The organism is Barnesiella sp. ET7, from assembly GCF_024733785.1.
Classification (GTDB): domain Bacteria; phylum Bacteroidota; class Bacteroidia; order Bacteroidales; family Barnesiellaceae; genus Barnesiella; species Barnesiella merdigallinarum.
In genome coordinates this window covers 1-90816 of record NZ_JANRHM010000014.1, presented here as the reverse complement: position 1 = coordinate 90816, position 90816 = coordinate 1, and the positions used below count along the sequence as shown (strand labels likewise).

At 53.6% G+C, this 90816-nt stretch carries 74 protein-coding genes; 39 read left to right on the top strand and 35 right to left on the bottom strand.

The window, feature by feature from the left end; all coding sequences use genetic code 11:
* Positions 1-336 precede the first annotated feature (336 nt).
* The 7 genes from NW211_RS10055 to NW211_RS10025 form a co-directional block, all read right to left on the bottom strand.
* Positions 337-804: a hypothetical protein gene (locus NW211_RS10055; protein WP_087409408.1), complete on the bottom strand. Its 468-nt coding sequence runs from the start codon at positions 802-804 to the stop codon at positions 337-339.
* A gap of 1 nt (position 805) precedes the next feature.
* Complete coding sequence (gene rhuM, locus NW211_RS10050) at positions 806-1816, bottom strand: RhuM family protein (protein WP_241147863.1); 1011 nt, start codon at positions 1814-1816, stop codon at positions 806-808.
* A 71-nt stretch (positions 1817-1887) separates the two neighbouring features.
* Complete coding sequence (locus tag NW211_RS10045; protein ID WP_143240973.1) at positions 1888-2508, bottom strand: hypothetical protein; 621 nt, start codon at positions 2506-2508, stop codon at positions 1888-1890.
* Complete coding sequence (locus NW211_RS10040) at positions 2505-3104, bottom strand: GDSL-type esterase/lipase family protein (protein WP_258327742.1); 600 nt, start codon at positions 3102-3104, stop codon at positions 2505-2507. Before NW211_RS10040 ends, NW211_RS10045 begins: the two co-directional genes overlap by 4 nt.
* Positions 3085-4059 carry a hypothetical protein gene (locus NW211_RS10035; RefSeq protein ID WP_258327741.1) on the bottom strand — a complete coding sequence of 325 codons (975 nt, stop codon included), beginning with the start codon at positions 4057-4059 and terminating at the stop codon, positions 3085-3087. The genes NW211_RS10040 and NW211_RS10035 overlap by 20 nt, the downstream gene beginning before the upstream one ends.
* 12 nt (positions 4060-4071) lie before the next feature.
* The gene (locus tag NW211_RS10030; protein WP_241147861.1) at positions 4072-5298 is read right to left on the bottom strand and encodes an MBOAT family protein; all 1227 of its coding nucleotides are present in this window, start codon (positions 5296-5298) and stop codon (positions 4072-4074) included.
* 397 nt (positions 5299-5695) lie between these two features.
* A complete protein-coding gene (locus NW211_RS10025) occupies positions 5696-9358 on the bottom strand; it encodes a GH92 family glycosyl hydrolase (protein WP_258327744.1) in 3663 nt (1220 codons plus the stop codon).
* Between the two features lie 309 nt (positions 9359-9667).
* Between NW211_RS10025 and NW211_RS10020 the strand changes: the two genes are divergently transcribed.
* From NW211_RS10020 to NW211_RS09950, 15 genes are all read left to right on the top strand, one after another.
* Complete coding sequence (locus NW211_RS10020) at positions 9668-10312, top strand: RNA polymerase sigma-70 factor (RefSeq protein WP_258327740.1); 645 nt, start codon at positions 9668-9670, stop codon at positions 10310-10312.
* Between the two features lie 65 nt (positions 10313-10377).
* A complete protein-coding gene (locus tag NW211_RS10015) occupies positions 10378-11406 on the top strand; it encodes a FecR family protein (RefSeq protein ID WP_087409400.1) in 1029 nt (342 codons plus the stop codon).
* A 73-nt stretch (positions 11407-11479) separates the two neighbouring features.
* Positions 11480-13897, top strand: a complete 2418-nt coding sequence (locus NW211_RS10010) for a hypothetical protein (RefSeq protein ID WP_206422492.1) — start codon at positions 11480-11482, stop codon at positions 13895-13897.
* A 10-nt stretch (positions 13898-13907) separates the two neighbouring features.
* Positions 13908-15485: a beta-N-acetylhexosaminidase gene (locus tag NW211_RS10005; RefSeq protein WP_087409399.1), complete on the top strand. Its 1578-nt coding sequence runs from the start codon at positions 13908-13910 to the stop codon at positions 15483-15485.
* A 194-nt stretch (positions 15486-15679) separates the two neighbouring features.
* Entirely contained in the window at positions 15680-19165 is a 3486-nt protein-coding gene (locus NW211_RS10000) for a TonB-dependent receptor (protein WP_258327739.1), read from the top strand.
* A gap of 22 nt (positions 19166-19187) precedes the next feature.
* A complete protein-coding gene (locus tag NW211_RS09995; protein ID WP_258327738.1) occupies positions 19188-20993 on the top strand; it encodes a RagB/SusD family nutrient uptake outer membrane protein in 1806 nt (601 codons plus the stop codon).
* A gap of 219 nt (positions 20994-21212) precedes the next feature.
* A complete protein-coding gene (locus tag NW211_RS09990) occupies positions 21213-22499 on the top strand; it encodes a T9SS type A sorting domain-containing protein (protein ID WP_258327737.1) in 1287 nt (428 codons plus the stop codon).
* Between the two features lie 79 nt (positions 22500-22578).
* On the top strand, positions 22579-23667 hold the full coding sequence (locus NW211_RS09985; protein ID WP_258327736.1) for an endonuclease/exonuclease/phosphatase family protein: 1089 nt from the start codon (positions 22579-22581) through the stop codon (positions 23665-23667).
* Between the two features lie 38 nt (positions 23668-23705).
* A complete protein-coding gene (locus NW211_RS09980; protein ID WP_258327735.1) occupies positions 23706-24995 on the top strand; it encodes an alpha/beta hydrolase in 1290 nt (429 codons plus the stop codon).
* 4 nt (positions 24996-24999) lie between these two features.
* Positions 25000-25905, top strand: a complete 906-nt coding sequence (locus NW211_RS09975; protein ID WP_258327734.1) for an SGNH/GDSL hydrolase family protein — start codon at positions 25000-25002, stop codon at positions 25903-25905.
* Between the two features lie 45 nt (positions 25906-25950).
* The gene (locus tag NW211_RS09970; RefSeq protein ID WP_258327733.1) at positions 25951-26790 is read left to right on the top strand and encodes an endonuclease/exonuclease/phosphatase family protein; all 840 of its coding nucleotides are present in this window, start codon (positions 25951-25953) and stop codon (positions 26788-26790) included.
* Positions 26791-26875: 85 nt separating this feature from the next.
* A complete protein-coding gene (locus NW211_RS09965; RefSeq protein ID WP_258327732.1) occupies positions 26876-29074 on the top strand; it encodes an alpha-N-acetylglucosaminidase in 2199 nt (732 codons plus the stop codon).
* An 85-nt stretch (positions 29075-29159) separates the two neighbouring features.
* A complete protein-coding gene (locus NW211_RS09960; protein WP_258327731.1) occupies positions 29160-31745 on the top strand; it encodes a glycoside hydrolase family 3 C-terminal domain-containing protein in 2586 nt (861 codons plus the stop codon).
* A gap of 39 nt (positions 31746-31784) precedes the next feature.
* A complete protein-coding gene (locus tag NW211_RS09955) occupies positions 31785-34055 on the top strand; it encodes a family 20 glycosylhydrolase (RefSeq protein ID WP_258327730.1) in 2271 nt (756 codons plus the stop codon).
* 214 nt (positions 34056-34269) lie between these two features.
* Entirely contained in the window at positions 34270-34563 is a 294-nt protein-coding gene (locus NW211_RS09950; protein ID WP_087409388.1) for a hypothetical protein, read from the top strand.
* A gap of 16 nt (positions 34564-34579) precedes the next feature.
* Here the strand turns inward: NW211_RS09950 and NW211_RS09945 are convergent, their stop codons facing one another.
* A complete protein-coding gene (locus NW211_RS09945) occupies positions 34580-34852 on the bottom strand; it encodes a c-type cytochrome biogenesis protein (RefSeq protein ID WP_241147860.1) in 273 nt (90 codons plus the stop codon).
* Between the two features lie 266 nt (positions 34853-35118).
* Between NW211_RS09945 and panB the strand changes: the two genes are divergently transcribed.
* The gene (panB, locus tag NW211_RS09940; protein WP_087409387.1) at positions 35119-35937 is read left to right on the top strand and encodes a 3-methyl-2-oxobutanoate hydroxymethyltransferase; all 819 of its coding nucleotides are present in this window, start codon (positions 35119-35121) and stop codon (positions 35935-35937) included.
* Positions 35938-36153: 216 nt separating this feature from the next.
* On the top strand, positions 36154-37206 hold the full coding sequence (locus tag NW211_RS09935; RefSeq protein WP_087409386.1) for an acyltransferase: 1053 nt from the start codon (positions 36154-36156) through the stop codon (positions 37204-37206).
* A 19-nt stretch (positions 37207-37225) separates the two neighbouring features.
* Here the strand turns inward: NW211_RS09935 and mscL are convergent, their stop codons facing one another.
* Complete coding sequence (mscL, locus tag NW211_RS09930) at positions 37226-37678, bottom strand: large-conductance mechanosensitive channel protein MscL (protein WP_087409385.1); 453 nt, start codon at positions 37676-37678, stop codon at positions 37226-37228.
* Positions 37679-38002: 324 nt separating this feature from the next.
* Here mscL and gap point away from each other — a divergent pair, with 324 nt between their 5' ends.
* Positions 38003-39013, top strand: coding sequence for a type I glyceraldehyde-3-phosphate dehydrogenase (gene gap, locus NW211_RS09925; protein ID WP_025278431.1), 1011 nt, complete (start codon positions 38003-38005; stop codon positions 39011-39013).
* A 145-nt stretch (positions 39014-39158) separates the two neighbouring features.
* On the opposite strand, the gene NW211_RS09920 is transcribed toward gap, so the two are convergent.
* A complete protein-coding gene (locus tag NW211_RS09920) occupies positions 39159-39479 on the bottom strand; it encodes a hypothetical protein (RefSeq protein WP_258327729.1) in 321 nt (106 codons plus the stop codon).
* A 278-nt stretch (positions 39480-39757) separates the two neighbouring features.
* Between NW211_RS09920 and NW211_RS09915 the strand changes: the two genes are divergently transcribed.
* From NW211_RS09915 to NW211_RS09895, 5 genes are all read left to right on the top strand, one after another.
* Positions 39758-40462 carry an XRE family transcriptional regulator gene (locus NW211_RS09915; protein ID WP_258327728.1) on the top strand — a complete coding sequence of 235 codons (705 nt, stop codon included), beginning with the start codon at positions 39758-39760 and terminating at the stop codon, positions 40460-40462.
* 56 nt (positions 40463-40518) lie between these two features.
* A complete protein-coding gene (locus tag NW211_RS09910) occupies positions 40519-40866 on the top strand; it encodes a hypothetical protein (protein ID WP_258327727.1) in 348 nt (115 codons plus the stop codon).
* A gap of 210 nt (positions 40867-41076) precedes the next feature.
* Positions 41077-42576, top strand: coding sequence for a leucine-rich repeat domain-containing protein (locus NW211_RS09905; protein ID WP_258327726.1), 1500 nt, complete (start codon positions 41077-41079; stop codon positions 42574-42576).
* Positions 42577-42609: 33 nt separating this feature from the next.
* Positions 42610-43386: a tRNA (guanosine(46)-N7)-methyltransferase TrmB gene (trmB, locus tag NW211_RS09900; protein ID WP_258327725.1), complete on the top strand. Its 777-nt coding sequence runs from the start codon at positions 42610-42612 to the stop codon at positions 43384-43386.
* 10 nt (positions 43387-43396) lie between these two features.
* Positions 43397-44500, top strand: a complete 1104-nt coding sequence (locus tag NW211_RS09895) for an Mrp/NBP35 family ATP-binding protein (RefSeq protein ID WP_258327724.1) — start codon at positions 43397-43399, stop codon at positions 44498-44500.
* Positions 44501-44592: 92 nt separating this feature from the next.
* Here NW211_RS09895 and purN read toward each other — a convergent pair whose 3' ends face one another.
* From purN to NW211_RS09865, 6 genes are all read right to left on the bottom strand, one after another.
* Positions 44593-45171 carry a phosphoribosylglycinamide formyltransferase gene (gene purN / locus NW211_RS09890; protein ID WP_258327723.1) on the bottom strand — a complete coding sequence of 193 codons (579 nt, stop codon included), beginning with the start codon at positions 45169-45171 and terminating at the stop codon, positions 44593-44595.
* Between the two features lie 106 nt (positions 45172-45277).
* Positions 45278-46294 (bottom strand): 2-oxoacid:ferredoxin oxidoreductase subunit beta, encoded by a 1017-nt coding sequence (locus NW211_RS09885; protein ID WP_087409377.1) that lies wholly within the window; start codon positions 46292-46294, stop codon positions 45278-45280.
* A gap of 3 nt (positions 46295-46297) precedes the next feature.
* The gene (locus NW211_RS09880; RefSeq protein WP_258327722.1) at positions 46298-48142 is read right to left on the bottom strand and encodes a 2-oxoacid:acceptor oxidoreductase subunit alpha; all 1845 of its coding nucleotides are present in this window, start codon (positions 48140-48142) and stop codon (positions 46298-46300) included.
* 134 nt (positions 48143-48276) lie between these two features.
* Positions 48277-49461, bottom strand: coding sequence for a hypothetical protein (locus tag NW211_RS09875; protein ID WP_087409375.1), 1185 nt, complete (start codon positions 49459-49461; stop codon positions 48277-48279).
* A gap of 75 nt (positions 49462-49536) precedes the next feature.
* A complete protein-coding gene (locus NW211_RS09870) occupies positions 49537-50088 on the bottom strand; it encodes a shikimate kinase (RefSeq protein ID WP_258327721.1) in 552 nt (183 codons plus the stop codon).
* A complete protein-coding gene (locus NW211_RS09865; RefSeq protein ID WP_258327720.1) occupies positions 50085-50795 on the bottom strand; it encodes a hypothetical protein in 711 nt (236 codons plus the stop codon). Before NW211_RS09865 ends, NW211_RS09870 begins: the two co-directional genes overlap by 4 nt.
* A gap of 129 nt (positions 50796-50924) precedes the next feature.
* Between NW211_RS09865 and NW211_RS09860 the strand changes: the two genes are divergently transcribed.
* Positions 50925-51566 (top strand): viroplasmin family protein, encoded by a 642-nt coding sequence (locus tag NW211_RS09860; RefSeq protein ID WP_258327719.1) that lies wholly within the window; start codon positions 50925-50927, stop codon positions 51564-51566.
* Positions 51567-51671: 105 nt separating this feature from the next.
* On the opposite strand, the gene NW211_RS09855 is transcribed toward NW211_RS09860, so the two are convergent.
* The 15 genes from NW211_RS09855 to rsmH all read right to left on the bottom strand — a co-directional run bounded on the left by NW211_RS09855 (position 51672) and on the right by rsmH (position 72162).
* Complete coding sequence (locus NW211_RS09855) at positions 51672-55454, bottom strand: beta-N-acetylglucosaminidase domain-containing protein (RefSeq protein WP_258327718.1); 3783 nt, start codon at positions 55452-55454, stop codon at positions 51672-51674.
* 275 nt (positions 55455-55729) lie between these two features.
* Positions 55730-57001, bottom strand: a complete 1272-nt coding sequence (gene serS, locus NW211_RS09850; RefSeq protein WP_087409370.1) for a serine--tRNA ligase — start codon at positions 56999-57001, stop codon at positions 55730-55732.
* Between the two features lie 29 nt (positions 57002-57030).
* Positions 57031-57480 carry a GatB/YqeY domain-containing protein gene (locus tag NW211_RS09845; protein ID WP_087409369.1) on the bottom strand — a complete coding sequence of 150 codons (450 nt, stop codon included), beginning with the start codon at positions 57478-57480 and terminating at the stop codon, positions 57031-57033.
* A gap of 26 nt (positions 57481-57506) precedes the next feature.
* Positions 57507-58733: a cell division protein FtsZ gene (ftsZ, locus tag NW211_RS09840; protein ID WP_087409368.1), complete on the bottom strand. Its 1227-nt coding sequence runs from the start codon at positions 58731-58733 to the stop codon at positions 57507-57509.
* Positions 58734-58745: 12 nt separating this feature from the next.
* Entirely contained in the window at positions 58746-60167 is a 1422-nt protein-coding gene (gene ftsA / locus NW211_RS09835; protein ID WP_087409367.1) for a cell division protein FtsA, read from the bottom strand.
* A 23-nt stretch (positions 60168-60190) separates the two neighbouring features.
* Positions 60191-60916: a cell division protein FtsQ/DivIB gene (locus NW211_RS09830; RefSeq protein WP_158096878.1), complete on the bottom strand. Its 726-nt coding sequence runs from the start codon at positions 60914-60916 to the stop codon at positions 60191-60193.
* An 8-nt stretch (positions 60917-60924) separates the two neighbouring features.
* The gene (gene murC, locus NW211_RS09825; RefSeq protein ID WP_258327717.1) at positions 60925-62295 is read right to left on the bottom strand and encodes a UDP-N-acetylmuramate--L-alanine ligase; all 1371 of its coding nucleotides are present in this window, start codon (positions 62293-62295) and stop codon (positions 60925-60927) included.
* Positions 62292-63404, bottom strand: coding sequence for an undecaprenyldiphospho-muramoylpentapeptide beta-N-acetylglucosaminyltransferase (gene murG, locus NW211_RS09820; RefSeq protein ID WP_258327743.1), 1113 nt, complete (start codon positions 63402-63404; stop codon positions 62292-62294). Before murG ends, murC begins: the two co-directional genes overlap by 4 nt.
* Positions 63405-63414: 10 nt before the next feature.
* Positions 63415-64695 (bottom strand): FtsW/RodA/SpoVE family cell cycle protein, encoded by a 1281-nt coding sequence (locus tag NW211_RS09815; protein WP_258327716.1) that lies wholly within the window; start codon positions 64693-64695, stop codon positions 63415-63417.
* 12 nt (positions 64696-64707) lie between these two features.
* Positions 64708-66051 carry a UDP-N-acetylmuramoyl-L-alanine--D-glutamate ligase gene (gene murD, locus NW211_RS09810; protein WP_258327715.1) on the bottom strand — a complete coding sequence of 448 codons (1344 nt, stop codon included), beginning with the start codon at positions 66049-66051 and terminating at the stop codon, positions 64708-64710.
* A gap of 15 nt (positions 66052-66066) precedes the next feature.
* Positions 66067-67332 carry a phospho-N-acetylmuramoyl-pentapeptide-transferase gene (gene mraY, locus NW211_RS09805; protein WP_258327714.1) on the bottom strand — a complete coding sequence of 422 codons (1266 nt, stop codon included), beginning with the start codon at positions 67330-67332 and terminating at the stop codon, positions 66067-66069.
* Between the two features lie 24 nt (positions 67333-67356).
* A complete protein-coding gene (locus NW211_RS09800) occupies positions 67357-68820 on the bottom strand; it encodes a UDP-N-acetylmuramoyl-L-alanyl-D-glutamate--2,6-diaminopimelate ligase (protein WP_258327713.1) in 1464 nt (487 codons plus the stop codon).
* A gap of 16 nt (positions 68821-68836) precedes the next feature.
* Positions 68837-70897 carry a penicillin-binding protein gene (locus NW211_RS09795; RefSeq protein ID WP_087409360.1) on the bottom strand — a complete coding sequence of 687 codons (2061 nt, stop codon included), beginning with the start codon at positions 70895-70897 and terminating at the stop codon, positions 68837-68839.
* Complete coding sequence (locus NW211_RS09790) at positions 70881-71243, bottom strand: FtsL-like putative cell division protein (RefSeq protein WP_087409359.1); 363 nt, start codon at positions 71241-71243, stop codon at positions 70881-70883. Before NW211_RS09790 ends, NW211_RS09795 begins: the two co-directional genes overlap by 17 nt.
* Before the next feature lie 4 nt (positions 71244-71247).
* Positions 71248-72162: a 16S rRNA (cytosine(1402)-N(4))-methyltransferase RsmH gene (gene rsmH / locus NW211_RS09785; RefSeq protein ID WP_258327712.1), complete on the bottom strand. Its 915-nt coding sequence runs from the start codon at positions 72160-72162 to the stop codon at positions 71248-71250.
* Positions 72163-72386: 224 nt separating this feature from the next.
* On the opposite strand from rsmH, the gene NW211_RS09780 reads away from it, so the two are divergent.
* Genes NW211_RS09780 through NW211_RS09770 form a run of 3 tightly spaced genes read left to right on the top strand, consistent with a single transcriptional unit; the run spans position 72387 to position 75311 of the window.
* Positions 72387-73238 carry a 1-acyl-sn-glycerol-3-phosphate acyltransferase gene (locus tag NW211_RS09780; RefSeq protein ID WP_258327711.1) on the top strand — a complete coding sequence of 284 codons (852 nt, stop codon included), beginning with the start codon at positions 72387-72389 and terminating at the stop codon, positions 73236-73238.
* Positions 73213-74160 carry a GNAT family N-acetyltransferase gene (locus NW211_RS09775; protein ID WP_087409357.1) on the top strand — a complete coding sequence of 316 codons (948 nt, stop codon included), beginning with the start codon at positions 73213-73215 and terminating at the stop codon, positions 74158-74160. The genes NW211_RS09780 and NW211_RS09775 overlap by 26 nt, the downstream gene beginning before the upstream one ends.
* A 47-nt stretch (positions 74161-74207) precedes the next feature.
* Positions 74208-75311, top strand: coding sequence for a WG repeat-containing protein (locus NW211_RS09770; RefSeq protein ID WP_258327710.1), 1104 nt, complete (start codon positions 74208-74210; stop codon positions 75309-75311).
* Between the two features lie 41 nt (positions 75312-75352).
* On the opposite strand, the gene NW211_RS09765 is transcribed toward NW211_RS09770, so the two are convergent.
* The 4 genes from NW211_RS09765 to NW211_RS09750 form a co-directional block, all read right to left on the bottom strand.
* Positions 75353-76063 (bottom strand): GIN domain-containing protein, encoded by a 711-nt coding sequence (locus tag NW211_RS09765; RefSeq protein ID WP_158096877.1) that lies wholly within the window; start codon positions 76061-76063, stop codon positions 75353-75355.
* Between the two features lie 2 nt (positions 76064-76065).
* Complete coding sequence (gene dusB / locus NW211_RS09760) at positions 76066-77070, bottom strand: tRNA dihydrouridine synthase DusB (RefSeq protein WP_258327709.1); 1005 nt, start codon at positions 77068-77070, stop codon at positions 76066-76068.
* A gap of 80 nt (positions 77071-77150) precedes the next feature.
* Positions 77151-78374, bottom strand: coding sequence for a pitrilysin family protein (locus NW211_RS09755; protein ID WP_258327708.1), 1224 nt, complete (start codon positions 78372-78374; stop codon positions 77151-77153).
* Positions 78375-78540: 166 nt separating this feature from the next.
* Positions 78541-79248 carry a hypothetical protein gene (locus tag NW211_RS09750; RefSeq protein ID WP_258327707.1) on the bottom strand — a complete coding sequence of 236 codons (708 nt, stop codon included), beginning with the start codon at positions 79246-79248 and terminating at the stop codon, positions 78541-78543.
* A gap of 275 nt (positions 79249-79523) precedes the next feature.
* Between NW211_RS09750 and NW211_RS09745 the strand changes: the two genes are divergently transcribed.
* From NW211_RS09745 to NW211_RS09690, 12 genes are all read left to right on the top strand, one after another.
* On the top strand, positions 79524-80069 hold the full coding sequence (locus NW211_RS09745; RefSeq protein WP_258327706.1) for a TIGR00730 family Rossman fold protein: 546 nt from the start codon (positions 79524-79526) through the stop codon (positions 80067-80069).
* Positions 80070-80089: 20 nt separating this feature from the next.
* On the top strand, positions 80090-80650 hold the full coding sequence (locus NW211_RS09740) for a cob(I)yrinic acid a,c-diamide adenosyltransferase (RefSeq protein WP_258327705.1): 561 nt from the start codon (positions 80090-80092) through the stop codon (positions 80648-80650).
* A gap of 70 nt (positions 80651-80720) precedes the next feature.
* Positions 80721-80942: a DUF2795 domain-containing protein gene (locus NW211_RS09735; protein WP_008863178.1), complete on the top strand. Its 222-nt coding sequence runs from the start codon at positions 80721-80723 to the stop codon at positions 80940-80942.
* 231 nt (positions 80943-81173) lie between these two features.
* Positions 81174-82529, top strand: coding sequence for a site-specific integrase (locus NW211_RS09730; protein WP_258327704.1), 1356 nt, complete (start codon positions 81174-81176; stop codon positions 82527-82529).
* A gap of 23 nt (positions 82530-82552) precedes the next feature.
* Positions 82553-83236 carry a hypothetical protein gene (locus NW211_RS09725; RefSeq protein ID WP_258327703.1) on the top strand — a complete coding sequence of 228 codons (684 nt, stop codon included), beginning with the start codon at positions 82553-82555 and terminating at the stop codon, positions 83234-83236.
* A 340-nt stretch (positions 83237-83576) separates the two neighbouring features.
* Positions 83577-83906, top strand: a complete 330-nt coding sequence (locus tag NW211_RS09720) for a helix-turn-helix domain-containing protein (protein ID WP_258327702.1) — start codon at positions 83577-83579, stop codon at positions 83904-83906.
* Positions 83899-85383 carry a YfjI family protein gene (locus NW211_RS09715; protein WP_258327701.1) on the top strand — a complete coding sequence of 495 codons (1485 nt, stop codon included), beginning with the start codon at positions 83899-83901 and terminating at the stop codon, positions 85381-85383. The genes NW211_RS09720 and NW211_RS09715 overlap by 8 nt, the downstream gene beginning before the upstream one ends.
* Positions 85376-86404 carry a DUF6371 domain-containing protein gene (locus NW211_RS09710; protein ID WP_258327700.1) on the top strand — a complete coding sequence of 343 codons (1029 nt, stop codon included), beginning with the start codon at positions 85376-85378 and terminating at the stop codon, positions 86402-86404. Before NW211_RS09715 ends, NW211_RS09710 begins: the two co-directional genes overlap by 8 nt.
* A 150-nt stretch (positions 86405-86554) precedes the next feature.
* A complete protein-coding gene (gene mobV, locus NW211_RS09705) occupies positions 86555-88102 on the top strand; it encodes a MobV family relaxase (RefSeq protein ID WP_258327699.1) in 1548 nt (515 codons plus the stop codon).
* A gap of 91 nt (positions 88103-88193) precedes the next feature.
* A complete protein-coding gene (locus NW211_RS09700; RefSeq protein ID WP_258327698.1) occupies positions 88194-88991 on the top strand; it encodes a restriction endonuclease subunit S in 798 nt (265 codons plus the stop codon).
* Positions 88945-89937, top strand: coding sequence for a site-specific tyrosine recombinase/integron integrase (gene xerA / locus NW211_RS09695; protein ID WP_258327697.1), 993 nt, complete (start codon positions 88945-88947; stop codon positions 89935-89937). The genes NW211_RS09700 and xerA overlap by 47 nt, the downstream gene beginning before the upstream one ends.
* Before the next feature lie 59 nt (positions 89938-89996).
* The gene (locus NW211_RS09690; RefSeq protein ID WP_309249705.1) at positions 89997-90728 is read left to right on the top strand and encodes a restriction endonuclease subunit S; all 732 of its coding nucleotides are present in this window, start codon (positions 89997-89999) and stop codon (positions 90726-90728) included.
* Positions 90729-90816: the final 88 nt, after the last annotated feature.

Sequence of the window (90816 nt, the reverse complement as noted above, 5' to 3'; positions counted from 1 at the left end):
CGGCCGAATTGACTTCGTTCTCTCTTTTCTCTTGTACTACACTTGCTTCTTTTCAGTCTTGTCAATGAACTTTATTTCGTCTTTCCGAGTCAGCTCTTTTCGGCCCTTTCTCGCGGCGAAAGTGATGCAAAGATACACCCTTTTTCTTTTCCCTTCCAAATTTTTCAGCAACTTTTTTTCAAAAAATTTTCGGCATTTTCGAGTGATTTCGTTCAACCTTTTTATTTACTGATTGTTATAAAAGGTTATCGGGTTTGACTTTTTTATACTCAAAAACCTTCCTGTTCGAGCTCGAGAAGTTTTTTGAGCCCAATTCCACCCAATCGGGCCAAGAGATTATAGCAATTTGAATCGCAGCCGAAGGATACCGTCGTTGTAGTCGTGGCTGATGATTTTAAAGGTCCCTATCTCGGAGGTGTTCTCTACATGCTTCCCGATACAGAGACATTGGTCATAATCGCCGACCTTGACAACCCGCACCGTTTCGGAGGCATTTTGCGGGAGCCGTGCCAAATCGAAACGATGGCGGGCTTCGTCTTGAGTAATGTATTGTGTGGTTACGGGCAGATGTTCCTGAATCACGCGGTTGACACAATCTTCGATTTGCTGAATCTCGGCCTCGGTGGGAGGTTGCGGTAACTTGAAATCGAGTTTGCTTTTCTTTCTTTCGATATGCGCCGAGACTGCACGACCGCACCCGAAGAGGCGTATCATCGTCTGGTTAACGATGTGCTCGGTGGTGTGCATGGGCGGATATTCTTCCTTGTTGTGCTCGTTGAGCTGAGGTTGCAAATTTTGCTCCATATCAATTTCTTTGATTGATTAGATTGACTATTACTTTTTTAATAATATCCTTTTCTTCGGTTCGACTTTCTGCTATCATCAACGTAAGTGCCACTAATGTATTATCGGCAATACGTTTCTCACCATTGGCCCTGTACAAAATACCGTTATTTTCCATAAACCAAAGAAAAAGCATGGCTGCAATACGCTTATTTCCATCATTAAAAGAATGATTCTTAGTCACTAAGTACAACAACATAGCGGCTTTTTCCTCGATACTGGGATAGAGTTCTTTCCCATCGAAGGTCTGATATATCGTAGCAATAGAGCTTCGGAACGATTGGTCTTTTTCATGAGCAAACAAATCGCTATCGCCAAATTTGGTTTTCAACGACTGAATTGCCTGCATGGCATTTTCGTATGTAGCATGAAACCTCTCTCCTTGAGTTGTTGCTTCGATAGAGAGTTGCTGATAATCATATTTATCCAATATGTCAAGCGCATACACATAATCAGTTACTACAGCCAATAACCCTTTAGTCTGATCCGAGGTCAACATGTCTTGTCGCTTTATCGTATTGCCCAAGATATGGACCATACTCTTCAACTCCTGATAGCGATCCAGTTTAAGTTTTTCATTGACAACAAACCCCTTGACAAGGTATTCCCTTAATATTCTATTCGCCCACTGTCTGAACTGAGTACCGCGCAAACTTTTTACTCGATAACCGACCGAAATAATCACATCGAGGTTGTAGTAAACGATTGTACGAGTTTGAGATTTCCCCTTTAACGAACCATGTCGAGTGGTATGTGCAAAATTTGCACACACCTCTTCGGGCTTCAACTCACCCTCTTGGAATATACTTTTTATATGCCTGCCTATCACCGTTCTATCACGGCCAAACAATTCGGCCATCTGCCCTTGTGTAAGCCACACTGTATCGCCATTCATCTTTACCTCTAACGAAATTTGATTATCGGCAGTCGTATATATCACAATCGAAGAGGCTTCCAACTCGGTGGTGTGCATGGGCGGATATTCTTCCTTGTTGTGCTCGTTGAGCTGAAGAGTATCGGTCATAGGTCATTCAATTGATTATATTATTTCAATAAGAAGTCGTATCGGAACGAGAGCAGTACCCGGGTAAACTGAATATTGTCGTTGAGCGGGATGGAGAGCTCGGGGCGTACCCAAAGTTTACGCGCCCGGAACAACAACCCGGGTACGATGCGATGCTCGGGCATACGGTATTCTGGAATGTTGGTTATATCTACGACCAGCGAGGCTTCCTGAATGATGCGACAAGCGGCATGTACCGTATAACAGGTGTTGTAACCCAGGTCGGAATCGTAAAGCGCCATGACTCCGGCCCCAAAGCTGAACCGGTCCAAGGTCTTGTCCAAGCCGACTTTCACACTCCCGTCGTAGTACCGGCCGGCATAGTTGGCACCGGCAAATGCATCGGCCAAAAAGAGCATACCCCACAGGCCCGTATCGAGCCGATAGCCCCCGACAGCCCGGATATACTGTTCTTTGGGGTTGCGTATCCACAATGTATTCTCAAGGCCTACCGACCATTTGCCCGATTGATAGCCGGCAAATACGTATTTGTTGTTTCGCAATCCTACGAAAACGGATTTTGCAGAGAGCGTATCGACCTGCGCCCACCCGCTGCAAGCGAGCGAAGCGACAATTCCTAAAAGCAGATATTTCAGTTTCATAACTCTTTTGACAATCTTACATTCAATATATTATAACCCAAATCGTTCAGGTGGAGTCCGTCGAGCGAATAGTTCATATTCATACCCCCTTTGTACAGAAAATAGTCATACACATCGACGAAGGTTCCATAACCCAATGTGGCTACCATTTGCTCAAGGGCCGCATTCAGTTCACGGATATATAGCGAAATATTCTTGTCGTCGTTCTCGGCACTCCGTGGCAGGATTGAGATGACAAAGACACGACGAGGAGCCAATGTCTCGATCGTATGTCGATATGCCTCGACAAAATCGGCAATGAACTGCGGGCGCGTCTGCTCGTCGATAAATTCATAGCCCAAGTTGTTCGTACCGATGAGCATCACCACATCTTTACCCCGGTAATCGAGATTCCAGGTGAGAATATCTTCCAAATGGGCCCCGCTCACGCCATCGTTTCGCACCACACGGGTAGGGAACGACGACTTCACATCCCAACCGGCTACCAGCGAATCGCCTACGAAGCACAGTTCGGATACACCATCGTCGGAACACGAAGAGGCTAAACCCATCAACATCGTCATCACAATCAAAAATTTAGTTCTTATTCGATTCATCGCTCTTATTTTTTACACGTTGGTAAAACTCACTTTTCAAAATCTGGCCGATAAACATCTGTGTAAAGACGTTGGCCCCCTCGCCATTCAAGTGCGAGTTGTCGTAAAACAATTCAGGTCGCTGCCAAAAATAGTCCATCTCGCTGTAATCCATCACCTGAACACCATGCTCTTGACACACCTGTTTCAGCAGTTGTTTCGAATATGGATTACCCCCGGCCATCAACCGCTTGTAACAGGGAGGTATAACGACCAACAACTCTACATCGTCGGCCTGCACCTGTCCGATAATAGCTTGCAGGCTTTGCAACTTATCCGGTGCAACAAAGCGGTCGTCGGGTCTACTGCCCAGGTCATTAAACTCAGGTAAAAGCAGGGGCTTATGCTTGGCCACAAAACCATAGTTGGCCATCTCTTCCTTGGGAAGGAAACTCTGCAACAATATGCGAAACCAAACCGTATTGTATCTATACAGATTGGAATGCAGGAAAAAGGCGGCTTTGCCATTGTTCTGCAACGCCAATGTCGAATCTATCAGGGAACTCTGTCCGTAATACGGATTCAACAACGAGATTCTGCCCATATCGTCAAAAGCCAACTCATCGGGCTGCAACACCAAAATAATGCCTCGAGGCTGATGATGTTTCAGTGCACCGTCGACCATACACCTGAAAAAGACAAGGTTCTGGGCGTTACATCCACCATTGAATATCGACACGCCCAGACTATCCATCATCGGAGCAGGCATAAAGCTATTGATGGCTACCGACGAGCCCAAAATCAAGACATCGTCTTGCGACTGCCTGAACAGATACTCAATCTTGGCATAGTCGCCCGGCAAACCATACCGCTTTGAATAGAACGACATGATCTGCCCGAACAATACATCGAGCAGTATCACAATCACCACCAGAGCGACACAGGTTTTGATACACTTTATCACATCTCTGTTCATAACCGACCGTTTCTAAAATTGAAAATAAATAAAAGCGCCTCCATCGAACGAAGCCGACAAGATGATAAACGCAAGGAAGAGCGACATCGAAGCGATGCGCACACCATAATGAGGAGAATCCAGAGCGTAAATTTTCAGCGACAACTCATCTTTCAACTCCTTCAACATGAGGATACCGATACACATAAATCCCAGCAGTAACGAGGGGATACCCTCGCCAGTAAACAAGGCGCCCTGATGGGTAAAGATGCGACCGATAATTTCGAAGGCCGAATGTAAATCGTTGGTCCGGAAGAATATCCAGGCAAACATCACCAGCACAAAAGTCACTAAACAATTCAATACGGCATGCAGCTTCCGGGGCGCTTTCACCTGAGGCAGCAACCGGTTTTTCTCAATCCCTACCACCTGATACAGTCCGTGCAGAGTACCCCACAGCACAAAAGTAAGGTTGGCACCGTGCCAAATACCGCTCACCAGAAAGGTGACAAACAGATTCCACAGATGCCGCCAATGGCTCACCCGATTCCCCCCCAACGGAATATACAGATAGTCCTTAAACCAGGTCGACAACGAGATATGCCATCGCCGCCAAAACTCCTTGATGCTCCTCGAGAAATAGGGACGATGAAAGTTTTCCATCAAGTGGAATCCCATAATCCGCGACGAGCCTATGGCTATGAGCGAATACCCGGCAAAGTCGCAATAAATCTGGAAGGTAAAGAAAAAGGTTGCCAGCAGCAGACTCGTACCCGAGTGCTCCATATAATTGTTGTACACGGCATCGACATAGGTCGAAATGCGGTCGGCCACACAGAGTTTCATAAAAAAGCCCCACAACATCCAGCGCAATCCCCTATCGAAATTCTCGTACGAAAACTTGTGCTTCTCCTTGAACTGGGGCAACATGTTCCTGGCCCGCTCGATGGGTCCGGCAACCAACTGCGGGAAGAACGAAATGAAGAGCGCATAGACGATAAAGTTTTTCTCGGCCTTTATCGTACCCCGATATACATCAACCGCATATCCCACGGCCTGGAATATATAGAACGAAATTCCCACCGGCAGCAACACATTCCACTGAGGTATGCTGATTCCAATCCCAAACCACGAAAAGAAATCGGTAATGAGCGACCCGGCAAACTCGTAATATTTATAGAAAAACAAAATCCCCAGATTGATTACGATTCCCGAAACCAAGGCCGTCTTGCGCCACTTTTGTTCTTGAAAACGACTCATACACAACCCCGAAACATAGGTAATTGCCGTACTGGTCAACAGCAGCAACGCATAAGTAGGCTCCCAACACATGTAAAAATAGTAGCTGGCCACCAGCAGAAAAAGCGTCCTCCACTTGAGCTTTGGCAACAAAAAGTAGACCAAGCAAACTATCGGAAAAAACAGTATGAATTCTAAGGAATTAAACAGCACGGTATCGATTCTTTACTTCAACAAATAAATAATTGGCACCGCAAATGTAATACTATTTTGGGTAGAACGTGGCATAACCCGACAATTTTGAAGCATTTCGAGCGGGAGATATACACAGGAAACATGCAAAATGAAAAGAGGAGGACGAGGTACTTCTCGTGCAGCTCCTCATCCTCCCCTTTGAATTATCAAACTAATGGATTCCTTATTCCACAATCAACTTGAACGATTCGTTTCTTTCCAAGCCATTGACCTGACCCAAATAGATTCCAGGCAAAAAATCATCGGTCGAGAGTGTTGCAGCCTCATCGACCCAACTACTCCACACCGGCTTGCCATCTATCGTATAGATACTCACGAGCCCTTGTGCCATCAAATGCAGCGACTCTCCCCGCTTTACCGGGTTGGGATAGACGGCAAAATCTTCGTTTCCAGTAGCTTCAATGCCTGTCGGGGTATCGCTTCGATACACCTCAAACTCGGTCACCGAAGCCGATTCTCCTTCAACATGCTCGCTCGGTATCTCGAGTTTCACATAACGGGCCTCGACCGGCTCTATCGTCACGGATTTACAGTTCTTGTTCAGGCCCGAGGTGACGAGAGTCCACCCTTCGTTTCCGTCGGTCGCATTGTCTTTATCAAGGTCGGGACATTCGGTAGCCACATAGACGTTATATCCGTCAATCTGTCCCGAGTCATATACCTTAAAGGTATTCACCTTGTAGACATCCTCCAGATCGACGATACAATAGTGACGGTCGGCAGCCGACTTGTCGAATGTCCAATGATACTCGGTATCGGCGGTAACACCGTCGAACAGGTGACGGGCATTGGCGTAGAACGATCGGGAGCCCGACGACTTCAAAAAAGTCTTGCCCACGCTGACCAGCGCACCCCGATCGACCCGCTCCTTCAAGTGCCCATATATATCGAATCCATAGATACGCACGGCATTCTCGCCGGTCGGGAGCTCCATGGAGAATTTGACATATCGGGCGGCCTTCGGTTCGGCCAGACGATGGTCCTTCACGTTGGCATTTCCGGCAGCTTCGTCGTTACGGTTCACCACCTCTTCCCAATCGCCATCGGCGCCGGTCAGACTGGTATAGATGCGATAGGAGTGCACGTTGTTGTTGCCCTCTACCGTTTTGGAGTCTCGAAAGACGAAGCGGTCGACCTCATAGACATCGGCCAACTCGAAAATCACCCACGGCTCGGTGCTCTTGTTGTCGCACCACTTTACATATTTCTCAGGCTCTTCGAAAAGGCAATAAGCCGCTTCATTCTCCCCCACCTGAGCACTATACGACTGGATACGGACCTGGGGCGACTCAATCTCAGGCGACACCTCGTCGATGCCTACCGGCGAAGAGGGAGGGGTTTCACCATCGAAAGCCCAGGTCGAGGGCTCCTCACCCATGACAAATTCGAGCGTACCGCCGGCCACGATTTCGTCGTGACGCAACCAACAGCGGTCGAGCGGTTCACCGTTCAGGCGGGCCGATTGGATATAAATATTCTTGTCGCTGGCTCCCGTAGCTACGATTTCAAACGTATTTCCATTCTCGAGACGAATGGTCGTATGTGCAAATACCGGGCTCGAAATGAGGTATACATCTTGCCCCGCATTGGGGAAAAAGCCCATGGCATGGAAGATATACCAGGCCGACATCGAACCCGAGTCGTCGTTACCGGGCAGCCCGGTAGCCGATATGTTGTATCGGTTTTTCAAGACCTTGCGCACAATCTCGGCAGCCTTGTCGGGGCGGTTCACATAGTTATAGAGGCTCGGTACTAGGAAGGCCGGCTCGTTGCTTATCTGGAACAGCCCCATGTAACTGCCCTGGTCGAATCCGTTCTCGACATGGGTGAAATAGGTATCCAGCCGACGCAAGAAGGTCTCCTTGCCGCCACAGCGGGCAATGAGCCCGTTTACATCGTGAGGCACATAAAACGACATCTCCCACGGGAACGACTCGTATACGATACCTTCCCAGCCGTCGCGACGGAACACGTTGTAGTCCCGTTCGTTCACCCAGTCGCCGTTACTGTTTTTCGGCCACAAGAATCCCTTGAATCCCAAGCTGTTGATGTTGTCGTTCCACAGATTCTTCCAGTTGTTCGACCGCTCGAGGTATTTCTCATAAACCTCTTGTTGGCCCAACTTCCCGGCTACCGTGGCAATGGCGTAGTCGCAATAGGAATACTCATAGGTGCGGCTCCCCGAACGCTCGGTAGCCGTCGACAGATACCCCTTGCTGTTATACTCCTCGACACCGCCACGGCCCTCTTTACGAGGGTCGGCAGGCTCTACCTCGGCATTCTTGATCATGGCCGCCAACCCCTTTTCATAGTCGATACCCGGCAGATTCTTGACCATTGCATCGGCTATCAGGATGTCGCTGTTCGAGCCCCCCTGCACCCGACCGTTGCAGTTTCCGCTGCGACCGTCGGGCATATATCCTTCGTGCTCATAAATATCAATCATAGACCGCACCATATCGGCCTGACGCGAAGGAGTAAGCAGCGTAAACAACGGATGAGTGGCGCGGAACGTATCCCATATCGCATAGTAATCGTCGTAGTAAGGTTCGTCCGATTGCCACAACGGATTCTCGCCCGTGCGGTCGCTGGGCTGAAGATAGGCATGATACAGAGCCGAATAGAAAATAGTCTTGTCGTTGTCGGTTCCCTCGACATCTACCGTATTCAGCACCTCGTTCCATCGGTCGATACCTGCCTGACGTACCTCATCGAAACTCCATGACGACAGACCCGATACATTCTCCCTGGCTTGGGCCGTACTGATAAACGAAATGCCCACCTTTGCCCGAATCTTCTGCGACTCGGTCGTATTAAATTCGAAATAAGCTCCCGACTTCTCGGTACCGGTTGCATCGACCTCGTTACCCGTCAATACCGACGTACCACGCCACACCGCATACGCATCGGCCGGAGTATCGAATATGGCATAAAAATAGACCGTATACGGGTCTCCCAGATTCCACCCCCCGCGAACGGTCGAGTAGCCTTCGATTTCATGATCGGAAAGAATCTTTACTCCCGAAGCCATCAACTCTTGCGACTCTACATTCAGCGTCAGGCAACTGCCTGCGTCAATCAGAACCTTCGACGAAGCCGACTGCGGGAACGTATATTCGTGGAACCCCGCTCTGTCCAATGCTGTCAGCCGCACACCGATGTTGTATTTGCTCAAGGTCACTTCGTACAAATCCAGCCCGAACCGTTCGCCCGTGCGAGCCGACGAATAGTCGGCCAAGTTCAAGTCGCCCGTCATCGGCTGAAACAAAATATTGCCATATTTGGGGCCTCCGCCGGTTCCACTCACGTGCAGATGACTGAAGCCGTGTATATTACCGCCGCTACTCCACCCGGCATTGGCATTCATGTCGCCGCAATCGGGCCCCAGTTTTACCAGACCGAAAGGCGTGCAGACACCCGGGAATACATGCCCCTCGCCATCGGCACCGATCTCGGGACGCACATACTCCCAATTCTCCCGCTCGGTCTCATCCTGCTTCGTGCACACCATCTTCATCGTGTTGAGGTTCACCTCAAGAGTATACACACCAGTCACCGCCACTTGAAAAGCGTTGTCGTATCCGTCGTTGGCCGTAGGACGTTCATACAAATCATACTCGACCCCCGGCTCGACCAGCAAGTGCCCCGACACGTCGCAACGACAAGTAATCGACGGCTCCCAACGGTTAGCCACCAGAAATTTGAATCGGGCCTGGTCCACGCTATAATCGGTCAGCGTACCCGTCCACGAAAAGACACCCGCTTCGCTCCGTTCCATAGGAATAGCCGCATCGGGGTTCCACCCCGCTTCGGTTGCATTACCCACCAAATAAAGATTGTCATACACCGCATAAGCCGGCGTAAAAAAAGACAAAAAGCACATTAAAATAAGAAAGGTTACGTTTCTCATGATAAAACAATTTAAGATGAATGATTGTGTTTTTATATGAGACACCTTTCAAAGCAGCATCCCCCAAAACCATACCCTCAAAAAAAAATGGACCTTAGAGAAAAATCAACCATTCTCCTTTCATGAAATCTTTGTGACATATCTATGCCGACTTGACAAAAATAAATTTATTTTCATATATTTGCCTTATGTTTCATCACATGCTCCCTCTGCTAAAAAGGCCCTATGAAGATAACCGACGAAAATATTATAGATTACTTGCAGAAAGGCGAAGAAGATGCCTTCCGATATATTTATGACAAATATTACGGTTATCTGTGTGCTGTCGCCAAGGGCTACCTGTGCGACAACGACATGGCCGAAACCGTAGTAGAAGATGTGATATACAACATCTGGGAGATACGTGAAAAACTGAACATACATACCTCCCTGCGTTCATACCTTATACGCAGTGTAAAAAATAGGGCTATCAACTATCTGCAACAGGAATACATTGCCAAGGAGGTATCGGTCAACTCGCTGCAAGACTACACCGATATAGAGTCGTTCTATTTCATCGAAGAGGAACACCCGCTCGAAAAGATACTCGAAACCGAACTCGAAAGCGCCATAGCCACAGCTATCGACAACCTGCCCGAGGAGTGCCGAAAGGCTTTTGTCATGAGCCGGTACCACGACATGAAATACGAAGAGATTGCCGCCCAGATGGGAATTTCGGTCAATACGGTAAAATACCATATCAAAAACGCACTCTCTCGCCTAAGGATAGACTTGAAAGATTACCTGATGGTTCTTTTGCTCCTGTCGATAACCAGCCAAATACCTGTAACGGGAACCCTTGAAAAGTTGTTGGAATTTCTAAATATTTAAAAATGCTTAAATAGAAGATTCTCATACTACCCTGGAAGCGATTAAACCTGTCTTTCTTTTGAAATATGAAGCACGATAATAGACATAACGAACAGATAAACAATCTGATTCTCTCTTTCCTGAATCGGACAATTACCCTTCCCGATTTGAAACGCTTGAAAGACTGGATTGACGAGAATGAGGAGAACAAAGCCTATTTCTCAGAAATTCAACAAGTCTGGCTCATCTCTTCGCTCCGGGAGAAAAAAGATTTCGATCGGCTTAAAGAGCGAGCTTTCTTGAAATTCAAAAAACGTATTGCCCAGGAAAAACGACAAAAAGAGCACACCCGCATTCGACCCTTGTGGCATCGGGTCGTCTATATTGCAGCCAGTCTGGTGATTGCCTTCGTAGCCGGTATGAGTACCATCTACTTCTCCGACCATCACCAACTGTCGCAGCAGCCGTTGGCCTACTCGCTGGAGTCGCCCCGCGGGTCGAAACTGAAACTTACGCTTCCCGACGGTACCTGCGTATGGCTCAACGCCGATTCCAAACTCTCCTACGACAATAAATTCGGGGTCGACAACCGGGATATAAAACTGGAGGGCGAAGGCTATTTCGAGGTCAACAAGAACAAGGAGTTACCCTTCCATGTCACATCAGACGACATCAAGGTCGAAGTTCTGGGTACGAAATTCAACGTCCGGAACTATCCCGAGGACACCCTTATCAAGGTAGCCCTCATGGAGGGGTCGGTGGCTCTGCTCAACCCGCAAGGAAAAACCTCCCTGAAACCCGGCCAGATAGCCCACTACGACAAAAGAAATAAAATCACCCACGTGAAAACCGATGGCGTGAAAAATGCCAACGCCTGGATAAACGGCCACCTATACTTCGACGAAGAGAACATGGAGACTATTGCCCGAGCTCTGGAGCGGGCTTTCGATGTCGACATCAGCATCAAAGACGACACCTTGAAAAAGATGATATTCTACGGCGACTTCGTAATCGAGTCGAACAATATCAACGAGATTATGAATATCATGGCGGCCACCAACAAGTTTAACTATCACTACAAGATTAGTAAAAACGAAATAGAAATATTTCAATAAACAACCTACGACTATTTACCCGTGAGTAGGCCTGCACAAAAGGTCTGCAAGCCTCTCTTATACCCTATCGACCATGACAAACAAACGATTTTCGACTCTCCCGGCAGGCTACCTCATCCAGCGGTTCTGGCTGTTGATAGCTCTGTTGCTGCCCCTGCAAGCACCGGCCTCACAGCCTCAAGAACAGTACATTGTCGAAGGTCCCGACTGGAAAGCCTTTATTCGACTTTCCGACGGCACCATCGACCGATACGAATATTTCGCCGACGGCGAATGGCAAACCATCCCTTTCCGTCACGACCGTCTGTCGGGCCCTGCCTGGGAGGAGGTCATGCTCGCCCATTATGCCAAAGAACCGGGGAGCTTTATCGGCGAACGCGACCACATAGCCTACCGCATGACCTACCGCTCGGCCGGCGACCACCTCGTGGTTGAGTGTTCCATGACCAATCTGAGCGACAAGCCCTTCTGCCCCAAACGCAGCCGGCTGATTCTGGGCATCGACAGCGAAATGCACTCCTATCCGCAATGGGATAATAAGTTTTTCCCTACCCTGCTGCGCTGCGAAAAAGATTTTGCCTGGGGCTATTTCATGTCTCCCCGACAAGTTCTATTCGGCTTTGCCACCTCGCAACCGGTCGCCTCGTATGCGCTCAACTACATCTACGAAGGGTGGTATAAATGGAAATGGGGACACCAGATAAGGACAGCCAGCCTCGAACTGTTGCACACCCTGCCTCTGCCCGAACGCCATCCGCAGCACCTCACGCAACTGGCTCCGGGCGAAACCCGCAGTTGGGAGATTCACCTGGGACGCATCGACTCGCTCGACCATGTCAAGTCCCAGCTGTCGGCCTGGGCCGATATACCTCTGATCGAATGCAACCGATATACCCTATTGCCCGACGAGCCTCTCGACATACGGGTCAACTCGACCAGCCCGATAACCCTATCAATCGAAGGTCCCGACGCGAAACACATCGGCACGGCAACCCGATCGATTGGAAACGGACTCTTCCAAGCCTCATTCGCTCCCGCCCAGCTGGGCGAATACCGCATTGTGGCAACCAACGAGTCGGGCCAACGGGCCGAAGCCCGCGTATTCGTGCGGCAACCCTGGTCGTGGTACATGAAGAACGCCCGCGATTTCGTAGCCCGCAATCAACCTATCTTTTCCAACGCCTGCGAGACTTTCTACGGATACTACACCGCATTCCTCACTGCCAAATATTTCCCCGACCCGGAGAAAGACCAAGCCCTGCAACGACGCTTCGACCGCACCCTGCCCCTCATCATCGATACCACGACCTGGATTCCCAACCCCGACGCCCTGCCCCACCGCATACAGAACTTCTCGGCCTTGATGGGCATGCTGGTCGATCTGTGGGAGGCCACAGGTTCCCGCCCCTATCTGGAAAAAGCGGCTCACATAGCCGATTACCTCTGCTCCGACCGGATACAGGGTCCCGACGGGGCCTACCGCTCACAAGGCACCCACTACACAGCCGTTATCTATACGGCCAAGTCGATGCTCGAGTTGGCCAATGCCGAACAAAAACTGGCCGACGAACCGCTGTGGAACGAGCGATATACCCGACATTCAGAGTCGGCACAACGGGCTATCGACGACCTTTGCTCCCGTCGCGACAATATCGAGACCGAGGGCGACATGACCTTCGAGGACGGCATGATTTCGTGCAGTGCCCTGCAACTGGGCATGTATGGATTGCAGACCACCGATACGGCCCGACGCAACGCCTACCGCGATGCCGCCCGCTACCTGATGGAGAAGCACCGCTGCCTCGAACAGCTGCTCATACCCGACTGCCGCATGAGGGGTGCAACCCTGCGCTACTGGGAGGCTCTCGATGTCTACTTCGTTCCCAACCAGGTAATGAACTCGCCTCACGGCTGGACGGCCTGGAAAATCTATGCCTCGTACTACCTCTATCTGCTCACCGGCGAGGAGTTCTACCTCAAAGACTTCATGGACACGCTCGGTACCTGCGCACAAATCATGAAAGCCGACGGCACCCTGCGCTGGGCCTTCATTCCCGACCCCTACGTCGAGGCACAGCTCTATGTAGAGGATCCGGAGAAAAAACATCACGGCATAGTGACCGACTCGATTGTAGGCGAACAGTACCTCGACATGATAAGTCCCTGGCTGCGGCCCGACGACGAAGACACCTTCTGTGTATTCCAAGAGCGCGGCGGTGCCGGAGACAATACGGTACAGGAGATTTTCAAGGCAATGGAAGAGTGCGCCCTCACCTCGGCCTATGTACTGGTGCGCGACGACGGTTCACTGCTGGCCTACAACTGCCGGGCCGAACTGAAAAAGGGGACCCTCAGCATTGTACCAGCCGAAGCCATTGTTTCGAAAATTCACATCAATACTCCCCGAAAACTAACAATCGACATCCGACAGACAGGCCGGGAACGCGTGCATAAAACCGTCTCTGGCTGCCAATGGATTTACCTCAAATAGCCACAATTCCATGACCCGAAAACTTATTCTCTTCCTGGCCGGCATCGTCTCGGCCATAGCCCTTGCCGCACAACCGCTACTCGTCCCGCAACCCCAGTCGGTCGAGCTACGTGAGGGAACTTTTGCACTCACCCCTCGTACCGGCATCGTGGCACGTTGCAGCGCCACCAACGTGAAACTGCTGGAGCAATATCTCGAAGAAGATATACACATAGCCCTGCATGAGCGCACGGGCAACAATCACATCGTATTGGCTCGGACCGAGAGTCTGGACTCCCTGCTGGGCGACGAAGGCTATCGGCTCACCATCTCGCCCGACACGATTCTCATCGAAGGGGCACACGACGCCGGTATCTTCTACGGCATGCAGACCCTGCGGCAACTTGCCGTGCAAGACCGGTTGCACATACCCTGCCTGCAAATCATCGACAAGCCCGAGTATCCGTGGCGCGACTTCATGCTCGACGAGGCTCGCCACTTCAAGGGAAAAGCCGTCGTCAAGCAACTGCTCGAAGAGATGGCCTACCTCAAGATGAACACCTTCCACTGGCACCTCACCGACGACCAGGGATGGCGCATCGAAATCGAGAAATACCCCCGGCTGACCCAAATCGGAGCCTATCGCGACAGCAGCCAGATAGGCGGGTGGAACAGCCCCGACTACGATGTGAACGTACACGGTGGCTACTACACCCACGACGACATACGCGAAATTGTTGCCTTTGCCGCCGAGCGACACATCCGCATCGTCCCCGAGATTGAGATGCCGGGGCATACCGCGGCCGCCATCACGGCCTATCCCGAACTGGGCGCTCTCGATACCATACCTTCGATTCCGGCCTATTTCAACCCCTTCTGGGGAGTATTCAACGTAGCCGACCCGCAGGTCATGGAGTTTATCCACAACGTACTTTACGAAGTGTTCGACCTGTTCCCCGGCCGCTACATACACATCGGTGGCGACGAAGTGCACCCCGAAGCCTGGGAGAGCAACCGCGACATAGCCCGCCTGATGGAAGAGAAACACCTGGCCAATTACAGCGAGGTACAAATGTGGTTCACCAACCAGATTGCCCGATTCATCCATGACAACGGCCGCACCCTGGTCGGGTGGAACGACATCATGGGCAAAAACATTCACGAGTGGGCCGAAGCCGACATCGAGAGTTCGCACACACTCGACCCTCACGCCGTCGTGCAGTTCTGGAAAGGCGACCCCGCACTCATTGCCGAAGCCTTGAAACAGGGGCACCGGGTTATCAACTCATCGCACCGCGACACCTATCTCGACTACAACTATACCAAGCTCCCTCTCGAGAAAGCCTATGCCTTCTCGCCATTCCCTCAAGGCATCGACAGCCAGTATCGCCCCCTGCTGCTGGGCAGCGGTTGCCAGATGTGGAGCGAATGGATACCTCGCATCGAAGATATGCAACGACAGGTATTCCCCCGCATCGCCGCCTATGCCGAATCGGGGTGGAGCCGGGCCGACCAGAAAGACTTCGGCCGCTTCATCTCTGCACTCGACCGTCTGCTGTATCCCCGCTGGGCCCACAAGGGTATCGAGTGGTATCCCGTAGTCCCGTAGCGATACCGCCATACACTACCTCTTCACACGCGCTTATTTTACATAGTTCAAAAAAAGATAAAAAAAAGTTTTACCCACAGACTACCCGATAGGCTCTGTGGGTTGTCTCTTATGATGAACACACAAAATTTTTATAACGTCCATTCATGCTTATAGCCAAAACTTAAATACTAACCTTTAAATCAACCCTATCAATGATCAAGCATTACAGACACCTGCTATTGGCTTTTCTGCTACTCTGTAATATCGCGATTGTACAGGCTCAGAACATTACACTGAATCTGAAAAATGTCACGGTAAAGGAGGCGATCGAAGCCGTCAAGGAGCAAACCGGGAAATCGTTCTTTTTCAATGTGAACGACGTGGATCTGAACCGCCGAGTAAACATTGTGCTGAAAGAGGCTTCACTCGGGGATGCCCTCTCGCAGATACTTCAAGGCCAGAACATAGGCTATGAAGTAAAAGAGAACCACATTGTGTTAACGAAAAAAATTACCAAGAAAGCCGATCCGTTTATCAGAATATCCGGACAGGTTACCGACGAAAGCGGTGTACCCCTTATCGGGGTAAACATCTCGGTCAAAGACGGAGCCAACACCGTGACCGACATCGACGGTAACTATTCTATTCAGGCCGCTCCCGGTACGACTCTTACATTCTCGTACATCGGGTTTCTGTCGCAAAAGGTAAAGGTGAACGACCAGCGTAACATCAACATCCAACTGGTCGAAGATACCAAAGCCCTCAACGAGGTGGTGGTAATCGGTTACGGTACGCAGAAGAAGGCCAACCTGACCGGTGCCGTCGACGCCATCTCGTCGAAAGAGATCGAAGACCGGCCGGTAGCTACCCTGGGCCGTGCCTTGCAGGGTGCTGTCCCCAACTTGAACATCTCGTACGGTTCGGGTCGCCCCAACGAAGGTACCAGCATCAACATCCGCGGTTTCGGTTCAATCAACGAAGAGGCCAAGCCGCTGGTGCTCATCGACGGTGTCGAGGGTGATCTCGACAACATCAACCCGCGCGACGTCGAGTCGATTTCGGTATTGAAAGATGCCTCGTCGGCCGCCATCTACGGTGCCCGCGCCTCGTTCGGTGTCATTCTCGTCACAACCAAGAAAGGCGAAACCGGCGACGCCAAAGTCAACTACAACGGACGGTTCAGCTTCTCGGGCTCGACCGTATGCACCGACTTCATCACCACCGGATACGATGCTGCCATGCTGGTCGACGAGTTCTTCCGTTCCTACAACGGTACTACCTACACCAAATATACGGCCGAAGACTATGCCGAGCTGGAAGCCCGCCGCTACGACAAGGTAGAGAATCCCGACCGTCCCTGGACCGTAGTGAAAAACATCGGCGGTATAGACCAATACATGTACTATGCCAACTTCGACTGGTACAACTACCTCATCAGCCACACGCGTCCTACCTGGGACAACAACGTGAGCATATCGGGCGGCACCAAGAAGATGAACTACTTCATCAGTGCCAACTACCACACCGAAGAGGGTATCTACAAACAGAACCCCGACCACTTCAACACGGCCAACCTGCGGGCCCGCATCAGCGGCGACATCAAAGACTGGTTCAACCTGACCGTAACCACTCACCTGTACCACTCGCAATACAAGGCTCCCGGTCTGGAAAACGGTGACAATATCCCCAACTACACCTTCCACGCCCTGCCCTTTATGATGCCCTACAACCCCGACGGCAGTTGGGTATTCAGCAACGCGGTCATCGCACAGCAGCCGACCGACGGTGTACACATCATGACCGGCGACGGCACCACCTTCACCAACGACAAGAACAAACGGTTGACGACCACGGTCAACGCCATCTTCAAACTCTACAAAGGGTTGACCTTCCATGCCAACTACAGCTTCCGCTACGATACGCAAGACAAGGTAGTGCGCACCTCGATGGCCGAATATTCGACCGAACCCGGCGTCATCGTGAGCACCGGCTCGGCCAATCTTTTCAAGAACAAGTTACGCCAACGGAGCAACAGCGAATACTACCACATGATCGATGCTTACCTCAACTACGACAACACCTTCAACGGTCACCACGTTCGAGGCGTACTCGGTTTCGACTACGAGCAGGACTATCAAAAGAATCTATACTCCACGATGCTCAACCTCCAGTCCAACGAATTGAACGACTTCAACCTGGGCGACCCCTCCAAAGATGTCTATCTCGAGGGCGGACAATATGAATGGGCTCTGGAGAGCTTCTTCGGCCGCGTCGGTTACGACTGGAAAGGTCGCTACCTGGCCGAGGTAAACATGCGTTGGGATGCCTCTTCGCGTTTCCGTCGCGACAAACGTGCCGCCCTATTCCCCTCGGTTTCGGCTGGATGGCGCGTGAGCGAAGAGCCCTTCTTCGCCCCTATCCGCAACACCTTCTCCAACTTCAAGATCCGCGGTTCTTACGGTTCGCTCGGCAACCAGGCCATATCGAGCCCCTATCCCTACATCCAGACCCTGAATCTGGTGCAAATGGACAACTATCTGGCCAACGGCGAGTTCCTCACCTACGCATCGGTTTCGCCTCCCACATCGGGCAACTTCACCTGGGAGACCGTCATTCACAAAAACATCGGTGTCGACCTGGGCTTCTTCAACAACCGATTGAGCTTCACGGGCGATATGTATATCCGCGATACCAAAGACATGCTTGTCCCGGGTAAAACGCTGCCGGCTACCTACGGTACTTCGTCGCCTCAAGAGAATGCCGCCGACCTGCGCACGAAAGGTTACGAGTTGACCATCAGCTGGAACGACAAGTTCAACCTGGCCGGCAAGCCCTTCACCTACGGCGTATCGTTCTCGTTGGGCGATAACATCTCGAAGATTACCAAATACGACAACCCCACCAAAGACTTCAACGTATCGTCTTACTACGAAGGCATGACCATCGGCGAAATCTGGGGCTACACCATCGACGGTCTGTTCCAGAGCGACGAGGAGGCTGCCGCCTACCAGGCCCAGGTAGACCACTCGCTCATTGCCAAAAACATTCTGCAAACGGCCGTAGGCGAGTATAAGGGTCTGAAGGCCGGCGATCCCCGCTTTGTCGACCTCGACGGTAACGGCCGTATCGACGACGGTGCCAAGACGGCCGACAACCGAGGCGACATGCGCATCATCGGTAACTCGCGCCCCCGCTACAACTACAGCGGTAACATCAACTTCGGTTGGTTGGGATTCGACTTCTCGGCCTTCTTCCAGGGTATCGGCCGCCAACAGATTTACCCGGGTACCGACGCCATGCTCTTCTGGGGTGGTTTTGCCCGTCCGTATTCGTCGTTCACGCCTATCGACTTCCTCGACAATGTCTGGAGCGAAGACAACCCCGACGCCTATTTCCCCAAAATCAGAGGTTATGCCGCACAGGGCGACCGTCACCTGGCCTACGTGAACAACCGCTATTTGCAGAATCTGGCTTACTGCCGTCTCAAAAACGTAACCTTCGGCTACACCCTGCCGCAGTCGCTCACCCAAAAAGCCAAGATAGACCGCGTGAGAGTCTACTTCAGCGGTGACAACCTGCTCACCTGGACGGCACTCAAGAGCAAATACATCGACCCGGAGCAATTCTCCAACGACCGCAATGCCCGCGTCTATCCCTATGCAAAGACATTCTCCTTCGGTATAGACATTACATTCTAACAACCCTTACACAATTATATCTATGAAAAAGAATCTCATATATATTCTGGCAGCGGCCGGAGCCCTTACCCTCGGAAGTTGCGCCGACGACCTCGATCGGTTCCCGCTGTCGTCTCTTTCGCCCGAGACCTATTTCAATAATGAGGAAGAGCTGCAAACCTTCACCAACAACTTCTACGGACAGTTTCCTACCGCTCAATCGGGATACAGCGAGTCGGAAGATGTCGTGTGCATCTTCACCCTGCCCGTCACAACGGTAGGACTCACACGCACCATTCCCACCACAGGCGGCGGTTGGGACTGGGGTTACCTGCGTAACATCAACCTCTACCTGCAATACTCGCACCGCTGCAACAGTCAGTCGGCCCGCGAGCACTACGACGGTGTAGCCCGTTTCTTCCGGGCCTACTTCTACTTCGAGAAGGTGAAACGATTCGGCGATGTACCTTGGTACAACCGGCCCCTCTCGTCGACCGACCCCGACTTGAAAAAGCCGCGTGACTCCCGTCAGTTGATCATGGATTCGATCTTGAACGACATCGACTATGCCATCAAGTATATCCCCGACAATCAGGATCTCTACCTGGTCACCAAGTGGACCGCCATGGCCCTGAAGTCGAGAATCTGCCTCTTCGAAGGCACCTACCGCAAATACCACGGTATCGCCGACTACGAGAGATTCCTCAACGAGTGTGCCACGGTATCGGAACAGTTCATCGACCAGAGCCCTTACAGCATCTATCAGTCGGGCGACAAACCCTACCGCGACCTCTTCGCCTCGATGGATGCCATTAAACAGGAGGTCATCCTGGCTCGTGACTACGATGCCACCAAAGCCGTAAAACACGAAGCCAACTACTACACCATGTCTACTACCTACGGACGACCGGGCATGAACAAGAAAATCGTCAACAGCTACCTGATGAAAGACGGCAGCCGCTTCACCGACATACCCGGCTACGACGAAATGCAATACTACGACGAAATGCAGAACCGCGACCCCCGCTTGACCCAAACCGTAGTAGGTCCCGGATACATGCGTATCAACAGCGACGCCGTGATGTCTCCCGATTTCACCGCCTCGACTACCGGCTACCAGATTATCAAATGGGTGACCGATGCTTCGGGCGACGGCTATCTGGGCTCGTCGAACGACTACATCCTGTTCCGTGCCGCCGAGGTATATCTGAACTTTGCCGAGGCTAAAGCCGAACTGGGAACCCTCACACAGGCCGACCTGGACAAGTCCATCAAGAAAATCCGCGACCGGGTGGGCATGCCCAACATCGACCTCGCTGCCGCCAACGCCAACCCCGACCCCTACCTTACGGCCGAGAACTCGGGCTATCACAACGTAACCGGGGCCAACAAGGGTGTCATCCTGGAAATCCGCCGCGAGCGTACCATCGAACTGATACTCGAAGGTTTCAGATACTACGACCTCATGCGCTGGAAAGAGGGCAAGATGCTTGAACAACCCTTCATGGGCATGTACTTCCCCGGCTTGACCGAAGGTTCGGGCGAAGACCGCTACGGCATCTTCGACATGAACGACGGCACTCTTCAAGACAGCGAAAAAGTCGACATCTGTATCTACACCGGCAAAAAGCCCTCGGTGAAGAATATCCGTAAATTCTACAAACTGGACGAGGTGTTCACCCTCACCGGTGGCGACAACGGCAACATCATCTGCCACGACATTGCCGTAGAGCCGCGCGAGTTCAACGAAGAGCGCGATTACCTCTATCCCATTCCCACCACCGAACGGTCGCTCACCAACGGAGCACTCACTCAGAATCCCGGTTGGGACGACGGTCTAAGTTTCTAAACGATTGAGATAATGCTCAGATACCGGGAGAGAAAAACTCCCGGTATCTGATTGCTCTATCGACCCGAGTCGGGACGAAAAGAAAAAAATGCCAAATACACTTTTTTTACATTTACCGACTACCCTCTCCCGCCAAATATCTGTCATCTTATTGAACACACAAAAACACACCGAAATATCAAAAACACATTCATATCATTAACTCAAAAATTTTTACTTATGAAAAAGTTTACTCAATTTGGTAAAAAAGCTCTTGTAGCTGCGTTCATGTGCTGTTGTGCCCTCCCCGGCTTCAGCGAAGACACTTGGAATTTCGATCCCGAAGAAACAGCCGCATACGCAGCTTTCTTCAAACAACCGTCGGCTATTGAAGGAAAATGCAATGCCGAGGCCTTGGGTATCGACATCAACCGCGAAGGTTTCTCGTGGGACGACATGAACACCTGGAAAAACTCCGAAGGTGTAATCTGGAGAGCCTATTCTTCGGGATATTCCGAAACCGTATTCGGTGTATGCGTGAACGCATCGGCTCCCTTCAACGGAAAGACCAGCGGTCTTACCTGGACTACAACCGAAGGAGATAACCAATGGTATCCGGCCATCGCCGGTGTAGCCAACCTGAAAGGTTCGTTCACGTTGATGGACTGTAAGGCTACGGTGGTTCACATCTCGGGCACACAAATGGAAAAGGTGAAAATCCAAATGACCAACGAAGATATGGACTGCTACCTGCACGTACGTCGTAACCTGAACCTCAAACAACTCGACCTGAGCGACTCGAACGGTAAATGCCGTCAGTTGGCCGGTTATCGCAACGCATTCACCGACGAATCTTCGTTCATCTGCAACAACTGCCGCCAGACCGAATTCCTCGACTGGTTGCTCAACCTCGAAGACAACATGTACACCTTCTCGACCATCCCCAACCACCCCATTACCGGCGAAAGACTCACATCGGGTTACAAGCTGCAATGGAACACCCGCGGCGGTATGCCTATCGGTTACATGAATGCCGATGGTGAATACGAGATTATGGTTGACGAAGACATTGACCTCTCTAGCGAATATGACATCGAAGGTTACATGACCATCTACACCTGGAAAGACCTCGACGGTAATGTAATCGAACCGACCGACGCCGTAGAAGGCTGGTTCTGCTTCGACGAGTCGCACGTAGGCAAAGAGTATCGCTGCGAGATGATTAACGAGGCCTATCCTCAACTTTCACTCAACACGGTATTTGTAAAGGTTGTCAGCGAATACTCGGGTATCGAGAACGCCCAAAAAGCTACGGTAAAAGTTGGTCCCAACCCGGCCGATGATTACCTGACCATCGAAGGTGCCGAAGTTCTGGGCGCCCAAATCTACTCGCTTGCCGGTGCCTGCGTGAAGAATATCGAAGCCGGCGTTCAGACCATCGACATCGCCGACCTCACTCCCGGTATGTATCTGGTAAAACTCTCGACGACCGAAGGTAACACGACGGCTAAATTCATCAAGAAATAATTTTATCTCCTAAGCACAATGACAGGCAAAATATTTTTACGTATTTTGCCTGTCATTAAATAAAAACAGATTGTCGATTATGAAAAAATTTGTCCTTCTCTTTTTCGTTTGCTGTTTCCTGTTCGGGCTCGATGCTCAAACCTATCCCAAAGCTCCCGGAGTAATCCGATTACTGACCTACAACACCCACTACTGCAAGGGAGGTGGCGATCCGGGTTCAATCGACGACTACAATACCCGCCGTGTTGCTCTGGTCATCGAGGCTCTCGATGCCGACGTGGTTGCCCTGCAAGAGTTGGACAGTGCCATGAATGGACGTAATCGCAGAAATCTGTTGCAACAAATTACCGACTATACCGGCAAACCCTACACTCCCATATTCGGAGGCCTCTGCAAATTGGATGGCGGAAAAGTGGGCCCGGGTGTATTGATAAACCCAAATCTGCCCATCAGCAAAGTAAAACTCATCTCGCTGGGGGGCTCGATTGAGGAGCGTTGCGCCATGCGAATCGACTTTGACCAGTTCGTTTTCTTCTGCACTCACCTCGATCTGGACGACAATCTGCGTATCATGAGTGCCAATACCCTTATCAACGAACTGGACTACATACGCAAACCGTCGTTCCTGGCCGGCGACATGAACGACTCGCACCGTTGGGGACAAGGCGGTATCGCATTTCCCACGCTGCTCACCAAATATACCATCGCCAGCGATACCGAAGGGAATACCATTCCGGGACGTACCGACAACAACGGTCTCATCGACTATATCCTGTACCACGATTACAAAGACTCGGGTATCAAGATTGTCGATACCCATATCGTAAGAGAATTGAAAATAGAGGGTTCTGTCGTCGATCTGGCCTCCATATCGGATCACTACCCCGTATTTGTCGACATCGAAGTGCCGGGATTGAGCGCTATCGAAAATACCACTGCCGCTCAAGAGGTAAAACTCTATCCTACGTATGTACAGGACCGGCTGAACATCGAGAGTGACACCCCCGTAGAACAAGTAAACATCTATTCGCTGACCGGACAAAAGCAACTGCAACTCAAAGGCACGGATATTCGCACCGTCGACCTCTCGAGTCTGGCAAAAGGCATTTACATTGTAGAGACTTCGGCTCAAGGAAAAAGCCATAAAGCTCGAATCATCAAGCTGTAGTGTAGCCGTTCGGCCATACGTTCTTTAACACGGACATTATGACTTATTCGAAATCCATACTATGTGGACTTCTGGCTATCTCTTGTTCCTTACCGGCCTGCCAAAAGAGCAATTCCGAAGCCTCTGCCACCCCCACAGGAATAACGATAAACCAGACGTCATACACACAAGACAACATAGGCGAGGTGCGAGAAGGCAGCTCGGTTTTTCAAACCGCCATACAAGCGTCTCAAGAGGCTACACCCACCTATGTAACCGTCTACTTTCAAGAAAAGATACAGCCTCGGGGAGGGCTTGACCTTATCCCCTCTTACATCACCGTGTCGCACGACGGCTCCACCCGTCAGGGCAAATGGACCGGCGGGACGGCCAGCACCTCGTCCTATCAGAACGGTCGGCCCACCCTGCTCTTCGACCAGTGCCGGTTCGAAGGCGACATCACCCTCACAGGCACCTTCGTCTACCGTCAAAAGAGCAACGAACCCGAAGAGATATTCCTGTGGCCCGACGGTGCCCCCTTTGCCCAATGGCTCTCGGGCGAACCCTACTGGGACGGCAACAACCTGGGCAATATCCAGAATCCCCAGATTATTGTCTACCGCCCCGACATCCAGACAGCACCCGCCCCGGCCGTACTCATCTGCCCCGGAGGCAGCTACAAGACGGTGGCCACCTACCACGAAGGCAGCCTGGTGGCACAATGGTTCAAAGAGCAGGGATTCGTAGCCGCCGTACTCTACTATGCCTTCCCCTCGGGGCATCCCGAGATTCCGCTTAGCGACGCTCAACAAGGCATCCGCTACCTCAAGGAGAACCACTACTCGATACAGTCCGACCCCAATCACGTGGGAGTCATCGGCTTCTCGGCCGGCGGACACCTGGCTGCATTCGTATCGACGGCATTCAACCACGACGACATCGACGTAGCCCTGCCCGAAAAACGGGCCGAATCGCGTCCCGACTTCTCCATACTCTTCTACCCGGTCATCACCATGACCGAAGAGCCCTATGTGCACGAAGGCAGTCGCGACAACCTGCTGGGCACATCGCCCACTCCGGAGATGTGCCGGGCCTGCTCGCCCGAACTGCTCATCACCCCGCAAACTCCGCCGGCCCTGCTCTTCCATGCAGCCGACGACAACGGGGTGAAGATTCAGAACGCCATGCGATATGTCGAGGGACTGCAAGCCCAGAACATTCCCGCACAACTGATTACACTCCCTTCGGGCGGTCACGGATTCGGATTCTATCCCGACTACGAATGTCTGCCCCAAGTCGAAGAAGCCATCTTGAAATGGCTACAAGAAGTTCCACTCAAAAACCAATAATACAATGAAAAAGATACTTATACTTTCCGTTTTACTACAAGCCTTGACCCTCTCGGCCTTTGCTCAGGACTGGGCCGAACTCGCCCGGTATCAAGAGGCCAACCAGGCCCTGCTGGCCGGAGAAGAAGACCCTTCGCGGGTAGTCTTCATGGGTAACTCCATATTCGAACGCTGGGAGAGCACCTGCCCCGAATTTTTTGCAGGCTCATACGTCTGCCGGGGTATTTCGGGACAAACGACCCCGCAAATGCTTATCCGCTTCAAACAGGATGTCGTGCATCTGAATCCCAGCGTCGTGGTCATTCTGGGCGGCACCAACGATATTGCCGGCAACACGGGCCCCTCGACCCTCGAAATGATTGAAGACAATCTCTCGTCGATGGCCGAAATCGCCACGGCCAACGGCATCAAAGTGGTCATGTGCCAGCTGCTGCCTGCATACAGTTACGGCTGGGCCCCCGATGTAGATCCCCGTCAAGACATTATAGACCTCAACCAATGGATCAAAGAGTATGCCGATGCTCACGGCTATCCCTGCGTCGACTTCTACACGCCGATGGTCAACCCCTTCAAAGCTCTGAAAGTGGAATACTCGGTAGGCGACGGAGTCCACCCAAACGAAGCCGGATATGCCGTGATGGCTCCGCTCGTCGAGGCCGCAATCGAACAGGCTATGGCCGGTAGCAGCATAGCCACCCAGACAGCCGACGACCCGGATATAGAAGTCTGGGGAGGGAAGTCGGTCATTCACGTCAAAACCCAGGCAGCCGACCACCTCTCCATATATACCCCCGACGGAGTCTGCGTGGCCGAGTATGACCTGCCGGCCGGCATCAGCAACCTCAACATGGCACCGGGCACCTATCTGGTCAAGAGCCTCAAGTCGACCCGGAAAATACAGGTACGATAAACACCGATTATATTCACACATCACAACTATTTAATTCTCAAAGTTATGCAAAAGGTGCTAACTCTCTTCATTCTTTTGATGCTCACGAGCGTATGCTCGGTCGAAGCGCAAACCTACCCCAAAGCCCCCGGGGTCATACGACTGCTTACCTACAACACCCACTACGGCAAAGGTGGCGGCAACCCGGGCGTAATGAACGACAGCAACATCGTCAATCTGGGGCGCGTCATCCGGGCTCTCGATGCCGACATCATTTCGCTGCAGGAACTCGACAGCGCATCGCAAGGCCGGGGCAACCGCTATCTGTTGCGCGACATCGCCCAAAGCACGGGTCTCGACTATGCCGACTTCTATGGCAATGCCCAACCCTTCGACAAAAACGGCAGCATAGGCTGCGGAGCACTGGTGAAGAAAAACCTGCCGGTCAAAAGCCGCTATGTAGCCTACCTGCCCGGCGATGAAGGTCGGGCTGCGGTAGAACTCGAACTCGACAAGTTTGTCTTCATCGCCACCCACTCCGACCTGCACAACGAGAAGCGCAAACAGGGAGCCAAAATCATCTGCAACGATGCCCGTGAAATGGACAAGCCCGTATTCGTGGCCGGCGACCTGAACGACTCGTTCCGATGGACCAACGGCGGGTTCTCCTTCCCCGTATTTGCCCGTGATTTTGTCATTGCCAGCGACACCGTGGGCAGCTCCATTCCCGGCCGTGCCGACGACGGCGGACTCATCGATTTCATTCTGCTGAGCAAAAAGAACCGGAAGAAGATAAAAATCGTCGATACTCACATTGTACGGACGCTTGAAATCGACGGCGAGAAGGTAGACCTGGCCCATGTCTCGGACCACTATCCCATATTCGTCGACATCATCTGCAAATAACGAAGGGCCGGGCAACGGACTCTCGGCAGGAGAGGCCCCCGAACCGGAAAGACTTTAACCCCGATACATAAGAAACCATACACGCATGACAAAACACATCACGATATTTCTATGGGCAGCCCTGCTTCTGGGGCTGCTCTCCTGCGGGCAAAATCCCGATTATGAACGTTCGGCCCAACAGCTGGCCGGGCGCCTGGTTCCGGGTCACGAGAAGGATTTCATCTTCACACTCGTGCCGGCCGAAAACGACTACTTCGAACTGAAACAACACGGAGACCAAATAGAGATTCAAGGAAATAATGGTGTCTCCATGGCGCGGGGGTTGAATCACTATCTGCGCCACTACTGCCATGCGTCTGTCTCCTGGTGCGGCAACAACCTCTCGGGCATACCCGACACATTGCCCCGGATTGCTTCGCCCCTACGCATCGAAGCCTCACAGCCCTTCAGATACTACCTCAATTATTGCACATACAGCTATTCCATGGCTTTTTGGGGCTGGGAAGAGTGGGAACAGGAGATAGATCGCATGGCTCTTCAAGGCATCAACCTGCCGCTCATGGCCGTCAACAGCCAATATGCCGTCTGGCAAAATACCCTCAAGCGTCTGGGATATACCGACGACGAAATCTTCGCCTTTCTTCCCGGTGCCGGGTACGAAGCCTGGTGGCTGATGGGCAACCTCGAGGGGTTCGGCGGACCGGTTTCGCAAGCCTTTATCGACCGGCAGACCGACCTGCAAAAGAAGATGCTGCGCCGCATGCGCGAGCTGGGCATGCAACCCGTATTCCAGGGCTTCTATGGCATGGTACCCAACAGTCTGAAAGAGAAATTTCCCCAAGCACACATTCTCGAGCAGGGCGAGTGGTGCACCTATCAGCGGCCCGCCTTCCTCGACCCCAACGACCCGCTGTTCGACTCGATAGCCGACATCTACTACGACGAGCAGAAGAGACTCTTCGGCGATGCCCTCTACTTTGCCGGCGACCCTTTTCACGAAGGCGGGCAGACCGAAGGCATCGACGTGAAAGCGGCTGCCACAAAGATACTGCAGGCCATGCGACGCATCTCGCCCAAGGCCGTGTGGATTCTGCAAGGCTGGCAACACAACCCCATGCCCAGCCTCATGGAGGGGCTGAAACAGGGCGATGCCATCATTCTCGACCTGATGGCCTGCGAACGGCCTCAATGGGGAGGCATACCCAGTTCGATGTTCTATAAACCCGAAGGGCACATGTACCACAACTGGATCTGGTGCGCCCTGCCCAACTTCGGCGGCAAGACCGGGCTGCACGGCAAGATGAGCAGTTACGCCTCGGGCCCCGTATTCGCCAAACACCACCCGCTGGGGAAAAACCTGTGCGGCATAGGTGCAGCCCCCGAAGGTATAGGTACCATTCCTGTCGTATACGATATGGTCTACGACATGGCTTGGCGCAACGACAGCCTGAACGTGACCGACTGGTTGCGAGAGTATACACACTATCGGTATGGAGAGGCCGACTCGGCCTGCAACCGGGCCTGGGAGATACTGGCCCGAACCATATACGAATGTCACAACGAGGCCGGCGGCCCCGTAGAGTCGTACATCTGTGCGCGACCCGCCGATACCATCAAGCACGTATCGGCCTGGGGAAATGCCGAAATATTCTATGACCCCGACCAGGTGGTGACCGCCTGGGAAACGATGTATGCCTCGCGCAACAAGTTCCGCAACAGCGACACCTACCGCTACGATCTGGTAGACCTGACCCGCCAGGTGCTGAGCGACTACCTGAAAGCATTGCACCGCCAGGCGGTAGCTGCCTTCCAACACCACGATGCCCCCCGGTTCACCCGCCTGTCGGCCCGGATGCTCGACATCATCCGCGACGACGACCGGCTGCTCTCCACCCGCAAGGAATTTTATGTGGGCACCTGGATAGGCGAAGCAGAAAAGGCCGGTACCAATCCCCAGGAAAAGAAGCGGTTCGTGGCCAATGCCAAACGGCAGATTACCACCTGGACCGATTACGATTCAGAACTGCACGACTATGCCCACAAGGAGTGGGGCGGCCTCATGCGCGACCTCTACCTGCCCCGATGGGAGGCTTGGGTCAACTACAAGCTGGCTCTGCTGAAAGGGGAGCCTGCCCGGGAGCCCGACTACTTCGGTCTGGAAAAGGCGTGGGTAACCAGCGACAAGACATACGACGAAGGCCCCTCGGGCGATTCCATTGCCATCATCGAGGAGCTCTACAAGCAATACATTGGAGAGATACGTCAAACTTATAAAAATATTTAAAATTGCAAGATACCCGATGAGACATCAACCCCCTTATTCGTCTACTTTATAAACAAATAATCATTAACACCATAGAACACACATTATGTTACACAAAGTGCTTATATGCTCGTTGCTGCTTGCTTCAAGCGCGACTTATTCACAGGCAGTCCAGAAACAGATTCCTCCTTACAAAAACCCCGATCTCCCTATCGAAGAGCGGGTGGAGGATCTGCTGGGCCGCATGACTATTGACGAGAAAATTGCCCAAATACGGCACATTCACTCGTCCGACATTTTCAACGGACAGGAGTTTGATCCTCAAAAACTCTCAAACAAAGCAGGCGACATCGCCTGGGGCTTTGTCGAAGGATTCCCCCTTACCGGCGACAACTGTGCCCGATACATGCGCCCCATACAGAAGTACATGGTCGAGGAGACCCGTCTGGGTATTCCCGTCTTCACCGTAGCCGAATCGCTGCATGGCGTGGTACACGACGGCAACACCGTCTATCCCCAGAACATCGCACTCGGCAGCACGTTCACACCACAACTGGCTCGTGAAAAGGCTCATCACATCGCAAACGACCTTCACAGCATGGGATTCAAACAAGTGCTGGCTCCCTGTATCGATGCCGTGCGCGACTTGCGATGGGGCCGGGTAGAAGAGTCGTATGGCGAGGACCCCTACCTGTGCGGCCTATTCGCTATCGAAGAGGTGGACGGATACCTCGAAAGCGGCATATCGCCCATGCTCAAACACTACGGGCCTCACGGCAACCCGCTGAGCGGTCTGAATCTGGCGTCGGTGGAATGCGGACTGAGAGACCTGCACGAGATTTATCTCAAGCCTTTCGAAATGGTGGTAAAGAACACGGGGATACTGGCCGTAATGTCGAGCTACAACTCGTGGAACCACGTGCCCAATTCGGCTTCGCACTATATGCTCACCGAAATTCTGCGCAATCAATGGGGATTCAAAGGGTATGTCTACTCCGACTGGGGTGCCATCGAAATGCTCAAAAGCATGCACCGCACGGCCCGCAACTCGTCCGAAGCCGCTATCCAGGCCATTACCGCCGGACTCGATGTCGAAGCCTCGAGCAACTGCTACCCCTTCTTGAAAAGTCTTGTCGAAAAAGGGGTCATCGACGAATCGGTCATCGACACGGCTGTACGCCGGGTCTTGTATGCCAAGTTTGCCTCGGGCCTGTTTGACGACCCCTACGGCAACCGATACGAACAGAACAAACGCCACACTCCCGAGAGCGTAAGGCTGTCGAAGGCCATCGCCGACGAATCGACCGTATTGCTGAAAAACGAAAACAACCTGCTGCCCCTCGACCCCAAACGCCTGAAGTCGATTGCCGTCATCGGCCCCAATGCCGACCAGATACAGTTTGGCGATTACACCTGGAGCCGCAACAACAAAGACGGCATCACTCCGCTGCAAGGTATCAAAAGCCGGGTAGGCAAAAACACCACCGTGCGCTACGCCAAAGGATGTAGCCTGGCTTCGCTCGATACATCGGGCATTGCCGAAGCCGTAGAAGCTGCCCGTCAAAGCGAGGTCGCCGTCATCTTCGGCGGCAGCACCAGTGCGGCTTTCGTACGCGACGGTTACAAAAATTCGACCTGCGGCGAGGGCTTCGACCTCAACGATCTGAACCTCACCGGAGCCCAGACCCAACTCATCCGTGCGGTATACGACACGGGTACCCCCGTCATTCTCGTACTGGTAACGGGCAAACCGTTTGCCATCGAGTGGGAGAAGAACAACCTCCCCGCCATACTCGTGCAGTGGTATGCCGGTGAACAGGCCGGAAACTCCATCGCCGACATTCTGTTCGGCCGGGTAAATCCCTCGGGACGCCTTACCTTCTCCTTCCCCCGAAGCACCGGCCATCTGCCCGTCTACTACAACTACCTCCCCTCCGACCGAGGCTTCTACCACAATCCGGGCAGTTACGACGCTCCGGGCCGCGACTATGTATTCTCCTCGCCCACGGCGCTCTACTCCTTCGGATACGGTCTCTCCTACACGTCGTTTGTCTACAAGAATCTCACGACCGACCGCGATAAATATGGCTTGACCGACACCATCAAGGCTACCGTCGAGGTGAAGAATACCGGCAAACGCACCGGAAAAGAGGTGGTACAACTCTACGTGCGCGACAAGGTGAGCACCTATGTAACCCCGATAAGACAATTGCGCGACTTCCTGAAAATCGAGCTGAAGCCGGGCGAAAGCCGCACCGTACATTTGCAGGTTCCCGTAGCCGACCTCTATCTGGTCGATGAACAGAACCACCGCTTTGTCGAGCCCGGCGAATTTATCATCGAGGCCGGACAGTCGTCCGACAACATTATCCTGACGAAGAGTGTCGTGGTAGGCGAACCTTCGACCATCGGCGACGATGAAGTCGTAGTAGCCTATACCCCGAAAAGCTCGCGGCAAATGCAGGTAAAAGGCGAGGTACGCGACATACAGGCTACCCTCGTACCCGGCATGCAGGTTATCGAGAAGAGCACGGGGAAAACCCTGGCCAAAACCGATGAACGCGGCAGATTCCAGGTAACGACCGGCAACCACGAGTTCCTGGTCTTCAAGAAATCGGGCTACCGCACTGCCGAAATCGAAGTGAACAACCGCAACGTCATCAACATGACCGTCAACTACGGAGAGGATTAACCCCTGTTTACCCACACATCCAACACGATAAAAACAGATATGAAGAAAATCATAATCGCTTGTCTGTGGTGCTGCATATCCCTGTTTGCGGGATATGCGGCGCAAGACACCCCGCTGAATATCACTCCTGCCCCTCAAGAGATGACCGTGAAAAGCGGCACTTTCGCCCTCACGCCTCAAACGTCGCTGGTCGTCGGCCGTACCCAACGGGCCGACCTGCAAAAGGTGGCCGCCTACTTTCAGGCCAAAATCAATCGAGCCACCGGCTACGACCTGGCTATCAAAAACAGCGGCAACCACAACTGCATCTCGCTGCAGATAGACCGCTCGCTGAAACTGGGCGACGAAGGCTACCGGTTGAGCGTCACCCCCAAGCGGGTACAGGTCAAGGCCCGCACACCGCAAGGTCTCTTCTACGGCATGCAGTCGGTCATGCAGCTGCTCCCTCCCCAAATCGAGAGCGAGCAACCTGTCGACGGTATCGACTGGACAATGCCCTGTGTCGAAATCGGTGACGAACCGGCCTACGGCTACCGCGGCATGATGCTCGACGTGTGCCGTCACTTCCACGACGTGGAATTCGTCAAGAAACAGCTCGACATCATGGCCATGTTCAAGATGAACTATTTCCACTGGCACCTCACCGACGACCACCTCTGGACCATCGAAGTAAAGAGATACCCCCGCCTCACCGAGGTAGGTTCGGTACGCCACAATGCCGACGGCTCCATACACCGGGGATTTTATACGCAAGAGCAGATTAAAGAGGTAGTCGCCTATGCGGCCGACCGCTTCATCACCGTCATCCCCGAGATTGAGTTGCCGGGTCACGCCCTGGCCGCCCTCACCGCCTACCCCGAATACTCCTGTACCGGCGGCCCGTTTGAGCTGCGCAACAAGTGGGGCGTGGAAGACAACGTCTATTGTGCCGGCAACGACAAGACTTTCGAATTTCTCGAAAACATTCTCGACGAGGTGATTCCCCTCTTCCCGGGCAAATATGTACACATCGGTGGCGACGAATGCCCCAAAAAGAGATGGGAAGCCTGCCCCAAATGCCAGAAACGTATCCAAGATGAAAATCTGAAAGACGAACACGAACTGCAAAGCTACTTTATCCACCGCATCGAGAAAATCATTCTCGAACACGGCAAGGCCATGATTGGCTGGGACGAGATACTCGAAGGCGGACTGGCCCCCTCGGCTACCGTCATGTCGTGGCGGGGCGAAGAGGGCGGTATCGCAGCCGCTTCGATGGGACACGACGTGATTATGACCCCCTCGCCGTGGCTCTATGTCGATGCCGGTCAAGGAGCCGTCGAGGCCGAGCCCATCGCCATCAAGTTTGCCATCATGCTCGACAAAATCTACAACTACGACCCCTCGTCCGAAAAGATTCCCGAGAACCTGCGCCACCATGTACTGGGCGCCCAGTGCAACATGTGGACCGAATATGCCGTCACGCCCGACTATACCGAGTATCTGCTCTACCCGCGCATGCTCGCTCTGGCCGAACTCGACTGGACTCCCAAAGAGAAAAAGGACTATAACTCGTTTGCCCGTCGCCTCGACTCGCAACTGGTACGGCTCGACATGCACCACATCAACTACCACATTCCCCTGCCCGAAGGGCCCATGGCCAACCGCATCGCCTTTACCGACCAGACGACACTGACCTTCCACAACAGCCGCAACTACCCCATGGTCTATACTACCGATGGCAGCGAACCGCAGGCCGGGTCGACCCGATATGAGAATCCGTTGACCTTCGACCGCAACACGACCTTGAAAATCGCTACGCTGCTCCCCTCGGGGAAATTGAGTACGACCCGTACCCTCGAGGTGGTTCGCGAGCCGCTCATGCCGGCAACCGACCAGGCTACCCAACCGGGTATCGAACGGCGACGCACCGAAGGTAACCTCTACTTTGTAAAAGACTTGGAGGGGGCCTACTGGACCGAGCCTCAAGTGGTCAAGGATTTCAGCCTCAAGACCAGTGGCGACGAAAAGGGGGCCTACTGCTACACGGGCTACTTCGAAGTCCCGGCCGACGGTATCTACTACTTCTCTTCCGAGATGGACGAACTGCAAATCGACGGACGGGTGGTCATCAGCAACGACGGCCGACTCGTGCGCCACTCGCACACCCGCAACTCGGTAGCCCTGCAAAAGGGCAAACACGCTTTCCGACTGCTGATGATCAACAACAACATCGGCGGCTACCTGCGTGCCTGGAACAACAAAGGGTTTATATTCGCACCCGAAGGTGGTACGTTGGCCCTGCCCGACCCGGCTACACTCTCTCACTAATCATAAAATCGGCAATTAAAAAAAGAGCGGGGAACCAGCGATGGCTCCCCGCTTTTCATAACGAGTCGGTTCGACACTGCCGCCTGTCGAAAACTTTGTTTTCGCTCTCGTCTCTTGTATCTTTGAATAAGACAGGAGGCGGTTCAGCATAAAAATCAAGTAAACTTGTTTTTCTACTTTCGCCTTTTCGTATCTTTGTAAAAAATAGCAGGCTATGAAGAAAGATAACTATTCACGCAAGGTCCCCGGCTGGTTCAAGGTGTTGATACTGATAACGGCTCTGCCGATTTTCGCCTGGCCCTGGTTGATGAGTCGGGCCACGTCGGCCTTTACCGAGAGCGGTATGGACGACAGTCTGCCGTGGACATTTGTCATGCTTATGCCCCTTTACGTCGTGCTCTCCACCTGGATCAGTTACCGGGTCTATGCCTCCCGACCCGAGGTGTCGTGGATTTTGCAGGCATTGCAAATTCTGGTCTATATAGCCTTGGCCATACTGGTAGCATAGCACTGAGGCCCATGACTTAAGGATTATAAAGGTCGGGGTTGGAGAAGTTGATAATCTCCATCACCATTTCGTAGGCCTGACGAGCCGGACTCTCGGGATTGATTTCGGTCGCTTTCAAATAATTCTCAATCGCCAATTTCCAGTTCCCCTGTTTCCAGAAGAGGGCCCCTTTCAGGTAATAGGCCCCATCGTCCTGCGGGTCGCAAGCCAAGCGTTCTTCGAGGTGAACGAGTGCCTTCTCCAACTCGTTTTCACCAATCATTCGATTTATATCTTCTATTGAAATCATATCCATTCCAAATTATTGTGTAACAAAGATAGTGAAAAGCACTGCAATGGCAAAAAGAGGACAAAGTTTCGCTCTTGCTTTTGCCGAATGGCTACACGACCCTTATCCTGGGTATGAACAACTGCGACAGTGGAACTCACGGAATTAAAAATCGCACAATCGCTATCTATTTAAAAGATAACGGAATTGAGATTAGAAAGTAAAAAGGGTGTCAATATAAAAAATTGATGTACCTTTGCCCCCGAAATTCTAACACACAAAAAACTATGTCTACTTATACCGAAGATACTCGTAAAGTAACGACTCACCGCCTGATGGAGATGAAGCTCCGCGGCGAAAAGATTTCGATGTTGACCGCCTACGATTTCTCTATGGCGACTCTTATAGACCAGGCCGGTATCGATGTCATTCTGGTTGGCGACTCGGCTTCCAACGTGATGGCGGGCAATGTGACCACGCTGCCCATCACCCTCGACCAGATGATTTATCACGGCAAGTCGGTGGTACGTGCCGTCAAACGGGCGCTGGTGGTTGTCGACATGCCCTTCGGGTCGTACCAGGGCAACTCGAAAGAGGCTGTGGCCTCGGCCATCCGCATCATGAAGGAGACGCACGCCGACTGTGTGAAGATGGAGGGCGGAGCCGAAATACGCGAATCGGTAGAGCGCATACTCAGTGCCGGTATCCCCGTGATGGGTCACCTGGGCCTCACACCCCAGTCGATCAACAAATTCGGCACCTATACCGTACGTGCCCGCGAAGAGGCCGAAGCCAAAAAACTGATCGAGGATGCCCATCTGCTCGAGGAAATCGGCTGCTTTGCCCTCGTACTCGAGAAGATTCCCGCCACGCTGGCTACCCGCGTGGCCGAGGAGCTGACCATCCCCGTAATCGGTATCGGTGCCGGTGGCGGTGTAGACGGCCAGGTGCTCGTGATGCACGACATGCTGGGTATCAACAAAGGGTTCTCGCCCCGCTTCCTTCGTCGGTATGCCGACCTGAGCACTACCATCACCGAAGCGGTTCAGGCCTATATAAAAGATGTAAAGACGCGCGACTTCCCCAACGAGAAGGAGCAATACTAAAAACGGAAACGCAAAAGGAGTTGTGTCGCAGGGCACAGTTCCTTTTTGCTTGACCGGGGGCCATGTGGCCCGAACCGCAAACGGCACCGGCACAACCACCTGCCGTCACAACCGAAGGCCGGTTACCGGCGCTCACCCCCTGCAAACTCCAGCCCAGCCACAAATCGGGGCATGGACAAGAAGACATTCATCACACCATTTGCCAGATAGTATCTTATGATCAAGAACCGTAATCTTTCACTCGACCTGTTGCGGGTCATTGCCTGTTACCTGGTCATGCAACAACATGCCAGCGAGTATTACTACATTGGCGACCAACTCAGTGTCGTCACCGGTAGCAACACCTTCTGGATAGGTATCATCACCTCGCTATGCCGCACGTCGGTACCCCTGTTTGTCATGCTGTCGGGATTTCTGCTGCTCCCGATGCAAGACTCCATCTCCCGGTTCTTCCGCAAGCGGTTCACCCGCATCGTCTACCCCTTTGTCGTCTGGTGCGTCATCTACGCCATCTACTTCATGGCTACACGGGGCGAGTCGGTGGGCGACCTGGCTCTGCACATCCTGCACATCCCCGTCAACTTCGGGTGCGAGATAGGCCATCTGTGGTATATCTACATGCTCATCGGGCTCTACCTGGTTGTCCCCATCATCTCGCCCTGGCTCGAACGGGCCGGCAAACGCGAACTGGAAGGCTACCTGGCCCTGTGGACTCTCACCACCTTCCTCCCCTACATACACCTGGCCTACCCCGAAGTGCTGGGCGAGGCCTTCTGGAACGACACCCCCCTGCTCTACTACTTCACCGGGTTTATCGGCTATTTCATTCTGGGGTATTACCTGCGAAGATACGGCTACCCCTCGGCACTCCTCTCGTGGGTATTGCTCGTGGCGGGTTACGCTGTCACGGCCGGCCTCTTCTGCGCACGCATCGATACCGTAGCCACCATTCCCGAGCTGGAACTCAGCTGGCGCTTCTGTACCGTAAACGTACTGATGATGTCGTTGGGACTCTTCTCGCTCATCGGCCGGCTGAAACTGAACGGGCAAAGCCGGGGGGCGCAGCTCCTCACCGACATCTCGGTCAAAAGCTACGGTATGTACCTGGCCCACATCATCGTGCTCAACTTCTACTACGACCTGATTCACCCCCTTGCCCAGGCAGCCTACATAGCCATACCCCTCATAGCCGTGTGCACCTTCGTCACCGTCTACCTGCTGGTGAAGGTGATAGCCTGGCTGCCCAAGAGCAAATACATCATCGGATAAGGCCGTCGGGGACCCGACACTACTTCGAGCCCGACTGCTCCTGCGCCTTGAGCAGATCTCTGATTTCGGTCAGCAGCTTCACCTCGGCCGAAGGTTCGGGCGGCGTAGCAGCCGCCTGAGCTTGCGCCTGCGCCTTGCGTTTGGCCGTGAGCCGCGTGATGAGTTTGATGAAGAGGAAAATCGAGAAGGCGATAATCAGGAAGTCGAACGTCATCTGCAGGAAGTTCCCGTAGTTAAGCGTCACGGCCGCCTGTTCCACGCCGTTGACCTCGCGCGGCGCCTTCAGCACCCACTTCAGGTCGGTGAAGTTGACACCCCCTACCAGCACACCCAGGAGCGGCATGATAATATCGGCCACCAGCGAAGAGACAATTTTGCCGAAAGCCCCCCCGATAATCACACCCACGGCCAAGTCGATGACGTTGCCACGCATCGCAAAGTTTTTAAAGTCGGTCCAAAAAGAACTTTTCATAACGGTACATTTTAGTATTACAGATAGATTACTCACATTCAAGGATATGCAAATAAAGAAATTTTTCTTTTATTTTCACATTCGCATACATTGTATTCAAAAAAAATATATACCTTTGCAGTGCAATTTTAGGAGCAAAGTATAAAATTATGAAATATAAAATTGCCTTTTTGCTGGTTTTGCTTGCCCTGATGAGCAGTTGCGCCACTCCATGCGGTTGTTAAACAATATGGCAAGAGCAAATGTTTTTAAGGCAGCGGGTCGGAAAAGAGAAAAAACGCGAGACATTATTTTTATTCAATAAACACTTAAAGTTTTATTACAATGATTAAAGTAGGTATCAATGGTTTTGGCCGCATCGGACGTTTCGTTTTCCGTGCAGCACAAACAAGAAACGACATCCAGATCGTAGGTATTAACGACCTTTGCCCGGTTGACTATTTGGCATACATGTTGAAATACGACACGATGCACGGTCATTTCGATGGCACGATCGAGGCTGATGTTGAGAAAAGTCAATTGATCGTAAACGGTAAAACGATTCGTGTTACCGCCGAAAAGAACCCTGCCGACCTGAAATGGAACGAGGTAGGTGCTGAATATGTAGTAGAATCTACCGGTCTCTTCCTGACCAAAGAAAAAGCTCAAGCTCACATCCAAGCTGGTGCCAAATATGTAGTTATGTCGGCTCCTTCGAAAGATGATACCCCCATGTTCGTTTGCGGTGTAAACGAGAACACTTACGTTAAAGGTACTCAATTCGTATCGAACGCTTCTTGTACGACCAACTGCTTGGCTCCTATCGCCAAAGTATTGAACGACAAATTCGGTATCCTCGATGGTCTTATGACGACGGTTCACTCGACGACGGCTACTCAAAAAACCGTTGACGGTCCTTCGATGAAAGACTGGCGTGGTGGTCGTGCCGCTTCGGGCAACATCATCCCCTCTTCGACGGGTGCTGCCAAAGCCGTAGGTAAAGTTATTCCTTCGTTGAATGGCAAACTGACCGGTATGTCGATGCGTGTTCCGACTCTGGATGTTTCGGTTGTTGACTTGACGGTTAACTTGGCTAAACCGGCTACTTATGCCGAAATCTGCGCCGCTATGAAAGAGGCTTCGGAAGGCGAACTGAAAGGTATCCTCGGTTACACCGAAGACGCAGTTGTATCTTCTGACTTCCTGGGCGATACTCGTACTTCGATCTTCGATGCCAAAGCTGGTATCGCTTTGACCGACACGTTCGTAAAAGTTGTTTCTTGGTATGACAACGAGATCGGTTACTCGAACAAAGTTCTCGACCTGATCGCTCACATGGCTAAAGTAAACGGCTAATCATTATCCACACGATAATACATAAGAAAGCCGACCCTTTATCGGGGTCGGCTTTCTTCGTCTCAATCCGACAGGTACACCCTCGCCATATACCCTTGAAGGCATCCTTCTTTGTGCCACGCCACACCTCTCGGATTTACCGGTCTCACACATATACAACACCATAGCTCGACAAAAAGTTATTCAGCACGGGCAGTATTTCGCCCACAGCCTTGCCCATGTTGCCGGTTACCCGCACCGGCATATCGGTGTACTGCGGCTCGATGCCGCAAATCATCGATACCGCCCGATGCTCTCGCTCGGTCAGCCCAATCTCACACATCAGCATGTAGGCCACGCCGTCAAACTCGATTTCGGCCTCGTGCCGTACCCGCTTGCGCGGTGTCTCGTCGCGCTCGTAAGCCACCAGCCAGTACGATGCCGCCAAGGCGGCCAAAGCCGGTGCTTCCCATTCGATTGTCTTCATTGTTGCTTGCTCCTTTCCTTCGACGCCACTCTGCCAGGGTATATTCACACTGCTTTTACCTGTTTTGCCCGTGTATCTCTTCCCTCTGTTTATAAATTACATAGGTAATATACCCCGGCAGAGTGTTATCAAATATGTTAATTATTAGCCTATTATTTCGTTTATTCAAAAAAAGTTCCTACCTTTGTATGTGGTAATATCACCACACAAATATACAACTCAAAATCGCATTATGCAAATTATTAAAGGTAATTTTACCATATAAATTTTATACGGCCATGAGCAACGACGATAAAATCATCAGAATCAAAGCGTTAATAGACGACCAGGGAATCACCCAGTCGGAGTTTGCCAAACGCATTGCCATCGATGCTTCCAACTTTTCGAAGCACCTGACCGGCAAATTACCCATCAGCGACTCGCTCATCAACAAAATCGTAGTCGAACTGGGCGTCTCGAAGGAGTGGCTCTGCTCGGGCAACGGCCCCATGTACGCCTCGACCAGCTCTACAACCAACGACATGCACAACCACATACGCACCCTCACCCTCCCCTCGGGAGCCATCGTACCCGAGGTGCGCAATGGCGCCAAGGTATACGGGCTCGACGTCACAGCCGGCAACTTGGGGCGTGACCGCATGTTTACCGACGACCTGGTCATCGGCAGCATCGACGTTCCCTTCATCAACCCCGATTGCAGCATCGTCAAGGTAAGCGGAGACAGCATGAAGCCGGTTATCAACAATGGAGACATGATTGCCATTCGCGAAATCAAAAATCCCAACCTCATCTTTTGGGGCCAAATCTACGTCGTACTGCTCGAAGACTACCGCATGGTCAAGTATGTGCGCAAGCACGAGAACCCCGACCGGGTAATCCTGCGCAGCGAAAACAAAGAATATGACGACATCGAAATCGAGAAGCGCGACATCTGCGACCTCTTCATCGTCGAGAATATCATACGCATCGACAATCGCATATAAGATGCAGTAAAGAAAAAAATACCAATATCAACGCCAACGAAACATTACCGAGAAATATGCTGACCTTGAAACAAGTAATCGTGGAATCGCACGACGACCTCGAGATATGGTCGTCGATTACCGTGTGGGAGGGTGCACGGCAGGAGCTGGTTATCCAGCTGGAATTTACCGACTATGACGACCCGGACCGAGAGACCAAGACGTCTGCCACACTCGACCGGGACGAGGCTGCTACCCTGGCCAAACATCTGCACATCACCGCCGAGGCTCTACCCCAGGCCCTGTTCGACAGGTATGGCGACACCTCCAATCTGGCGGTACCGTCGGAGGTCGAAGCTCTGTTCCAGGAGATACTCAACTTCATCCTCGACCACGGCGCCCGCTATCGCCTCACCCAGGAGTAGCCCTGCCATCCCCCCGGGGGAGTGAACGGCCTGCCACACACCGGCAACGCTACGAAGCACTACACCGGGGAACCCTATTTTACCCACTCTTTTACAGCAGACAGAGGGACGGGGCAGCATAGCCAAAATTGAAAACTGTGCGTCCCTATTTGTCCAGACCCTCATCTTTTAGTATCTTTACGCCCGAATGACGAGAGGTTTATATCAGGAATGAAACAGTTGCTATACATCGCTTTACTACTGTTCTCCGGCCACAGCGTGCTGGCGGCTTCCTACACCTGCCACACCGAGGCGGGCGAGCTGCAAAGTCATATCCCGACCTCCGGCGAGTCGGTCACCCAACTGACCGTCACGGGCACACTCGATGCCCGCGATTTCGCCTACATGGGCGACTCGCTCACCAACCTGAACCTCATCGACCTGGAGGGCTGCACGATTGCCGCCTACGAAAGCCGCGATACCTATCTGGGCAACCAGGCGCGTTTCGAAGCGCACACCCTGCCGGCGCACACCTTTCTCGGATTCCAGAAACTGACGATGGTAAAACTACCAAAAGGCACACAAGTCATCGGCGAGGCCGCCTTTGCCGGATGCCCGGCCCTCACCACCATCGTCTGGGGCGAGCAGTTGCGCAGCATCGGCGACCTGGCTTTCTCGGGCTGCCCGGCACTCGACACCCCGCTGCCTGCCACGTTGCGCAGCATCGGCGAATACAGTTTTGCCAGATGCACCGCCTATACCGAACTGAACCTCGAAAGCGCTCCGCTAAAGTCCATCGGAGCCAACGCCTTCGCCGGCTGTACCCGCCTGGCGGCTATCGCCTTACCAGCTTCGCTGCAAACCATTGGCGACCGTTGCTTTGCCGGCTGCTCGGCCCTCACGGCCATCGCCCTGCCCGCAGCGCTGCAATCGCTGGGTGAAGGTTGCTTCGCCTACTGCACCTCGCTCTCGCAGGTCGATATGAAGCGTATCCTGCTCACCTCGATTCCGGCCTATGCCTTCGACCACTGTACAAGCCTCACGTCGCTGCATACCCCAGCTATGACTGAAGAAATTGGCGAAGGGGCCTTCTACTACTGCACCTCGCTGCTCGACTGCACGCTACCTACCCGACTGCGCGAGATAGCCGACTATGCCTTTGCCGGATGCAGCCGGATGGAACACCTCTCGTTCCTGCCCGAAGGGCTCGAGCGGATAGGCCGGTGGCCCTTCTACGGCATGCGACAACTCTACTCGGCCACGATACCCTCGACCGTCACCTACATCGGCGACCACGCCTTCGACAGCTGTACCCGCCTGGCCGCCGTCATGGCCTACCCCACCGAGCCCCCGGCACTGGGCGAGGAGGTATTCCTCAACGTGCAGCAAGCCGACTGCGCGCTGGGAGCTCCCGACGAGAGCATAGAGATCTACCGCAACGCTCCGCAGTGGCAGGAGTTCGACATCAGGCACTTCTCCAACCGGGAAGAGATAGCCGACGACCACACCTTGCAAGTCTATTTCGAACACGAAATACTCCGGGTCAAAGCCTCCGACCCCATGCGACAAATCGCCCTCTACACCCTCGACGGGCGCGTTGTACACCGGGAGGAGGGCGAGACCTACGAGTGGGCCATCGACACCCGCTCATACACGGGACCGATATTTGTCCTGTCCATACAAATGCAATCGGGAGAGTACCGCCACCTGAAGGTGGGACGAAACCGGTAATCGCCCGCCAGGAACAAAGATGAAATTTCGACTATGGGAAAAAATAAACTGAAAAAATTCGACGATCTGCAGGGATACCCCCACGTGTTCCAATACCCCTTCGGCCTGTTGCAGGAGAAAGGATTCGAAATACAGGGCAAATGGGGCGAAACCTTCTTCAAGAATGACAACCCCATCGTGCTCGAGCTGGGTTGCGGCAAGGGCGAATATGCCGTAGGGCTGGCCCGTCGCTTTCCGCAAAAGAACTTTATCGGCATCGACATCAAGGGGGCCCGCATGTGGAGCGGTGCCAAACAGGCGCTCGAGGAGGGGATAAAGAATGTAGCCTTCCTGCGGACCAACATCGAGCTGATCGACCGCTTCTTCGGCCCGGGCGAGGTGTCGGAAATCTGGATTACCTTCCCCGACCCGCAGATGAAGAAGGTGCGCAAGCGGCTCACCTCGACCCGCTTCATGGCGCTCTACCAGCAGATACTCACCCCCGACGGGCTCATCCACCTCAAGAGCGACAGCCCCTTCATGTATACCTACACCTGCGAAATGGTGAAGGCCAACGGCTACCCCGTGCAGGTGGCTACCGACGACCTCTACCACTCGGGCATCGCCGACGACATTCTCGAGATAAAGACCTTCTACGAGCAACAGTGGCTCGAGCGGGGCATGAACATCAAGTACATCCGGTTCGTATGCCAGCCGCGCGAACAATTTGTCGAGCCCGACGTTGACATTCCCTACGACACCTACCGGAGTTTCAACCGGGGAAAACGCAGCGGCAAGCAGAGCAGTCAAGACGATACGACAACAAAATAACTTATATATCATGCAGCTATATCCTAAACTGATACTCGACGCACTGGCCAAAGTGCGTTATCCCGGCAACGGAAAAGACCTCGTCGCCAACGGCATGATCGAGGACGACATCCGCATCGACGGCAACAAGGTGAGCTTCTCCATCATCTTCGAGAAGCCCAACGACCCCTTCATCCGCTCGGTCGTGAAGGCGGCCGAAACGGCTATCCTCACCTTCATCAGCCCCGATGTCGACATCAAGGGCAACATCAACGTCAAGAGCAAACAGGTGGCCCGCCCCAACCCCGAGAACCCGCTCCCCGGCGTGAAGAACATCATCGCCGTGTCGTCGGGCAAAGGCGGCGTGGGCAAGTCGACCATCGCCTCGAACCTGGCCGTGGCTCTGGCTCGCCTGGGCTACAAGGTGGGTCTGCTCGACGCCGACATCTTCGGCCCCTCGGCCCCCACGATGTTCGACATCGAAGATACCGACGTCTACACCGAGAATATCGGCGGCCGTGACCTCATTCTGCCCGTCGAACGATACGGGGTGAAGATTCTCTCCATCGGCTTCTTCGTGCGCAAGAACGACGCCGTATTGTGGCGGGGCGGCATGGCCAGCAACGCCCTGAAGCAACTCATCACCGATGCCGCCTGGGGCGACCTCGACTACTTCGTGCTCGACCTGCCGCCGGGCACCAGCGACATACACCTCACCCTGGTACAGACTCTCGCCATCACCGGGGCCATCGTGGTCACCACCCCGCAGGAGGTGGCTCTGGCCGATGCCCGCAAAGGCATCAGCATGTTCACCGGCGACAAGGTGAATGTGCCCATTCTGGGTCTGGTCGAGAACATGAGCTGGTTCACCCCGGCCGAACTGCCCGAGAACAAATACTACCTCTTTGGCAAGGATGGCGGCAAACGGCTGGCCGAAGAGGCCGGCGTGCCTCTGCTGGGGCAGATTCCCATCGTGCAGAGCATCTGCGAAAGCGGCGATGCCGGGCACCCCGTAGCCCTCGACGATTCGGTCACCGGGCTCGCCTTCAAACGTCTGGCCGAGGAGGTGGTGAAAGCTGTCGACGAGCGCAACGCCACCCGCCCCTCGACCCAGCGGGTAGAGGTTCACAAGTAATCACAATCCGGCAGGATTGCCCCTATATGGCGAGAGCCGCTGCAAAACTCGATTCGCAGCGGCTCTCGCTCTTTTTATTTCGTTTTGGAGGGTTATACCTCACCGGCCAGCAAACGCGCTACTGTGGCCGGATAGAGCTCGTGCTCGGCCGCATGGACCAGCGTGAAGAGCTCGTCGAGGTCGTGCCCCTCGTAGGGAACGGCACGCTGGGCAATGATGCGCCCGCCGTCGACCGTCTGGTCCACGTAGTGAATGGTCACGCCAAAGACCTTCACCCCATAGTTCAAAGCCTGCTCGACGGCCCGGGTCCCGGGGAATGCCGGCAGCAACGAGGGGTGTATGTTGATGATGCGACCACCGTAGCGCGACAGCAGCGTGTCGGCCACGATGCGCATGTAACCGGCCAGACACACCAGGTCGACACCGGCCTTGTCGAGACGGTCGGCAATGGCACCCTCCATATCGGCTTTCGAGGGGTAGGATTTGGGTTGGAAGGCAAAGGTCTCCACCCCGTGACGGGCGGCCCGTTCGACTACGGCAGCCGCCGGCTTGTCGCAAACCAGCAGAACCACCTCGGCCGGAATACGGCCCGACTCGCAGGCCGTTACAATCGCCTCGAAGTTGGTACCGGTGCCGCTGGCAAATATAGCAAGACGTTTCTTTTGAGACATGACACAATTCTTTTTATCACAGGTTTACAAACAGACATGGCGCCCAAAGGCCGGTATCACCGCCGCTTCGAGCGCCATGGTATAGGTTACACAGAGAGCGGGCCAATTACTTTACCTCCCAGGTCTCTCCGTTCAACAGGAACTCACGCAGCGAATGGTAAGGCACCTTGCCGGTTACCTCTTTCACCTGGCGGGCCACCTCCTGGTCGTAGGCCGGAGCCTCGACATTGCGTATCACGCCGATGGCCAGCGGCAGTTCGTGACCGTCCATCATGGCCAGACTCTGGTGCATGAAGTTGTCGGGCGACTTGGCATCGTGTACCAGAATGTCGTCGAGTGTCACACCGTTCTCGCCGATGGTCACCGCCTTGAGCTTGTAACCGTCGAGCACGAGACCTCGGTTGTGGTCCTTGCCGAAAATCATCTTCTCGCCATGGCGCAGATGGATGGTGCGGTCGGCCCGGAACTCCTTGTCGGCCACATAGCTGTGGATGTTGTTGTTGAAGATGACGCAGTTTTGCAACAACTCTACCACCGAGGTTCCCTTGTGGCGGGCAGCCTCGACCAGCACCTCCTGCGAAACCGACAGCTCTACGTCGAGCGAACGGGCAAAGAAGGTACCGCGGGCACCAAACACGAGCTCGGCCGGGATGAAGGGGTCTTCTACCGTGCCGTAGGGCGACGACTTGGTCACAAAACCACGGTCGCTCGTGGGCGAATACTGCCCCTTGGTAAGGCCGTAGATCTTGTTGTTCATCAGCACCACGTTGATGTCGACATTCCGGCGCACCGAGTGGATGAAGTGGTTACCGCCGATAGCCAGGCAGTCGCCATCGCCCGAAATCTGCCATACGGTCAGGTCGGGGTTGGCCGTCTTCACGCCGGTAGCGATGGCAGCGGCACGGCCGTGAATGGTGTGGAACCCGTAGGTATTCATGTAGTAGGGCAGACGCGACGAGCAGCCGATACCCGAAACCACTACGGTCTTGTGGGGCGGTATGCCCAGCGTGGCCATGGCTTTCTGCAGCACGTTCACGATCGAGTGGTCTCCGCAACCGGGACACCAGCGCACATACTGATCGCTCTTATAATCTTTTGCCGTATATTCCTTTTGTTCTTCCATGTCTTATTCCTCCAAAAGCTTTGTAAAATGGTCAATCAACTCGCTCACCATAAACGGTTGGGCCTGTATCTTGTTGTAACGCAGGAAGGTCTTGCCGGGGACTTTACCCGAGAGGTAAGCCGCAAACTGACCGTTGTTCAGCTCGCACACAACCACCCGTTTGTACCGGCGGAGCACCTCCTCGGTATTCAGGGGCAGAGGATTGATATAGTTGAAGTGGGCGAATGCCACCGGTTTGCCCTGGGCATTCATGGCCTCGACGGCCGAATAGAGGTGGCCGTAGGTGCCGCCCCAGCCCACTACCAGCAGCTCGGCATCGGGGTTACCCTGCACCTGGAGCAACGGCAGGTCGTTGGCAATGTTGTCGACCTTTTGCTGGCGGGCACGCACCATCTTCTCGTGGTTGGCCGGGTCGGTAGAGATGGCGCTGGTCTTCCAGTCTTTCTCCAGTCCGCCCAGGCGGTGCATGAAGCCTTCGACGCCCGGATGTGCCCAGAAGCGTACCGAACGCTCGTCGCGGTCGTAGGGTTTCCAGGCGCCCAGTTGTTCGGGCTTCACGTAGTTGGGTTTTATTTCGGGATACTCGTCCATGTCGGGGATACGCCAGGCCGAAGAGCCGTTGCCGATGAAACCGTCGATGAGCAGGATGACGGGCGTCATGTGCTCCAGAGCGATCTTGGCAGCCTGGAAGGCCATGTCGAAGCAGTTGGTCGGAGTCGAAGCAGCCACGACCACAACCGGGCTTTCGCCGTTACGGCCGTAGAGAGCCTGCAACAGGTCGGTCTGCTCGGTCTTGGTGGGCAGACCCGTCGAGGGACCGCCGCGCTGTACGTCGATAACTACCAGCGGAAGCTCCGACATCACGGCCAGACCGATACCCTCGCTCTTCAAAGCCAGACCGGGACCCGAGGTCGAGGTCGCTGCCAGATTCCCGGCAAACGCGGCACCGATGGCGGTGCAGACACCGGCAATCTCATCCTCGACCTGAATGGCTTTTACACCCAGGTCTTTGCGTTTGGCCAGCTCGTGCAGAATGTCGGTGGCGGGGGTGATGGGATAACTGCCCAGGAAAAGGGGCAGACCCGATTTCTCCGAAGCGGCAATCAGGCCCCAGGCGGTGGCGGTGTTGCCGTTCACGTCGGTATAGATACCGGGGCGCACCTGTGCCGACTCTACCCGATAGGTCGATACCGAGGCGTGTATGTTGTGGCCATAGTTGTAACCGTCGCTCATCACCTTGGCATTGGCCTCGTAGATGGCCGGTTTCTTGGCAAACTTATTCTTCAGCAAATGTTGTGCCTGCTCCAGCGGACGGTCGAACAACCAGCAGACGAGACCCAGCGCAAACATGTTTTTGCACCGCACGATCGACTTGTTGTCGAGACCCGAGTCGGCCAACGAATCCTTCACCATCTGCGTAATGGGCACCGGCACAATCTGTGCATGCGAAAGTCCGGCCTCCTTGATGGGGTCGTCGGTCTGGAAAGCCGCCTTCTCCAAATCGCTGGCGCGGAAGCTGTCGGAGTCGATGATGACCACTCCGCCTCTCTTCACATGACGGGCATTCGTCTTCAAGGCTGCAGGGTTCATGGCCACCAACACATCGGCCAAGTCGCCCGGCGTGTGAACACCCCGTCCTATATGAACCTGAAAACCGGATACTCCACCCAGTGTGCCTTGCGGAGCCCGAATCTCTGCCGGATAATCGGGGAAGGTCGATATTTCATCTCCCATACCGGCCGAAACATTGGAAAAAATATTTCCGGCCAACTGCATGCCATCGCCCGAATCGCCGGAAAATCGTACCACGACTTCTTCCAATACTTTCACTTTCGTTTTTTCTGTCATGTTTACGTTACATTTTTAATTCAACAGAGCTGTTTTTGATTTTATATTAAAATCATTTTGACAAAGATAGTGTTTTTTTGTAAGCATTTGAAATATTTTCATAGAAATATGTAAGCAACCTTACCTCTTTCTATTTAAAACATAGCCATGAAAAGTGCCATATCGTAATAGGGCAACCCCAGACGTATGCTCAGCTCCTTGTGAGTGAGCTTCCCGCCAAACAGATAAACGGCATTGCGCAGCCGGTCGTCCGACTTGATGTGGCCGTAGAGCATGGCGGGGTCGTTGAGCGAAATGAGCAGGGGCACCAGCAGGTTGCTCAGGGCCATCGAAGCCGTCCGGGCCACGGCACTGCTCACGCTCGAGAGGCAGTAGTGCAGCACGCCGCACTGTTCATACACCTTGTTGCACGGGGCCTCGCTGCAACTCGAGGTTTCGAAACATCCCCCCTTGTCCATGCAGAGGTCGAAGAGCAGGGCGCCCCGCTTCATCATCTCGACATAGTTCATGCCCAGCCGTCCTTGGTCGGGCACCTCGGTACCGATAACCACATCGGCCGAGCGCATGGCATTTTCCAGCACATGCGGGTGCAGGTTCGAAGTAAAGACCGAGGGGCTCACCTCGAGCTGGGTAGCCCGCAGGCGATAGAAATCGTTGTCGAAGACGCGCACCAGAGCCCCCAGTCCGCAAGCCGCACGGGCTGCCGCACGACCAGCCAAGCCGCCGCCGATAATCAGCACCTCGGAGGCAGCCACACCGGGCACACCGCCCAGCAAAACCCCTTTGCCGCCACTGCGGTTGCTCAGCAGCTCCGAGGCCAGCACGATGGCGGCACGGCCGTCAATCTCGTCGAGAATATCGGCAAAGAGACAGCGCCCCTGTTCGTCGGTCACCCGATCGATGGCCACGGCAGTCACCTTCTTCTGCATCAACAGTTTGACAACCGAAGCCGACTGATACTGAGGTTGCAGCAGGGTGAGCAGGAACACGCCCGGCCGAATCAAGGCCGCCTCTTCCCCGTTCAGCGGGGTAATCTTGAGCACCACATCGCACTGGAACACCTCGGCGGCATCGACCGCCTGGGCCCCCGCTTCGGTATAGTGCAGGTCGCTGTATTTGATGCCCTCGCCCGCACCACGCTCGATGAGCACCACAAAGCCCTCCCGGGTGAGCAGCGCCACCCCCTCGGGGGTGAGGGGGAATCGTTTCTCCCCGCCGTTATGTTCGGCCGGCAACCCGACAGACAACCGACGGTTGCCCGACATCACACCCAGCAACTGTTCCTGAGGAGCCATTCCTACATTCAAACTACCCGCCATAGCTTTTTCTGTTTAATTAGATTTATCGGTACTAATATACAAATATCCTTGATAAAACGGTTCGGCCTGCCCGGTTTATTCGGCAGACTCATCGCCGGCCTCTCCCCGCATCAGTTGCGAGAGCCGCTGCACCGCCTCGTCGACCGAATGGGTCGACTCGTACTGCTCGGCATCGAAGGTGTAATCGGCCTGCCGATAGTAGGGCTCGCGCTGCGCCAGCATCCCGGCGATGCAACCGTCCAGCTCTTCGGCCGTCTTGCCGGCCACCAGGGGCCGCTTGACCCGCGCCCGCAACAACCGCCGGCACAACGTCGGTATCGAAGCCGACAGATAGACCGTGACACCCCGACTGCGCATATACTCCATATTGTCGAAGAAGCAGGGGGTACCCCCGCCCGTCGCCACCAACACGTTGTCGAACTCGGCCACCTCGTGCAGCATGCGCCGCTCAATGTCGCGGAATCCCGCTTCGCCCCGCTCGGCAAAGAGGTCGGAGACCCGCTTGCGATACCGGGCCTCGATATAGGCGTCGAGATCGATGAACTCCACATCGAGGAGCTGAGCGGCCCGCCGGCCCAGGGTGGTCTTGCCGGCTGCCATATATCCCACTAAAAAAACAGGCTTCATGGTTGTTGGGTATAAGATAGAGTATCGGTATTCCTGCCGGGGTCCGCCTCGACGGCCAGTTCGCCACCGGTCACCAGAGCCCGATGCTTGGCCCGCCACGTCTCGCCGAACTGGCTGAACTCGAACCCGGCCAGGCTCTCGGTGAGCATCTGCCGGTCGGCCTCCTTCACCGGCAGCCCCGCGATAAACTCGAGTGCCTTCTCCCGACCCTCGAGGCCCGACAGCAGCACGGCCTTGTTGAGCAGATAGTCCAGGTTGGCTGGCTCCTCCTTCAAATACGATTCGTAGAGCACCAGTGCCTGCGACAACTGGGCACGGGCATCGGCCTCGTCGCCCCGGTCGTAGGCGATGAATCCCTTCACCGTATAGAAATAGGCCTTCAAACGGTTCTTCCCGTCGGGTCCTATCTTCTCGATAGCGGTGGTCGCCGTGCGGTAGGCACTGTCGGGGAGCCACAGATTCAACTCGTTGAGCACCTTCCCGAAGTAGACGTCGATATTTCCGTCGTCGGCCTCGAGAGCCTGTTCGAGCAACCCCTGAGCTACCCTGCAATCGGCGATGGACACTCCGTCGCCCGAGAGCATCGATACCGCCTCTTCATACAGGCGGGTGCTCTCCTCCCGGTCGCTTTTGCCAGGGGCACAGGCAACGAACCCCCACAAAACGGCCCCCACGATACCACACATGACGATTTTTCTCATCTTCATTTCCTCCATTCACGGCACCCGTTCCGGCTCCAAGACCGGGCTGCCGGATTGCGATTGCCGCACTAAGCCGTGTAAAGATACGATAAATTTCCCTATTTTTGCACCAGACAACCAAATGAGATTTCAATTATGGCCAAATACAAATACTATGTCGTGTGGGAAGGTCGGGCCCGGGGCATCTTCGACTCGTGGGAAGCGTGCAAAGAGCAGGTCGACAACTTCAAAGGAGCCAAGTACAAAAGTTTCGACAGCCTCGAAGCGGCCACCGAAGCCTTCCGCAATATCCCCGACGACTTCTCGGGCGTCTTGCGCAAAATAGGTGAACGCTCGCGCGACAAGCTCGAAGCTCCCCGACTCAGTCCCGAGGTCATTGCCGACAGCCTGGCCGTCGATGCCGCCTGCAGCGGAAATCCCGGCCACATGGAGTATCGCGGTGTCGACACGAAATCGGGCATCGAGCTCTTCCACGTGGGCCCCATGATGCAGGGCACCAACAACATAGGCGAGTTTCTGGCCCTCGTTCACGGGCTGGCCTATCTGCACCAGCGCGGCTCTGCCATCCCCGTCTACTCCGACAGCCGCAACGCCATCGCCTGGGTGCGGCAAAAGAAGTGCAAGACCAAACTGACCCAAACCGCCGTCAACGCCCCCATCTTCAACCTCATCGCCCGGGCCGAACGATGGCTGCAGACCCACACCTACACCAACCCCATCATCAAATGGGAGACCGAGCGGTGGGGCGAAATCCCGGCCGACTTCGGGCGCAAATAGACCCTCTCGATTATTTTTTTCATTCCTATAAAAACTACCAGGGCTGCCTCGCATGAGGCAGCCCTGGTTTACTTTATGTTCACAACCGGCACAGAAGCCACGGAATCAACGTCTTACCACCTTGGCCGTAGTGATGGTACCCGACTCGTCGACCACCTGAACAACCAGGATGGCCGGAGTTGAGGCACCGAGGTCGAGCGTGAAGCTGGTCGCATCGGGAGCCGACTGATGGAGCAACCGTCCATAGAGGTCATAAATGCGGACGGCACTCAGCATCGTCTGACCGCTCACGACAAGCCGACCACCATAGGTATAGACCCGGACGGTATCGTCAGCACTCTCCCCGGCCAACTCGGTAATGCCGGTGCCTTGCGGTTCCTTGTATTCGCCCGACGGGATAATCTCGTAGAGGGTCGGGATATTGTGCTCGTTCCACTCGATGCGCACGGCCGTCACCATCTCGTAGTCACGCGTGTCGATGACGGTGGCCAGGTGGTCGAGCGTTCCGGCTTCCACCCATTGAGAGCCATCGTAGAGCGAGACGGCAGGCAATTCGTAGTTGGCATCGAAGGTGGTGTTGTGGTAAATCTCAACGGCCTCGATGTCCATATTCTCGATGAAGGTGTGTTCCACATAACCGGCCTCTTCGGCTCGATAGTTGGTAATCATGTTCTTGTCGGACAAGGCCGAAATCATGGCCTGGTTGTGGTCGGTAGTCTGTGTCACACGGTCTGCCATGACACAACCGAACTCTGCCACCTTGAGCCAATAGCTGCCGATGACATTGGTAATATACAGGCGGAGATACTTGCCCGTAGCGCCATTGGCATTGGTGGTGAATGAGTGGGTGTTGGCGTTAATGCCGCCACTGTCGTAGGCTGCCACCTTTGTCCAGCTCTGCCCGTCCAACGACACCTGAAACTCTCCGCTGCCGATGAGCTGGTCGTTCTCCATGAAGGTAACCGTTATCTCAAAAATAGAATGTGGCTCGGCATACTCGAGTTGCAACCAGTCGCCCACCTGCGGCTCGGCGTTGCTCCAGAAGTGCGTACCGGAGTTACCGTCCACGATATTGCCGATATTATAACTCTGGTAGGTGCCGAGCGAAGTGCTGGGTGTGGGTTTGCCTATCTCGGAGGTAGCACCTGCCACAGAGCAGGAAAATTCGGCCAGCTGCATCCAGAACGAACCTTCGACACTGGTTACCATCAGGCGGACATATCGGGCATTGGTACCATTGGCTGCACAGGTATAACGATTATTGACCAGACTGCCGTGGCTGTATTGTGCTATGGTAGTCCATTCGTTGGCGTCGGTAGAGAGTTGAATATCGGCCGTACCGGAAAGGATGTCTTTGCCCGTGAAGACGAGGGTGACGTTGTCGATCGAGTAGACATCGCCGTAGTCGAGCTGGATGTAGTGCCCCGCTGCCGTGTTCTCACCGCTCCAGAAGAAAGTACCGGTGTTGCCATCGACAGCCAGCTCGAGGGGATAAGAGACATTACCATCGGTGTAGACCTTCAGGTTTGACGTAATAGCCGGAGTGGGTACGACGATTGCGCCCGACGACAAGGAGACGGTCAGAACATCAAAGCCAAGCGATTCCGCCTCGCCGCCGGCAGTGCTGCGAACCAGACGAACGTAGGCCGCATTCTGCGACGACACGGGCAGAGTGGCTGGAGTCCATATCTTGCCATTGATCGAGGTCTCGAAGGTCACCCCTTCAGGCAACTCCATCTCGCCGACTGCCACCTTCTCGATAGCCCCGAGGTAGAGGCCCACGTAATCGCCCCCGGCCAACTCGACACCGCTCAACCCCGAGAGTGTAGCCTCGGCATCCGTCACGGTCAGGTTGAAAGCCGCCGGGTCCAGATTGGTGACAACCTGCGCCTGCTCGGGTTCCGGCCAGTCACCGGGGAGGTTGGCGCCCAGGGTCTCATACAGATAGTCCACAAACGGACGGGTGTAAGAGTTGGCCGGATGCACCTCATAGCTCACCACGTGCGAGTCGGTGCCGTAGCCCTCGAGCTCGGAGATAAAATACTGCGGCTCGATGCCCAAACCCGTATAGAGCGAAATGATGCTTGCAAACGATGTCCAAGAGTCGGAGCGGCTCATCGACTCACCATTTTCGAGCAGGTCGAGCGACTTCTGGATGATAGTGGCGTAAGCCTTCAACTTGGCACACCAGGCCTTGACATCGGTGGCGAACAGGCGGTAGTCTCGGTTGTCGCTGTTTGCCATCACGGTTTCGATATATTCGCAAGCGGCTTGCAACCGGGCCATCTCCTCGCGGATGGCCGCGCCCTCTGCCGGGAAGTTGCCGTCGCTGTATTTCGACTTGAATGCCTCATAGAGGTCGATAATCTCCTGATCTTCATAGATAGCATCGGTATAGCGGGCAAACAGCCGTATCTGGTTCGCCGTCTCGGTATCGCCCGCTTCGGCCAGGTAGTCGAAGCAGTCGTTCCAGTTTTGCATCACATCGAACTGATTGGGATTCCAGCAATAGTCTGCCAGGCCGAACAGCCCCACCTTGGCAGCCTGCGACTGCTTCTCGGGGTTGAGGATGACACCACCCAACGTGCTGATGCCACCCTTCTCGGGAACGAGGTTGTAGTGAGCCGTGAGTTCGCGCATGTAGAGGCGGTCGTCGTTGTTGTCGTTGACCGTCGCGTTCCACCAGAACAACGGGTTGCGTCCTATGTAGCCTGCCATCGCATCGCAGTCTTTCTTGTCCAGGTCGCCGCATACGGCATAACCGGTGAAACCGATGACCACGTCCTTGTCAACGCTTGCCATCTGAGTCAGATAGGAGGCCGCTCCCTGATACATCAGCGCGTATGTGGCAGGCACATAGAAAAGGGGGGCAATCTTCTCGTCCTCAGCCTGGCTGGGAAACTCCTCCTTCAGCCGCTTCTGTGTCTGGTCGGGCAGGTGGGCCTGCATCTGCGCCGACGGGTTGCGATCCATATCGTCGATACATACACTGAAAGCACGCACGCCCAGGTCGTACATGTGGTGATATTTCTGCATCAGCAACTCCACGCCTTCATCTACCGTCGCCGTGCTGGAGAAGTCCATCGACACTTGACCGCCGGGAGCCAGACCCGGATGGGCAGCCCAGACAAAGTGCACGTTGCAAGCCCGAGCAGTCTCGGCCATGCGGCGCACGTCATCTTGCGTAATCCACCCCATGCGGCGTTGCTCTTCAGTGATCTCTGTCGGATACTCCTCGGTCCAATAGCCCAGGTGATAAGGGTCCATCTTGGGCGCATAGATGAAGACGTTCATCTTGAAACGCTTGAAGAACTCGAACAGGCTGCAGTGTGCATCCACCGAATAGGGGTTGCCATAGAACCCCTCTATGGCGCCACGCCACTGACAGTGCGAGTAGTCTTCATAAGTCACCTCGTGCAGCGCAGTCCCTGCGGCCTGCTCCAGAATCTGCTCCAGGGTGGCGAAGGCATAGTATTCCGAACGCTCGCCATTGCCCAGCACCACGATGTTGCCGTCGGCAATCTGCATCACATGGGCGTCAAAGCGGTTGGGCGCCTCGGTGAACACCTCCTTGGAGACACCCCGGCTCGTGGCATAGGCATCTGCCACATCGCCCGAACCGGCCACGCCCACATACAGGTTGGTCAACCCGGGCGAAGCCGACTCGCCCAGTTGGCAGGTATACCCGGCCGCCTCCAGCACCTCCTGGATACGGTCCTTGGTCACACGACCGATGCCCGAGCCGCAAACCACGTTGATGGTCGGTGTCAACTCCACCGTGCCACTTCCTTCGGTCGTCTGCTGGGGAATGGGATAAATGGTATAGGTCTGGGCATGAGCCAAAGTCATACCTATCAGACATACAAGCAGTAATAAGACTTTTTTCATGGGATTATAGAATTTCGGTTAACAGGTATCAGCAGATTATAGTCATCTGAAAATTTGACAATTAGCGACAATCGCCATATCTCTTTCGTATGGAGATATAAAGCCATGCAAGCTGCACTCGCCATACTCGTCAGAGACAAAGTTAATGAATTGTTTCGTATGGGCGATAACTTCGGTAAGTTTTTGACCCCACAATACAAACGACAGGGGCGCCCCAAAAGAATGGGACACCCCTTGTGTATCTATATTTACCCCGGCACCAAGGCCGCAGGCAATCAGTCGATGATGTCGAAACCGCAGTAGGGAACCAGCACCTTAGGTATCTTGATACCCTCGGGGGTCTGGTTGTTTTCGAGCAGAGCTGCCACGATACGCGGCAAAGCCAGTGCACTACCGTTGAGGGTGTGGCACAGGTGCATCTTCTTGTCGGCACCGCGGTAACGACAGTGCAGACGGTTGGCCTGGTAGCTCTCGAAGTTGGAAACCGAGCTAACCTCGAGCCAGCGTTTCTGAGCGGCCGAGAATACCTCGAAGTCGAAGGTGATGGCCGAGGTGAAGCTCATGTCGCCACCGCACAGACGCAGGATGTGCCAGGGCAATTCGAGACGCTCGACCAGACTTTGCACGTGGTCCTTCATCTCCTCGAGAGCCTCGTACGAGTGGTCGGGGTGCTGTATCTGTACAATCTCTACCTTGTCGAACTGGTGCAGACGATTCAGACCGCGCACGTCTTTGCCGTACGAACCGGCTTCGCGGCGGAAGCAAGCCGAGTAAGCGGTATTCTTGATAGGCAGGTCGCTCTCGTTGAAAATCACGTCGCGGTAGAGGTTGGTCACCGGTACCTCGGCGGTAGGAATCAGGTAGAGGTCATCCTCGTTGCAGTGGTACATCTGACCCTCTTTGTCGGGCAGCTGTCCCGTGCCGTAACCCGATGCGGCATTCACCACATAAGGCGGCTGTATCTCCAGGTATCCGGCCTCACGGGCGGCGTCGAGGAAGAACGAAATCAAGGCGCGTTGCAGGCGGGCACCCTTGCCTTTGTAGACGGGGAATCCGGCACCGGTAATCTTCACGCCCAATTCGAAATCGATAAGGTCGTATTTCTTGGCCAATTCCCAGTGAGGCAGAGCATCCTCGGGCAGGTTGGGCATCACGCCACCGGTCTTCTCGACAATGTTGTCGGCAGCGGTACGTCCCTCGGGCACACCGGCATAAGGCAGGTTGGGGACAGTCAACAAAATATCGGTAATCTCTTTCTCGGCCGATACCATCGACTCTTCGAGCGCTTTGGTCGACTCCTTGATGGCAGCCGTCTGAGCTTTCACGGCCTCGGCCTCCTCTTTCTTTCCGGCTTTCATCAGTTGCCCGGTCTGGGCGGCCAATCCTTTCAGTTCGGCCAATTTGCCATCGAGTTCGGCTTGCGAAGCGCGACGGATTTTATCCAGTTCGAGTACCCGGTTGATAGCCTCTCTCCCGTCGAAATGCTTGATAGCCAACCGGCGAATCACATCTTCGGGATTCTCTTTAATGACACTAAGTGTAAGCATAGTCTAAATTTCGTATATTGTATTCTCGTTTACGACAACAGTTCTTTTACTTTGGCCGAGATGGCACGACCGTCGGCACGACCGGCCAACTGTTTGGAGGCCACGCCCATCACCTTGCCCATCTCTTGCGGTTTGGTGGCACCTACCTGAGCAATGATGGCCTTGAGGGCTTCGGTCAGCTCTTCGTCGGTCATCTGTTTGGGCAGATAGGTTTCGATAACGGCAGCTTCGGCCAGTTCGGGTTCGGCCAAGTCGGGGCGGTTCTGCTCCGAATAAATCTGTGCGCTCTCCTTGCGCTGTTTTACCATCTTGGCCAATATCTTCATCGCCGTCTCGTCCGACAGTTCGCCGTCGGCACCCTTGGCGGTCTTTGCTTCGAGAAACTCTTTCTTGATACCCCGCAGGGCTTCGAGTCTTACCTTGTCTTTTGCCAGCATGGCACTTTTGATGTCGTTGCTGACCTGATCAAATAAATTCATAATCTATACTATTTTACAGGTTTCAATCAAAACTTTATGGAACGGCGGTTGCTCGTCGGCTCCTCCTTGCGCTTCTCGCCTCCCTCGAAATTGTCGCGGAAGTCTTTGGGCCGATCGTAGGCCGGGGCATTCTCGAGCTTCTCGATCAACGCGTTGTTGTCGAGCTGGTCGGGACGCAGCACGATGTATTGCGACTGGGCTATGTGCTCGTCGGCATCGCCGCCGTACTCGCCCTTGAAGGTGAGGTCCGATACCTCGAAGCCGGTGGCCAGAATCGTGATGCGCACCTTCTTGCCCAGCGACGAATCGTGGGTATAGCCCCAGATTACCTTCACCCGTTTCTTGAAGCGGGTCATAAAGGCGTTCAGCTCCTTGGCCTCTTCGATACGCAACTCGTCGGTCTCTTCGGGCGAGAAGTAGAGGTTGAAGAGCACCCGCTCCGAGTCATAGATGTCGCTCTCCTTGAGCAGAGGCGAGATGAGTGCATTCTGTATGGCCTTGCTCATGCGGTGCTCACCCTCGCCCTCGCCGGTACTGATGACGGCGGCACCTCCGTTTTTCAGGGTAGTGCGCACATCGGCAAAGTCGAGGTTTATCTTACCGTTCTTCGACACCAGCTCGGCAATGCTGCGGGCCGCGTTGGCCAGGGCATCATCGGCTTTGGAGAAGGCATTGGTCCACGAGAGGTCGGGATAGATTTTGCACAGACGCTCGTTGTTGATTACCAGCAGGGCGTCGACGTGCTTGCGCATCTCCTCGACACCGGCAAAGGCCTGCAGAATCTTGGGCTCGCCCTCGAAGAGGAACGGTATGGTAACGATACCTACCGTGAGCATGCCCTTCTCCTTGGCGATGCGGGCCACTACCGGGCCGGCACCCGTACCGGTGCCTCCACCCATACCGGCGGTGATGAATACCATGCGGGTCTCATCCTCGAAGAGGGACGAGATGCGACCGTCCAGTTTCTCATACTCCTCGGCCAGGCGCTTGCCCTCCTCGGGCTCGCCGCCGGCACCCTCGTCGCCGATGGCCACCTTGATGGGGACCGGCGAGTCGAACATGGCCTGGGGATCGGTATTGCACAGGGCCAGACTCACGCCCTGAATATTCTGCCGATACATGTAGTTGACAGCGTTTCCGCCACCACCACCTACGCCCACGACCTTTATCTTGATAGGCTCTTCTTTCCTCTCTCCGACCCCGGGGACGATGAAGTCGGGCAACTTGGAGCTATTTATATCTACATCGTTCATAACCTTCTACTTTTAATAGTTATCGTTTTCATCATCGAGCAGAGTCTCGGCCTTCTTGACCATATCTCTCAACTTACCGAATAAGCCTGGCTTGTTGGCTTTCTCCTTTTCCTTACGCTCTTTCTCGCGTTTCTTGGCCTCTTCGGCTTCGCGTTTGCGGCGCTCCTTCTCGGCCCGTTTGCGACGCTCCTGTTCCTCTTTTTCGCGAGCCCGTTGCTCTCTCGGGTCTACGGGTTCCTCTTCCTCCTCGACCTGCGGCTCCACCTCGGGGGTCGCAGCCGGCCGGGCTATTACCTCCACGCAGTTTTCACGGCCCGAATAGAGCAGGCCCAATATCTGCAGATAGTCGGCGCTCTTCGATTGCGAAGCTACGTCGAGCAACATATCCTGACGGAGGGCACCCTTGCGAACCTTGATGTCGCACTTCTCGGCCAGGAGCTCGGTGAGGTTGGAGAGCTTGGAGGCTCCGCCCACAATCACCATGCCGGCGCCCAGGCTCTTGCGGTCGCACTTGGCATAATCGAAGTGTGCGTTCACGTTGGCCACAATCTCTTCGATACGAGCCTTGACCACCTTCGAGAGGTCGAGGCTCTTGATTTCCGAACCGCTCTCGCCGCGCAGTGTAATGTTCGACTCCTCGCCCACCATCTTGGCCGACCCCAAACGAATCTTGAACGACTCGGCCTCGGCAGCCGTCACGTTCAGCGTCATAATGTCGCGCGTGATGTTCTGCCCGCCCAGCGGTATGGTCGAGAGGTAACGCAAGAATCCATCCTTGTAAATCGAGACGGTAGTCGTGTCGGCCCCAAAATCGACCAGCATGACACCGGCCTGACGCTCCTCGTTGCTCAAGGCCACATAGGCGGTCGAGAGGGCCGTGGGTATATAATGAGCCACCGTCAAATCGCCTTGGAAACAGCGGGCGGCACTTTTCTTGAGTTCGTCGCGGGCCACAATCAGCTTCACGCCCATCTTCAGGCTCGAGCCAACCAGCTCTTCCCGACCGATGCGCGGCTGATCGTCGACCGTCACTTCGGTGCGAACCACCTCCAGAATATCGGCTCCGGCGATAGGCATCTCGCGGGCCTCCTCCTGCAGGTGTTTGATTATATCTTCGTTGATGAGCGTACCCTCGGGATAATCGCGGCTGATCAGATGATCCTCAGCATGGAGCGACTGACCGCTGATGCCGACATAGACCTGCTTGATCTTCTTCGAGGTCCCTATGCGGTTACTCAGTTTGACTATCAGGCGTCTGATTTTTGCCGATACTTCGTCGGGGCGAACCACGAAACCGCGTTTCACACTCCCGCTCAACGATTCGGTATCTACGCCAAGCACAGTAACAACCCCCTTGAGAGAACGGGTTGCTATGGCTCCTCTTATCTTCGAGCTCCCGATCTCAATAGCTACTATGTATCTCTCCGTATCCATATCTTTCTCTATTAGTTTTTATTTCACCACTTTTTTCTACGCGTACAAACCACCTGATTCTTAAACTTCAGTGAAACGGTGTCGTACATCGTCCAACCGGTCTTGCTGAATACATCCTTATAGACCAGCATCAGATTGTCGAACTTCGTCTCATAATCCTCCACCGAGCCCAGCAGAATCGTCTGCTTGCCGACCCGGGGCACCAACTCCACTTCATGACGCTCATTGACATAAATTTGTTCAATCTGAGCATTCCAAAAAGGATGCCCGTAAATATACCGGGCCATCGGCAACAGGTCGAGATAGGTCAGCGTACTGTCTACCTGCCCGGTCACCAGAGGCAACGGGGTGCGATACTGCGCCACGGCAACAATGCGATGCCCTTCGGTATCGACGTAATAGTTGCTGCCATTGGCCATCACCCGCATTACGGGAATGCGCTGGGTTACCTTCACACACACGGTGCCCCCTACCTCCTTGTAACACTCGACCGAACCTAACACGCCATTCAGCATGAGGGTTCGCTCCATATCTTCGGTATTGACCTCCCCCATCGGTTTTCCGCAGGGGTCCAAATCGTACTCTTCGATATATCTATATACATCGGCCGGTGAGATATAGTGATGCGTAGCACTGTCCAGGACCTCGACCTGCAAGTCGAGACACTTCTCCTCGGCCGCATGCGAGCGGAGGACAAAGAACGCGACAAACAGGTAGACCACAAGCACTACCATCAACAGAAATCTCAACAAGACCTTCATTTTGCCTCCACGATTGATGCTATCTCGGGAAGCAGACGATCTATATCGCCGGCTCCCATCGTCAATAAAATGTCAAAGTTACACTCTTTTATCCGTTCTAACAACTTTTCGCGCAAACAAAGTTCTTTATCTCTGCATGTTATCCGGTCGAAAATAAGTTGCGACGTGACTCCCGGTATAGGCAATTCGCGAGCCGGATAAATATCGAGCAGTATCACCTGGTCGGCCATCGACAGCGCCTCGGCAAACTGGGGCGCAAAATCGCGGGTGCGACTATACAGGTGGGGCTGGAAGATAACCGTGAGTTTACGCCCGGGATAGAGGGCCCGTACCGAACGGATACTGGCTTTCAGCTCGTCGGGGTGATGGGCATAATCGTCTATCATCACGCGGTCGTCGCGTTTCACCCAGAACTCGAACCGCCGCTTGGCTCCCTTGAACGAGGCCATGGCCCGCCGCATGTCGTCGTCGGCCACCCCGTTCAACCGGGCTATGGCCATGGCGGCCACGGCATTCTCGATGTTGATGTCGACGGGGACACCCAGCTCGACATCGGTCACCACACCGTCGGGGGCTACGAAGTCGAAGAGAATCGTACCGTTGCCCACCCGGATATTATCGGCGTGGAAATCGCCGCCGTCGCGGGCCGAATAGGTGTAGACCTTCACCCCCTCCTGCACACGGGGCACCAGCTTGATACCCTTCTTGATGACCAGACAGCCACCCGGCTGGATGAGCGAGGTGAAGTGTGCGAAGCTCTCGAGATAGGCCTCCTCGGTACCGTAGATGTCGAGGTGGTCGGGGTCGGTAGCCGTCACCACCGCCATATAGGGGTGCAACCAGTGGAACGAACGGTCGTACTCGTCGGCCTCGATTACCGTGAAGGGCGAGTGGTCCGACAGGATGAGGTTGCTGTTGTAGTTGCGCAGGATACCGCCCAGGAAGGCGTTGCACCCGACAGGCGACTCGTGAAAGATGTGGGCCGCCATGCTCGAGGTGGTCGTCTTGCCGTGCGTACCCGAGAAGCAAAGCCCCTTGCTCGACTGGGTGATGAGCCCCAGCAGCTCGGCCCGTTTCACCACCTTGAAGCCGTGCTCTCTGAAGTAGACCAGCCCGGCATGTGTGGCGGGAATGGCCGGGGTATAGACGACGAGCGTCGTTTTCGGGTCGCGGCAATAGTCGGGGATGAGGTCGACCGACTCGTCATAGACAATCTCGAGCCCCTCGCTCTGCAAGGCTTCGGTCAGGGGCGACGAGGTGCGGTCGTAACCGGCCACCCGGTATCCCTTTGCCAGGAAATAACGCACCAGCGCACTCATACCTATGCCGCCGGCACCTATGAAATAAAGCGAACTGTACTGTTTCATTTTTTATCGACTATGTCAAATATTATATCGGCAATACGCGCGGCCGAATCGCGCTGAGCCAGTTTCGAAATCTGCCGGCTCATCGACTCCAGACAATCCTCGTCGTTCACCACCGAGAGGGCGCAGGGCATCAACCGCTGACGGGCCTCGGCGTCGCGCACCAGAATGGCGGCTCCCTTCGACGAGAGGGCCTCGGCATTCTTGGTCTGGTGGTCTTCGGCTACATTGGGCGAAGGTACCAGAATGGCCGGCTTACCCAACAGGCAGAGCTCCGAGATAGAGCTGGCTCCGGCCCGCGAAATCACCAGGTCGGCAGCCTTGTAGGCCAAGTCCATGCGAGCTATAAAGGGCATCTGTTTGATGCAGGCCGGGTCGCCCGCCGCCTTCAATGCGGCGCGGGCCTTCTCGTCGAACCGCTTGCCGCACTGCCAGATAAGCTGCACGCCGCTCTTCACGATTTCGGGGATAGACTCGACAACGGCCGTGTTGAGGGTGAGAGCCCCCAGACTGCCGCCGATGAGCAGAATGGTCTTCTTGTGCGGGTCGAGCCCGAAGAAGTCGAACGCCTCGTCGCGAGTGAGCCGGTCGTTGCACAAGTCCTGCCGCACGGGGTTCCCCGTAAGCACTATTTTACCGGCGGGGAAAAACCGCTCCATCCCCTCATAGGCCACACAGATGGTGTGCGCCTTCGAAGCCAGCAGTTTGTTGGTGACACCCGCATAGGAGTTCTGCTCCTGAATGAGGGTGGGCACCCCCCGGCGGGCTGCCGCCCACAGCGTGGGACCGCTGGCATAACCGCCTACGCCCACGGCAATATCGGGGTTGAACCCGCGCACAATCTGGCGGGCCAGCCGCAGGCTCTTGCCCAACCGCCACAACACCTTGAAGTTGGCCAGCAGGTTGCTGCGGTTGAAGCCGCTCACGGGAAGCCCTTCGATGCGGTATCCGGCAGCCGGTACCTTCTCCATCTCCATCCGGTTCTCGGCCCCGACAAACAAGATGTCGGCCTCGGGGCAACGGGCCTTTATCGCATTGGCAATGGATATGGCGGGGAAGATGTGCCCCCCGGTACCACCGCCGCTTATCAATACTCTGATTGCTCGTTTCATCATAGCCTCCTTATGCTAAATTGGTGGGATTGGCGGCCTGCAAATCTTCGGGCAAACCGCTCTCCCGTTCCGACTTGATATTTGCTCCTGTATCTTTCACGGCATACCGGCTCACGCTGAGCATGACCCCGAAGGCAAAACTCATCATCCATATCGAGGTTCCGCCCTTACTGATGAGCGGCAGCGGCTGGCCCGAAACCGGGAATACCCCTACCACGATAGCCATGTTGAAGAGAGCCTGCAACACAATCATCACCGCCATACCCATCACCAGCAGGGCCGGGAAGGCTTTGGTGCATCGCCGGGCAATGAGCCCCGCCCGCGCCAGAATCATGAGATAGACCAGCAATAGCCCTACCCCGCCGACCACAAAACCCAGGTCTTCGATGATGATGGCATAGATATAGTCCGAGAAAGCCAGCGGCAGCCGCGAAGCCTCCCGACTGTTGCCGGGCCCTACACCGGTGATACCACCGTGGGCCATCGCCATGGCAGCCCGATGCTCCTGACGGTTGGCATCGGTCGTCTCTTTCTCATACTCGGGCGTCGAGTCGAAGAAATCTTCCAACCGGCTCTTCCACGTAGAGCTTCGCTGGATAAGCACATCTTTCTTCTCACCATCCTGGACCGTCTGTTCCTGCTTGTTGAAGAGTTCACTCTCGGTCAGAATATCCTTGGCCTGCATCACGGCCAGTGCCAGGACGAGATAGACCAGAAAGATAATGCCCAACTTGTACCACTCCACACCGCCTATCAGCATCATGCACACGCTGATGCCGATAAACAGCAACGTGTTAGTGAGCCCCTGGGTAAACAGCAGACCGCTGAAGATGGTCACCAGCACCACGACCAGCACCACTCCCTTCGTGTTCACCCCTCGCTTGATTTGCGACTTGGCCAGCACGGTTGCCATGGCCAGCACGATGGTGACCTTGGCCACCTCCGAACCTTGCAGCGAGACTCCCCACACCGTGATGGTACGCTTGGCCCCATTGAGCATGTCGCCCCAAAAGAGAATGCACACCAGCAACACGATGGCCGCCGGTATCATCAGATAGGCCATCACCTTGAACCACTTGTAGTGCACCCTCGAGGTCACATAGGTTATCAGGAATCCCGAAAAGAGAAGCAACACATGCTTGATAATAGGGGTATAGACATCGCCTCCCATAATCTCCCGGCTGATGGCACTATATACCTCGACCACCGAAACGATATACAGGATGATGATGATGCCCCAAATGTAGGGATCGCTCCTCCTCGGTTTCTCAACTGCCTCTTCTTTCATCATTTCGTTCTCGTTTTATAAAGCTCTTACACACGCCTTGAACTGGTCGCCCCGGTCTTCGTAGCTTTTGAACAGGTCGAAGCTGGCACAGCAGGGCGACAGCAACACGGTATCGCCCGGCGAAGCGAGGGCATACGATTTGTCTACGGCCTCTTTCATCGAGCGGGCCTCGGTGATATAGGGCACCTTTCCCTCGAAGAAGGCGTGCAACTTGCTGTTGTCGACCCCGAGGAACACCAGCGCCTTCACCTTATCGCGCACCAACTGCTCGATTTCGGTATAGTCGTTACCCTTGTCCTTGCCGCCCAGAATGAGCACCACGGGGGTCTTCATACTTTCCAGTGCATACCAGCACGAGTTGACATTCGTAGCCTTCGAGTCGTTGATGAACTGCACACCCCGCACCGAAGCAACCCGTTCGAGCCGATGCTCTACCGACTCGAAGTCGCTCAATGCCTTGCGTATGGTCTCCTTCTTCACATTCAGCAGGCAGGCCGACAGGCCGGCAGCCATCGAGTTGTAGAGGTTGTGGCGGCCGTGCAGCGACAGTTCGTCGGCCTTCATCGTGAGTTTCTCCTCGGGGGTGTCGAACGTCAGCTCCCCGTGGTCGGTATAGGCCTGCGTGCCGGGCTCGTGCGTCTCGGCAAAGGGGTAGCGTTGCGACTGGAGGGTGAGGGTCGACAGCTTCTCGTTGATGACGGGGTCGTCGTTCCAGTAGATAAAGGCGTCGTCCTCGGTCTGGTTGCGTATGATGCGGAACTTGGCGTTCACATAGTTCTCCATCTTGTAGTCGTAGCGGTCGAGGTGGTCGGGCGTGATGTTGAGCAGCACGGCGATATTGGCCTTGAAGTCGTACATGTTGTCGAGCTGGAAACTGCTCAACTCGATGACGTAGTAGTCGTAGTCGCAGGTAGCCACCTGCAGGGCCAGACTCTTGCCCACGTTACCGGCCAGGCCTACCTTTAACCCGGCACTCTTTAGAATATGGTAGGTGAGCAGGGTCGTAGTCGTCTTGCCGTTGCTGCCGGTAATGCACACCATACGGGCATGCGTATAGCGACCGGCAAACTCGATTTCGGAGATAACGGGGATATTCCGCTCGCGCAGAGCCACAATCATGGGGGCATTCTCGGGAATGCCGGGACTCTTGACTACCTCGTCGGCATTCAGTATCAGCTCGGGGGTATGGTGACCCTCTTCCCACGCAATACCGTAGTGGTCGAGCTGCTGTTTATATGAGTCTTTGATCGACGACATATCCGAAACGAATACATCGAAACCCTTTACCTGAGCCAGCACGGCGGCTCCCGCACCGCTCTCACCAGCTCCCAACACTACAATTCTCTTTTTCTTTTCCATATCGAAACAACCTTTCTAACGCATTTTCAGCGTAATTATGGTAATAGCTGCCAGCATGAGACAGACAATCCAGAACCGAACGACGATTTTCGACTCGGGCACAGCTTGCAGCGGTTTTTGTATCAAGGCGTTGATACCCGCATTTCCCGGTTTCTGGAAATGGTGGTGCAACGGTGTCATCTTGAAGATACGGCGACCCTCGCCATACTTGCGCTTGGTTATCTTGAAGTAGGCGACCTGCATCATTACCGACAGGTCCTCGACAAAGAAGATAGCGCACAAGATGGGGATAAGCAGCTCTTTGTGTATGCACAAGGCAAAGACGGCAATGATACCGCCCAGCGTGAGGCTGCCCGTGTCGCCCATGAATACCTGGGCGGGATAAGCATTGTACCACAGGAAGCCGATAGTGGCCCCCATGAAAGCACTGGCAAACACCACCAGCTCTTCACTGCCCGGTATATACATTATATTTAAATAGGAGGCATAGGCTATGTGACCCGACAGGTAGGCCAGAATACCCAGCGTAAGCCCCATGATGGCCGAGGTGCCCGTAGCCAGACCGTCGAGACCGTCGGTCAGGTTGGCTCCGTTCGATACGGCAGTCACCACAAAAATGGTGAGCAGGATGAAGATAATCCAGCCGCCGGTCTGGGCATGCTCGCCCAGGAAGGGCACCAGGTCGGCATAATCGAGGTTATTGTTTTTGAAGAAGGGGATGGTCGTCTGGGTCGACTTGATATTCTCAGATTCGTACTTGACCACCTCGGTATCGGTACCGGGAGCCTGTACGGCCACATTTTCACGAATCACCACATCGGGACTCAGATAGAGCGTAAGTCCCACGATGAGCCCCAGCCCCACCTGACCTACAATCTTGAACCGCCCGTGCAGCCCCTCCTTGTCTTTTTTGAATACCTTGATATAGTCGTCGAGGAAACCTATGGCTCCCAGCCATACGGTGGTGATGAGCATCAGTATCATGTAGATGTTGCCCAGCCGACCCAGCAACAGACAGGGTACCAGTATGGCAATAATGATGATGATACCTCCCATCGTGGGGGTACCCTTTTTGGCCATCTGACCTTCCAGCCCCAGGTCGCGCACAATCTCGCCGATTTGCCGCAACTGCAACCGGTTGATAATGCGCCTACCGATAATCGTGGCAATGAAGAGCGACAGGATAAAAGCGGCTACCGACCGGAACGAAATGTACGAAAACAGTCGTGCACCCGGAATATCGAATATCGATTCGAGATATTGAAACAGATAGTATAGCATAGTCTCTTTATTCGCAATTAGTCGTTAAGCCTGCTCTTCGGCAAACAGTTTTTCTACCTCTTCCTTATCGTCGAAGTGGTGTTTTACCCCCTCGATTTCCTGGTAATCCTCATGCCCCTTGCCAGCCACCAGTATCACATCGCCAGGATTGGCAAACTGTGTGGCGGTGCGAATGGCTTCGCGACGGTCCACCTGGGTCAAGGTCTTGCGGCGTTGCTCGGCATCGAGCCCGGCCAGCATGTCGTTGAGAATGTCGTTGGGATTCTCGAAGCGGGGATTGTCGGAAGTGAGAATCACCCGGTCGCTCAGGTTCACCGCTTCGCGGGCCATCATGGGCCGTTTGCCCTTGTCGCGGTTGCCGCCGGCACCCACCACGGTGATGATGTGTCCCCGGTTGCCCAGCACCTCACGGATAGAGGTAAGCACATTGTTCAGCGCATCGGGGGTGTGTGCATAGTCTACGATTACGGTATATCCGCGCGACGAGTGCAGGGTCTGGAACCGCCCGGCCACAGGCACCAGCAGGCTCATCTTGCGCAACACCTCGTCGGGGTTCTGCCCCAGCAGACAGGTAGCTCCGTAGACGGCCAGCAGGTTGTAGGCATTGAACTTGCCCACGAACATCACCTCTACCGTCTTGCCGTTGATTTCGAGGGTCATGCCGTCGATACGGCTCTCGATGATCCGGGCCTTGAAGTCGGCCATCGTCCGCAACGAGTAGGTATGCTTCTCGGCCCGCGTGTTCTGCAACATCACCAGGCCCGACTTGTCGTCGATATTGGTCAAGGCAAAAGAGCCCTCGGGCAGTCCGTCGAAGAACGACTTCTTGGCCTTCAGATAGGCCTCTACCGTCTTGTGATAGTCGATGTGGTCGCGTGTCAGGTTGGTAAAGATAGCCCCGTCGAAATCGAGCCCGGCAATGCGGTGCTGGGCTGCCGAGTGCGAACTCACCTCCATGAAGGCATACTGGCAACCGGCATCGACCATCTCGCGCAACAGACGGTGCAGATGCAACGGGTCGGGGGTGGTGTGGGTAGCGGGAACCTTCACCGTATCGATGTAGTTGCACACCGTCGAGAGGAGTCCGGCCTTGTAACCCAGCGAGCGGAACATCTCGTACAGCAGTGTGGCCGTGGTCGTCTTGCCGTTGGTACCGGTTACCCCCACCAGCGTAAGCTCGCGCGAGGGATTGCCATACCAGGCCGAAGCCAACAGACCGAAGGCTACCGCACTGTCATCGACTTTTATATACGACACCTCGCCATTCAGCTCGGTGGGAAACTCTTCACAAACAATCACCTTGGCCCCCTGTGCCATGGCCTGGGGGATAAAGGTATGACCATCGACCGACGCACCGCGCACAGCCACAAACAGGTAGCCGGGTTTTACCTGGCGGGAGTCCGACTCCACACCCGACACCTCGCTCACGGCCGCGCCCTTGCGCTCGACCACTGTAATTCCCGATAATAACTCTTCTACATTTTTCATATCATCGTATCCTTTCCTATTTCAATCTTAAAATCACCGTCGTGCCTGGCTGCAACACAGCGCCCTTGGGGATAGACTGTTCATATACCCGGCCGCGGCCCTGAATATTCACGTTCAATCCGGCATGCTCCAACAGATATAGAGCGTCGCGAGCTCCCATTCCTATCATGTCGGGCATGCTGTCGCAATCGGTTTCCATGTGGAAACAGTCGCTCACATCGCCTTGTACACCCAGTGTCTGCAACACCTCCCGAGCATCGGACAGATTGCCTTTCATCACGGCCGGAGCAAAGGTCAGAGTCGAGTCGGTAGGCAACACCCGAGGCATGTCGAGCCGTCCCATCGAGTAGAGGGTCTCGGCTATCTTCTTCAACACACCGCCGCAATAGTGACCGGCCGAAGGCATGCCCGGCAGATCGGGTTTACCCAACAGAACGATACACGAGTATTGCGGTTTCTCATAGGGGAAGAATCCGCAGAAGGTGATGCGGTAGCGGCTCTCGTACCCGCTGGCACCAAGTACCCGCACCGTACCTGTTTTGCCGGCAATGCCCACTTTGGTCGAACGGGCCCGCCGCCCGGTACCGTCGTTGTCGTTTACCACGGCATAGAGCATCTTGCGCAATTCGCGAGCCGTCTCGGGCTTGCAGGCCTGTTCCCGGATGTAGCGAATGTTGAAGACCGTATCGGTCTGCCCGTTGCGCAACAGTTCTTTCACCAAACGGGGTTTCACAAACTTGCCGTCGTTGGCAATGGCATTGTACAGAGCCAACGTATAGATAGGCGGAATCTGGGTGGTATAGCCGTATGACATGCGGGTGAGGTCGACCCGGTCGCCCACATCGTTTTTCAGGTGACGTATGACGGGACGCGCCGCACCGGGGATACCCAGGTCGAAGGGCTCCATGAACCCCACCTCGTAGATACGTTGCACAAAACGGTCGGGGTCATGCTCGTATCCTTTCAGAATAATCTCGGACAGACCGATATTCGACGAATACTTCATCGCCTCGAGAGCCGTCATCGACGCCCGTCCGTGTGTATCGGTAATCGGGCGTACCTTGCGGCCCGGCGGATAGCGGAACACGCCATTATGGCCATTGATGATGTCGTTGGGGCGCACGACCCCGTCGTCGAGGGCAATCATCATCGACAGCGGCTTGATAACCGAGCCAGGCTCGTAGCCTTGCACGGCATTGTTTACCGTCTCCAGATACTCTCCGTTGGGCAGCCGTGCCAAATTCGACATGGCCTTGATATCGCCCGTCGCCACCTCCATGACCACCGCCACGGCAAACTCGGGTTGAGTCTCTTCGATTGCCCCCAGCAGGGCCTGCTCGGTAATATCCTGTATATCTATATCGATTGTCGTCTTCACATCGAGACCTCGTTGCGGGGGTACAGCCACCCAATCGACAATACCCGAAGGAATCTGTTTCTTGATGGTCTTTCCCGGCACACCGTACAGCAGGGAGTCAAACGCCTTCTCCAGGCCGCTGCTGCCGTGAAAGGTCTCGTTCAGCCGGCCGATGGCTCGCGAAGCCATATTCCCGTAGGGTTTCTCCCGCTTGATGATTCGGGCCGAATTGAGGTAGAAGCCCGAGAACTTGGTCGGATTCCTCAGGAAGGGAAACGTCTTCATCAACTTGTAGTCCTTTCCCGTCACCTCGCTCACCAGCACATAGCCGCGTTTGCCCTGCTTGAAGGCCTGCCTCATGCTCTGCTCATAGGCGGCAGCCGTCTTTTTGGGAAAATACTTGGCCAGCATCTGGCTCAAAGCCTGCACGCTGTCGTTGAACTCCTTGGCCTTGAACTTGGGCACCGTAAAGTCGATGATGGCCCCGTAGTAGGTCATCGTCGTAGCCAGCACCTCGCCGTTCTGGGCCAGAATATCGCCACGCTCGGGCATCACGTCGAGCGATACCGAGAGCATCTGAGCCGCCTTGGCATTCCATTTATCGGCATGGATAATGCACGTATCGGCCGCCTTTTTGACAATGGCGATACTAAAGAGCAATACCCCTACAATCACCAGGGTATAGCGCAGCAATATATGATTTCTATTCCTTGTCTCCATCGGTCTGTCTCAATTTTACAGGCGGGGTATTGGGTATCTCGAGCCCCAGCCGGTTTTCGTTCACGAGCGTCACGATGCGCGAATGCCGCACAGCCCCCATATACCGGGCTGCAGCACGCACCCGATCGGTCTTGGCATTGACCAGCTCGAATTGCAAATCGCGAATGGTCTGCAACTTGGTCTGGCACACATATCGATTGGCTATCGACAAGCAGAATAGAAAAACCACCGAAGCGATAAAGCCCCAGTGCGAGCGGAAAAAGTCCAGGGAGAAGATACGCCCCTGAATCACCAGCTTCAGATATTTGATAAATCCTATTCTTTCGTTTTTTGCTTTCTTTGCCATACCTCTATACCCTCTCTGCAATTCTCAGTTTAGCACTACGCGAACGGGGATTGCGTTCGATTTCGGCTTCGTCGGGGACAATCACCTTGTGGTTGACCGCCCGGAACGGAGCCTCGATGCGGCCGAAGAAATCCTGTTCGGCACGACCCTCGACATTTCCCGTGCGTATGAAGTTCTTGACCATGCGGTCTTCGAGCGAGTGGTAGGTGAGTATCACCAGCCGTCCACCGGGAGCCAGCAGTTCGACCGACTGCTCGAGCAGCCGGCGCAGACTCTCCATCTCGCGGTTCACCTCGATGCGCAATGCCTGGAACAGTTGGGCCAGTTCTTTCTTCTCCTGCTTGCGGTTGACGCAGGGGCGCACCACCTCGAGCAGCTGCTCGGTCGTAATGATGGGCGACGCGGCCCGGGCCGAAACGATGGCCGAAGCTATGCGGCGCGCACTCTTCAACTCGCCGTAGAGAAAGAAGAGGTCGGCCAGTTGCTCCTCGCTATACGTGGCCACCACCTGGGCAGCCGTCTGTAATGCCCGTTGGTTCATGCGCATGTCGAGAGGCCCTTCGAAGCGGAACGAAAACCCCCGCTCCGAATCGTCGAAGTGGTGAAACGAAACCCCCAAATCGGCCAGGATACCGTCGACTTGCTCCACACCATAATAGCGCATGAAGTTTTTCAGATACCTGAAATTACTGTGAACAAATGTAAAACGGCAATCGTCCAAACTGTTGCGCCGGGCATCCTCGTCCTGGTCCAGCGAAAAGAGTCGTCCCGCTTCGCCTAAATGTCCTAAAATGGCCCGGGAATGTCCACCTCCGCCAAAGGTCACATCGACATAGGTGCCACCGGGTTTGATGGCCAGTCCGTCGATACATTCCTCGAGAAGTGCAGGTATATGATATACAGTCGATTGCAATTCCATTTACTACTTGTCCTCCAACTTCACATTTTTGCAGGGTAAAGATAGGCATTAATCCCTAATCCCGCAGTGCTCTTTTTCACTTTTTTCGCTATTTTTTTTCATCTAAAGTCCAAAAATTTCCGGGCATTAACTCGACGACTTCTATCATTCCGTAATAAAAGCCCTGTTCATATCTGTAAAAATAAAAAAATGGTGTATTTTTGTACACACTTTTTATGAATGTCATGAGTTCCGAACCTCTGAAAATCGATATTGAGAAGGTAGTCAGAGAGAAAACACCCAAATATGCGAAACGGATTCCGGGTTTTCTCTTCCGTTATCTCAAGCGCACTATCCATCAGGACGAGATAAACTACGTACTCAGCACTTACAAGGAGAGCACCGGCGTGCAGTTTGCCGACGACCTGCTCGATTACATGAACGTGCACGCCCGCGTCTTCGGCATCGAGAATATTCCGGCCGAAGGGCGTTTCATTTTTGCCTCGAATCACCCGCTGGGAGCGCTCGACGGAGTTACGCTCATCCGATTCTTCGGACATTATTACAACGGGAAAATCAAATTTCTCGTCAACGACCTGTTGATGAATATCAAACCGTTGGCTCCCGTATTCCTGCCCATCAACAAGTACGGCTCCCAGGCCAAGGAGTCGAGCGTGCAGATAAACAAAGCCTACGATTCCGACGAACAGATGCTCATCTTCCCCGCCGGCTTGTGCTCGCGCCTGCAACACGGCAAGATATGCGACCTGGAGTGGAAAAAGACCTTCATCGCCAAAGCCATCCAATCGCAGCGCGATGTAATACCCATTTTTTTCGAAGGTCAGAATTCAGCCTTTTTTTATCGATTTGCTAAAATACGTAAATCTCTCGGCATAAAATTTAATATAGAATTGATATATTTGCCCGACGAAATGTTTAGCAGTAAAAACAAGACTTTCAACATCTACATCGGCAAACCTATCCCCTGGCAGACATTCGACAAGTCCAAGAGTCTTCAAGAGTGGGCCCAGATTGTAAAACAACAAGTCTATCAGATTAAAAAACAACAACATGGAACCGATTATCGCGCCTGTTGACAAAGAACTCATCAAGTCGGAACTGACCCCCGACCGATTTATGCGGGATACCCGCAAGGGCGGAAACAAAATATACATTGTCGATTGTAACAACGCACCCAATACCATGCGCGAAATAGGAAGACTGCGCGAAATCGCCTTCCGTTTTCCCGGCGGCGGCACCGGGCTCGCCCTCGACATCGACCAGTTCGATACGATGGACCCGCCCTGCCAGCAGCTTATCGTATGGAACCCCGATGCCGAAGAGATCATAGGCGGCTACCGCTTCATCCTGGGCGAGAACATCCGTACCGATGAGCAGGGCCGGCCCCGCATCGCCACCTCGCACCTCTTCGACTTCTCCGACAAGTTCCTGCACGAATACCTGCCTCGCACCATCGAGCTGGGACGCTCGTTCGTTACGCTCGAATACCAGTCGTCGCGTGCCGGAGCCAAGGGCCTCTTTGCCCTCGACAACCTGTGGGACGGTCTGGGTGCCCTCACGGTCGACTATCCGCAAATCGAATATTTCTTCGGAAAGGTGACCATGTACCCCACCTACTCGCACGAGGGGCGCAACATGATTCTCTACTTCCTGAACAAGCACTTCCCCGACCCCGAGCATCTGGTGTGGCCGCGGTACCCGCTGCAAACCAATACCGACGAGGAGAAGATGAGCCGGCTCTTCATTCACGACGACTTCAAGGAAGATTACAAGATATTGAACCAGGAGGTACGCAAACTCGGGTACAACATTCCTCCGCTGGTCAACGCCTACATGGGACTCTCGCCCACAATGAAGATGTTTGGCACAGCCATCAACGACGAGTTCGGCAACGTAGAGGAGTCGGGTATCCTCATCGCTATCAAGGATATCATTGCGGAGAAACGAAGCCGATACATCGAAACTTACGACAAACTGCCTCCGATAAAAATTTCGTAGCGGAACGGTTCCGCCCTTTTTATCGGGTGAATAAATAGATATTCGCCATGAAACCGAGCGCTCTACTGCCCGCGGCACTTGTGCTTCTGTTCAGCCAGTGCGGCGGAAACGAATCGTATATCCTCACCGAAACCGACTACATGCCGGCTTTCGCCGGCGACTCCTGCCTCTACATCGACCGCGACGACGACCTGCGCTTTGCCGGCCCCTACACCGACGCCTCGCTCTTCTACGACGACATGGCGCTGGTGTGCAACCGGGCCGACGACAAGTGGGGGTACATCGACGACGCGGGCGAACTCATCTACCCGGCCGTCTACAAAGAGGCAACCATATTCCACGAGAACCGCGCCTGGGTGGTACGCCCCGACGAGGCCCCCTGTGCCATCGACACCAAGGGGCGCCTGCAACTCACCCTCACCCGGGCCTCCCGGGCGATGATCTTCTGCGAGGGGATGGCCGCCTTTGCCCAAAAGGGGAAACGGGGCGAGCGATGGGGATTTATCGACAAGAGCGGAAACACGGTGGTCAAACCCGCCTATCGGCAGGTGAAGCCCTTTACCCAGGGACTGGCCGCAGTCCAGAACGAGGAGGGAATGTGGGGATACATCGACGCCCAGGGCGTAGAGACGATAGCCCCCCGGTACGAAACGGCCGAATCGTTCTCGACTCACCGACAGGCTGTCGTGCAGGTAAAGCCCGGCACCTTCCGGGTCATCGGCATGCAGGGCGACTCCATCTGGCAAACCGAGTGTGAAAACCTGGTTTCAGACGGTACCCTCTTCCGCATCCAAAAGGCGGGGAAATGGGGCTGGTGCGACGCCAGCGGCAAAGAGGTTATCGCCCCCGCCTTCGACGACAGCCGCGCCTTCGGCTCGGCCGAACTGGCTCCGGTGAAGTTGCAAGGGAAATGGGGATACATCGACCGCCACGGCAAGTGGAAGATAAAGCGGCAGTTTGCCGAAGCCCTCCCCTTCTTCGACGGGTTGGCTCTGGTACAGGCCGGCACCGTATACGGGTTTGTCGACACCGACGGCCGCTACCGCATCAATCCGCAATACGACCGCATATCGGCCGATTACATGCAGCAGGCTCTGGGCGCCGGCAGTGCCTTCACCACCGTAGCCAGCGACCACGCCCGATACAAATAAGTCACAAAGGAACAAGCCCCCTTCCAGGGGAGCGAAGGAAATTAAAGCCCCTCGAGCGAGCGGACCGAGAGTTCGCCCAGCGAGTTCTTCTTGATTTCGGGGGTTCCCCGGTAATAGACCTCGCCGTTGCCCGTAGCCCAGGCTGTCAGTTTCTTCTGGGCATGACACCCGATTACACCGTTGCCCGTAATGCGGCAACTCACGTCGCGAGCCACCAGACCGTCGGCCTCGATTTGTCCCGTGCCGGTTACCGAGAGCTCGGCCTCCCGGCATTTACCGGCCAGCACCACCTTGCCGCTGCCGGTCAGCACCGATGCCTTCACAATACCGTAATCGATGTGACGCCCGGCAATCAAGCCATTGCCTATCACCTTGGCCTGGAAGGCTGCCCCCGAAACGGGCGATGTAATCTGCACCGAACCTATGCCGTTGTTCTCGACATACTCCAGCGCCGTAGAGTAGACGATAATCGAGCCCTGCATCTGCTCCTTGTCTCGCGGGCCCTTGTATTTGATGGTGAGCTGCCCCTTCTTCGAGACACACTCGATATTCTCTATATCGTCGGTAGCCGCCATGACCACAATCACCCCGGCCGAGTCGGCATTCTGCCGGTACGACACGTCGAAGTTGTTGTACACCTTCATCTTGTAGAAATCGTCGACCGCGAGTTGTTTCACCGAGGTCTCTACCGTCTGAGCCTGCATCCCCACAACCGAGAGGAGGCAAACGGCCCACATCCCTATCTTCTTCATACTCATTTCTCGTTTATAACTTGGTTGGGTAATATCTCATATTCTATCTTGTCGAGGATAGCCGTGAGCGCCTCTACGGTATCGGCCTGCAACATGGCGATACGGGTCTCCCTGAAGTTGGGGATTCCCTTGAACAGAGGCGTGGCGGCCAGATGCCGACGGATGTGCAGGATGCCCCGATGCTCGTCGAGCCCGGCCACACTCTCGAGCATCTGCCGGCGCAGGGCCGACATCTTCTCGTGAATCGTGAGCGGCGGCAGCTCCTCGCCGGTGAGCAGATAGTGCTTCATCTCCTTGAAAATCCAGGGGCAACCGAAGCTGGCCCGCCCCACCATCACGGCATCGACCCCGTAGCGGTCGAACTTCTCCTTGGCTATCTGCGGAGTGGTCACATCGCCATTCCCGATGATGGGAATGTGCATGCGGGGGTTGTTCTTCACCTCGCCGATGAGCGTCCAGTCGGCCTCGCCGGTATACATCTGACTGCGGGTGCGCCCGTGTATGGTGAGGGCGGCGATACCGCAGTCCTGCAACTGCTCGGCCAGCTCGACAATAATGCGCGACTCCTGGTCCCACCCCAGACGGGTCTTCACCGTGACGGGTATCTTCACGGCATCGACTACGGCCCGGGTAATCTTCAGCATCAGCGGTACATCCCGCAACATGCCGGCCCCGGCACCCTTGCCGGCCACCTTCTTCACCGGGCAGCCGAAGTTGATGTCGAGCACGTCGGGGTGAGCCTCCTCGCACATGCGGGCGGCCTCGACCATCGCATCGACAAAGCGGCCGTAAATCTGGATGGCCACCGGGCGCTCCTCGTCGTGTATGTTCAGTTTGCGGGTAGTGCTGTTGATATTGCGCACCAGCGCATCGCTCGACACAAACTCCGTATAGACCATATCGGCCCCGAACTCCTTGCACATGAGGCGGAACGACTCGTCCGTCACATCTTCCATCGGGGCCAGAAACAGCGGATACCGGCCAAAATCGAGATTACCTATTTTCATGTCTGCATCTGATTGACAAGACGAATATACAAAAAACTATCTGCCTCGTCGCTATATAGTTATAAAAATTAACAATTATTCTATTCGTAAATTAACATAGACAACCTTTCTTCGGCCAGCAGCTCATTGGCCACGGCCATCAAGTCGTCGGCCGTAATCTGCTCGACCCGTCGGGCAACCTCCTCCAGCGAGTCGAACCGGCCGTAGCGCAGGAAACTCTTGCCCAGAGCCAGGGCCACATTCTCCGAGTTGTCGGTCGATACCTCGAGCTGCCCGATGAACTGCCGCTTGGCCGAGGCCAGCTTCGAAGCCGAAAGCCGCTGTTCGCGCAACCGCTTCAACTCGCGACGCACCAGGTCGATGCAACGGCGGGTATCGTGATGGTCGGTACCGAAATAGATAGTAAACAGGCCGGTATCGGTATACGAGGTCACCGACGACTCTACCGTATAGACATAGCCCCGCTTCTCGCGCAAGCTCACATTCAGCAGGCTGTTCATGCCGGGGCCGCCCAGCAGATTGTTCAACAGCAGCAGGGCGCGGCGGCGCGGGTCGTGCAGGTCGTAGGCCCGGGCCCCGATGATGACGTGCGACTGGTGCGTATCCCGGTTGATGGTGCGCGTGAAAGCCGGCACCGGGTGGGGCAACTGGCGATTCATCGGTGCCGTGGGACGGGTGAGCCCGCCCAGATAGCGCTCGGCCAGAGCCTTCACCCGGGCAAAGGGGGTAGCCCCCATCGAGAAGAACACCATGTTGCCGGGGGTATAATGGTCGGTGAGGAACTGCCGGGCCACCGCCGACGTCATGCGGTTGAGCGACTCGGCCGAACCAAGAATGTTGCGACCCAGCGCACACCCCTCGAAGAGCAGCGACTCAAACTCGTCGTATATCAGCTCGGTAGGGGTATCGAGGTAGAGATCGATTTCATCGGCCACCACCTCTCGCTCCTTGTTCAACTCCCGCTCGGGGAACTGCGAGTTGGCCACCAGGTCGCCCAGCAGCTCCATGGCCCGGGGCAGATGCACGCCCGGGAAAATCGAGTAGACCACCGTCTCCTCCTTGGCCGTGTAGGCATTCAGCTCGCCCCCCACCACCTCCATGCGGTTGAGGATATGCGACGCACGCCGGTGGGTCGTACCCTTGAACAACGTATGCTCCACGAAATGGGCCAACCCGTTGTAGGCCTCCTCCTCGTCGCGGGTACCGGCATTGACCGTAAAGCCGCAATACGAAACGGCCGACTGCGTGGGCCGGTGTATGATCCGCAGGCCGTTGGACAAGGTGCAAATCTGATATTCTTCCATAAATAAACCGTCCTCTGTTAGGAGCTGCAAAAATACGACATTCCCGCCCGTTCCACAAAAAACGGCGATATTATTCTGCCCCTATACAGGTGAACCCTCTTTCCGTATTCTTTTTTGAATAAGAAAGACAAGAAACTGTTCGTAGGAAGGGATTTATCATCGACCTTCAAAAGTGATGAAACGCATAACCGATTGACAGGAAGATGCTCTGGCTCAACTCTCTCTTGGGCACATAGAACTTCTGCCCGTTGTCCAGCATAATATTCCTCCGCCCGGAATAATAGTCGAGATTCGAGACAGAATACCCGCCCCTGAATATAAAACGACCAATGGCAAAATTGATCGAGGCCCGGGCATTCCAGTAGAACCACTGGAGCCCCTTATTGGGAAATGTGCGGTAATCTACGGTCTGGCTGACGGCTCCCGAAAACTGCTTGATTTCATAGGTCAAAGAGTTTCGGAACGGACACGCCAGACTGAGCCCCGGCTCGGCCTGAACCCAAAGACGACAGTCGTTATCCGCACTCGCCCAGATAGCAGGAGATTTAATGACCAACGACGGCTTCAATATCAGCCATCCGATGTTTCGCTCATTGTCGGCAAGCTCGGCTTCATGCCCGTCAATCACAGTCTGACGGCTCGGTTGATTGTATTGGCTGGTCAATTCCAGTCCAAGTGACACGCCCAGATACTTATGGAAAAGCCAGCTGACGGAAGGCTCCAATTGCCAGGCCGGTTCATTATTCAGGTACAGCCCCCCGTACAAATCGGCCGTAAAAGCCGAAGCCTCGTCTTGCGCATACACCCCTGCAGGTCCACAGCACCATACGGAAACAAATAAAAGCGTCAAATACCGGCTCAATCTCATAACCATTATATCCAACTCGTTCTGGAATCATCTGTGGCAAATATATGCAAATCCTGGATTTTCCCCACACCTTATAGCGCAATTTATAATCTCGCCTCTTACTCTCGTTCATAGAACAAGAGGCCATATATCGAAAATTTCATTTTCTATTTGTCTCGATAGCCACCTTTCACTATCTTTGGATAAGATAGGATGCAGTTCGGCATAGTCAAATTTGAAAACATGGTTTTCATTTGCCTCTGCGCTCACCTTTCACTATCTTTGAAAAAACAAACGACACTATGCAAAGCATTACCGTATTTTGCTCGGCCTCCGATGCCATCGCCCCCGACTACAAGCACGAGGCCGAGGTGCTGGGCCAATGGATAGGGACCCACGGCTACCGGCTGGTCTACGGCGGGGCCAATGGCGGACTCATGGAGATTGTGGCCCGGTGCGCCCGCAACAACGGCAGCCCCGTGCTGGGCATCATCACCAGCCACATCGCCCACCTGGGACGGTCGAGCCAGCAACCTACCGAGCTCATCACCACCGACGACATGGGCGACCGCAAGCGGCGCCTCATCGAGCAGGGCGACATCATCGTGGCTCTGCCCGGCGGCATCGGCACCATCGACGAACTCTTCGATGCCATCACCACCAAGATGCTCGGTCACCACGACAAGCCCATCGTCATCTGCAACACACAGGGCATATTCGAACCCCTCGTGCAACAGCTCGACCTGCTGCGCCGGCAAGGCTTCCTGCGATACGACCGCCCCGACCTCTACCAGGTCGTGCCCGACGCCCGCGTCTGCTGCGAACTACTGGAGCAACAAAACCGTTAATAACCCAAACTGACAGCGATATGAAAAAAAGCAACCTCTACACCCTCACCGGCGACAAAGGAACCACCTCGCTGGTGGGCGGACTGCGCATCTCGAAAAACGACCCGCGGCTCGAAGCCTACGGCACCATCGACGAACTCAACGCCCACATCGGCCTGCTGCGCCAGATGGGCAACGACCCCGACGACGACGCCCTGCTCCTCTTCATACAGAACAAACTCTTTGTCGTAGGCTCCTACCTGGCCACCGATACCTCGTTCACCCAACTGCGCGATGCCAGCCGGCTGCACCCCGCCGACATCGAACGTATCGAAAACCGCATCGACACCCTCGATGCCACCGTTCCGCCGCTCCACGCCTTCCTACTGCCCGGCGGAACAGCCGCCGCCGCTCAAGCCCACGTGTGCCGCACCGTATGCCGCCGGGCCGAACGCCGCATCTGCCAGGTTGCCCAAGAGGTTCTGGTCGACGAAAACATCATGAAATTTGTCAATCGCCTCTCCGACTACTTCTTCGTTTTAGCGCGATTTAACAATTATGTCAAAAAACAGGACGAAATTTTCTGGGATAAAGATTGCTAATGAAAATAAATGAGCTATTTTTGCGAACATTTTATAGAAAGACATATCAACAAGTTAAAAATTTAACACTATGTACTGGACATTGGAATTAGCATCGAAACTCGAAGACGCACCTTGGCCTGCAACAAAAGAGGAGTTGATCGACTACGCTATGCGTTCCGGGGCACCTCTTGAAGTTATCGAAAACTTGCAGGAGATGGAAGACGAAGGGGAGACCTATGAATGTATCGAAGATATTTGGCCCGACTACCCCAGCAAAGAAGACTTCTTCTTCAACGAGGAAGAATATTAGTGCAATTTTAAGCACAGAAACAACTATTAAATCCCTGTCAATCAATGAGATTGGCGGGGATTTAATTTGTTTGAACAACAGTGCCTGACCGCCTCAAATGGTGCGGTTTATTTGGACAAAATACGTTTTTCGGGAGGAAAAATCGGGATTTGTTTGGACAAAATTCATTACCTTTACAGAGGTTTGTGAGTATTGCCGCAAGCTGTATTTCCAATTCAAATATCCTCCACTATGGGAAGACCTAAACGACTATATCCATTGGGACGCTACCGCCTGCATGTCAGGGGTGAGATTGATCCTGCCAAACAGTATCTTGTCCAGCTTGAATACACCTGGAACCGGCAGGTGATACGCAAGGGTATGAATATTTTTGTCCGGTTGGGAGACTGGAACGAGAAAGCCAACAAGGGACGTGGCGGAGTCAGGGCGAGCTATGGCCCGGAAGCCAACCGTATCAACAGTCTGTTGCTTGCCAGGGTAGATAAGATTGACAGCCTTTTGGCCGAGTTTCAGCAGAAACATCCAAACCAGATTACGGAGCAGGTAATATCAGATCTTTTGGCCGACAAACCGCTCACACGGGAGGACAAAGGAAAGGATTTTATCGAGTTTGTTCAGGAAAGGCTTGAATCCGATTATTCGAGAAACCGAATCGGACGTAGCCGCTATGAGAACGGCAAGAGCGGCATGAATATTTTCCGTATCTTTCTCCGTGCAACAAAGAACGGTACCTATAAGCCGGACAGTATCTATTTAGGTGAAATATCGGTTGAACTGATTGACGAATACACCAGGTGGCGCCGCGAGATAAAACAGAATAGCGATGCAACAATCAACCATGCTTTGACTCCGATTCTGAAGGCGTGTGCCTATGCTTCCGAAATGAAGATGATAGACCATGCCGTCAATGCGAGGATTCAGGATATGCGTATCGCCTCAAAGATATCTCTTTCGGACGAAGACAACGAGTTTGATGGCAAGTACCTTTCAAAGGAACAGATATCCGCGTTACTGGAATATTACCATGCCTGCACCGAACCGCGCCGTAAGGAGTTTTTGGAAATGTTCTTCTTTGCCTTCCATGCCTGCGGACTCCGTGTGGTGGATGTAATGACCCTGCAATGGAAGCATATCGATTTTACCCGAAAGGAGTTGCGGAAGATCATGATCAAGACGAACAAGCGTCATGTAATTCCTCTTACAGAACCTGCCTTGAATATTCTTCACTGGTGGCAGGAGAAGCGTGCCGGATGCCGGTATGTGTTCAACCTGGTGAAGGAGGATTTGGATCTCGACGATGCGGAGGCGCTGTACAAGGCCCGCAACAATGCCACAAAATGCATCAATCAGTCGCTGGCTGTAGTCGGCGAACAGGTCGGACTTCCGTTCAGTCTGTCAATGCATTGTGCCCGGCATTCGTTCGCGGTTTTCGCCTTGAATAAAGGGTTGTCCATGTCCGTTGTGAGCAGACTGCTCGGACACAGCAGTACGGATGTAACCGAAAAGGTCTATGCCAAATTCCTGCCGGAAACGCTATCGGCAGAGGTGGCCAAGCTCAACGGAGAATTGACAAGCCTGACTATATAATCACCATGAAAAGATAAAGAAATATGATATCACTACCATTCCGAGTTGCATGCATCCTAATTGCCGGATTCTTTATTGTACTGGTTGTAACCTACAAATACAAACTAAATAGCCGTAAAGTATTCTGGGGTGTAGGGCTCACCACCATTATAAGCGTCCTTATCCTCCTTGGTTTGGGAATACTCCGTCCATCTAGGGGAACAGAAACCGGTAAGGCTGTTATTGTAGGAGTCTGTACTGCCATAGGATGTGCAATTACGCTGATATACGCAGCCGAGGACTTATATCAGAAGAAGCGGGCTAAGGGAAAAAACATTGCGGCAGTTGGGACTGAGCCTGCACAAGGAGTTCCAGATTCTGAACACAACAAAGTGACTTTACCCTCTCGCCTTGATACGGAATTGGCACGAAAGGTCTTTGCCAAAGCCATTGAGGAAGGATATATGGAGGAGGTCGGTTCCCATTACAGTTGGAAAGGCACAAAGGCTCTTCTTGCCTATATGTGTGGCCGAATATATTGCGGCGATTTTCCTGAATATTCCAAATACGAACAGAAGACTTTCTGGGAATTCGGCAACGGGCTCTTCCCCGATGCCGAGCTTAACGCTCTGTTTGAACAGACCGGTATCGGACAGTCCCGGCAGAACCGAAGGGATATGCCCGTCCCTACCAATGCCGGAGAAATCGACAAGTTATTTCAGGATTGACAAAAAACGAGGGGCATGACCTTCGGGCATGGCAAGTCTTGCATCCGGCTTGTCTTGTATTTCGTGCTGTCCAATCTGGCAATCTTCGATTTTTTTGATTTTTATTTTCCTCTCGTTATCGCTTGTAATCAGTCGGTTACACACCACGTTATGGCAGAATCATAACTTTCCATAACACCCGTCATAACATCGGATAATATATTGTAACTCACGAAGTTGCAACTCCTTTATACATTCGTGCCGTGACTTTGGCGCGATGTGCACAATCGCACCATGTCGCATAACCGGGCTGAAGGTCTGAGTGTGCATCAGGACGGTTCGGCCATAATCTGAGATATATATGGCAAAGAACACGAATGTAGAGAAGCTATGCGACCGGGAACTGCTTGAAAAGATCCTCAGCATAGTGGAGAGACAGGAGAAACTGCCGCCTCCGACACAGGAAGGCGGGCACTGTCTCTATGACAACAAGTCCTTGATGGAGAAACTGCACATCAAGGAGAAGTATCTGAAAAAGCTGTGCGACAACGGCTATCTCGGCTACTCGCGCGAAGGCGACAAATACTGGTACACGCAGGCGGATGTCGACCGCTTCCTGCGCCGTTTCCACTACGAGGCGTTTGCCTCCGGCATCATGCCGTCCAATCAGGAAGGAGGTTCCCATGTATGACCGGCTGCAACTGACCAATATGCTCCGCTCGGAGGTGGAGCGTATTCCCGAAACGGGCCTGCCGCTGGAGGTCTTTCCGGCGAGGATTCAGGAACTGATTCTGAATTTGGCCCGTTACGAGAACTTCAATGTAGAATATACGGCCTCGATCCTGCTGTCGGCGGTGGCCACGGCCATCGGGAACTCCTGCCGTATCCGAATAAAGGGAGAATGGAAGACCAGCCCCTCCATCTACATGATGCTGGTCGGCAGGCCGGGGCTCGGCAAGACACCGCCGCTGGGTTTCCTTTACAAACCGATCCGTGAGCACGACGACCGGATGTACGAGAAGTACAACGAGGAGTGGAACGCCTATGAAAAGGCGCTTGCCTCGTCCGGAACCCGACGCGGCGGTGAGGCGGAGGAGTGTACGCTGCTTCGGAAGCCGCAGCTGGTAACGACCGTCATCTCGGACTTCACGCCCGAGGCGATGATGAGCACCCACCAGCACAACCCGCGCGGCATTGCGCTGGTGGTCGATGAGATTCGGGCGCTGTTCAACTCCGTGAAACGGTACAACAACCGGAACAACCTCATCGAAGACCTGCTGACGGCCTACAGCGGCCAGCCGTTGAAGGTGATCCGCAAGTCGGAAGCCCGGCCCATCCTTATCAGGAATCCGTGCATCAACATCATCGGTTCGGTGCAGACCAATCTGCTGCCGGAGATCTTCCGGGCCGAATACATGGCAAACGGACTGCTCGACCGCTTTCTGTTCGTCTATCCGAAAGACCGGAGGATTTCGGGCTGGAAGCGTGACGACGGCGCCATTACCCGGCCGGATATGGTCGGACAGTGGCGGGAGGTGCTGGACAGGATCGTGAGCCTCCCGTATCCGGCGGGTGCTGTGCTGAATATGGCCGACGACGCGGAGGAGTATTTCTACAACTGGTACAACGGCATCATCGAGGAGGTGAACGCCATCGAAGACGATGCGGAGGTGGAGAGCCGCAAGATGAAACTCAACGGCAATGCCGCCCGGCTCTCGCTGGTGTTCCAGGTGTTGAAATGGGCGACGGACGGAGACGGTATGCAATGCGTAGACCTCGAATCCGTACAGGCGGCCATTCGGATGATCGGCTATTATGAGGAGACCTATCGGAGGATTCAGGAGCTGATTGTCGCAAGCAATATCGGCGAGTCCAAAGAGGCGTGGCTGTCGCTGCTGGGCAATACCTTCACGGCCGGCGATGCGATCGTCGCGGGCAAGCGGGTCGAGCTGTCGAGGCGCTCGGTCTATTATGCGCTGAAACAGTTGTGCAGCCAGCCGAATCCCCTCCTGGAGAAGATCGACCACGGGACGTATCGCAAACTCTGTCCGAGCAAACCGGCTGCACCTTGCACTATTGCACTTTCGGACGGCGAAACGGGCGGGGCCGGGGGTCAAAGTGCAAAAGTGCAGTGTGCAAACGATGAAAATCCGCGCGGCCATGAGTGAGTACAGATTCCATCTCCAGAAATACCGTTACGGGAGCAAGATCAGTTGTCCCAACTGCGGTAAAAGCCGCTGCTTCGTCCGCTATGTCGATGAAGAAGGCATCATCCGGTTTCCGGACACGGTGGGCAAATGCGACCATGAAAACTCCTGCGGGTATCATTATACGCCGCGGGAGTATTTCCGGGACAATCCCGATGTGCAGTCTCAACCGGACGGCGGCAGAGCCGATCGTCGCATCTTGCCAAGTGTTGCCGAGTGTGAAACGCCCCATCCCGTTCCCTCTTTTATCTCAGCCGATGTGGTCGGGCGGAGCCTGTCGCACTATGAGATCAATCCCTTGTATCGCTACCTCTGCCAGACATTCGGCGAGGAAGAGACCCTGCGTCTGTTCCAGTTGTACCGCATCGGCACCTCGTCCAAATGGGGCGGCGCGACCATCTTCTGGCAGACGGACCGGCAGGGACAGGTACGGACCGGGAAAATCATGCAGTACGATCCCGCTACCGGGCATCGGATAAAGGAGCCACGGGCGTATGTCAGTTGGGTCCATTCGGAGTTGCGTCTGCCGGACTTCCATCTCCGGCAATGTCTCTTCGGCGAATACCTGTTGAACCGCTCCACCTCGGCACCGGTGATGCTGGTCGAGAGCGAGAAGACCGCCGTTGTCATGTGCCACTTCATGCCGGATTACATCTGGCTGGCAACGGGCGGGAAGAATGGCTGCTTCAACCAGGAGGCAATGTGCGTTCTTCGGGACAGGGAGGTAACTCTCATTCCCGATCTGGGGGCGACGGAGCGATGGCGGGAGAAATCCGCCCTGCTGGCCGACATCTGCAAACGGGCGGTTGTATCCGATATGCTGGAACGCCTGGCCACTGCCGAACAGCGCAGCCGTGGTCTGGACATAGCGGACTTCTTTCTGACCGTCCCAACACAACGCCAGCTGCTCCAGCAGATGATACAACGTAATCCAGCATTGCAGTTGCTCATTGATGAACTGGATCTGGAACTTATTGAATAGTAAAGGAACTTGTTCCGAGGATTTATAGAAAGTCCTTAACACAATAAGGACTTTTTGCCTGACGGCAATAAAATCCGGTCATTGTCCCGCAGAGCGGACTGGCACAAGAGCAAGCTCAAATATTAATCATTTATCAAAAGAATACCATATATGAATACAGATATTAAACAGGCCATGCATGTTGAAGCCGGGAAGTCATTCGGCACAGCAGAGGCGAATGAAAACGAAAGACATTGGAATGACGACAAGATTGACAGAAAGAATCAAGATCCGACCAATCACTATGACAAGACCCGAATGAAACTGAATTTCGAGATTGGGCCCGATGGGAAAGTTCATCCGTTGGGATATCAAGAGAAATCGCTTGAGGTCCGTTTGAAGGAACGGTTGACTGAGCTGGGCTGGAAACCTTTCAAGCCGGACAGCAAAATTCAACCAAACTGTTGTGCGAAATTTATCTTCGGAGGCAATCATGACCGTACACTTGAGATGGCATTTGGAACCCAAACCGTAAATCTGGACAAGGGTGCAGATAACAGCCATCTCCAGCGATGTCCGGAAATCGAACAGTGGGCAAAAGATGTCTATGACTGGTGCGCCAAACGGTACGGACAGAAAAATATCATCGGCTTCCAGGTTCATCTTGATGAGAGCAGCCCGCATATCCATGCCTTGATCGTTCCTGTAGGCCAACGAGCCAAAAGCGGACGCGAATGCGTCATGTGGTCGGCTAAGTTCGGTAAGAGCCGTTATGAGTATGGCCATATTCTTCGGGAAATGCATACTTCACTTTATGAAGAGGTAGGTAGTAAGTACGGACTGGAACGTGGTGATAGTATTGAAGGCCGGAACGTTAGCCATCTTAGTAAACGCGATTATATCCGAAAACAGTCCAAAGATGCGAAACAAGCAGAGAAAGCAGTCAAGGGACTGCAGACAATGATACGAAAACTTGAACGGGAAATGCTTGCCGACAGGAATCGGCTTAAAGAAATAGATGAAGCACTCGCATCCGGCAAGATAACTCTTGACAGGTATGAAGAGCAGAAGGCGGACATACAGAAACTCATTACCGAGTATCAGGAAAAACTTGAAGACAAATCCAATAAACTCCATGCAAAGGAACATGAATTGGAACAATTGACAAAGGATGCGGCGAAAGCCCGTTCTGTTATACAGCCATTTCGCAACCACAAGGTTGATTTCACGCCACCGCAAATTACAGAGAAAGTACCATTGTTCGGTACGGACAAATGGATTGAGCGTCAGAATCGGTCTATCTCCAAGCAGTTCACCGAGATTGTCCGCAAGATAGAATCTCTATACAGAAATGATGCAGCCCGACAGGTCGAAGCCGCCCAACGCAATGTCCTGGCAGATTACGGAGAACTGTATCAGTTGAGACGGGAGAATAAAATTCTTTCAGACACAAACGAAAATATGGAGTCAGAGCTGAATACATTGCTCGGCCAGCTGGCTATACCTTCAGTTCGCAATATGATTTTTGCAGTAGCTGATGCGCTCATTAGTGGGCAACCGATACCAGTTTCTTCCGGAGGCGGTGGTGGTAATTCCGACTCAGACCTTCGTTGGGATGGACGCAGGCCGGATGAAGAGGAAGAGGCATATAAACGGAGGTGCCTGATGCACGCAGTGCAAGTTGCCCGTAATTCTCAAAGAAAAACTATACGCAGGTAACTCCAAAATAAATCATTAGGATAGCTGCAAATTCTTGTGGTTGTCCTAATGATTAAGTTAATACAAACCGATAAATCAGAATTTAGAGGCGATGGCGAAGCAACTTTACGATTACTGGTTTGTTCAGTTTGACTTTCCTGATGAAAATGGAAAACCATATAAGTCAAGTGGCGGTAGGATGGTTTGGAACGAGAAGTTGAAACGTGAGATACCAGAGAACTGGCATTCTGATAACGTATGTTTGATTGCTGATATTTTAAGTGGTGGAACACCTAGTAAACGGATTAATGAATATTGGAATTACGGACATATTCCTTTCTTTGGTCCAACTGATTACAATGGCTCAATGTTCCAATTACAAACAGCAGATAAGATTACAGAAAGCGGGTTGCAACACTGTTCCTCTTCTTTATTTGAAGAGAACACTATTATCATAACTGCAAGAGGATCTATAGGTAAATTAGTTATAGTAGGAACTCCAATGGCAATGAACCAGTCTTGCTACGCACTTAAATCAAAAAACAAAGAGTATGAATACTTATATTTCTTGACTATTCAATTAATTGAAAGTCTTAAAGCAAAAGGAAGCGGGTCTGTTTTCAAGTCAATTATTGCTTCTGATATAGAAAATACAATGTTGTGTGTCGCAAATAAGGAAATTATCTCTTTATTCTGTGATAAAGCTAGTCCAATAATGAAGCAGATAAAGAAAAACACGCAGGAAATAATGCATCTTACTAAGCAGCGTGACGACCTATTACCGCTTTTAATGAATGGTCAAGTATCGGTAAATTCTGATTTAGCAGTCCTTTATATTATATATGGACTAAAATATCAGAATTATGAAAGAGAACATCATTCAGGCGATAGTTGCGAAAATGCAGCGTAACTTGGATTGCCGACAAATGGTACAGCTTAAAGCGGTACTTGCATCAGAACTGCATAATGTGGAAATAATCGAAAAGAAAGAATGTGCCAAACAACAAGCACAAGAAAATGAGCATCTTCTAAACTCTTTTATATCAGCAAAGAAGATAGAAGGATGCTCTGACAAAACATTGGCATACTATCGTAATACCATTGAACGATTGCTGCATGCACTGTCTGTAGCAATTTGTCATATAACTACGGCAGATATTCGTACCTATCTGTCCAATTATCAAGAAGAGCATTTGTCCAGTAAAGTAACTATTGACAATATGCGGCGTATCTTTTCAAGTTTCTTTGCATGGTTGGAGGATGAAGACTATATTGCAAAGAGTCCTGTAAGGCGGATTCATAAAGTAAAAACAGACTCTCTTGTAAAAGAGGTACTTTCTGATGAACAGTTGGAACAACTTCGGGACAGTTGTACCAACAAAAGAGATTTAGCTATTATAGACATCCTATCATCCACAGGTATCCGTGTAGGTGAATTGGTGAAACTGAACCGTGAAGATATAGATTTTCATGAGCGGCAATGCGTAGTATTTGGAAAAGGCAACAAGGAACGTATCGTTTATTTCAATGCCAGGACAAAATTACACCTACAACAATATCTTAATGAGCGTACAGATAATACACCGGCACTATTTGTTTCACTGCATTCGCCTCATACACGTCTTACTATCAGCGGTGTGGAAATGCGTGTCAGAAAGTTAGGGCAATCTCTTTCTATGCCAAAGGTACATCCTCATAAATTTCGCCGAACCCTTGCGACAATGGCTATTGACAAAGGTATGCCTATTGAACAAGTTCAACGCTTATTGGGCCATGTGCGTATTGATACGACTCTGCACTATGCCATTGTAAACCAAAACAATGTAAAGTTGGGTCATAAGAAATACTTAGGATAGGTAATCGTGTCGGATTCTATCTGAAAATGCGTAAATTTGCATCCTAATTTGGGATGTAAATGAAGATAAAAGATATTATAGATCAATTTATAGCTGGTGATTGGGGCGAGGGAACTTGCTCTAATGAGATGCCTTGTGCGGTAACTTGTGTGCGGGGAGCTGATATTATTCCTATATCCGAATATAATTTTTCTGCAATCCCAATCCGTTATATCAGCCGACAATCATATTCAAAAAAATGCCTTCATGTTGGCGATATTATAATTGAAAAGTCCGGAGGCAGTCCAACTCAATCTACTGGACGTGTGTCTTTTGTATCACAGGAATTACTTGATAGTGTCGGACCTGTTGTTTGTTCTAATTTTTGTACCGCTTTTAGAGTAAAGAAAGGTTGGAATCCACTATATGTCTATTATTATTTCCAATTCATCTATAATCTCGGATTGTTTTTTAATTTCGAGGGTAAAACATCTGGTCTAAAAAACCTTCAATTGGATGCAGCTTTTGCTGCTATACCAATTGATGATGTTAGCGAAAGTACTCAAAACAAAATTGTTGCTGTTTTACAAGATTTAGAGAAGAAAATAACCATCAATCGTCGGATAAATCAGAATTTAGAAGCGATGGCGAAGCAACTTTATGATTACTGGTTTGTGCAATTTGATTTTCCAAATGAAGAAGGCAAACCATATAAATCAAGTGGTGAGGTAATGGTATATAATGAACGGTTGGGAAGAGAAATCCCGCAAGGGTGGTCAACAATGCCGATATCTGAAATTTTAGATAAGTAGGGACTGTCGTAAAAAGAATAAAACTTTATAATGAATTGATTACCAATGTAATATAAAATTTGTATCTTAGCTAAAGATAAAAAGAATA

Bases quoted from the DNA above. Each gene is read 5' to 3' on its own strand.
- NW211_RS10030 (WP_241147861.1), bottom strand. From the start codon at position 5,298: ATGAGTCGTTTTCAAGAACAAAAGTGGCGCAAGACGGCCTTGGTTTCG.
- murG (WP_258327743.1), bottom strand. From the start codon at position 63,404: ATGAAACGAGCAATCAGAGTATTGATAAGCGGCGGTGGTACCGGGGGG.
- ftsZ (WP_087409368.1), bottom strand. From the start codon at position 58,733: ATGAACGATGTAGATATAAATAGCTCCAAGTTGCCCGACTTCATCGTC.
- trmB (WP_258327725.1), top strand. From the start codon at position 42,610: ATGGGAAAAAATAAACTGAAAAAATTCGACGATCTGCAGGGATACCCC.
- NW211_RS09690 (WP_309249705.1), top strand. From the start codon at position 89,997: ATGAAGATAAAAGATATTATAGATCAATTTATAGCTGGTGATTGGGGC.
- NW211_RS09865 (WP_258327720.1), bottom strand. From the start codon at position 50,795: ATGAAGATGAGAAAAATCGTCATGTGTGGTATCGTGGGGGCCGTTTTG.
- NW211_RS10005 (WP_087409399.1), top strand. From the start codon at position 13,908: ATGACCCGAAAACTTATTCTCTTCCTGGCCGGCATCGTCTCGGCCATA.
- NW211_RS09870 (WP_258327721.1), bottom strand. From the start codon at position 50,088: ATGAAGCCTGTTTTTTTAGTGGGATATATGGCAGCCGGCAAGACCACC.
- NW211_RS09790 (WP_087409359.1), bottom strand. From the start codon at position 71,243: ATGGCAAAGAAAGCAAAAAACGAAAGAATAGGATTTATCAAATATCTG.
- NW211_RS09965 (WP_258327732.1), top strand. From the start codon at position 26,876: ATGACAAAACACATCACGATATTTCTATGGGCAGCCCTGCTTCTGGGG.
- serS (WP_087409370.1), bottom strand. From the start codon at position 57,001: ATGCTTACACTTAGTGTCATTAAAGAGAATCCCGAAGATGTGATTCGC.
- NW211_RS09795 (WP_087409360.1), bottom strand. From the start codon at position 70,897: ATGGAGACAAGGAATAGAAATCATATATTGCTGCGCTATACCCTGGTG.
- NW211_RS09875 (WP_087409375.1), bottom strand. From the start codon at position 49,461: ATGGCGGGTAGTTTGAATGTAGGAATGGCTCCTCAGGAACAGTTGCTG.
- NW211_RS09700 (WP_258327698.1), top strand. From the start codon at position 88,194: ATGGCGAAGCAACTTTACGATTACTGGTTTGTTCAGTTTGACTTTCCT.
- NW211_RS10035 (WP_258327741.1), bottom strand. From the start codon at position 4,059: ATGAACAGAGATGTGATAAAGTGTATCAAAACCTGTGTCGCTCTGGTG.
- mscL (WP_087409385.1), bottom strand. From the start codon at position 37,678: ATGAAAAGTTCTTTTTGGACCGACTTTAAAAACTTTGCGATGCGTGGC.
- NW211_RS09950 (WP_087409388.1), top strand. From the start codon at position 34,270: ATGAAGAAAGATAACTATTCACGCAAGGTCCCCGGCTGGTTCAAGGTG.
- mraY (WP_258327714.1), bottom strand. From the start codon at position 67,332: ATGCTATACTATCTGTTTCAATATCTCGAATCGATATTCGATATTCCG.
- murD (WP_258327715.1), bottom strand. From the start codon at position 66,051: ATGGAAAAGAAAAAGAGAATTGTAGTGTTGGGAGCTGGTGAGAGCGGT.
- NW211_RS09845 (WP_087409369.1), bottom strand. From the start codon at position 57,480: ATGAATTTATTTGATCAGGTCAGCAACGACATCAAAAGTGCCATGCTG.
- NW211_RS09995 (WP_258327738.1), top strand. From the start codon at position 19,188: ATGAAAAAGAATCTCATATATATTCTGGCAGCGGCCGGAGCCCTTACC.
- NW211_RS10000 (WP_258327739.1), top strand. From the start codon at position 15,680: ATGATCAAGCATTACAGACACCTGCTATTGGCTTTTCTGCTACTCTGT.
- NW211_RS09970 (WP_258327733.1), top strand. From the start codon at position 25,951: ATGCAAAAGGTGCTAACTCTCTTCATTCTTTTGATGCTCACGAGCGTA.
- NW211_RS09905 (WP_258327726.1), top strand. From the start codon at position 41,077: ATGAAACAGTTGCTATACATCGCTTTACTACTGTTCTCCGGCCACAGC.
- NW211_RS09750 (WP_258327707.1), bottom strand. From the start codon at position 79,248: ATGGTTATGAGATTGAGCCGGTATTTGACGCTTTTATTTGTTTCCGTA.
- NW211_RS09740 (WP_258327705.1), top strand. From the start codon at position 80,090: ATGAAAAAAAGCAACCTCTACACCCTCACCGGCGACAAAGGAACCACC.
- NW211_RS09910 (WP_258327727.1), top strand. From the start codon at position 40,519: ATGCTGACCTTGAAACAAGTAATCGTGGAATCGCACGACGACCTCGAG.
- NW211_RS09975 (WP_258327734.1), top strand. From the start codon at position 25,000: ATGAAAAAGATACTTATACTTTCCGTTTTACTACAAGCCTTGACCCTC.
- mobV (WP_258327699.1), top strand. From the start codon at position 86,555: ATGAATACAGATATTAAACAGGCCATGCATGTTGAAGCCGGGAAGTCA.
- murC (WP_258327717.1), bottom strand. From the start codon at position 62,295: ATGAAACAGTACAGTTCGCTTTATTTCATAGGTGCCGGCGGCATAGGT.
- purN (WP_258327723.1), bottom strand. From the start codon at position 45,171: ATGTCTCAAAAGAAACGTCTTGCTATATTTGCCAGCGGCACCGGTACC.
- ftsA (WP_087409367.1), bottom strand. From the start codon at position 60,167: ATGGATACGGAGAGATACATAGTAGCTATTGAGATCGGGAGCTCGAAG.
- rhuM (WP_241147863.1), bottom strand. From the start codon at position 1,816: ATGCACACCACCGAGTTGGAAGCCTCTTCGATTGTGATATATACGACT.
- NW211_RS10020 (WP_258327740.1), top strand. From the start codon at position 9,668: ATGAAGATAACCGACGAAAATATTATAGATTACTTGCAGAAAGGCGAA.
- NW211_RS09775 (WP_087409357.1), top strand. From the start codon at position 73,213: ATGGAACCGATTATCGCGCCTGTTGACAAAGAACTCATCAAGTCGGAA.
- NW211_RS09880 (WP_258327722.1), bottom strand. From the start codon at position 48,142: ATGACAGAAAAAACGAAAGTGAAAGTATTGGAAGAAGTCGTGGTACGA.
- NW211_RS09855 (WP_258327718.1), bottom strand. From the start codon at position 55,454: ATGAAAAAAGTCTTATTACTGCTTGTATGTCTGATAGGTATGACTTTG.
- NW211_RS09745 (WP_258327706.1), top strand. From the start codon at position 79,524: ATGCAAAGCATTACCGTATTTTGCTCGGCCTCCGATGCCATCGCCCCC.
- dusB (WP_258327709.1), bottom strand. From the start codon at position 77,070: ATGAAAATAGGTAATCTCGATTTTGGCCGGTATCCGCTGTTTCTGGCC.
- NW211_RS09885 (WP_087409377.1), bottom strand. From the start codon at position 46,294: ATGGAAGAACAAAAGGAATATACGGCAAAAGATTATAAGAGCGATCAG.
- NW211_RS09710 (WP_258327700.1), top strand. From the start codon at position 85,376: ATGAGTGAGTACAGATTCCATCTCCAGAAATACCGTTACGGGAGCAAG.
- NW211_RS10040 (WP_258327742.1), bottom strand. From the start codon at position 3,104: ATGAATCGAATAAGAACTAAATTTTTGATTGTGATGACGATGTTGATG.
- NW211_RS09800 (WP_258327713.1), bottom strand. From the start codon at position 68,820: ATGAAAAATGTAGAAGAGTTATTATCGGGAATTACAGTGGTCGAGCGC.
- NW211_RS09715 (WP_258327701.1), top strand. From the start codon at position 83,899: ATGTATGACCGGCTGCAACTGACCAATATGCTCCGCTCGGAGGTGGAG.
- NW211_RS10055 (WP_087409408.1), bottom strand. From the start codon at position 804: ATGGAGCAAAATTTGCAACCTCAGCTCAACGAGCACAACAAGGAAGAA.
- NW211_RS09780 (WP_258327711.1), top strand. From the start codon at position 72,387: ATGAGTTCCGAACCTCTGAAAATCGATATTGAGAAGGTAGTCAGAGAG.
- panB (WP_087409387.1), top strand. From the start codon at position 35,119: ATGTCTACTTATACCGAAGATACTCGTAAAGTAACGACTCACCGCCTG.
- NW211_RS09770 (WP_258327710.1), top strand. From the start codon at position 74,208: ATGAAACCGAGCGCTCTACTGCCCGCGGCACTTGTGCTTCTGTTCAGC.
- NW211_RS09980 (WP_258327735.1), top strand. From the start codon at position 23,706: ATGACTTATTCGAAATCCATACTATGTGGACTTCTGGCTATCTCTTGT.
- NW211_RS09955 (WP_258327730.1), top strand. From the start codon at position 31,785: ATGAAGAAAATCATAATCGCTTGTCTGTGGTGCTGCATATCCCTGTTT.
- NW211_RS09935 (WP_087409386.1), top strand. From the start codon at position 36,154: ATGATCAAGAACCGTAATCTTTCACTCGACCTGTTGCGGGTCATTGCC.
- NW211_RS10010 (WP_206422492.1), top strand. From the start codon at position 11,480: ATGACAAACAAACGATTTTCGACTCTCCCGGCAGGCTACCTCATCCAG.
- NW211_RS09735 (WP_008863178.1), top strand. From the start codon at position 80,721: ATGTACTGGACATTGGAATTAGCATCGAAACTCGAAGACGCACCTTGG.
- NW211_RS09990 (WP_258327737.1), top strand. From the start codon at position 21,213: ATGAAAAAGTTTACTCAATTTGGTAAAAAAGCTCTTGTAGCTGCGTTC.
- NW211_RS09985 (WP_258327736.1), top strand. From the start codon at position 22,579: ATGAAAAAATTTGTCCTTCTCTTTTTCGTTTGCTGTTTCCTGTTCGGG.
- NW211_RS09725 (WP_258327703.1), top strand. From the start codon at position 82,553: ATGATATCACTACCATTCCGAGTTGCATGCATCCTAATTGCCGGATTC.
- NW211_RS09895 (WP_258327724.1), top strand. From the start codon at position 43,397: ATGCAGCTATATCCTAAACTGATACTCGACGCACTGGCCAAAGTGCGT.
- NW211_RS10015 (WP_087409400.1), top strand. From the start codon at position 10,378: ATGAAGCACGATAATAGACATAACGAACAGATAAACAATCTGATTCTC.
- NW211_RS09945 (WP_241147860.1), bottom strand. From the start codon at position 34,852: ATGATTTCAATAGAAGATATAAATCGAATGATTGGTGAAAACGAGTTG.
- NW211_RS09815 (WP_258327716.1), bottom strand. From the start codon at position 64,695: ATGATGAAAGAAGAGGCAGTTGAGAAACCGAGGAGGAGCGATCCCTAC.
- NW211_RS09730 (WP_258327704.1), top strand. From the start codon at position 81,174: ATGGGAAGACCTAAACGACTATATCCATTGGGACGCTACCGCCTGCAT.
- gap (WP_025278431.1), top strand. From the start codon at position 38,003: ATGATTAAAGTAGGTATCAATGGTTTTGGCCGCATCGGACGTTTCGTT.
- NW211_RS10045 (WP_143240973.1), bottom strand. From the start codon at position 2,508: ATGAAACTGAAATATCTGCTTTTAGGAATTGTCGCTTCGCTCGCTTGC.
- NW211_RS09720 (WP_258327702.1), top strand. From the start codon at position 83,577: ATGGCAAAGAACACGAATGTAGAGAAGCTATGCGACCGGGAACTGCTT.
- xerA (WP_258327697.1), top strand. From the start codon at position 88,945: ATGAAAGAGAACATCATTCAGGCGATAGTTGCGAAAATGCAGCGTAAC.
- NW211_RS09960 (WP_258327731.1), top strand. From the start codon at position 29,160: ATGTTACACAAAGTGCTTATATGCTCGTTGCTGCTTGCTTCAAGCGCG.
- NW211_RS09915 (WP_258327728.1), top strand. From the start codon at position 39,758: ATGAGCAACGACGATAAAATCATCAGAATCAAAGCGTTAATAGACGAC.
- rsmH (WP_258327712.1), bottom strand. From the start codon at position 72,162: ATGGAATTGCAATCGACTGTATATCATATACCTGCACTTCTCGAGGAA.
- NW211_RS09920 (WP_258327729.1), bottom strand. From the start codon at position 39,479: ATGAAGACAATCGAATGGGAAGCACCGGCTTTGGCCGCCTTGGCGGCA.
- NW211_RS09755 (WP_258327708.1), bottom strand. From the start codon at position 78,374: ATGGAAGAATATCAGATTTGCACCTTGTCCAACGGCCTGCGGATCATA.
- NW211_RS09765 (WP_158096877.1), bottom strand. From the start codon at position 76,063: ATGAAGAAGATAGGGATGTGGGCCGTTTGCCTCCTCTCGGTTGTGGGG.
- NW211_RS09860 (WP_258327719.1), top strand. From the start codon at position 50,925: ATGGCCAAATACAAATACTATGTCGTGTGGGAAGGTCGGGCCCGGGGC.